We start from the raw sequence: 83,654 nt of genomic DNA on the forward strand, positions 1-83,654 counted from the left end.
CGCGTGCCCCACAGCGCGTCGCAGGCGAGGAGGGCGGCCGCGCCGTCCGCGCTGCCGCCCGCCATCCCGCCGGCGACGGGGATGTCCTTGGCGATGTGCAGGTGCACGTCGGGGGTGCGGCCGTACCGCTCGGCGAGCGCGATCGCCGCGCGCGCGGCGAGGTTGGTGCGGTCCAGGGGGACCTGGCCGGCGTCCGGCCCCTCGCAGGTGACGCGCAGCGCGTCGGCCGGGGTGGCGGTGACCTCGTCGTACAGGCCGACCGCGAGGAACACGTTGGCCAGGTCGTGGAAGCCGTCGGGGCGGGCGGCGCCCACGCCGAGCTGGACGTTGACCTTGGCGGGCACGCGCACGGTGACGCTCACGCGGACTCCTCCACCCGGTGCTCGGCGATGCGCGCGAACTCCTCGACGGTCAGCGACTCGCCGCGCGCCTGGGGGGAGACCCCGGCGGCGACCAGGGCCGCCTCGGCGGCGGCGGCGGAACCGGCCCAGCCGGCGAGCGCGGCGCGCAGCGTCTTGCGGCGCTGGGCGAAGGCGGCGTCGACGACGGCGAAGACCTCGGCCCTCGACGCCGTGGTCTTGACCGGTTCGGTCCGGCGGACCAGGGAGACGAGCCCGCTGTCGACGTTCGGCGCGGGCCAGAAGACGTTGCGTCCGATGGCGCCGGCGCGCTTGACGTCGGCGTACCAGTTGGCCTTGACGGACGGCACGCCGTACACCTTGTTGCCGGGTACGGCGGCGAGCCGGTCGGCGACCTCCGACTGGACCATGACCAGGGTGCGCTCGATGCTCGGGAAGGTGGCGAGCATGTGCAGCAGCACGGGCACGGCGACGTTGTACGGCAGGTTGGCCACCAGCGCGGTCGGGGCCGGGCCCGGCAGCCCGGTCACGTGCATCGCGTCGGAGTGCACCAGCGCGAACCGCTCCGCGCGCTCCGGCATGCGCGCCGCGATGGTCGCGGGCAGCGCGCCGGCCAGCACGTCGTCGATCTCGACGGCCGTGACCCGGTCGGCGACCTCCAGCAGCGCGAGCGTCAGGGAGCCGAGCCCCGGCCCGACCTCCACGACCACGTCGTCGGGCCGTACCTCCGCGGTGCGGACGATACGGCGGACCGTGTTCGCGTCGATCACGAAGTTCTGGCCGCGCTGCTTGGTGGGCCGCACGCCGAGGACGGCCGCCAGTTCGCGGATGTCGGCGGGGCCCAGGAGGGCGTCGGGGGTGGGGCTGCTCACGGGACAAGGGTACGGGGGTGCACCGGGCGCGGTTGCCCGGTACCGGGGGGCGTGGGCGGGGCGCGGGGGCTGGCGCTCGCGGGGGGCGTGGGCGGGGCGCGGTGCTCGCGGGGGGGGGCGGTGCTCGCGGGGGGGGCGGTGCTCGCGGGGGGGGGCGGTGCTCGCGGGGGGGTGGTGCTCGCGGGGGGGTGCTCGCGGGGGGGCGGGGCGCGGTGCTCGTGGGGTGCCGCCACGCTCCGCCGTGCCGCCCCGGCCGTACGGCCGCCCGCGGCCGCGCCGCTCAGCCCTTCAGCCGTGCCCCGCAGTGCGGCCAGGGACTCGACCCCCGCCGCGTGTACAGCTTCTTCGCCCGCGACGTCTGCTCCTCCGCCGGGGCGTCCTCCGGCCGGCCGCTGCCGCCGAGGAGCCGCCAGGTGTGCGCGTCGAACTGGTACAGCCCGCCGTACGTACCGGACGGGTCCACCGCGTCGGGGCGGCCGCCGGACTCGCAGTCCGCGAGGGACCGCCAGTCCAGGTCGTCGGTCCCCCGCACGGAGCGCGGCAGTGGCTTGGTGCCCACCTTCACCACCTGCGCGCGCGGCTCGCGCACGATCTCGGTCCGGATCCGCCGCGACTTCTGCCGGACGCCGTTGACGGTGCGCACGGAGTACGTGATCCGGCGCAGGCCCGGCTGTCCGGCGCGTTCCACGACCTCCGTGCCCCGGAACAGCGAGGGGTCCTCGGCCCGCCGCACCTGGAAGGGGATCGCCTCCTCCCGCACCTCCTCGGAGCCGGTGACGCGCAGCACGGTCACGGTCTGTCCGTCGCGCGGGAAGCTGGCGGGCGGGACCGACGTGGTGTCCTGGCCGCGCAGGGTGATCCCGGCCTCCCGGACCGCCTCGCGCACGGTCGCCGCGTTGGTGCGGACGGTGCGGGCACGTCCGTCGGCCATGATCGTCAGGGCGCGCTCGGTCCGGACGTCCAGTGCGAGGCCGCCCCGCCCGATGCGCTGGTGGCGCGAGGCGGAGAGGTACGCGCCCTCGGAGCGCACGCCGAGCTGTCCGAGCGCCTCCTGCACCGTGCGCGCCGTCGTCCACACCTCGCGCCGGTGTCCGTCGAGGGTGAGCCGGACGGGGCGGCCGTAGTGCACCGCGATCTCGTCGCCGCTGGTGAGCTCCGTGCCGGGGCCGGGCGCCACCACGTCGTGCGTCCCGAACGCCACGCCCTCCTGGGCGAGCAGTTCGGTCACGTCGTCGGCGAACGTGTGCAGGGTGCGCGACCGGCCGTCGACGGTCAGCTCGATCGCCTTGTCCTTGGCGACGAAGGCGGCGGTGCCGCCGGCGAGGAAGGCGACGACCAGCGCCTGCGGCAGCAGGCGGCGCATGGTGGAGTCCGGGCGCTCGGCGTAGCGCGCCCTGCGCCGGCGCGCGGCCCGCCGCCCGGTCCCGGCGCGCACGGGCACGCCCGCGCCCTCGCCGGCCGGGCCGTCCGACCCGGGTGGGCCGTCCGACCCGGGCGGGGGCACCGGCTCGGGGATCGTCTCGTAGGCGGGGCGGTAGGTGTCCCCGTACGGCCCCGACCCCGGCGCCGTGTACACGCCGTAGGCCACCGTCTCCGCGCTGTGCGGGCCGGGAAGCTGCACGGTGGGCGGAGACCCGTACCCGGCGGGGCCGTATCCGGGGGGCCCGTATCCGCTGGGCCCGTAACCCTCGGCGGGCCCGTACCCCACGGAGCCGTACCCTTCGGCAGGCCCGTACCCCTCAGTGGGCCCGTACCCCACGGAGCCGTACCCCTCAACGGGCCCGTACCCCTCGCCGGAGCCGTACGGTCCAAACGTCTCCACCGGAACGTACGGCTCCGGCGGAACGTACGGCTCCACCGGGGTGTACGCCCCGCTCGGGCCGTACGGGTCCTGCGGTGCGCAGGGCTCCGCGGGCGGCCCCGGGTCGTACGGCTCGAACGTCTGGTACTGCGAGTTGCTCACGCCGACGCGCTCCAGGGGCCGGAGGGGGTCCAGAGGGGTCCGGATCGGGCCCCCAGAACCTAGCGGAGCATTCGTCACTCTCCAAAGCGGCGCGGCTACGCAGCGTTCAGTAGGCGAAGGCGCGGGCGGTGTTGGCGGCGAGGGCGGTCGCCATGGCGTCCTCGTCGATGCCCCGGACGGCGGCCATGGCGCGGACCGTGACGGGGACGAGGTACGGGGCGTTGGGCCGGCCGCGGTAGGGCGCCGGGGTGAGGAAGGGCGCGTCGGTCTCGACCAGGACGAGGTCCAGCGGGGCGACGGAGAGGGCGTCGCGCAGGTTCTGGGCGTTCTTGAAGGTGACGTTGCCGGCGAAGGACATGAAGTACCCGGCGCGGGCGCAGATCTCCGCCATCTCGGCGTCGCCGGAGTAGCAGTGGAAGACGGTGCGCTCGGGGGCGCCCTCCTCCTTCAGGATGCGCAGGACGTCGGCGTGGGCGTCGCGGTCGTGGATGACGAGGGCCTTGCCGTGCCGCTTGGCGATCTCGATGTGGGCGCGGAACGACGACTCCTGCGCCTCCTTGCCCTCGGGGCCGGTGCGGAAGTAGTCCAGTCCCGTCTCGCCGACGCCCTTGACGTGCGGGAGCGCGGCCAGGCGGTCGATCTCGGCGAGCGCCTCGTCGAGCGCCGCCGCGCCCCCCGCCGCACGCGCGCCCTGCCGCGACCAGCCTCCCCCAGCCCCAGGGGGCTGGGAGGTGCCCCCAGGATCGCCGTGCACGATGCGCGGCGCCTCGTTGGGGTGCAGGGCTACGGCCGCGTGGACGGCGTCGTACGCGGCCGCCGTCTCGGCCGCCCACCGGGAGCCGCGGACGTCGCAGCCGACCTGGACGACCGTCGTCACGCCGACCGACGCGGCTTTCGCGAGCCCCTCCTCCACCGTGCCGGACTGCATGTCGAGGTGGGTGTGGGAGTCGGCGACCGGCACCCCGAGGGGGGCCGGGAGCGGCGGCGCCGCGTTCTTGTCGGCGTTCGAAGGCATGTCCCGATCCTACGGAAGGGGGCGGGTCCGCGGCCGTCCGCCTCCGGCCGCCGGCCGGCTCAGCCGGCCCGGTGCTGGAAGGGGTGCAGCAGGTCGGACAGGTGCCAGTGGTGCTCGCGGCGCGGCCGCCGCTCGTGCCGGTCCCCCCGGCCGTCGTCCCGGCCGTCGTTCCGGCCGTCGTTCCGGCCGTCGTTCCGGCCGTCGTTCCGGACGTCGTTCCGGACGTCGTTCCGGACGTCCGCGCGGCCGTGTTCCCGGCCGTGCTCCCGGCCGTCCGCGCGGCCGCCGCTCCCGGCGGCGGGTTCCGGCGCCTCCACCGGCCCGGCCGGGGGCGTGCGGTGGGGGCGGCGGGCGGCGCTGAGCACCGAGGCGACCTGCCCCGCCCGCATGATGCGCACGAGGTGCCCGTCGCAGTTGAGGCAGGTGGGCCGGCTCAGCGGGGACGGCACGATCCGGCCGTTCGCGACGTAGAGGACGAACTCGTGTCCGTCGGCGTCCGTGTGGTGCTCTATCTCGTACGACTGCTCCCAGCCGTGCCCGCAGCGCATGCAGGCGAAGGAGTACGACTCGTGCACGACGGGGACCGCCGCGGCGCGCAGGTGGCCGGTCGTCTGCCCTGTGATCTCACTCATGCCAGCTCCCGTTGTCCGCTGGACAGACGCCCCCTGGCGCGGGGATTCCCCCCGGAATCCCGTTCGGGGGCGTGGGACGGGTGCGTCCCTGGCGTCCAGTGGACTCCTCCGCCGGTGCGGGCGCAGCAGGCCTGTCGAGTGTTGGGAGTGATTTGGGCGGCGCTTGCCGAAATGGTGCGGCGGACGGCCTGTGGGCTTTGCCTTGCACGCCGGCCCTTTGCCCCTGCATGGGGCGTGCGCTCAGAGGACGCGCGCCCCGCTCAGACGACGCGTCCTCCCTGCTCAGCGGCGCGCGGGCACCGGCGCACCGCCGCACCGCTCAGCGGCGCGGCGGGCCAGGGTGCACCGCTCAGGGCGTCCGCTCGGAGTGCTTCGCGGCCACCACCGCGTCGAACACCTCCCGCTTGGGCAGCCCCGCCTCCGCCGCCACCGCGGCGATGGCCTCCTTGCGGCGCTCGCCGGCCTCCTCGCGGAGCCGGACCCGCCGCACCAGTTCCGCCGCGTCGAGCTCCTCGGGCCCGCGCTCGGGCGCACCGGAGACGACGACGGTGATCTCGCCGCGCACGCCCTCGGCCGCCCACGCGGCCAGCTCGGCCAGCGGGCCGCGCCGGACCTCCTCGTACGTCTTGGTCAGCTCGCGGCAGACGGCGGCGCGCCGCTCCCCGCCGAACACCTCGGCCATCGCGGCGAGGGTGTCGTCCAGCCGGTGCGGGGCCTCGAAGTAGACGAGGGTGCGGCGCTCCTCGGCCACGTCCCGCAGCCGCGACAGCCGCTCCCCCGCCTTCCGGGGCAGGAACCCCTCGAAGCAGAAGCGGTCGACGGGCAGCCCGGACAGGGCGAGGGCGGTGAGCACGGCGGACGGGCCCGGTACGGCGGTGACCCGGACGTCCCGCTCGACGGCGGCGGCGACCAGCCGGTACCCGGGGTCGGAGACGGACGGCATGCCCGCGTCGGTGACGAGCAGCACGCGCGCGCCGCCGAGCAGCTCCTCCACCAGTTCGGGCGTGCGGGCGGACTCGTTGCCCTCGAAGTACGACACCACGCGTCCCTTGGGCGTCACGCCGAGCGCCTGCGTCAGCCGGCGCAGCCGGCGGGTGTCCTCGGCGGCGACGACGTCGGCGGCGGCCAGTTCCTCGGCGAGCCGGGGCGGGGCGTCCGCGATGTCCCCGATGGGGGTTCCTGCAAGGACCAGGGTTCCGGGTGCGACTGTCACGTTTCCAGTCTCGCAGGGGGTGAGACACGGAAATCCCACAGAAGGGTTCCCTACGATGGCGCGGTGACCAGTACCGCGTCCTCCACGGACTCCACGGACTCCACGGGCCACCGGCAGCAGGCCCCGGCACCGCAGGACCAGGCGCCGCAGGCCCAGGCCCCGCAGGACCAGGCACCGCAGGACCAGCGGCCGTCGTGGCGGCAGCGGCTGCGCCGCTTCGGATACGCGGCGGAGCCGGGCGGCGACGTCCGGGAGCGGCTGGTGCCGCCGTTCGCCGAGCCGAGCCCGCGCCTGTGGGAGGCGCTGGGGGTGCCCCCCACGGCGGTGGAGCGCGTGCTGCGCTGGTCGGGCTGGGGCGGTCCGCTGCTGGTCACGCTGGTGGCGGGCGTGCTGCGGTTCTGGAACCTGGGCAGCCCGAAGGCGGTGATATTCGACGAGACGTACTACGCCAAGGACGCCTGGGCGCTCGTCCACCGCGGCTTCGAGGTCAACTGGGACAAGAACGCCAACGACCTCATCCTCTCCTCGGGCGGCCACGTCACCGTCCCGGCGGACGCGGCGTACGTGGTGCATCCGCCGGTCGGGAAGTTCGTCATCGGGCTGGGTGAGCTGCTCTTCGGGTTCGATCCGTTCGGCTGGCGGTTCATGACGGCGCTGCTGGGCACGCTGTCCGTGCTCATGCTGTGCCGCATCGGGCGCCGGCTGTTCCGTTCGACGTTCCTGGGCTGTCTGGCGGGCGCGCTGATGGCCGTCGACGGGCTGCACTTCGTGATGAGCCGCACCTCGCTGCTGGACGGGGTGCTGATGTTCTTCGTGCTGGCGACGTTCGGCTGTCTGCTGATCGACCGCGACAAGGCGCGTGAGCGGCTCGCGGCCGCGCTGCCGCCGGACGCCGACGGGCACCACCGCCCGGACGCGCACCTCGCCGAGACGACCCGTCTGGGGCTGCGCCCGTGGCGCTGGGCGGCCGGTGTGATGCTGGGCCTGGCCATCGGCACCAAGTGGAACGGCCTGTACATCATGGTCGCGTTCTGCCTGATGGCGGTCCTGTGGGACGTCTCCTCGCGCCGGGTGGCCGGAGCCCGCCGCCCCTACCGGGCGGTGCTGCGGCGCGACACGGGACTGGCGTTCCTGGCCACGGTGCCGGTCGCGCTGGTGACGTACCTGGTGTCGTGGACGGGCTGGATCCTCTCCCCCGACGACGGCTCGGGCGGCTACTACCGCAACTGGGCGGCGACCGACGGCAAGGGCGGCAGCTGGACGTGGCTGTTCCCCGACTGGCTGCGCAGCCTGTGGCACTACGAGCACGAGGTGTACGAGTTCCACACCCACCTGACGTCCCCGCACACCTACCAGTCGAACCCGTGGAGCTGGATCGTCCTGGGCCGCCCGGTCTCCTACTTCTACGAGTCCCCGGCGCCCGGCGTGGACGGCTGCCCGTCGGACGCGGGCGAGAAGTGCGCGCGCGAGGTGCTGGCGATCGGTACGCCCGTGCTGTGGTGGGCGGCCTGCTTCGCGATCGCGTTCGTGCTGTGGCGCTGGCTGTTCCGCCGTGACTGGCGGGCCGGGGCGATCGCCTGCGGGATCGCGGCCGGCTGGCTGCCGTGGTTCCTGTACCAGGAGCGCACGATCTTCCTCTTCTACGCCGTGGTCTTCCTGCCGTTCCTGTGCCTGGCGGTGGCGATGATGACCGGGGCGATCGTCGGGCGTCCGGGGTCGAGCGACACCCGGCGGGTGGTGGGCGCGACGGCGGCGGGCGTGCTGGTGCTGCTGATCGCGTGGAACTTCATCTACTTCTGGCCGCTGTACACCGGCCAGGCGATCCCGATCGACTCCTGGCGTTCACGGATGTGGCTGGACACCTGGGTCTGATTCCGTCACCTGATGGCCCGGTTGTCCCCCTGAACCGATCTCCGTTCGGACAAGTTCCGGAAACACCCGTCACAGAGACCCCCGGCCCCGCTTACAGTGCGAACACAGGAAGCTTTTTCGAACGCGTTCAGATTCGCTGCCGGAGGGGCTCGCGGGGACAACGGGGATGCCGGGGAGGGTGCGGGGCATGCGCAAGGGGGCCAAGGCGGCGATCGTCGGCTCGGTGCTGGCCGTGATGGTGGGTGGGGCCGGGTACGGCACGTACAACTTCGTGAGCGCGCTGGACGGGGGCAGCGGGACGGGCGGCGGGGGGACGGCGTCCGTGCGGAGCGGGCCGCCGAGCGCGTCCGAGGTGAAGGACACCACCGCCGCGTTCTTCGCGGCCTGGGAGCAGGGCGACGCGGCGACCGCGGCGTCGTACACCAACAACGCCGAGATGGCGGAGCCGCTGCTGACCTCGTACGCGGAGGCCGCGCACATCACCGGCGTGACGATCACCCCGGGTACGGCGAGCGGGGACACCGTGCCGTTCGGGGTGAAGGCGACGGTGTCGTACGAGGGGAAGTCCGAGCCGCTGGCCTACCAGAGCCGGCTGACGGTGGTGCGAGGGCTCACCACCGGGCGGGCGCTGGTGGACTGGCAGCCGTCGGTGGTGCACCCGAAGCTGACGGCGATGGACGACACGCTGGTCACGGGCGAGTCGCAGGCGCCGGCGATCGAGGCCGTGGACCGCGACGGCAAGGTGCTGACCAAGGAGGACTACCCCTCGCTCGGGGCGATCCTGGACGAGCTGCGCTCCAAGTACGGCGACCGGGCGGGCGGGACGGCCGGTATCGAGCTGGCGATCCGGCACGCCGGCACGGGGGTCGCCGACACCCCGCTGCTGACCCTCGCCGAGGGCAAGGCGGGCAAGGTGCCCACCACGCTCAGCGCGCGGGTGCAGGCCGCCGCCGAGAAGGCGGTGCAGAAGTACCCCGAGTCGTCGGTGGTGGCCGTCCAGCCCAGCACCGGTGACGTCCTGGCGGTCGCCAACCACCGGGCGGACGGCTTCAACGCCGCCTTCCAGGGCACCGTGGCCCCCGGCTCCACCATGAAGATCGTCAGCGCCGCCACGCTCATCGACAACGGCCTGACCACGGCGGACGGACCGGCGCCCTGCCCCGCCGAGGCGATGTCGGAGGGCCAGACCTTCCACAACATCGACGGCATGGACCCGGACGAGGGCGCGACCCTCTCGGAGAGCTTCGCGCGCTCCTGCAACACGGCGTTCGTCAAGTTCGCCGACGAGGTCGAGGTCGACTCGCTGACCCAGGAGGCGCAGGATCGTTTCGGGCTCGGGCGCAACGACTGGAAGACCGGGATCGCCTCCTTCGACGGCCGGGTCCCGGCGTCCGGCGGCCCGGACACCGCGGCCAACCTGATCGGCCAGGGCCAGGTCCAGATGAACCCGCTGAACATGGCGTCGGTGACGGCGACCGCGATGACGGGGGTCTTCCGCCAGCCGGTGCTCGTGCCGCAGAGCCTCGACGACCGCGAGATCGCCCGTGCGAACGGGCTGCGGGCCGGTACGGTGCAGCAGCTCACCTCGATGATGAACCGCACCGCGACCAGCGGCACCGCGGCCGAGGTGATGGCCGGCCTGGGCGGCCGGATCGGCGCGAAGACGGGCTCCGCCGAGGTCGACGGCCAGGCCCGGTCCGACAGCTGGTTCACCGGCTACCGCGACGACGTCGCCGCCGCGGCCATGACCCAGGACGGCGGCCACGGCGTCGACGCCTCCGGCCCGATCGTCGCGGCCGTCCTGAAGGCCGGCGGCTGAACGGACGGCGCGGGGTCGGCGGCCGCACCGAGTGGCCGGGGTCGGCCGTACCGAGTGCCCGGGGTCGGCCGTACCGAGTGCCCGGGGTCGGCCGTACGGACGACCCGGGGCGGCCGCACCCAGCACCCGGGATCGGCCGTACGAAGGACCCGGCACGGCCGCACCCAGCACCCGGGATCGGCCGTACGAAGGACCCGGCACGGCTGCCCGTAGGCCGGGTGGCTGACGTCACACGTGACGTCGCTCCACAGAAGGGGACTCTAGGCTGGTGGCCGTCGTTGGGTGGGTGAGGGTCGGTTCGGGCAACCGGCGGGGACAGTGGGGCGAGGCGGCCCCGGGGATCGCGGAGGAACGCAGGCAGTGGGCAAGAGAAGGCGCGTCGCCGAGCGACGGAACAAGCGGCCCGCGATGGTCGCCGGCATGATCGCCGTCGTCGTCGGCGGCGCCGGTCTCGGGGCCTACGCGCTGTACGGCGGCGGGGCGGCGGCCGAGGACGGAGCGACGACGACCGCCGCGAAGAAGCCGCAGGTCAAAACAGGTCCACTGTCGGCCAAGGAGGTCACCGCCGCGGCCCGGACGTTCCTCACGGCCTGGCAGCAGGGCAAGGTCGCGCAGGCGGCCGCCGCGACCGACGACCCGACGGCCGCCACCGCCCTGCTCACCGGCTACACGAAGGACGCCCACATCACCGGCGTCACCCTCACGGCGGGCGCCCGCTCGGGCGACAAGATCCCCTTCTCCGTGAAGGGCACGGTCAGCTACAAGAAGACCGCGAAGCCGCTGGCGTACAGCAGCACGCTGACCGTCGTGCGGGGGACGTCGGACGGCGAGCCGCTGGTCGACTGGCACGCGTCGGTGGTCCACCCCGATCTCGCCGACGGGGACACCCTGGTGACCGGCGAGGCGGGCGACCCGCCGGTCACGGCGCTGGACCGGGACGGCGGCGAGCTGACCGCCGCGAAGTACCCGTCGCTGGGCACGGTCCTGGACGGGCTGCGCGAGAAGTACGGCAAGAAGGCCGGCGGCACGGCGGGCGTCGAACTGCGCGTGGTGCGCGGCAAGGCCTCGAAGGCGAAGAAGTCCTCCGACAAGACGCTCCTGGAGCTCAGCGAGGGCACGCCGGGCACGATCGAGACGACGTTGAGCCCGGCTCTCCAGGCCGCGGCGGAGAAGCAGGTGGCGAGCCGTTCGCGTGCCTCGGTGGTCCTCATGCGGGCCTCGACGGGTGAGATCCTCGCCGTCGCCAACAGCAACCCGAACTTCAACACGGCCTTCCAGGGCTCCCTGGCCCCCGGCTCCACGATGAAGGTCATCACGGCGTCGCTGCTGATCGAGAAGGGGCTGGCGTCGGCGGACGAGGCGCACCCCTGCCCGAAGTACTTCACGTACGGCGGCTGGAAGTTCCAGAACGACGACGAGTTCAAGATCGACGGCGGCACCTTCAAGGCGAGCTTCGCCCGCTCCTGCAACACCGCCTTCATCAGCCAGGCCGGCGAGCTGGACGACGACAGCCTGACCAAGCAGGCGCAGCAGGTCTTCGGCCTGTCGATGAACAACTGGGCGATCGGCGTGCCCACCTTCGACGGCTCGGTGCCCGTGCAGTCGAAGGCGCAGAAGGCCGCCTCGCTGATCGGGCAGGGCGGCGTGCGGATGAACCCGCTGAACATGGCGTCGGTCTCCGCGACGGTCAAGTCGGGCACCTTCCACCAGCCGTACCTGGTGGCCCCCTCGGTCGACGACCGCACCCTGGCCACCGCCTCGCGCACGATGTCGTCGTCGACGCTGTCGCAGCTGCGGGAGCTGATGAACTACACCGCCGCCTACGGCACGGCCGCCGAGGCGATGTCCGGGCTCGGCCCGGACTACGGCGCGAAGACCGGCTCGGCGGAGGTCGACAACCAGGAGAAGCCCAACGGCTGGTTCACCGCCTACCGCGGCGACCTCGCGGCGGCGGGCGTCGTGCAGGCCGGCGGCCACGGCGGCGACACCGCCGGACCGATCGTGGCGGCGCTGCTGAAGGCGGGCGGCTGACGACGGACGGCAAGGTGACGACAGGGCCTGGCTAGCGGCCGCCGACCGGCTGGGCCGTCGCCGTGTACGTGCGGCGCAGGAAGCGGAGCAGGGCCTTGGACTCGAACTGGACCACCGAGACGCCCCGCGTGGAGTGGAACTCGACCACGGCCTGGACCCGGCCGCACGGCCACACACGGACCTCACCGCTGCCGGCGGGGGCGCGCAGGCCCTGTTCGAGGAGAGCGCGGGCGACGGTCCACTCGTGCCGGCCCGGCAGGCCGACCCGGACGGAGCGGGGGTCCTCGTCGGGGTCGTAGCGCAGGACCACGGGGACGGCGGCCAGCTCCTCCTCGATGAGGTCGGCGTCGGTGACGACATGGGCTCGCGCGTACTGTTCGACCGCAGACATCGACCGGCCCCTTCACCCTGAGTGACCTGTGCGGAGGCTGTGCGTCCGCCTCCCCTCCAATGTCGCACATTCCACGGGGCGCGCCCGTCGGCGCCGCGATATCTCACATGTGCGATACACGTACCGGCGTGCCGGTCCGATAAACGAGTCACTCGCTCTTGCAACCCGTTCGCATCAAGCCACTATCATCGAACGGTGCACGTACCTGACGGATTCATCAACGCCCCCACCTCGGCCGTGACCGGGGTCGTCGCCGCGGGCGCCATCGCCGTGAGCCTGCGCGGCGCGCGCCGTGAGCTCGACGAGCGGACCGCGCCGCTGGCCGGCCTGGTGGCCGCGTTCATCTTCGCCGTGCAGATGCTGAACTTCCCCGTCGCGGCGGGCACCAGCGGTCATCTGCTCGGCGGGGCGCTCGCCGCGATACTCGTGGGCCCCTGCACAGGGGTCCTGTGCGTGTCCGTGGTCCTGCTGATGCAGGGCGTCCTCTTCGCCGACGGCGGGCTGACCGCGCTCGGCGTGAACATCACCGACATGGCGATCGTGACGACGGTGGTGGCGTACGCCGTCTTCCGGGGCCTGGTGAAGGTGCTGCCGCGCGGCCGGGGCGCGATCACCGCCGCGTCCTTCGTCGCCGCGCTGCTCTCCGTGCCGGCCGCCGCCCTCGCCTTCACCCTCCTCTACTGGATCGGCGGCACCACCGACATCGCGATCGGCAAGGTGGCCACCGCCATGGTCGGCGTGCACGTGCTGATCGGCATCGGCGAGGCCGTGATCACCGCGCTGACGGTCGGCGCCGTCGTCGCCGTACGCCCGGACCTGGTGCACGGGGCGCGCGGGCTGGGGCGGAAGCTCCAGCTGCGCGTGAACGGCGAACTCGTGGACGTACCCCCCGCCGAGGAGGCGCCCGCGGCGCCCGCCCCGGCGCGCGCCTCCCGGCGCACGCTGTGGGTGTCCGGCCTGGTCACCTCCCTCGTGCTGGCCGGTTTCGTCAGCTTCTACGCGTCCGCGAACCCCGACGGCCTGGAGAAGGTCGCCGCCGACCAGGGCATCGACCGGAAGGCCGAGGAGCACAGCGCCGCCGGCTCCCCGCTCGCCGACTACGGCGTCAAGGACGTCGACGACGCCCGCCTGTCCGGCGGTCTCGCGGGGGTGATCGGCGTGGGCGTGACCGTCGTCGCGGGCAGCGCGGTGTTCTGGGCGGTGCGCAGGCGCCGCGGCGCGGACGCCTCCGCCGTGAGCACGGACGCCTCCGCCGTGAGCACGGAGAGCGTCTGAGATGGGCGCCGGACACGCGCACCGGCTCTACCGGCACGGGCACTCCCCCGTGCACGCCCTGCCGCCGCACACCAAGCTCGCCGCCGCCCTCGCCTTCGTGGTGGTCGTGGTGTCGACGCCGCGGGAGGCGGTGTGGGCGTTCGGCCTGTACGCGCTCCTGCTCGCCGTGGTCGCGGTCCGCGCGCGCGTGCCGGCCGGTTTCCTGCTGAGGCGGCTGCTGGTGGAGGTGCCGTTCGTCGCGTTCGCGGTGCTCATGCCGTTCGTGGCGGAGGGCGAGCGGGTGGACGTCCTGGGCCTGTCGCTCAGCGTCGACGGCCTGTGGGGCGCCTGGAACGTGCTCGCCAAGGGCACCCTGGGCGTCGCCGCGTCGGTGCTGCTGGCCGCCACCACCGAACTGCGCGAACTCCTCCTCGGCCTGCAACGGCTGAAGCTGCCGCCCCTGCTGGTGCAGATCGCGTCCTTCATGATCCGCTACGGCGACGTCATCACCGACGAGATGCGGCGCATGCGGATCGCACGGGAGTCGCGCGGGTTCGAGGCGCGGGGCGTACGGCACTGGGGGGTGCTCGCGAAGTCGGCGGGCGCCCTGTTCATCCGCTCCTACGAGCGCGGGGAGCGTGTGCACCTGGCGATGGTCAGCCGCGGGTACGCCGGGAGCATGCCGGTGATCGACGAGGTGACCGCCTCGCGCGCGCAGTGGTCGTACGCGCTGACCCTGCCGTTCGCCGCCCTCGTCGTGTGCGTGGTGGGATGGGCCCTGTGACTGCTGCTGCGACACCCCCGCCCTCGCTGGAAGTGGCCGGTCTGGCCTTCGCCTATCCCGACGGCCACCAGGCGCTGTTCGGCGTGGACTTCTCCGTCGCGCGCGGCGAGCGGGTGGCACTGCTCGGCCCGAACGGCGCCGGCAAGACGACCCTCGTGCTCCACCTCAACGGCATCCTCACCGGCGGCACCGGCACGGTGACCGTCGCCGGACTGGCGGTCGGCAAGCGGCACATGGCCGAGATCCGGCGCAAGGTCGGCATCGTCTTCCAGGACCCGGACGACCAGCTGTTCATGCCGACCGTCCGGGAGGACGTGGCGTTCGGCCCGGCGGCGGCCGGGCTCAAGGGCGCCGAGCTGGAGGAGCGCGTGGACCGGGCGCTCGCGCGGGTCGGCATGTCCGGCTTCAAGGACCGCCCGCCGCACCACCTGTCCTTCGGCCAGCGCCGCCGGGTCGCCGTGGCGACGGTCCTGGCGATGGAGCCGGAGATCCTCGTCCTGGACGAGCCGTCCTCCAACCTGGACCCCGCCTCCCGCCGGGAGCTCGCCGACATCCTGCGCTCCCTGGACGTCACCGTCCTCATGGTCACGCACGACCTGCCGTACGCCCTCGAACTGTGCCCGCGCTCGCTGATCCTCAGCGAGGGCGTGATCGCGGCGGACGGCCCGACCGGCGGGCTGCTCTCCGACGAGGAACTGATGCGCGCCCACCGTCTGGAGCTGCCGTTCGGGTTCGACCCGCGGTCCGTGACAATGGGCGCGTGACGGACCAGGAGACCGAGGGTTCAGGCTCGCTGCTTCTCGACGACCAGCTGTGCTTCGCGTTGTACGCGGCGCAGCGCGCGGTGACGTCCGCCTACCGCCCGCTCCTGGAGGAGCTCGGCCTCACGTATCCGCAGTACCTGGTGCTGCTGGTGCTGTGGGAGCGCGGTGAGACCACCGTCAAGGAGCTGGCCGCGGCCCTGCGGCTGGACTACGGCACGGTGTCGCCGCTGCTGAAACGGCTGGAGGGCGCGGGGCTGGTGCGCCGGGAGCGCGCGGCGCGCGACGAGCGGTCGGTGCTGGTCGCGTGCACCGGGCGCGGGGAGGAGCTCCGGGAGCGCGCGGCCCGTGTGCCGGGCGCGCTGAGCGCGGCGACGGGGCTCGGTGCGGCGGAGGCCGCGCGGTTGCGCGCGGAGGTGTGGGCGCTCGCGGAGCGCGCGGAGGCCGCCGCGCACCGGCTGCGCTGATCCGGGCGGCTCTCGCAGGAATCCCAGGCCGCGGGCAGATGTTCCCCCCAGAGTCGAAGGCAAGTCGAGAGGACGTGTGGGCGTGGTCGTGAACGGTGCGGTGGCCGAGGGCTTCGAGCCGGTCAGGGAGGCGTTCGTACGGAACTTCGAGGTGCTCGGCGACCGGGGCGCGGCGGTCGCCGTGTACCGGGACGGGCGGCGGGTCGTCGACCTGTGGGGCGGCAGCCGGGACGTGACCGGCGGGGCGCCCTGGGAGCGGGGCACCGCGCAGGTCGTGCGCTCCGCGACGAAGGGCGTCGCCGCCGCCGTACTGCTGCTGTTGTGGCAGCGGGGCGAGCTGGACCTCGACGCTCCCGTGGGGGCGTACTGGCCCGAGTACAAGGCGGCGGGCAAGGAGCGGACCCTCGTGCGGGACCTGCTCGCGCACCGGGCGGGCGTGCCCGTCCTGGACCGGCCTCTGACGCCCGCCGAGGCCGCCGACCCGGAGCGCGGCGCGGCCGCGGTCGCGGCGCAGGCGCCGGTGTGGGAGCCGGGCACGGACCACGGGTACCACGCGCAGACGTACGGCTGGCTGACGGGCGAGCTGGTGCGGCGGGTGACCGGGCGGGCGATCGGCGTGTGGATCGCCGACGAGATCGCCGGCCCGGCCGGCGCCGACCTGTGGCTCGGGCTGCCGGCGGAGCGGGCCGCGCGCGTGGGACGCGTCGGGCAGGTCGAGGCCCCCGCGCAGCCGGGGACGCTGCGGACCCGGCCCAAGCGGGCCGTCGCCGACGCCTACGCCGACCCCGCCTCCCTCACCCGCCGCGCCTTCGCCGCGATCACCCCGGCGCCCGACGAGAACGACCCCGCCTACCGGGCCGCCGCGCTGCCCGCCTCCAACGGCATCGCCACCGCGGACGGTCTGGCCCGCTTCTACGCCTCGCTGATCGGCGAGCCGGAGGGCGGCACCCGGCTCTTCACACCGGAGACGGCGGAGGCGGCGCGCACAGAGCGTTCGGCGGGCCCCGACCGCGTCCTGGTCGTCGGCACCCGCTTCGGCCTCGGCTACATGCTGCACGGCGCCGCGTCCCCGCTGCTGTCCCCCGCCTCCTTCGGCCACCCCGGCCGCGGCGGCGCGCTCGGCTTCGCCGACCCCGACTCGGGCATCGCCTTCGGGTACGTCACCAACGGGTTCCGGTCGAGCGTGACGGCGGACGCGCGGGCGCAGGCGCTGGTGCGGGCGGTACGGGACGTGCTGCTCCAGCACGGCTGACGACGGCCGGCACGGCTGACGACGGCCGCGGCCGCGCCCCGGAGGTGGGCGTGGTGTGGGCGTGGTGTGGGCGTGGTGTGGGCGTGGTGTGGGCGGCCCGCCCCTCCGTCCGGCGGGTCGCGGGCCGCCCGGTACGGCTCACACGTGGATCGGGTGGGACGTACGGCCCGACGCGTCGTCGATCTCCGTGTGGGCCTTGGTCAAGAGCTGCATGGCCAGCTCGTTCAGGGCGCGGGCGCCCGCGATCTCCTCGCCGACCCGGGGCTGGTTGGCGTCGACGTTGTGACGGGTGGCGTGCCCCTGCGACCGGACCTCGCTCCCGTCCGGCAGCCGCACCATCGCGACCGCGCGCGTGTGCTGGTCGTCCTCCTGGAACTCCATGTCGACGTGCCAGCCCACCGTGGTATTCATCATCAGGATCACCTCCGGAACATCTGCTTCCAGGGTGCGCCTCCCGGCGGTCCGCCGCACCCACGCGGCTCAGCCCAGCAGCGTGGTGCCCTCCGGTACGGCGATCCGGAACTCCTCCTCCAGCACGCGCCGCACCTCCGCCTCCTCGGTGAGCACCCGTTCGGTGACGGTGCCGTCGGCGCGGGTCTCGGTGAGACGGGTGCCGTCGAGGAGGAGGTGGCGGCCGGCGGTGACGCGCTGGGCGTAGGGGCGTCGGCTGAACGGGGAGCGCGGGCTGGTGGCGACGTACCAGTTGGCCACCTCGAAGTCGGGGCGCTCGAAGGGGTCGAGGGTGAAGACGTACTGGGGCCGCGCCGTTGCTCCGTCCTCCCCGTACGTCTCCAGCACCCACCGCTCCAGCGGCCCGCGGCGCGGGGCGTGGACCAGCCGGTGCCGGCGGCCGGCGGCGTCGAAGGCGGTGTCCGGCACCAGCGGGACCGGTTCGAGGAGGGCGCCCGGGGCGCCGAAGCCGACGTCGGCGAGGTAGCGCCGCGGGTCGCCGGGGGCCTCCACGAGGAGCGCCATGTGCGTGCGCGGCCGGTCCTCGAACCGTTCCGCGCCGACGACCACCCGCGCCCCCAGCCGGGTCACGGCGAACCCGAGCGCCTCCAGGACGCCCGCGAACAGGGTGTTGTGCTCGTAGCAGTAGCCGCCGCGCCCGCCGCGCACCAGCTTGGCGACCAGATCGGCGGTCGCGAGGGAGGGGGCGGTCCCGCGGAGGGGGTCGAGGTTCTCGAACGGTATGGAGTGGGCGTGCGCCAGATGGACACCCCGCAGCGTGCCCGCGTCGGCCCGCCGCTCCCCCTCCCAACCGATCCGGCGGAAGTAGGCGTCGAGGTCGTCGGGGGTGAGCTGCGTCGTCTCGGGCATGACGTCACGGTAGTCAGGGGTGTCGGCCGGGGCGTCGGGCAGATCGCCGTTACGGGGCGTTCCTCCGGTCGGCAGCCGTTAACCTGCCCATCTGACACTTCATCACCGAGTCGGGGGAATCACTCATGCCGCAGGAGCCGTGGGCGGGCCTGTCCGAGGCCATCAGCGCCATCCGGGGCGAGCTGGAGCAGGCCATGCGCGACGGTGACGGGCACACGATCCAGTTCCGCACCGGGCCGGTGGAGATGGAGTTCGCCGTGGACGTCAGGAAGGACGGCCAGGCCGGTGCGAAGGTGTCCATCCTGCCGTGGAGCGCGAGCGCCGAGGCGAAGGCGGGGTACGCGGCGGGCACCACGTCCCGTCTGAAGATCACCTTGCAGCCGGTCGACGAGCACGGCCGGGACCAGAACATCGGCGCCCGGAGCCCGCAGCGGCCCCAGTGAGGCGTCGGGCGGTGGCCGCCGGGTGAGGTGAGGTGCGGTGGAACGGGGGTTCACACGTGTACGTGGAGAGGGTGATGGAGGTCTGGGACCCGGGGGGCGGGATCGCCGGGTCCGGCTATCTCGTCACGGACGGCCTGGTCCTGACCGCCTACCACAACGTCCGGCACGCCGGGTCGGTCTCCGGGCGCGCGGTGGAGGTACGGCAGCTCGCCCCGCACGGGCAGCGGCCGACGGCGTGGACGGCGGCGGAGGTGCTGTGGCCGGAGGAGCCGCCCGACCTCGACCGGGATCCGCACACCGACGCCGCCCTGCTGCTGATCACCGACCCGGCATGGCGGCCTCCCGCCGCCGCGGCACCGGTGCGCTGGGGACGCCTGCCCGCCCCCGGTGGCGTGCGGACGCGGGTGGCGTGCGTCGCGGTGGGGTTCCCGGAGGCCGAGCACCGGGACGGCCATCGCGACACCAAGCAGATCAGCGGGCACATCGAGACCCTGAGCGGCCTGAAGTCCGGCCTGATCACCGCCCACGTCGACGAGGTCGCCACGCCCCGCGCGACGGGTGGGCCGTCGTCCTGGTCCGGGGCGTCCGGTGCCGCCCTGTTCTGCGGGGACCTGCTGACCGGGGTCCTGACAACCGACCGCGCGCGGAACTACCCCGGCGACCAGCTCATCGCCGTACCCCTGACCACGCTGGCCGCGCGCCCCGGCTTCGCCACCACCGTCAAGGCCGCGGGCAACTCCCTGGCCCTGGAGGACGTCACCGGCGCCACCGCCGCTGATCGCCCCTCAGCCGGCCCGTACGACGTGGACGCGCCCCTGGGCCTGCACAACCTGCCCGATCTGCCGTCCCCGGTCTTCGTCGGCCGGAAGGAAGCGCTCACCGCGCTGGCCTCCGCCATGGAGCAGGACTCCAAGGCGATCACGCAGACCGTGCAGGGCCTGGGCGGCGTGGGCAAGACGACCTTGGCCCTCCACTACGCCCACACCCACCGGGACGCCTATCAACCGGTGTGGTGGGTCCGCGCCGACACCCCCGAACAGATCGCCACCGACCTCGCCGGTCTGACGACCCGCATCCACGGCGGAGCCACCGGCCGCACCACCGCCGAGGACGCGGAGTGGGCCGTCGGGTGGCTCCAGACCCACCCCGGCTGGCTCCTCGTCCTGGACAACGCCGATCACCCCGACGCCACCCGTCACCTGCTCGGCCAGCTCCGCCACGTGGGCCGCCACCTGATCACCAGCCGCTTCGCCAACGGCTGGCCCACCACCCCCCTCGCCCTCCCCCTCCTCACCCCCGCCGCCTCCCTCGACCTGCTCACCCGCCTCACCGGCCTGACCGACCCCGGCAACCAGCACCACGCCCGCCTGCTGGCGGAGGAACTCGGCCACCTCCCCCTGGCCCTCGAACAGGCCGGCGCGTTCATCGCCGAGAGCCGCATCCCCGTCAGCGGCTACCGGGACCTGCTCCGCCGGTACCCGGCCGAGACCACCAGCGCCGCCGCGACGGACGGCGACCCGCAACGCACGATGGCCCGCATCTGGCGCATCACCCTCGACGCCCTCCACCGCACGACCCCCCTGGCCGTCGACATCCTGCGCACGGCCGCCTGGTACGCCCCCGAGGCCATCCCGCGCGGCGTGCTCGCCCCACTGGCCGGCAACCCCGTCGACTACGCCCAGTCCCTCGGCCGGCTCGCCGCCTACGGCGTGATCGCCCTGGACGGCGACATGCTCAGCGTCCACCGCCTCGTCCAGACGGTCGCCCGGACGCCCGACCCCGCCACGGCGGAGGAGGCGGACCCCCACCGCACTCACGACGCCATCGCCGCCGCCTGCCACCAGGCCACCGTGCTCCTGCTCACCGCGCTGCCCGAACAGCCGCAGATGAACGCGGCCGGATGGCCCGCCTGGCGAACCCTGTTCCCCCACGCCGAAGCGCTCCTCGCCGCAACCGCCCCTCTCCGGGACACGGGTGAGATCGACGTTCTCCTCACCCAAACCGCCATCTACCTGGAGAGCCAGGGCCAGATCCCTCAGGCGATCACCTACGGGGAGCGCTCCGCGGCCACCGCCATCCGCCTCTACGGACCCGATCACCCTTCCACGCTCACCTCCCGCAACAATCTCGCGAGTTTCTACGAGTCTGCGGGGGACCACCGCCGGGCCATCCCCCTGTACGTCGAGATCCTCAGCGACCGGACGCGGGTCCTGGGCGCACACCACCCCCAAACACTGACGAGCCGCAACAACCTCGCCTACGCCTACAGGGTGGCGGGCGACCTCGGCCGCGCCGTCCCCCTCTACGAACAGACCCTCACCGACGCCGAGCGGATCCTGGGCGAACACCACCCCCACACACTCGTCGGCCGCAACAACCTCGCGGACGCCTACCAGTCGGCGGGCAAGCTCAGCCAAGCCATCCTTCTCTACGAACGGACCCTCACGGACAGCCGCCTGATCCTGGGAAAACACCACACCTCCACCATCACCGTCCGCAACAACCTCGCGCACGCCTACGCAAAGGCGGGGGATCTCGAACGCGCCCTCCTCCTGGGTGCCCAGGCCTTCGACGACCGGCGACGCGTCCTGGGCGAGGACCACCCCGACACGCTCTCCTCCCAGCACAACCTCGCGAGCCTCTACCATGCGGTCGGCGATCTCGAACGCGCTCTTCCCATGTTGGAACGGGCCCTCTCCGACCACATCCGCATCATGGGCGAGGAGCACCCCCACACCCTCACGTGCCGCGGCAACCTCGCCAGCACCTGTGAGGCGGCGGGCGACCTCGAACGCGCCGTCCTCCTGTACGAGGAGACCTACGCCGGCCGGGTGCGCGTCCTGGGCGAAGACCACCCGTCCACGCTCGCCTCCCGCGATCGCCTGGCTCGTGCCAGATCGGCCGGCACCTGATCCAGCCCCCCGCCCCGGTGGTCACTTGGTGTCGATCAACTGCCAGATACCCACCGCAGCGCCCAGCTGTGTGGCCAGGAAGGCCAGCTGCCCGGACAGTCCGTGTATCTGGTAGATCGATTTCAGCAGGCTGAAGCGTCCGCCCCAATAGGGCCTTTCCCGGCGGAACGTGTCGGTGTCGACCCAGATGCTCGTCAGGGTCAGCACCATGAGCATCAGGATGACGCTCACGATCGCCATGCCCACTTCCTTGGGGCCGACGGTGCGGCTGAACACGGCAATGACCATGATGGGCAGGAGCCAGCCGGTGAACAGGGCGAAAGCCCGCGTGGGACCGCGTTCTCCGGGCAGCACGCGCCACAGTGCGCCCAGGACGAGTCCCGCACCGGCGAAGGAGATCTCCCGCGTCAGGAATGTCCCGATCACATCAGGCATGCCCGTGGGCTGGTCCAAGGTGTAGTCCCAGTGCTTGGGGCCATAGGCGTGCTCGTACCAGGCGGTGACCGCACTGGGGAGGATGCCGAAGACGAAGGCCCAGCGTGCGGCGTTGAGGGCGTTAGCCCACCAACGCGGCTGCGGTCCCCAGCTGAGGGCGACATCGACCACGGACACGCAGTCCGGCAGGCAGTCGCGACGACAGCCGAGGGGCCTCCAGCAGTGCAGTGAGTGGAGTTGTTCCTCCAAGCCGCTTCTCGTGCTGTCCTCCGCGCTCGCCTGATCGCGAAGGCGGAGTCGGTGGAGCAGATCGCGGCAGCGGCGGGAGTCCTCCATCAGCCGATCGTGATGCGCCGGATCACTCAGTTCCGCCGCGACGCACGGTTCCCCGGCTTTCCGGTCCACCTGGCTCAGTACCGACCATCGGCGTCCCACCCTCACCACGGCGTAGAGCACGACCATGTTCAGGGGGAGCCAGAAGCCGTACACCGCCGCCGCGTTTCCCGCGAAGGTGATCCCTCTCATCGACACGACGATGGCGAAGACGGCGGTCACCAGCAGCAGGTCCGCCCCCTCCGGTCCGAGGGAGGTATCCGGTCCGGTTCGGTATTTGCCGTGGAGGAGCGCCACGAGTGCGATTCCGGCCAGTACCCATGTGTAGGTGTACACCCACCCAGGTCCTCGGGACGCGAATTCGGCGAGTTGCTGACTCAGAGCACCTCGGTGATCGATACCGAAGAGAGCGCCGGCGTCGCCCCTCCAGTCGGCGCGTTTCCACCTGTCGTTGAAGGAGTGCACACGCCATGCCACCACCGCGGTCGCGATGACGGCCAGGACGACCCCGACCGTGACGATGCGGCGGACGGGATACACGGCCCGGCTTCCGCCCGAGGTCTTGGAATGCCCGGATTCACCTTCGCTGTGCCCGGATTCCCCTTCACTCGGGTGCTGGCCGAACTTGCCTTCCCGCGCGAAACGCCACGCCCAGGCGACGATCGCGGTCAGCCACAGCCACAGCATGGAGATGTCCAGGAGGGCCAGCCCGACGATTCCTATGGCCGGCGGCGAGCCTTTCGGCGCCAGACCGTCGGGGAGGCCGAAGAGGTGGGGGGCCAGGATCACCAGCAGGCCGATCACCGCTGCCGCCCCCGCGGAGACGGTGACAAGCATCTTGCGGTTCCTCAGGTCTCCCTCACGGCCGTCGGAGCCCTGCCTCAACGGACACCACGGCCTCGCGACGAGCACGAGCGTGAAACCCGCCGCGATGCCGACGAACGCGCGCCAAGGGTTCACGCCGGGAGACGGGCGAAGCAGCAGCAACAGCGTCAGACCGAGGGCCGCGCTCACCCCCGCCCACTGGAGAACGGTGTTGGCGAGGTCGGTCCGCCTACGGAAAGGCCATGCCGACACCGCGATCACGGCCGAGGCGCAGAACCACCAGGAGGCCACACCCAGAGATGCGATCCAGGAGGGACGTTTGGCGAGATCCTCGGGTGGCGCCAGGGTGACGTGAATGGCCTCCTCGGATTGCGGCTTGTACCCGATCCACACCCTGCTGCCCTTACCCGTACTCGACACCTCGGGCTCATCAGGTGCATCAATGATCCGCAGGTCCCCTGGACGGATCTCGATCCGTTGCCACGTGCATGCGGTCAGAGCGCCCGGGGGATGAAGAGTCACCTCCCAGCCCGCGGGTCGGACCTGGACCGTCCACGGTCCCACTTCGAACATGCCGGCCGAGTGGGGGAGGTTCCATGACTCGTACTTCACCACCACTGCGTCTTTTCGCGTGGACGGTTGGTAGCTGGTCGACCGCCACTCCGGGTGCCACGTGTTGAAGTCGATCGTGCGCGACGCGTTAGCCCCGAGCAGGCACTGCAGGGCGCGATCGTAATGCGGCGTGTCCGGACTGAGTGTCAGGTCGTCCGCGTCGTCATCGCCTTCCCGCTGCGGCACCTCGATGGTGGTGACCTGCACCACCTCGACGAATTCGGCGCGCCTTTGGCTGAAGGAGAGCTCGGTGACCACGTTGATCTTCTGCGGTTCCCTGATCGCCGGACACTTGCGCGCATCGGCGGCGTGCGCCTGAACCGGTGAGATCGTCCAGCACCCGAGCGTGGCGACGACGAGCAGGAGCCACCGCCACGCGAGGGACGTCATTCCTGCGGAGGACATCCGCTGTAGGGGTCGCATTGCAGGATGACCTCGTAGGGATCGCCGGTGAACTCGACGCGACGCGAGTGGGTGACCTCCGGGAGGAACCGCCACTGGGTGGGTTTGCTGTGCCTGGTCCGGTTCGCTTTCTCCACGCGCGTGTGGAGAGTGCGCTTCTCCATGTCGGTCGTCTCGGTCAGGATCTCGCCCTCGCCGAGAGGGAAGTGGTCGTGCAGCAGGCACAGGCCGAAACGGTCGAGGTTGCCGTGCCTTTCCAGGACGGCGACCAGCTCCTGGACGAATGCCGCGTCCTGCGGTCCGAGAGGTTGGGCCTCCTCGAACCGCGGAAGGCTCGGCCTCGGGGTCTCCTCGTGGGTGCTCATCACTACCTCCACCAATCACCGAGTGGATTCACAACGTCACCCTAAGTGCCCACCGCAAGCCCTGCCACTCGTCCGTTCGAGGCCGGGACAGCGCGATCCCGGCGGCCGTCCAGCCGTCCGGCACCTCGTGCGCGAATACGGCGGCGAGGACCGTCACGACGAGCGGCGCGGACCCGCGCGCGATCGGGTACGCCTGCCCGAAGTCCCCCAGCCGGAACGACCGCATCAGCAGCGCGTAGTACGCGATGTGGATCGCGGCCGAGCAGAGGAGGTACGGCCATGCCGCCACCGCCGGTACACGTGTGAACGGCAGCAGCGCGAGGCCGATGAGGAGGCCGCCGCCCGAGATGAGGGTGAAGCCGGTGAGCTTGTCGGTGATGCGGTGGGCGATCGCGTTCCACGCGGCGTACGTGACGGCGGCGAGCAGGACCGCCGCCGTCACCAGTGGGGTCACACGGTGCGCTCGCGCACGTCCACGAGCATCGCGCCGGCGCGTTCGACCAGCTCCGCGGGGGCCATGGGGAACACCGTGTGCGGGGTACCCGCGGCGGCCCACACGACATCGTGCGCGAGCAGCCCGCGGTCCGCGAGGACACGCGTGCGCGTACGGTGCCCGAACGGCGGCACGCCCCCGATCGCGTACCCGGTCGTCTCCCGTACGACGCCGGCGTCGGCCCGCGTCACCTTCTCGGCGCCGAGTTCCTTCCGCACGAGGCCGACGTCGACCCGCGAGGCCCCGTCCATCAGCACCAGCACCGGCACCCCGTCCGCCGCGAAGATCAGCGACTTGCAGATCTGACTGAGGTCGCACCCGATCGCGGCGGCGGCCTCAGCGGCCGTACGCGTCGCATCCGGGAAACGCCGGATCCGGGGGTACAGGTCACCGAGCCCCAGGGCATCCAGGGCTTCGGCGAAACGGGGGTGGGCTCCGGTCGTCGTCATGCGCGGCACGGTAGCGGTGCGTGTACCGGCAACGCGACCCGGTCATCCGTGGGCGGTGGCGTGCCGAAGGAAGTGCGTCCAGGTGGTGGGCGTGACGGCGAGTATGCCGTGGGCGGGCTTCTTGGAGTCGCGGATGTGGATGGTGGCGGGGGTGGCGGCCACTTCGACGCAGTCGCCGGGCTCACCGCTGTCGCTGTAGCTGCTTTTGAACCAGTCCAGGGCGACCTCGACGCAGTCGCCGGGCTCATTGGTGTCGCTGTAGCTGCTCTTGAACCAGTGGAGTTCCGTGGTGCTCATAGCTCTCCCAGCGTGCGCTCGATGAAGGCCAGCGACTCCCTCGGAGGGAGAGCTTGCGCTCGAATCATGCCGTACCGCAGTTCAAGGATACGAAGTTCCCTGAGGTCAGAGACCGGGCGGCCGTTGAAAGCGCCCGGGCAACGTCCGATCGCCGTGCCATCGGCGAACTTCAGTACCTGGATCAGGCCGTGCACTCCGGCGTGCTCTTCGACTTTGGTCGGCATGACCTGAAGTGTGACGTTCCGCAAGCGCCCCACCTCCAGCAGGTGTTCAAGCTGGCGACGCAGGACCATTGTCCCACCAAGAGGGCGCTCAAGAGTCACCTGCTCCTGAACAAAGCTGAGCACGGGGGCGGGCTCACGCTCGAAGATCGCTTTGCGTGCCATGCGGGCAGCGATCTCCCGTTCCATCGCATCCAGTGAGAGTGGGGGCTGCCTCATCTCGTACAGAGCCCGTGCGTACTCCGGTGTCTGCAATAGACCTTGGATGTTGTGGTTGCTGTACTGCATCAACTCGACCGCGCGGTCTTCCAGCTCCTTGAGTTCGCGCACCTTTTTCGGATACCGAGCGTTCTCCATATCCTTCTTGAACGCCCCTAGATGACCACGCGCGTTCAGTACTTCGTCCGCCTTGTCCAGGAACTCAGGTCGAGGAATCCGCGTACCCCGCTCGACCTTGCGGATCATGTCCTCGCCGTACCCGATGACTTCGGCGAACTCGACCACACGCATCCCCGCCGCCTCACGGCAGAACTTGACGAGGCGTCCCACGCCCTCCACCAGCGGCGCGCTCTCGTCCCCCGGTTCGAGGTCCCACCCGGCGTCGTCCACACCTTCGTTCATAGCCACCCACCTTCAACGCGCTCCTGTACCCGCATGGCACGCCGGACACCTGAGACAAGCCGAGACAAACCTTGGACAGTCCCGCTACGCACAGGCATCGCCACTCACTCAAGTAAGCCCGATCCACCACGCTGAGTCACATGAATCACGAGACGCGTGTCCCTGAAATCAATCTCACCTCCCCCTCCCGCCACTTCACCGTCCTCCTGTCCCCCACCCCCCGCGCCGCCCGCCTGGCCCGCCTGCTGACGACGGAACAGCTCCGGGAGTGGGGGCTGCCGTTGGACACCGCGCCGCAGATCGTGGCCGAGCTGGCGACGAACGCGGCGACGCACGGACGGGTCCCGGGGCGGGACTTCCGGCTGACCCTGAACGCCGTCGCGGACACCCTCCGCATCGAGGTCACGGACGCCCGGGGTGACCGGCTCCCCCGGCCGGGCCACCCGGACGGGGACGCGGAGGGTGGCCGGGGGCTGCTCCTCGTGGACGCCCTCGCGGACCGCTGGGGCGTCGTACCGGGACCGCTGCCGCGCAAGACGGTGTGGGCGGAGGTGAGAGTGGGGGGCACCGGGGCGGGACATGCGTGAGCGGCGCGCCCGGCCCGAGAGGTGGGCCGAACGCGCCGCCGGTCACGCAATGCCGTCAGAAACGGTCCCCGCCGTGGTGACGGCCACCGTCATGCCGGTCCCCGTGCTCACGGCCACCTCCATGGTGACGGCCGTCGTGCCGGTCCCCGTGGCGCCGGTCACCGTCGTAGCGGTCCCCGTCGCGGCGGTCGCCGTCCTGACGGTCCCGGTCCCACGACACCTCGTCCACGACACGGTCACGCTCGTTGCGCAGGGTCACGGTGTCGGAGTCGTTGTCCCAGACGTGGCGGACGCGGTCCTGGTACAGGTCGGTGCGGGTGTCGCGGCCCTCGCCGGTGTGGACGCGGACGGTGGCGCGGGCGGCGAGGCGGTAACGGTCGAAGGTGTAGGTGTCGCCGTCCTCGTCGGACAGGGTCCAACCGTCGAGGTTCACCTCGCGGCGGGTGGTGTTGGTCAGCTCCACCCACTCCTTGTTGAGGGAGCGGTTGGCGCGGGTGTCGTGGCCCGGCGCGTCGTACTGCACGTCGCTGATCTCCACCTTCGGCCGGTCGGCGCGCGGCTGGCCGGCGGCGGACGCCGGGACCGCCACGGCGCCGATCACCGCGGCGGCCGCGAGCGAGGCGACCGCCAGACGACGGGTCGAAACCGGGGACACGGGGGACACGGGGGAAACGAGCACAGGGTCTCCTCGGGGGTGCGATGGCGGCCGGGTTCGGCCGCGGCACCGGCATCGGACCACCTGACACACCCGGAACGCCCGATCCACACCTCCCGTTACAGATCGTTCACATATCAGTGACAGTCACCTGTAATGTCCATCTATGCAGTGAATGCCCAGAAGCATCTGTTCAGCCGCCCCGTCCGGTCCCGCCGCGACCAGCCCCTCACCCGAACGTGGGTGACAGCCACACCGGAAGAAGAAGCCGGACACGAAGAAGCCGGTGAGGGCGCCCCGTCCCCACGGAACCCTCACCGGCGGTCTTCACGTCGCCCGCTGCGCTACGCCCGGGCGAGCTCCCGGTCGGCGTCGTCGTCGTGGGCGCGCAGGCCCTCGCCCTCGACGTCGACGTTGGGCAGGGCGCGGTCCAGCCACTTCGGCAGCCACCAGGCCTTCTTGCCGAGGAGGGCGAGGACGGCGGGCACGATGGCCATGCGGACGACGAAGGCGTCGAAGAAGACGGCGATCGCGAGGCCGAAGCCGATCATCTTGACCATCGACTCGGAGGAGCCGATGAAGCCGGCGAACACCGCCATCATGATCACCGCGGCGGCGGTGACGACCCGCGCGCCGTGCCGGAAGCCGGTCACCACGGCCTGGCCGGGGGTCTCGCCGTGGACGTACGCCTCGCGCATGCGGGTCACGAGGAAGACCTCGTAGTCCATCGCGAGTCCGAAGACCACGCCGACCATGAAGATCGGCATCATCGACATGACCGGGCCGGTCTCCTCGACGCCCAGCAGGTCCGCGAACCAGCCCCACTGGAAGACCGCGACGACGGCGCCGAGGGCCGCCATGACGGAGAGCAGGAAGCCGAGGGCCGCCTTCAGCGGGACGAGGATCGAGCGGAACACCACGATGAGGAGGAGGAAGGCCAGGCCGACCACCAGCACGAGGTACGGGACGAGGGCGTCGTTGAGCTTCTGGGAGACGTCGATGTTCATCGCCGTCGAGCCGGTGACGAGGATGTCCGCGTCCGTGTCGGCCTTGATGTCCGTGCCCTTGTCGCGGATGGCGTGGACCAGGTCCTCGGTGGCGACGGAGGACGGCTTGGCGTCGGGGATGACCGTGATGGTCGCGGTGTCGCCGGCCTCGTTGGGGGTGGCCGGGGTGACGGTGACGACGTTCTTCAGGCTCTTGATCTCGTCGCCGACGTCGGAGAACACGGCCTGCGGGTCCTCGCTGCCCTTGGCGTCGACGACGACCATCAGCGGGCCGTTGAAGCCGGCGCCGAAGCCCTCGGAGAGGAGGTCGTAGGCGCGGCGCTGGGTGGTGGAGGTGGGCTGGGAGCCGTCGTCGCCCAGGCCCAGTTCCAGCGACGACACCGGGACGGCCGCCGCGCCCAGGCCGATCACGCCGAGGAGGAGGACGGCGACCGGGCGGCGGACGACGAAGCTCGCCCAGCGGGTGCCCATGTTGGGCTTGGCCGCCTTCTCGGCGGACTTGGCGCGGCCGCCGCCGAGGAGCTTGCCCTTCTCGCCGGCCGGGCGCACCTTGCGGCCCGCGTAGCCGAGGAGGGCGGGGATCAGGGTGAGGGCGATCAGGACGGCGATGGCCACCGTGCCCGCCGCCGCGACGCCCATCTTCGTCAGCATCGGGATGTTGACGACGGAGAGGCCGACGAGGGCGATGACGACGGTCAGGCCGGCGAAGACGACCGCGGAGCCGGCGGTGCCGACGGCGCGGCCGGCCGCCTCCTCGCGGGCGCGGCCCTCGGCCAGTTCGGCGCGGTAGCGGGAGACGATGAACAGGGCGTAGTCGATGCCGACGGCGAGGCCGATCATCATCGCCAGGGTGGAGGTGGTGGAGCCGAGGTCGAGGGTGCTGGCGAGCGCGGTGATCGCGGAGACGCCGATGCCGACGCCGATGAGCGCGGTCAGCAGGGGCATGCCCGCCGAGATCAGCGAGCCGAAGGTGATGACGAGGACGACGGCGGCGACGGCGATGCCGATGACCTCGGTGGCGCCGGTCTCGGGCGTCGTCTGGAGCGCGTCACCGCCGATCTCGACGGTCAGGCCCGCGTCCCGGGCGCCCTCGGCGGCGTCCTCCAGCGCCTCGCGGGAGGAGTCCTCCAGCTCCATGCCGGAGACCTTGTAGCTCACGGAGGCGTAGGCGATCGTGCCGTCCTCGCTGACGGCCTTGGCCTGGAAGGGGTCGGCGACGGAGGCGACCTCGGAGCCGTCGGACAGCTCCTTGACGGTCTTCTCGACGGTGGCCTTGTGGGCGGCGTCCGTCATCTTCTCGCCGTCGGGCGCCTTGAAGACGACCCGGGCGGTGGCGCCGTCGGCGCTCATCCCGGGGAAGCGCTGTTCCAGCAGGTCGAAAGCTTTCTGCGCTTCGGTGCCGGGGATGGAGAAGGAGGTGGTGCCGGCGGCGGGCGCGGAGGCGGCGCCGACGCCGGCGAGCGTCAGCAGCGCCACCCAGATCAGGGCGACGAAGTGCCGTCGCCGGAAGGCGAGTCGGCCCAGCTTGTAGAGGAACGTGGCCACGGAGGCGTACTCCCGGTCAGGTCGTGGGGTGTAGGGGCCCGGGTTTCGGCACGGGTCCCGAGGGCAGGGGTGACCAACCCGGCGTGGAGGCAGGGGTGATCGGCCCGACGACGTGAGCGGTGGCGTCAGGAAGGGCGGACCGCGGGGACGGTCAGGGGAGGGTTCAGGAGGAGACGGGCACGCCGAGGGCGGGGAGGACCACGGCATCGACGTACGCGGTGAGGAAGGCCTGGGTCGGCGGCTGGTCGTCGAGCAGGGCCCGGGTGGCGAAGCCGCCGACCATCATGTGCAGCAGGAAGTCCAGCGCGGGACAGTCGGGGCGGACCTCGCCCCGGTCGACGGCCCGCCGGATCACCCGGTGGAATCCGGACAGCTCCGGGTCGATGAGCTGGGCCCGGAACGCCTGGCGCAGGTCGGGGCTGTTGTGCATCGCCATGGCGATACCCCGCATCAGCGCCGAGTTCCGCTCGATGGTGCAGTCGTCCTCCAGCCGCAGCAGGGCGTGCAGGTCGCCCCGGAGCGAGCCGGTGTCGATCTCGTCACCGTGATCGGGCTTGCTGTGTCTGATGGCCCTCGCGACCAGCTCGGCCTTGCCGCCCCACTGGCGGTAGAGCGTGGCCTTGCTGGACCGCGTGCGGGCGGCGACGGCGTCCATGGTGAGGGCGTCGTAGCCGACCTCGCGGAGCAGGTCGAGCACGGCCGCGTACAACTCGGCCTCGCGCTCGGGGGTGATCCGACTGCGACGCGGGGTGGCGACCTCAGTCATGGCAATCCCTCCGGCTCCAGCACTGTTCGGTGGTGCGTACTCCATGAAGATACCCTGAGACCCAACGAAACGAAACGGTTTCGTACGTGGGCTGGCTCACGTCCGTGAAGGGCACATAAGTTGCCCGGCCCCTTTGACAGGAAAAGCATGGGTAGGTGACCTATCTGCGCCTGCCGCACCTCAGCGGTGACCTGCTGTGCTTCGTGTCCGAGGACGACCTCTGGCTCGCCCCGCTCGACGGACCCGGCCGCGCCTGGCGGCTCACCGTCGACCGTGCCAAGGCCGGCCACCCCCGCTTCTCCCCCGACGGCCGCCATATCGCCTACACGAGCTGGCGCGGGCTGGTCCCCGAGATCCACCTGGTGCCGGTGGACGGCGGACCGGGCCGGCGGCTGACGTACTGGGGCAGCCCGGACACCCAGGTGTGCGGCTGGACACCCCCCGACGAGGACGGGAACGCCGACATCCTCGCCGTCGCCTCCCACGGCGAGCCCTTCTCCCACTTCACCTGGGCCCACAAGATCTCCCCCGACGGCGACCCCGGCCGCCGCCTCCCCTGGGGCCCCGCCTCCGACATCCAGGTCGCCGACCTCGACGGCGAACGGCGGACCCTGCTCCTCACCGGCACCCCGCCGCACGAACCGGCCGCCTGGAAGCGCTACCGCGGCGGCGCCACGGGCCGGCTCTGGCTGCACGGGCAGCGGCTGCTCCCCGACCTCGGCGGCCACCTCCACTCCCCCCTGTTCGTCGGCGGCCGGATCGCGTTCCTCTCCGACCACGAGGGCACCGGCAACCTCTACTCCTGCGCCCACGACGGCTCCGACCTGCGCCGGCACACCGACCACGACGCCTTCTACGCCCGGCACGCCTCCAGCGACGGCACGCGGGTGGTGTACCAGTGCGCCGGTGACCTGTGGATCGTCGAGGACCTGTCGGAGGGCGCCGAGCCGCGCCGGCTCGACGTACGGCTGAGCGGGCCGCGCGCCGGACGGCGGCCGTACCAGATCCCGGCAGCCCTCCACGTGGACGGCATCTCGGTGGACGAGACCGGGCGGGCCAGCGCCGTCGTCGTCCGCGGCAGCCTGTACTGGCTGACGCACCGGGACGGCCCCGCCCGGACCATCACCGACGCCCCCGGAGTACGGGTGCGGCTGCCGGAGATGCTCGGCCAGGCCGGCCAGGTCGCCTACGTCACGGACGCCGAGGGCGAGGACGCCGTCGAGATCGCCTACCTGCCGCGCGCCACCGGCGACCGCGAGCCGCGGCGGCTGGCCTCCGGGGAACTCGGGCGGGTGCTGGAGCTGGTGTCCGACCCGGAGGGCGAACGGCTCGCGATCGCCTCGCACGACGGACGGCTGCTGCTGCTCGACGCGAGCGAGGCGTCCAACGGCGAGGTGACGGAACTGATCCGCTCGATCAACGGGCCCGTGCGGGACCTGGCGTTCTCCCCCGACGGCACCTGGCTGACCTGGTCCCATCCCGGCATCGGGCGGACCCTGCGGCAGATCAAGATGGCCCGGATCTCCGGACTCGGCACGGGCGACCGGCTGATCGTCGACGTCACCAACGGCCGGTTCGAGGACGAGAACCCCGTCTTCACCCGGGACGGCCGCTACCTCGCCTTCCTCTCCTGGCGCGGCTTCGACCCCGTCTACGACGTGCACACCGGGGACCTGTCGTTCCCGCTGGGCTGCCGGCCCTACCTGGTGCCCCTGTCCTCCGCGACGCCCTCCCCCTTCGCGCTGAACCCCGAGGGGCGGCCCGCCGCCGGGGGACTGGACCCGCTGGAGGACGACGAGGGCGCCGACGGGGCGGTGACCGTCGAGGTCGAGGGGCTGGCGAGCCGGGTGACGCCGTTCCCGGTCGCCGCCTCCAAGTACTCGGCGCTGTGCCCGGTCGCGGGCGGCGGCCTGGTCTGGCTGCGCTGGCCGATCTCCGGCGCGCTCGGCGAGACCTTCGTCAACCCGGACGACACCAGCGGGCGCCCGACCCTGGAGCACTTCAACATCAGCAAGGCGAAGAAGTCCGAACTCGTCGGCCACCTCGACGTCTTCGCGGTCAGCGGGGACGGCAGCCGGCTCGTCGTCGTCGACGAGGGCGACCTGCGGGCCGTGCCCTCCACCGAGTCCGGCGACCTCGACTCCACCGTCTGGATCGACCTGCGCCGCATCATGCACGAGGCCGACCCGGGCGCCGAGTGGCGGCAGGCGTACGCGGAGGCCGGCCGGCTGATCCGCGCCTACTTCTGGGACCCCGGGATGTGCGGGATCGACTGGGACGCGGTGCTGGAGCAGTACCGGCCGCTGGTCGACCGGGTCGCCTCCCCCGACGAGTTCGCGGACCTGCTGCGGGAGGTGCTCGGCGAACTGGGCACCTCGCACGCCTACGTCACCCCCGCCCGCCGCAACGAGGGCCCGCTCCACTACCAGCGCCGGCAGGGCCTGCTCGGCGCCAACCTCGTCTGCCGGGACGGCGGCTGGACGGTCAAACGGATCCTGCCCGGCGACTCCTCCGACTCCAAGGCGCGTTCGCCGCTGGCCGGCACCGGCATCCGGGAGGGGGCGGTGCTCACCCACGTGGACGGGCGGCCGGTGGACCCGGTGGCCGGGCCCTACCCGCTCCTCGCCCAGGCCGGCGGGACCACGGTCGAGCTCACCTTCACCCCGGCGGAGGGCGAGGCGGGCCGGGCGCGGCGCGTCGCCGTCGTCCCCCTCGTCGACGAACGGCCGCTGCGCTACCAGGACTGGGTCGCCAAACGCCGCGCGGTGGTCCGCGAGCTGAGCGGCGGACAGTGCGGCTACCTGCACATCCCCGACATGGGCGGCTCCGGCTGGGCCCAGTTCAACCGCGACCTGCGCATGGAGGTCTCCCGGCCCGCGCTGATCGTGGACGTGCGCGGCAACGCCGGCGGGCACATCAGCGAACTCGTCGTGGAGAAACTGACGCGCCGGATCCTCGGCTGGGACCTCACCCGGAACGCCCAGCCGGTGTCGTACGCCTCCAACGCGCCCCGGGGACCGGTCGTCGCGCTCGCCGACGAGGCCACCTCGTCCGACGGCGACATGATCACCGCCGCCTTCAAGCTGCTGAAGCTCGGCCCGGTCGTCGGCCAGCGCACCTGGGGCGGCGTCGTCGGCATGACCGGACGGCACCGGCTCGGCGACGGCACCGTCATCACCGTCCCCATGAACGCCGCCTGGTTCGACGCCTACGGCTGGTCCGTGGAGAACCACGGCGTCGCCCCCGACGTGGAGGCGCTGCGCACCCCCCTGGACTGGGCGGAGGGCCGCTACGCCCAACTCGACGACGCGGTACGCCTCGCCCTCGACCTCCTGCGGAACAAGCCCCCCGCCTCCCCACCGGACCACTCCGACATCCCGAACCGCTCCCGCCCCAAACTCCCACCGCGCAGCTGACCCACCAAGACCAACGGCGGACGGCGGACGGCGGACGGCGGACGGCGGACGGCGGACGGCGGACGGCGGACGGCGGACGGCGGACGGCGGACCAACGCCCTGGGCGGCTCGGCATGCGGCAGGACAACTTCCTCAGGGGCGCGGGGCCGTGTCGATATGCGGCTCCGCCGCGTGGGCGCGACCAGCCCCCACCGGGCCCGCACCCGACGGTGAACCGCAAGCCCTTCGCAGAAGAGCGGGTGCCCTCCCGGCGAACCGGAAGGGCACCCACCTTCACCGGCTGAGCCGAGCCCGACTACACGTCGTACTCGGCGTCCATCCGGTCCTCGTCCTCACGCTCACGCCGCATCCGCTCCTGCTCCTGCTCAGGCCGCATCCGCTCGTGCTCGGGCCGACCACCGCGCCCGGGCTCGGGCCGGCCACCGCGCCCCGGCTCGGGCCGCTCACCGCGCTCCGGACGCCGGCCGCGCTGCTGGGTCTGGGCCTGGGCCTGCTGGGCCTGCCCCTTGGCCTGCCCCGCCTTCTGCTTGGCCTGGTCCTGGAACTGCTCGGCCTGGTCCTGGAACTTGTCCTTGATACCCATGTGGGTTCACTCCCCTTGAGGGTGAGGGAATCGGCCCTTGATCGGGCCTCGACCAGATTCACACGCAGGGAGGAACGGCGCATTTCGATCAACTACGCTGCGTAGCCCGGGCTTCCTCGTCCGCCGCCCCACCTGCGCCGACGAGCCCGGTGCGCATCCCTTGCAGCCTCGGCGCGAACCGCCTCATCTCCCGCTGCCCCACCGTCCCGATGAGCGCCGGGAGATACCCGCGCACCCCCTGCATCCCGCGCAGCCACCACTGCCCGTACACATGGGCGGCGCGCCGCTCGATGCCGGCGACGAGCCGGTCCACGGCCGGGCCCAGCGGGTACGTCTTGTTGGACGGCCACGGCAGCCGCTGCCTCAACTCCCGCATCACGTCGTCCTGATCGGCGCCGCGCACCATGTCGGTGTCGGTCCACGACAGGTACCCGATGCCGACGCGTACGCCCTGGTGGCCGACCTCGGCGCGCAGGCTGTGCGCGTACGCCTCCACGCCCGACTTGGACGCGCAGTACGCGGTCATCATCGGCGCCGGTGTGATCGCCGCGAGCGAGGCGATCTGGAACAGGTAGCCGCGGCTCCGCGTCAGCAGCGGCAGGAAGGCGCGGGCGGTGACGGCCGAGCCCACGAGGTTGACCTCGATGACCCGGCGCCAGGACTCAGGGTCGGAGTCGGCGAACGGACCGCCGGTGGCGACGCCCGCGTTGGCGACCACGATGTCCACCCTGCCGAAGCGGTCCTTCACCTCCTGGGCGACCCGGCTCATCGCCTCGTGGTCGGTGACGTCGGCGTACCAGTGGGCGCCGTCGCCGTGCAGCCGCTCCGCGACCTGCTTGAGGGCGTCCGGCTCCAGGCCGACCAGCGCGATCCGCGCGCCGCGTGCGGAGAGCTTGCGGGCGAGGAGTTCACCGACGCCGCGGGCGGCGCCGGTGACGACGACGACCTTTCCTTCGAGGCTGACCCTGCTCATGCGCCCTCCTTGAGCTGCGGTACGTGGGTGGTGACGAGGTCCCGGATCGTCGCGGTCACCAGGTCGGGTGCCTCGACCGGGGTCATGTGACCGATGCCGGGCAGTTCTCTCAGGCCGGCGCAGTCCGGGAGCGCGTCGGCGATCCGGCGGGCGTGCACCGGCGGGGTCAGACGGTCGGCCGTGCCCGCGATCACCGCCGTCGGCACCCTCAACTCCCGTACGGCGTGGTCGAGATCGAGCAGGCTGAGGACGTGCGACCAGGAGTGGCGCACGGCGCGCGGACAGGCGTGCACGATCCGGGCGCACGCGTCGACCATGTGCGGGGCCGAACCGGCGCCCATCGTGGCGTACTTGAGGACCCGGCGGGCGACGGGGGTGACCGGGCCGAGCGGTGCCCGCGACCCGAGGACGCGGCCGGTCAGCCAGGTCCGCAGCCGGCCGGGGCGCAGCGGCAGCACCGTCGACTCGGCCACCAGCCGCGAACTGCCCGTGCTGCACAGCACGGCGGCCGCCGCGTGCTCCCGGAAGGCGGGCCGGCCGGAGGCCGCCATGATCGTCATGCCGCCCATCGAGTGTCCGGCGACGACCGCCTTCTCGCCGGGGGCGAGCGTGGCGGTGAGGACGGCCTCGAGGTCGTCGGCGAGGGCGTCGGTGCTGCACGCCGGGCTCGCCGGGGTACGGCCGTGGCCGCGCTGGTCGTAGACGACGACCTTGTGGTCGGCGGCCAGCGCCTCGACCTGGGCCGCCCAGAAGGCGGTCGAGCAGGTCCAGCCGTGGGCGAGGACGACGGCGGGCGCGGTGTCGGGGCCGTACACCTGCACGTGCAGCGAGGCGCCGTCGGCGGAGACGGCGGTCAGCTCCCTCGGGGCACCGACGACGCCCGTGCGGTGAGCCCGGTCCGCGTCACGGCGGACGCCCGCGCCCGCGTCACGGCGGGTGCCCGTACCTGTCTCACGGCGGGTGCCCGTGCCTGTCTCGCGGCGGGTGCTCATGCCGTGACCTCCGCCTTCTTCACGGCGGGCGCGCGCAGGACCTCGTACTCGGCGAGGTCGACCCGCCGCGTCTCCCGGCGGAACTCGGCCGTCGTGCCCGGCCAGATGGTGGTGTTGCGGCCGTTCGCGTCGAGGTACCAGCTGGTGCAGCCGCCCGTGTTCCAGACGGTGCGCTTCATCCGCTCCTGGACACGGTGGTTCCAGGCCCGCACGGCGCCGGGGCGGGCGTCGAGGGCGGCGCGGCCTCCGAGGACGTTCAGCTGGCGGAGGTAGTCGGCCAGGTAGTTCAGCTGGGACTCGATCATGAGGATCATCGAGGAGTTCCCGAGGCCGGTGTTGGGGCCGATGATCGACATCCAGTTGGGGAAGCCGGCCGCGGAGGTGCCGCGCAGGGCCTCCATGCCGTCCTTCCAGGACTCCGCGAGGGTCCGCCCGTCGGCGCCGACGACCCGCTCGGCGATCGGCATGTCGGTGACGTGGAAGCCGGTGCCGAAGACGATCACGTCGGCCTCGGCCTCGCTGCCGTCGGCGGCGACGAGGGTGGAGCCGCGGACCTCGCGCAGCCCGCTCGCGACGACGTCCACGTTCGGGCGGGTGAGCGCCGGATAGTACGTGCTCGACAGCAGGATCCGCTTGCAGCCGATGCGGTAGTCCGGGGTGAGCTTGGCGCGCAGGGCCGGGTCCTTGACGGCACGGGCCATGTTCCGCTTGGCGAGCTGCTCGACGAAGCCGAGTTCGTTCGGGTGCTTGGTGAAGGCCTGCACCTGGAGTTCGCGGATGCCCCACAGCAGGCCGCGGCGGACCTGCGTGGTGACCGGCAGCCGCTGGTGCAGCCAGCGCTCGGCCCGGCTGATGGGCCGGTCCATGCGGGGCATCACCCAGGGCGGGGTGCGCTGGAAGAGGGTGAGCCGGCCGACCTCCGGCTGGATGGCGGGCACGATCTGGATGGCCGAGGCGCCCGTGCCGACCACGGCGACGCGCCGGCCGGCGAGGTCGTGGTCGTGGTCCCAGCGGGCCGAGTGGAAGACCTTGCCGGGGAAGGAGTCCAGGCCCGGGACGTCCGGGATCTTCGGGTCGGACAGCGGCCCGGTCGCGGAGACGACGACGTCGGCGGAGAGCGCACCGCTCGCCGTCTCGATGTCCCAGCACAGCCGCTCCGTGTTCCAGGTCATGCGCATGACCTCGGAGTCGAAGCGGAGGTGGGGCCGCAGGCCGAAGGTGTCGGCGACGTGCTCCAGGTAGGCGCGGATGTGCTCCTGGCCGGAGAAGGTGCGCGGCCAGTCGGGGTGGGGCGCGAAGGAGAAGGAGTACAGGTGCGAGGGCACGTCGCAGGCGCACCCCGGGTAGCTGTTGTCCCGCCAGGTGCCGCCGACGCTGCCGGCGCGTTCGAGGACGACGAAGTCGGTGATCCCCTCACGCCGCAGCCGTACCGCGGCCCCCAGTCCGCCGAACCCCGATCCGATCACCGCCACCCGCACGTGCTCGTGCTCGTGCTCGGTCATCCCGACGCCTCCCTGCTCCGCGACCCTGCGGATCTGCCGATCTGTCCACGCCGCCGCCGCCACTGACGCGACTCTGCCAGTGAACACTGGCGCAATGGGAGCGTAGAGCAGCTCCGTACTGATGGGTAGGGGGCATGCGGAGGAAAGTTACCGTCGGTACGTCATAGGCTTCCGGCGTGGCGGACAAGCGGGAATACCGGACGGAGGAGCTGGCCGAGGCGGCCGGCATCACGGTGCGCACCCTGCGCTTCTACCGCGAACGCGGCCTGCTCGCGCCACCCCGCCGCGAGGGCCGCATCGCCTGGTACGACGACCACCACCTGGCCCGCCTGCGCACGGTCGCCGCCCTGCTGGAGCGCGGCCACACCCTCACCGGCATAGCGGAACTCGCCGAGGCCTTCGACCACGGCCGCGACGTCGCCGACCTGCTCGGCGTCGGCACCCCCACCGAGGAGGAGCCGGTCCGCCTCACCCCCGAGGAACTCGCCGCCCGCTTCGAGGGCCAGGTCACCCCCGAGAACCTCGCCGCCGCCCTCGACCTCGGCTACCTGGGCACCGACGGCGACGAGATCGTCCACATCAGCCGCCGCCTGCTGGACGTCTCCACCGCCCTGGTCCGCGAGGGCATCCCCCTCGCCGACGTCCTGGCCGCCGGCGCCCGCGTCCGCGCACACGCCGACGCCCTCGCCGACCTCTTCGCCGACCTGGTCCTCCGCCACGCCGCCGAGGACGACCTGCCCCGCCTGCGCCCGCTGGCCCGCAGCGTGGTGGAGGCGGAACTGTCCCTGGCCCTGGACCGCAGGCTCGGGCACGGCCGCGCGGACCGGAAGCCCGTGCCGCAGGATCAGAGGTCGTAGACGACGGTCACCGGCGCGTGGTCCGACCAGCGCTCGGCGTGCGTGGCCGCGCGCTCGACGAAGCCCTTGACGGCCTGGGCCGCGAGACCGGGCGTGGAGACGTGGTGGTCGATGCGCCATCCGGCGTCGTTGTCGAAGGCCCGCCCCCGGTAGGACCACCAGGTGTACGGCCCGTCGGTGTCCGGGTGCAGGGCGCGGACCACGTCCACGTAGCCGCCCTCCTCCGGTGCGAGCACCCGCGTCAGCCACGCGCGCTCCTCCGGCAGGAAGCCGGAGCTCTTCTGGTTGGCGCGCCAGTTCTTCAGGTCGGCCTGCTGGTGGGCGATGTTCCAGTCGCCGCAGACCAGGACCTCGCGGCCGTCGGCGGCGGCGCGTTCGCGCAGCTCCTTGAGGTGGGCGAGGAACTCCGACATGAAGCGGACCTTCTCGTCCTGGCGGTCGGTGCCGACCTCGCCGGAGGGGAGGTAGAGGGAGGCGACGGTGACACCGGGGAGGTCGGCCTCGACGTAGCGGCCGGAGGTGTCGAACTCCGACGAGCCGAAGCCGACCCGGACCGCGTCCGGCTCACGGCGGCTGTAGAGGGAGACACCGGCGCGGCCCTTGGCGGCGGCGGGGGCGTGCGTGACGTGCCAGCCCTCGGGGGCGCGGACCGCCTCGGGCAGCTGCTGCGGCTCGGCACGCACCTCCTGGAGGCACAGCACATCGGCGGAGGTCCCGGCGAGCCACTCCACGAAGCCCTTCTTCGCGGCGGCACGCAACCCATTCACGTTCACGGAGGTCACGGTCAGCACCCGGGCACGATACCTGCACACTGGACGAGGTCCAGTTTTTGTCCACCACCCATCAACCTGCATGGATGTACCGTGAGCCGCATGTCTATACGCCGTGTTTCCTTCGACCACCCCGACGCCGTCAAGCTGAACGACGAGGTCCAGGCCGAGTACCACGAGCGGTACGGCGACGGCGGCGACGCCACGGTCCTGGAGCCGGCCGATTTCCATCCGCCCCGGGGCGTGTACTTCATCGCGTACGACGAGCAGGAGCGGCCCGTCGCCACCGGCGGCTGGCGCAGCCAGGACGAGAACGGCGAGGGCAACCAGGACGGGGACGCCGAACTCAAGCGGATGTTCGTGATCAGGGAGATGCGCGGCCGGGGGCTGGCCCGGCGGATCCTCACCGCGCTGGAGGAGGACGCGGCGGCCGCGGGGCGCCGGCGGATGGTGCTGGAGACCGGCACCGAGCAGCCGGAGGCCATCGCGCTGTACACGACCAGCGGCTACGAGCCGTGCACCAAGTTCGGCTACTACCGGTTCCACGAGTCGAGCCGCTGCTACGCCAAGCCCCTCGCCCCGCTCGGGACGCCTAACTCCTGAGATACGCCAGGACCGCGAGGACCCTGCGGTGGGTGTCCTCCGCCGGGGGCAGGTCGAGCTTGGTGAGGATGCCGCCGATGTGCTTGCCCACGGCCGCCTCCGAGACGACCAGCGCCCTCGCTATCGCGCCGTTGGACTTCCCCTCCGCGACCAGCGCCAGGACCTCCCGTTCGCGCGGGGTGAGCCGGGACAGCGGGTCGCGGCGGCGGCTGAGGAGCCGGCGGACCACCTCCGGGTCGACCACCGTGCCGCCGGACGCCACCTCGGCGAGCGCGTCCACGAACTGTTCGACCTGGCCGACGCGGTCCTTGAGCAGGTAGCCGACGCCGGTGCCGTCCCCGGAGTCGAGGAGTTCGGCGGCGTAGGCGCGCTGCACGTACTGGCTGAGGACGAGGACGGGCAGGCCGGGGCGGTCGGCGCGCAGGCGGACCGCCGCGTGCAGGCCCTCGTCCTGGAAGGCGGGCGGCATACGGACGTCGGTGACGACGACGTCGACGCCGGGGGCGTGCCGGTCGACCGCCGCCAGCAGGGCGTCCGCGTCCCCGACCGCCGCGACGACCCGGTGGCCGAAGCGCGCGAGCAGGGCCGTCAGGCCGTCGCGCAGCAGGACGCTGTCCTCGGCGAGGACTACGCGCAGGCCGTTCCCCCCGCCGGCCCGGGGCGCTTCGGGTCCCTGCCCTCCGGGGCCGTGCCCTTCGTGGCCTGCGGGTCCTTCGTGTCCTTCGGGTCCGTGGGGCCCGTGTCCTTCGGGGCGGGATCCGTCGTCGGCTCGGGGTCCGTCAGGCCGGGGTCCGTAGGCTCGCAAGGGATCTCCACACGCAGCAGGGTCGGTCCGCCCGGCGGGCTGGTCAGCGACAGTCTTCCATCGAGCACCGACACCCGGTCGGCGAGTCCGGTGAGGCCGGTGCCACGCGTGGAGTCGGCGCCGCCCCGGCCGTCGTCGGCCAGCTCCAGGACGAGCCGGCCGTCCCGGTGTCCCCCGCGCAGCCGGACGCGGTTCGCCCCGCTGTGCCGGGCCACGTTGGCGAGCGCCTCGCGGACCACGAAGTAGGCGGCGGTCTCGACGGGGTCGGGGAGGCGGTGCGCGAGGTCGAACGCGACGTCCACGGGGACCGGCGAGCGGTCGGCGGCGTCGGCCACGGCGGCTTCGAGGCCGTAGTCGGCGAGGACCTTCGGATGGATGCCGTGGATCAGCTCCCGCAGTTCGGCCAGGGCCGCGCCGGCCTCCTCGTGGGCCCTGGCGAGCTGGGCGGCGAGGGGACCGCCGGGCGGGGCGTCGAGGCGGGCCAGGCCGAGGGTCATGGTCAGGGCGACGAGGCGTTGCTGGGCGCCGTCGTGCAGGTCGCGTTCGATGCGGCGGCGTTCGGTCTCGAAGGCGTCGACGAGCCGGGCGCGGGAGCGGGTGAGTTCGACGACCCGGGCGGCCGGGTCGCCGCCGCGCGGGGCGAGGAGCAGCCGGGTGAGGGCGGCCCGTGCGGCGGCCGCGGCGCCGAGGACGTAGGCGCCGGCGGCCAGCAGCAGCACGCCGAGGGCGGCCGCGAGGAAGGCGGTCGGCCCGTCGGTGACCGTCCACGCCTTGAGCACCTTCGTCTCACGGCCCTCGCCGATCGTCGCCAGCAGGACCGGCGTCGCGGTCAGCGACAGGGGCAGGGCCGCGGCCACCGTGAGCAGAAGGGCCTCGGCCGGCCAGAGCAGGCACGCGGTGAGCAGGGTGTGGCCGAGGGCACGCCAGGTGGCGCTTTCACGCAGGCGGGTGGTGAGCCAGCTGCGCAGCCCGGGGACGGGGGGCTCGGCGTGCGGGCCGGGGGCCTCGTCCCCGTCCACCAGCCGCAGACGGCGGCGCTCCAGGGCGGCCACGGGCAGTCCGGCGAGGGCGAGGGCGGCGAGGAGCGGCAGTCCGACCAGGGCGAACGCCAGGACCCCGCCCACGGCCACCCAGATCACCAGGCCCACCAGCACCACCGCCCCGGCCACCGCGCCGGTCAGCAGATAGGCGGCGGCACGCCAGGGCCACGGCGACAACAGGTAGCGCGGGTGGACGAGGGCCTGCCGGACGGAGACCGGTGCGGTTCGGGGGGCCATGCGGATCACCGTAGAAGCCGGGGACGGGGGGCCATGCGGATCACCGTAGAAGCCGGGGCCGGGGCGGGCCATCCGTTCAGGGCGAGGTCCGGGGGTATGCCTGGCCCTACCCCGACTCTCGCCCCTGCCCCAGCGACCGGGACCGTCGGCCCGCGGTTGGCTGGCCCCACCGACACCGAACCGGGGGGTACCGACCGAGATGACCGAGCCAGCACTCCGACTGACCGCCGTCCGCCGCCACTACGGAACGAAGGACGCCCGGGTGACCGCGCTCGACGACGTCACCCTCGCACTGCCCCGCGGCTCCTTCACCGCCGTCATGGGGCCGTCGGGGTCGGGCAAGTCGACGCTGTTGCAGTGTGCCGCGGGACTGGACCGGCCCGACTCGGGGTCGGTGCGGATCGGCGGGACCGAGCTGGCCGGGCTGAGCGAGCGGCGGCTGACGCTGCTGCGGCGGCAGCGGATCGGGTTCGTGTTCCAGGCGTTCAACCTGCTGCCGGCGCTGACCGCCGAGCAGAACGTGGCCCTGCCCCTGCGGCTGGCCGGCCGGCGCCCGGCGAAGGCGCGGGTGCGGGAGGCGCTGCGGCAGGTCGGGCTCGCCGACCGGGCCCGCCACCGGCCGGCCGAGCTGTCCGGCGGGCAGCAGCAGCGGGTCGCGCTGGCCCGCGCGCTGATCACCCGGCCCGAGGTGCTGTTCGGTGACGAGCCGACCGGCGCGCTCGACTCGGCGACCGGCCGCGAGGTGCTGGCCCTGCTGCGCGGCATGGTCGACACGGAGGGCCGGACGGTGGTGATGGTCACCCACGACCCGGTCGCCGCGTCGTACGCGGACCGGGTGGTGTTCCTGGTCGCCGGCCGTGTGCACGGCGACCTCACCGGGGCGGACTCGGAGACGGTCGCGGCGCGGATGGCGGGACTGGAAGACGGCCGCCCGGCCGCGCGCCATGTGACCGCGCATCACCTGAGCCGTGGTCACCTGAGCGCCGATCAGCCGGGGACCGCGCGGACGGCGTCGGCCCGGACGGCGTCGGCCCGGACGGCGTCGGCCCGGACGGAGGGTGCCCCGTGCTGAGTGTCGCGGTGCGGACGCTGCGCGCCCGGTGGGCCGCGTTCGTCGGGAGTGCCGTCGCCCTCGCGGTGGGGGTGGGGCTGCTCGTCGTGATGGGGCAGGCGCTGGCGGCGGCCGCTCAGGCTCCGGTGCGGGCGCCGGAGCGGTTCGCGGCGGCGCCGGTGGTGGTGAAGGGGCAGGACGTGGTGCGCGTGGCGACGCCGACCGGGGTGCGGACGGGCCGGCTGGCGCACCCGCGGGCGGTGCCCGCCCCGGTCGTCGCCGCGTTGCGGGCGCTCGGGCCGGTCACCGAGGACCGGTCCTTCCCGGTGCGGGTGACGGGCGGCCCCGGCACGCTGGTCGGCCATCCCTGGTCGACGGCGCGTTTCGCCCCGTACGAGCTGAGCGCGGGGCGGGCGCCCCGGACGGGCGGCGAGGTCGTGATCACCGGTGACTGGGCCGGTGTGGGCGACCGGCTGAGCGACGGGTCCCTGGTCGTGGGGACGGTGCGGGCGCTCGGGTTCGAGAACGCCGTGTTCTACCCGGACGCCCGAGCCGCCCAGCTGGCGCCGGAGTCACGGCAGTTGGTGGTGCGGGCGGACCCCGCCGCCGTACGGGCCGTCGTCGCCGGTTCCGGGGCGCGGGTGCTCACCGGGGACGACCGGCGGCTGGCCGACGCCGGTCCGGAGCGGGAGGGGGAGGCCCTCACCGCGCTGAACGCGCTGTTCGGGACGGCGGGCGGGGTGACCGCGTTCGTGTCGGTGTTCGTCGTGGCGTCCGCCTTCGCCTTCGCGGTCGAGCGGCGGCGCCGGGAGTTCGGGCTGCTGCGCACGGCGGGTGCCACCCCGGGCCAGGTGCGCCGGACGGTGCTCACGGAGGCGTCGCTGGTCGGCGTGGCCGCCTCGGCGGCGGGCTGCGCGCTCGGCGGGTACGCGGCGCCGCTGCTGGGCGATATCGTCGTCGACGGCGGGCTCGCGCCGGACTGGTACACGATCGGCGGCCGTGTCTGGCCGTACCCCGTCGCCTTCCTCACCGGTGTGGTGGTGGCCCTGTCCGGCGCGGCCGTGGCGTCGTGGCGGGCCGGGCGGACCGCGCCGGCGCAGGCGTTGCGGGAGGCGTCCGTGGACGGGCGGACGCTGCCGTGGGGGCGGCGGGTGTGCGGGGCGGCGCTGCTGGTCACGGCCCTCGCGACCCTGGCGTACGCGCTGGCCACGGACCCGGGGGACCTGCTGCACCGCAAGACGTACGTCAGCCGTCCCATGCTGCTCATCACGGCGGCCGCGCTGCTCGCGCCGGTGCTGGTACGGCCGTTGGTGCCGCGGCTGCCGGGCACGACCGGGCTGCTGGTGCGGGCGAACGCCGTCGCCGGGGCCCGGCGCACCGCCGCCGTCGCGGCGCCCGTCCTGGTGACGGTGGCCCTCGCGGGCTCGCTGCTGGGCACCACGGCCACGCTGGACGAGGCACGGGCGGCGGAGGTGGGGGAGCGGACGCGGGCGGACTTCGTGGTCACCCCGGCCGACGGAATCTCCTTGGACGGCACGGCACTTGACGGGCTGCGGCAGGTGCCGGACACGGTCGTGTCGGCGTCCTCCGCGACCGCCGTCCACACCCTGGAGGACGGGGTCGCGCTGGTGCGGTCCGAGGCGCGGGCGGTGGATCCGGCGCTGCTCGGCGCGACCGTACGGCTGCCGGTGACGGCCGGGCGGGTCGCGGACCTCGACGACGGGTCGATCGTGGTGAACGAGGAGTGGGCGGAGCACCGGGTGGGGCGGCGGGTGCGGGTGTGGCTGGGCGACGGAACGGCGAGGACACTGCGGATCGTCGCCGTCCTGGCCACCGGGACCGGGGACAACGGGGTGTACGTCAGCGCGGCGAACGCGGGCGGGGCCGGGGTGGACCGGGTCGACGTGCGGGTGCGTGCGGGCGGCGACGCGGCGCGGGTCGCGGCCGGGCTGCGGGCGGTGGACGGGGTGCGGGTGGCGAGCCGGGCGGAGTGGGTGGCGGCCGCCCGCCCGGAGAGCGACCGGACGGCCCGGCTCGGGGTGCTGCTCGTGCTGGGCATCGCGCTCCTGTACGCCGGCCTCTCCGTCGCCAACACCCTGGTCATGGCCTGCGCCGAGCGCGCCCGCGAGGTGGCGGCGCTGCGGCTGGCCGGGGCGACCGGCGGGCAGGTGCTGTGGTTCGCGGCGGCCGAGGCGCTGGCCGTCGTCGCGGTGGGCGCGCTGCTGGGGCTGCTGGTGACGCTCGTCGGCCTGGCCGGGACGGGCGGTGCGCTGGGGCTGCTGTCGGCGCCGGTGACGGTGGTGGTGCCGTGGGCGGCGCTGGGGTGGACGGCGGGGGCGTGTGCGGTCCTGGCGGTCGTCTCCGTGGTGGTGCCGACGGCGTTCGCCCTGCGGCGCCCGGCCCGAACGCCCACCTGACGCTCACCGCACCGGCATCGGCCGGGACCCCGCCCCCCGCCTCGCGGAACGGCCGTACACCCACCGCGACTTCCGCCCCGGCACGCCCGCACCGGGGCGCCTGCCGCCGGAGGCACCTACCGACGGAGAGAAGAAACCGGCATGGCAAAGGGCCCGTTCCTGTTTCCAGGAACGGGCCCCTATGCTGCGTGGACCTGAGGGGATTTGAACCCCTGGCCCCCTCGATGCGAACGAGGTGCGCTACCGGACTGCGCCACAGGCCCTTGCAACGAGTGAAACTCTAGCACCCCGATCGGGCTGCTCGGAAATCCGTTGCCGGGCCCGACCAGCGGTCCCGCCGCGGCGGAGGTCACTCGTTGGCGGCCCGGGGGCGGTCGCCGTCCTCGTACTGGTCGAACAGCGGCGTACGGCCCCGCTCGCGGGAGCGGCGGGCGGAGGCGGCGCGGCGCGCGTCGCTGCGTTCGTCGCCGTCGGCCCTGGCCGGGTCCCCGGGCTCCCCGGCCGGGTCGGCGCCCGCGTCGGCGTCCCGTGTCCCGTCGGCCGCCTCGTGCTCCGGCGCCACGGCGCTGGAGCGGGCGGAGCTCCACGCGTCGGGCGCCCCGAGGTCGACCCCGGCCGTGGCCCGTGGCGCGACCGGCGCGGTCACGTACGTCGGCAGCGGGACGGGTACCGGGTCCCAGCTCTCGCCGTGGCCCGGCCGCCGCTGCCGTTCGCGCTGCTGGTCGACCCACTCCGCGTGATCGGTCTGCTCGACGAGCGCCCTGCGGTCGGCGGCGAGCGCCAGCAGTCCCGGGTCGGTCTCCGGTTCGGGGCCCTCGTGCGGCTCCTCTGCGGCGGCGTCGAGGACGCCGTCGGCCGACGCGGAGGCGCCGGCGGGGGTCCGGCGGCGCGGCTGGCGCTCCCGCAGCCGCTGCGCGGCGGCCTCGGCCTGCTTGCGGTCCATCTGGAAGGCGAAACGGCGGCGCTCCTGGGAGCGCAGGTACGCGATGTACGCGCTGAGCAGGACGGCGGGCACGCCGGGTGCCCACAGGAACGCGAGCCCGCCGACGGCGGCGACGATCGCGCCGAGCGTGAACGCGAGGAAGAGCACCACCGTGGTGCGTCTGCGGCGCGCGAGCACCTTCGTGCGCTGGGCGCGCGCGGCGGCCGCCTTCGCGGCTGCCGGTGTGGGGGCGGAGAGCGGGGCGGGGGTGGCCGCGGGCGCCGGCGCGGAGGGCGTGCGCCGGGCGTCGGGCACGCGGGGGTGCGCGGGCGCGCCGGCCGGCTCGTGGGCGGCCTGGGGCGCCGGTTCGCGCATCGATTCCCGACCCGGTTCCCTTTCCCTGCCCGGCTCGCGGACCGATGCGCGTCCCGGGTCGTGCACCGATGCCCGCACCGGTTCGCGCGTCGGCTCCGGGCGCTCCCGGTCACGCTCCCACTCCCGGTCACGCTCCCGTTCCTGGACCGTCGCCGTGGCCTGGGGGCGGGTCGGAGGCATGGCGAAGGCCCGGACGTCCACCGAGTCGGTGAGGACGTCCGGCGCGTCGGCGTCGGGCTCCCCCTCCTCGGCGGAGCGCGCCCGCAGGTCCTTGGCGTACCGGCGCTCCATCCCCGCCCGTCCGGACAGCAGCCGGATGGCGGTGCTGAAGCGTTCCGTCGGACGGGCCTCGTTCAGCTCGTCCTGCCTACGGAGCCACATCGGCACCAAGTAGGCGGCCCAGGCCCCGACAATGACTGCGTAGATGAGGCCGCTGCTGCTCACGTCTCACACCGTAGAGGGGTTTGCGTGAGGCCATCCGCCAATTGGGCCGGTGTGTCGCACGATCTGGCTGATATTTCGAGCTTTTTTTGCGACTGGTCCGATCAGCGGCAGCCCGAACCGGGAATTCCGCAACCTCGGAACGCACTCAGCCGGTCAACTCTCCGTCATTATCGAACGTTTATTCAATTAATCGGTCCGCTGTGATGACCGGGGGTGTTCTGCGGGTCGCGCGGAGCGCTCCGGGAGCGCGTGTGCCGCCAGCGGCTCAGCAGGCCCTCGGGCACTTCCTCCGCCGTGAGCGCGAAGACGAGGTGGTCGCGCCAGGCCCCGTCGATGTGGAGATAACGCGGCCGCAGCCCCTCCTCACGGAATCCGAGTTTCTCCACGACCCGTCGGCTCGGCCCGTTCTCGGGCCGAATGCAGACCTCGATGCGGTGCAGGCCGACGCTCCGGAAACAGTGGTCCACGGCGAGCGCCACGGCCGTCGGCATCACCCCGCGGCCGGCCACCGCCTCGTCCACCCAGTAGCCGACGTGTCCGGAGCACATGGAGCCCCAGGTGATCCCGGCGACCGTCAACTGCCCGACCAGCCGCCCCTGGTACTCGATGACGAACGGCAGCATGCGGCCCGCGTTCGCCTCGGCGCGCAGGTGCCGGACCATCTGGCGGTAGGTGGGCCGGTGCGCGATCGGCCCACTCGGCGCGGGCGGCGGGATGGTGGCCTCCCAGGGGCGCAGCCAGTCCCGGTTGCGCCGGTTGACCTCGCGCCACACCCGCTGGTCGCGCAGCTTTATCGGCCGCAGGACGACATCGCCCTCCGCGAGTTCGACGGGCCAGGACGGGCTGTTCAGCTCGCACCCCCAGTGCCGGCGCCGGGTCTGCGGTGGTCGCCGCCGCGGAGCTGGTCGACGGCGTGCCCCAGCAGGGGCTCCAGGACCGCCAGCCCGTCCTTCACCCCGCCGGTCGAACCCGGCAGGTTGACGATCAGCGTGCGGCCCGCCACTCCGGCCAGGCCCCGGGAGAGCGCCGCGGTCGGCACCTTCTCCCGGCCGAACGCCCGGATGGCCTCGGCGATGCCCGGCACCTCGTGGTCGATCACCCGGCGGGTGGCCTCCGGGGTGCGGTCGGTCGGCGAGATGCCGGTGCCGCCGGTGGTGACGACGACGTCGTACCCGTCGGCCACGGCGGCCCGCAGGGCGGCCTCGACGGGGTCCCCGTCCGGCACGACGCGGGGGCCGTCGACCGCGAACCCGGAGCGCGCCAGCCCGTCGGCGATCAGCGGGCCGCCCCTGTCCTCGTAGACACCGGCGGCGGCCCGGTTGGAGGCCGTCACGACCAGCGCGCGGTACGGCGCTCCGCCTCCCGAGGCGTCCTTCGTCATGACCGGCTCCAGTCGCCCGACTTGCCGCCCGTCTTCTCCTCGACGCGCACGTCCGTGATGACCGCCTTCTTGTCGACCGCCTTCACCATGTCGATCACGGTGAGCGCGGCGACGGAGACCGCGGTGAGCGCCTCCATCTCGACGCCCGTGCGGTCCGTCGTCTTCACGGTGGCGCTGATCTCCACGGCGTCGTCCGCGACCGACAGGTCCAGTTTCACACCGGACACCGCCAGGGGGTGGCACAGCGGAATCAGGTCGGGGGTGCGTTTGGCGCCCATGATGCCCGCGATCCGCGCGGTCGCCAGGGCGTCGCCCTTGGGGAGCCCCTCGCCGCGCAGCAGCTCGACCACGCGGGGCGAGACGAGGACGCGTCCGCTGGCACGCGCGGTGCGCGCGGTCACGTCCTTGCCGGATACGTCGACCATGCGGGCCGCGCCCGCCTCGTCGATGTGCGTCAGTCGGTCCTGCCTGCTCATGCCTGCTCGCGCTCCCGGTCCGGGCCCGGCGCGGTGCGCCGCTCGGGCCTGTTGTGCGCGACACGGTACCCCCAAGCGGAGGCGCCGAGCGGACCCGGCCCGTCCCGCGGACGGGCGGGCACGGGCACGGGCACCGCGAGGGCGGACGCACACGGGGGGCGGACGCACACGAGGGGGGCGGACGCACACGAGGGGGGCGGACGCACACGAGGGGGGCGGGGGCTGGGCCGGGCACGCGCGCAGGGACGGGGACGGGCACGCGCGAGGCCGGGCACGCGCGCGGGGACGGACGCACGTGCCGAGGCGGGCACGCGCGCGGCGGCTCAGCCGAGCAGGACGACCTCGACCTCGGTGCCCGGCTCGACGGACTCCACGTCCTCGGGGACGACGACCAGCGCGTCGGCGTGCGCGAGGGCGGCGACCAGGTGCGATCCGGAGCCGCCGACCGGGCGGACGGTGCCGTCGGCGTACCGGGCGCGCAGGAACTGTCTGCGCCCCTTCGGCGAGGTCAGCGCCCTGTCCGCGGTGAGCGTCGCGCGCGTGGTGGGCCGGTGGACGTCGTCCAGCCCCATCATGGTGCGGATCGCGGGCCGTACGAACAGCTCGAAGGAGACGTAGGACGACACGGGGTTGCCGGGCAGCGCCAGCAGCGGGGTGTGGTCGGGGCCGATGGAGCCGAAGCCCTGGGGCTTGCCGGGCTGCATGGCCAGCTTGCGGAAGTCGATGCCGCTGCCCGCCTCGTCCTCGTCGCCGACGTGCGACAGCGCTTCCTTGACGACGTCGTAGGCGCCGACGCTGACGCCGCCCGTGGTGACGACCAGGTCGGCGCGGACCAGCTGGTCCTCGATGGTGGAGCGCAGGGTGTCGGCGTCGTCGGCGACCGCGCCGACCCGGTAGGCGAGGGCGCCGGCGTCCCGCGCGGCCGCGGTGAGGGCGAAGCTGTTGGAGTCGTAGATCTGGCCGCTGCCCAGTTCCTCGCCGGGCTGGACGAGCTCGCTGCCGGTGGACAGCACGACCACGCGCGGGCGGGGACGGACCCGGACCGTGCCGCGGCCGATGGCGGCGAGCAGGGCGATCTGCGGGGGCCCGAGGACCGTGCCCGCCTCCAGGGCGCGGTCCCCGGCCTTCACGTCGCTGCCCCGCGCGCGTACGTGCGCGCGGGCCTCGGCGGGGCGGTACACGCGGACGTGGCCCGCTGCCTGGTCGGGGGCGAGGCTGCGGGCGCGCATCCCGTCGACGGGGCCCTCGCCGAGACCGCCGTCAGTCCACTCCACGGGGACGACGGTCTCGGCGCCCTTGGGCAGGGGGGCGCCGGTCATGATCCGGGCGGCCTGTCCGGGCCCCACGTGGAGCAGATCGGCCGCGTGGCCCGCCGCGACGTCCCCGACGACCTCCAGGGCCGCCGGGAACTCCTCGCTCGCGCCCGCGACGTCCGCGACCCGCACCGCGTAGCCGTCCATGGAGCTGTTGTCGAACGGCGGCAGCGAGACCTCCACCGTGACGTCCTCGACCAGGACGCAGCCCTGGGCGTCGGGCAGTTGCAGCTCGATGGGGTCCAGGGGGCGGACGGTGGCGAGGATGTCCTCCAGGTGCTCGTCCACCGACCACAGGTGGTCCTGGCCGACAGGGCGGGGCGCGGCGGTGCTCAACGTTGCTGCATCTCCTCGGTGACGTAACGGCGAAGCCAGGACCGGAAGTCCGGACCCAGGTCTTCACGTTCGCACGCGAGTCTGACAATGGCACGCAGATAGTCGCCCCGGTCGCCGGTGTCGTAGCGGCGGCCCTTGAAGCAGACGCCGTGCACCGGGCCGCCGACCTTCTCGTCCTGCGCGAGCTGCTGGAGGGCGTCGGTGAGCTGGATCTCGCCGCCCCGGCCGGGCTCGGTCTGGCGCAGGACCCCGAAGACGCTCGGGTCGAGGACGTAGCGTCCGATGATGGCGTAGTTCGACGGGGCGTCCGCCGGGTCCGGCTTCTCCACCAGCCCGGTCACCTTGACCACGTCGCCGTCGGGGGTGCTCTCGACGGCGGCGCAGCCGTAGAGGTGGATCTGCTCGGGGGCGACCTCCATGAGCGCGACGACGCTGCCGCCGTGCTGCTCCTGGACCTCGATCATCCGCCGCAGCAGGGGGTCGCGCGGGTCGATCAGGTCGTCGCCGAGCAGGACGGCGAACGGCTCCTGCCCGACGTGCGGGGCCGCGCACAGGACCGCGTGGCCGAGGCCCCTGGGGTCGCCCTGGCGCACGTAGTGCATGGTCGCGAGGTCGCTGGACTGCTGGACCTTGGCGAGGCGCTGGGCGTCGCCCTTCTTCTCCAGCGCCGACTCGAGTTCGTAGTTGCGGTCGAAGTGGTCCTCGAGGGGGCGCTTGTTGCGACCCGTGACCATGAGGACGTCGTCGAGTCCGGCGGAGACGGCCTCCTCGACCACGTACTGGATCGCGGGCTTGTCCACGACCGGCAGCATCTCCTTGGGAGTGGCCTTGGTCGCCGGCAGGAAGCGGGTGCCGAGTCCGGCCGCTGGGATGACAGCCTTGCTGATCCTGGGGTGCGACTGAGTCATGTCGGAACCTTATCCGGTGGGTTTGAGAGGAATCTGTAGCTCCTGTTAACTCATGATCATATGAGCGGATTGGAATGGTGCGGGAGCGACACATGAGCCATCTCAAAGACGGACCAGAGTCTGACAAACATATGTTGCGGCGAGAGCTCCTCGCAGTGAGAAACAGATTGACGACCGATGACGTGCGCGAGGCGGCCGCCGCCCTGGCCGAGCACGCCATGGAGCTGCCGGAGCTGGCCCGCGCGCGGACGGTGGCGGCCTACGTCTCCGTGGGGAGCGAGCCCGGAACGCTCGCGCTGCTGGACGCGCTGCACGCCCGGGGCGTGCGCGTCCTGCTCCCCGCGCTGCTGGCCGACAACGATCTCGACTGGGGTGCCTACGCCGGTGAGGGCTCCCTCGCGCGGGTGCAGCACGGCGGGCGGATGGCCCTCTTCGAACCCGTCGGCGAGCGCCTCGGACCCGACGCGGTGACGGACGCCGACGTGGTGCTGCTGCCGGGTCTCGCGGTCGACGGGCGGGGCATGCGGCTGGGGCGCGGCGGCGGCTCGTACGACCGGGTGCTGGCCCGGCTGGAAAACGCCGGTGCCCGTCCCGCCCGGGTGGTGCTCCTGTACGACGCCGAGGTCGTCGGGCACGTCCCCGAGGAGGCGCACGACCGTCCGGTGCACGCCGTGGTGACGCCTTCGGGGGTGCGCCGCCTCCCCTGAACGCCGCCTCGTCCGGACACCGCCCGTCCCGGCCACTGGCACAAGGCCTGCTGGAACGCGCGGGACCGGCAGGACCACCGCACGGACCGCCCGGGAACGCGGAAGGGCCCCTCCGCGCGCGCGTGGAGGGGCCCTTCCCGATCGATCAGCGACCGATGAACCGGTCGGCGGCCGATGAGCGACCGGTCGGCGGCCGGTCAGCCGTGGCTCACGGCTTGAGGACCAGGGTGTCGCTGGTGCTCTGGTCGACCGCCTTCGCCGAGAAGGACCAGTCGAGCAGTTCGCCGTTGGCCCACTTGGACGTCTGGTCGGTGTAGTGGGCGCTGAACGCGTGCCCGGAGGCACCGGTCAGGTTGATCCACTTCGACTTGTCCAGGTCGTCGAGGTTGACCACCATCCGCATCGACGGCACCCACACGACGTCGTAGCCGCCGGCGGCGTTCCAGCCGGTGGCGTCGACCGCCGCCTCGCCGCCGCCGAGCTTCCACGGACCACGGTTGAGGATGTACTGGAGGAAGCCGGGGCCGCTGGTGCCCAGGGTCTGGTTCTTCAGGAACAGGCGGTGCAGCCGGCCCCAGCTCCAGGTGTCGATGTCCTTGCCGAGCTTGGCGGTCAGCTCCCAGCGGGCGTCGATCATGGCCCGCGCGAACAGGTCGTCGCGGTTGTGGTCGGCGCCGGGGCGGGTGCCCGACTCGGGCGTCGTCCACCAGTCGCTGTCCTGCTTCTCCAGGAGGTTGCGCACGACCTCGAACCAGCGGTCGCCGCCGTCGGGCTGCGCCTGGTCGCCCTCGCGCTGACCGCACTCGCGGACCTTGCCGGTCTCGTCGACGGGCCCGGTGGTGTTGACCGGCTCGACCCACAGGCACTGGCCCTCGACCCGCAGCTCCTTGGGCAGCTTGTTGCCGAAGGCCAGCTTGAGGATGTTGCGCCACACCGCGTTGAAGTAGGCGGCCGCGGCCGAGTCGGCGTCCTGGGTGTAGTCCCAGCCGCGCAGCAGGTCCTGCGCCTCGCGGACGTCCGGGTCGTCCAGGTTGAGCTTCAGCAGCACGGGGACCAGCAGCCGCGCGATCTGGTTGTCGCTGTCCAGCTGCATCTGGCGCATGTCGTCCGTGGAGATCTTGCCGCCGCCCTTGATCTTCAGCTTGATCAGGTCGGTGATGCGCTGGCTGCGGGTGCCGTAGCCCCAGTCCGTGGTGAGCGTGTACGGGTAGTCGTCCGGGTCGACCACGGCCTGGTTGGCGGTGACGATGTAGCCGCGCGCGGGGTCGTACTCGTAGGGCAGCTCGTCGAAGGCGATGTAGCCGGTCCACTTGTACGAGGAGTCCCAGCCCGGGGACGGGATCGAGCCGTCCTGGCCCTTGGCCCGCGTGGGGATCCTGCCGGGCAGCTGGTAGCCGATGTGGTCGTCGGTGTCCGCGTAGATCAGGTTCTGCGACGGCACGTCGAAGTCCTCGGCGGCGGCACGGAAGTCGTCCCAGTCGGCCGCCTTGTTCATCTCGAAGACGGCGTCCATGGTGTTGCCCGCCTCCAGGGCGGTCCACTTCAGCGCCACCGCGTAGCCGTCACCGCGGTCGGGGGCGGCCTCGTCCTCGTCGACGGTCGCCTTCTTGCCGACCTTGACGAGCTCGTCGTCGCGGTCGGAGAGCAGCGGCATCCCGTCGGCGGTCTGCCGGACGACGATCTTCTTGGAGGTGCCGCCGGCGACCTTGATGGTCTCCTCGCGGGTGGTGAAGGGCCGCACCTTGTCGTCGTAGACGTAGCCGTCGCCGGAGAGCTTCTCCAGGTAGAGGTCGGTGACGTCGACGCCGGAGTTGGTCATGCCCCAGGAGATGTCCTGGTTGTGGCCGATTATCACGCCGGGCATGCCCGCGAAGGTGTAGCCGGTGACGTCGTACTGGCAGGTGCTGGAGACGGTGCGGCAGTGCAGGCCCATCTGGTACCAGACGGACGGCAGGGACGCCGACAGGTGCGGGTCGTTGGCCAGCAGCGGCTTGCCGGTGATCGTGTGCGCCCCGCCGACGACCCAGGAGTTCGAGCCGATGCCGTTGCCGTTCACGCCGACGGCCTCGGGCAGGTCGTCCAGGACGTCGTAGAGGCCCGAGAGCTGGCTCTGGAGGGCCGAGCCCTCGGTGTCCGTGGAGGTGCCCGAGGACGTGTCCGAAGCGGTCGTGGTGCCGGAGGTGTCACCCGTGGTGCCCTCGGTGGCGTCCTGCGTCCCGTCCGTGGAGGAGTCGTCGGAGCCGCTGCTCCCGTCCTGCTCGAACGCGCCGGTCAGTTCGTCGTACTGGCCCTCCTGGACGATCGCCTGGTTGCGGTCGTACGGGTACTCCGGGTACAGCTCGGCGATCTGCTGCGGGCCCAGCCGGCTGGTCAGCAGGGCGCGGTCGATCTCGTCCTGCATGTTGCCGCGCAGGTCCCAGGCCATCGCCTTCAGCCAGGAGACGGAGTCGACCGGCGTCCACTGCGCGGGCTGGTAGTCGTTGGTGAACCCGAGGGCCACGTACTCCAGGGAGATGTCCTCGGCGCCCTTGCCCGCGAGGTAGGCGTTGACCCCCTTGGCGTACGCCTGGAGGTACTTCTTGGTGGAGGGCGACAGCTTCTTCTCGTACTCCTCCTCGGCGACCCGGTCCCAGCCGAGGGTGCGCAGGAAGGCGTCGTTGTCGACCTGGCTCTTGCCGAACATCTCCGACAGGCGCCCGGACGTCATGTGCCGGCGCACGTCCATCTCGTAGAACCGGTCCTGCGCCTGGACGTAGCCCTGCGCCATGAACAGGTCCTCGTCGGAGGACGCGTAGATCTGCGGGATGCCGTAGCCGTCCCGCTTCACGTCGACCGGGCCGGAGAGGCCGTCGAGCGTGATCGAACCGGTGGTCTGGGGGAAGGAGGCGCGCACGGTACTGACGGACCAGTAGCCGCCGTAGGCGATGCCGCCGATGAGGGCCAGCACCAGCACGAGCACGATCAGACGGGCTTTGCGCCCCTTCTTCCTGCCGGACTTGCCGGGCTTGTCACCCGTTGTGGCGGTGGTGTTGGGGGGCATCGCTGTCCTTGCTGTCCTAACGCGAGCGGCAGGTCGGGCTGTGACTATGAATGAGCGCTGGAGCAACCATAGGCGCAGGGGTCCGCGCCACTTGACGCGGAGTCGGCAACGGGGACGGAAGAGCGTTCGATCACACCCCGGTCAGCGTCAAGAAATCGTCAAGAGTTAGGTAAGGTAACGAAGTAGTTGGGCCCGGAGCGCGCCGCTTCGTGTCCGATGTACCTGTGCACCCACGCGCGTGCCGCGCGCGCCAGGAAAGGGAACCGCCGCTGACTGTCCACCACCTCAACCAGCTCCTGCTCGTCTGCTCAGTCGTCCTGCTCGTCGCCGTCGCAGCGGTCCGGATCTCCTCGCGCAGCGGGCTCCCCAGCCTGCTCGTGTACCTGGGCATCGGCGTCTTCATGGGCCAGGACGGCCTCGGCAACATCCACTTCGACAACGCCGAACTCACTCAGATCATCGGCTACGCGGCCCTGGTCGTGATCCTCGCCGAGGGCGGTCTGGGCACGGCGTGGAAGGAGGTGAGACCGGCTCTCACGGCCGCTTCCGCGCTGGCGCTCGTCGGCGTCGCGGTGAGCGTCGGGGTCACGGCGGCGGGCGCGCACTACCTGACCGGGCTGGAGTGGCGGCAGGCGCTCATCATCGGGGCGGTGGTGTCCTCGACGGACGCGGCGGCGGTCTTCTCCGTCCTGCGCCGGATCCCGCTGCCCACGCGCGTGACGGGCATGCTGGAGGCCGAGTCGGGCTTCAACGACGCCCCGGTGGTCATCCTGGTCGTGGCCTTCTCCGCCGCGGGCCCCGTGGAGCACTGGTACGTGCTGGTCGGCGAGATAGCGCTGGAACTGCTCATCGGCGCCGCCATCGGCCTCGCCGTGGGCTGGGCGGGCTCCTGGGGCCTGCGCCACGTCGCCCTGCCCGCCTCCGGCCTCTACCCGATCGCCGTCATGGCGATCGCGGTCACGGCGTACGCGGCGGGCGCGCTGGCGCACGGCAGCGGCTTCCTGGGCGTGTACCTCGCGTCGATGGTCATGGGCAACGCCAAGCTGCCGCACTGGCCCGCCACCCGCGGCTTCGCCGAGGGGCTCGGCTGGATCGCCCAGATCGGCATGTTCGTCATCCTCGGCCTGCTGGTCACCCCGCACGAGCTGGGCGACGACGTGTGGCCGGCGCTCGTCATCGGCCTGGTGCTGACCATGGTGGCGCGCCCGCTGAGCGTGGTGCTGTGCCTCACGCCGTTCCGGGTGCCGTGGCAGGAGCAGACGCTGATGTCCTGGGCCGGGCTGCGCGGCGCCGTGCCGATCATCCTGGCCACCATCCCCATGGTGGAGGGCGTCGACGCCAGCCGCCGCATCTTCAACATCGTCTTCGTCCTGGTCGTCGTCTACACCCTGGTCCAGGGACCGACGCTGCCCTGGCTGGCCCGCAAGCTGCACCTCGGCGAGGAGGCCGAGGCGGCCGACCTCGGCATCGAGTCGGCGCCCCTGGAACGGCTGCGCGGACACCTGCTGTCCGTGGTGATCCCCAAGGGCTCCCGGATGCACGGCGTCGAGGTCAACGAGCTGCGGCTGCCCGCCGGGGCCGCCGTCACCCTCGTCGTGCGCGACGGCACCTCGTTCGTGCCGCTGCCGACGACGGTGCTGCGGCGCGGCGACGAACTCCTCGTCGTCGCCACCGACCCCGTCCGGGACGCGGCCGAACGCCGCCTGCGCGCGGTCGGACACGGCGGCAAGCTGGCCGGCTGGCTGGGGACGGGCGGCGGCAAGCGGTGAGCGGCCGGCGATGAGCGGTGAGCGGCCGGCGATGAGCGGCCGCTGGTGACGGTCGCCGGTGAGCGGCCGGCGGTGACGGTCGCCGGTGAGCGGCGAGGGGCTCGCGAGTCGGCAGCGGGCGCGTGCAGGGATGCATGGAGCATGGAGACATGGAGACATGGAGCATTACGTACAGGTTTCCTACCGTTCACACTCCGCTGATTCGTAAGGCGAAGGGCGTCATGGTGCCCGTCTTCACAGGTAGGGCAACCGGTGATCCCTGTACGATGAAGGCTCACCTTGATCGAACCAACTCTGCCTGACGCAGAGCTGGCGCGACCGTATGGCGGCCGGGACGCACCCCGCAGTGGGCGCCGGTATCTACCGCGTACGCGCAAGAGGACAGCTCTCGGCGCCCCCCGCACGGGCGCGCTACCAGGCGGCAGAAAGGCACGGGCCGTGGCGTCCACGGTCACCTCCGAGCCGTCGAAGCACTCGCCGGCCTCCGCCCGCCCGGAACAGCACCCGGAAAAGCGCCCGGAAGCCCGCCCCGGATACGGACAGCTGCTGCGCACCCGCGGCGCCTGGACGTTCCTGCTCCCCGGCTTCGCGGCACGCCAGCCGTTCGCGATGCTCACCCTCTCCATCGTGCTGCTCGTGCAGCACACCACCGGCTCGTACGGCGCCGCGGGCGCCGCCGCTGCCGTCACCGGCGTCTCCATGGCGCTGTGCGCGCCGTACGGCGGCCGTCTCGCCGACCGCTACGGGCAGCGCGCGGTCCTGATCCCCGGCGTCCTCGTGCACGCCCTGTCGGGGCTGACCCTCACGGCCCTCGCGCTGGCCCACGCGCCGCTGTGGGCGCTGTTCGCCGCGGCCGTGCCCACGGGCGCCTCGGTCCCGCAGATCGGCCCCATGGTGCGCGCCCGCTGGGGCGCGAAGCTGAAGGGCTCGCCCCTGATGACCACCGCGGCGGCCTTCGAGTCCGTCACGGACGAGTTCACCTTCGTCGTCGGCCCGCTGCTGGCGACCGCCCTGTGCACCGCCGTGAACCCGGCCGCCGGCCTGGTGACCGAGGCCTCGCTGACCCTGCTCGGCGGTCTGCTGTTCGCGGCCGGCAAGGGCACCCAGCCCCCGGCCGCCGCCGACGGGCACGCGCGCGTGGAGCACCCCTCCGCCCTGCGGGTCCCCGGCGTGCGCGTGCTGGCCGTGACCTTCCTCGGCATCGGTTCCGTCTTCGGCGGCATGCAGGTGTCGCTGGCCGCGTTCACCGAGTCGATCGGCGAGCCCGGCCTGAACGGCGTCCTGTACGGCACGTTCGCCGCCGGCAACATGCTCTCCGGCCTGGTCTGCGGCGCCGTCGCCTGGAAGGCCGCCCCGCACCACCGCCTCGTCGTCGGCTACGCCGCGCTGGCCCTGACCGCCTCCGGACTGTGGGCCGCGCACTCGGTGCTCGTCCTGGCCGGCCTCGGCTTCCTGGTCGGCATGTGCATCGCGCCCGCGCTGATCACCGGCTACACGCTGGTCGAGGGCCTGGTCCCGGCCGGGGCGCGCACCGAGGCGTTCACCTGGCTGACCGGCGCGGTGGCGCTCGGCCAGGCGGCGGCCGTCACGGTCGCCGGACAGCTGGAGGACCGCTTCTGGGCCGGTGCCGGGTTCCTGGTGCCGATGGGCGGCACCGTACTGGCCCTGGCCACCCTCGCGGCCCTGCGCTCCCGGCTCGTGGCACACCCCGGGGGACGTACCGTCGCACGTGGCGTCGGTCACCGCGTGCCGGTGGCAGTGGACTGACGCTCGGGAATACGTCAGTATGGATCGTCGTTAGCACTCATCGAGTGAGAGTGCCAGGAGGAAGACAGTGCCGACGTACCAGTACCAGTGCACCGAGTGCGGCGAGGGCCTCGAGGCGGTGCAGAAGTTCACCGACGACGCCCTGACCGAGTGCCCCAACTGCGGTGGCCGCCTCAAGAAGGTGTTCTCCGCCGTCGGCATCGTCTTCAAGGGCTCCGGCTTCTACCGCAACGACAGCCGCGGCTCCTCGTCGAGCAGCTCGCCGGCGTCGTCCAAGTCGTCGACGCCCTCGGCCTCGTCCGACGCGAAGTCGTCGTCCTCGTCCTCCTCGGACGCGAAGTCGTCGTCCTCCTCGGACTCCAAGTCGACGAGCGCCGGCTCGTCCGCCGGGACCTCCGCCGCCTAAGGGCCACATCTCGTCACCGGGACCCGGCCGTCGTACGACGACGGCCGGGTCTTCGGCGTTCCCTGAGACGGGTCCTCGGCGTTCCCGAAAGCCGGGTCCTCGGCGTTCCCGAAGCCGGGGACAGCGCGTGTTCGAATCCGGCTACTGTGCTGGTCATGGTGAACGCAGAGATCGGCGTAATCGGCGGTTCGGGCTTCTACTCGTTCCTCGACGACGTGACCGAGATCCAGGTCGAGACCCCCTACGGACCGCCCAGCGACTCCCTCTTCCTCGGCGAGATCGCCGGCCGGCGGGTCGCCTTCCTACCCCGGCACGGACGCGGCCACCATCTGCCGCCCCACCGGATCAACTACCGGGCCAACCTGTGGGCCCTGCGCTCGGTCGGCGTGCGCCAGGTCCTCGGCCCCTGCGCCGTGGGCGGTCTGCGCCCCGAGTACGGTCCCGGCACCCTGCTCGTCCCCGACCAGCTGGCCGACCGCACGAAGTCGCGGGCGGGGACGTACTTCGACGGGCTGCCGCTGCCCGACGGCTCGCTGCCCAACGTGGTCCACGTGTCGCTGGCCGACCCGTACTGCCCCGCCGGGCGCTCGGCGGCGCTGAAGGCGGCGCGCGGGCGGGACTGGGAGCCCGTGGACGGCGGGACGCTCGTCGTGATCGAGGGACCGCGGTTCTCGACCCGCGCCGAATCGCTGTGGCACCAGGCCCAGGGCTGGTCCGTGGTGGGCATGACGGGCCATCCGGAGGCCGCGCTCGCCCGTGAACTGGAGCTCTGCTACACGTCGTTGAACCTGGTCACCGACCTGGACGCGGGCGCCGAGACCGGCGAGGGCGTCTCCCACGAGGAAGTCCTTCAGGTGTTCGCGGCGAACGTGGACCGGCTGCGGGGCGTCCTGTTCGACGCGGTGGCCGCCCTGCCCGCCATGGACGAACGGGACTGCCTGTGCGCGAACGCCCTGGGCGGGATGGATCCGGGGTTCCCGCTGCCGTAGCGGGGGGGGGCTGCCAGCGGGAGCTGGCCGACGGGGGCCGGCTGGTGCGGGTAAGTCGGTGCAGGGCGGTCGGTGGGGGCGGCTGACGCGGGGCGGCGGCACGGAACTTCTCGTTCGGGTGAGGGAGTTTTCCACAGTCCGCCGGTGGTCCACCGTCTCCGGCGGGCGGCGCGGCGAGGGTCCATCGTGGTGCGCGAGCCGATACCGATCCCTCGGCCGATCCCTCGGCCGATTCCTCGTCGCAGGTGGTGACCCGACCATGTCCCTCTCCTCCTCTCCCACTGCTTCCTCCTCTCCCCCCTCCCCCTCTGCTTCCTCTTCTTCCTCCGTTTCCTCCGTTTCCTCCTCCGCTCCGTGCCCGCCGGGCGCGGAGGCTCCCGCCACGTGCGAGGTGCCACGGTTCGCCCCCGTGCGGGTGCGCGGCGGGCGGTACCGGCTGCGGAGCATCACCGGCAGCCGCCGGCGCGCCCTGGCGCTCGGCCTCGCCGTCACCGCCGCGGCGCTCGTGGCGGCGGTCCCGGGAGACGCCCACGACCGGGCGCGCGGGCACCCGGACCACCGGGACGCACCCGCCCGCGCACGACCGTCGGCGGACGGTCCCGTACGGCGTCGGCCCGCCGACGAGGTCGTCGAGGTGCCGGTGCGGATCGCCGACGCGGCCACCGTACGGCTGCTGCGCCCCGGTGACCGGGTCGACGTCATCGCCGCCGAGCGGGCGGCGACGGGCGGCGGGGTCCGGGAGGAGGCTCGGGTGGAGGCCCGGGTCGTCGCGCGCAGGGCGCTCGTGACGAGGGTGCCGGAGCCGGATGTCGCCGACGGCTCAGTGGCCGGAGCCGGTGCAGTCGACGAAGGCGGAGGCGGTGGCGGAGGCGGTGGCAGTGGCGGTGGCGGTGCGTTGGTCGTGCTGTCGGTTCCCCCGCCGACCGCGGCACGCCTGGTGGGGGCGGGGACGACGGCCGTCCTGGCGGTGACGCTGTGGTGAAACCGGTCGTGCGTATTCTGTGCGGATCTCCGTCAAGTCCCTCGTTCGAGCGACCTCATGGGACAGGCCCGCGATCGTCTGACGTAGGTTGCGGAGCTGTTTGTTTCACAACCCGTTCATGCGAGGAGTGTCCCCGAGGTGACCGAGAACAAGAAGGATCCCAGCGTCTGGCAGGGCTTCAAGGCCTTCCTGATGCGCGGGAACGTCGTCGATCTGGCAGTCGCGGTCGTGATCGGCGCGGCCTTCACGAACATCGTCAACTCGGTGGTGAAGGGGATCATCAACCCGCTCGTCGGCGCGTTCGGAACCAAGAACCTGGACAGCTACAGCTCCTGCCTCAAGGGTCCCTGCACCGGCACGGGCGACGCGGCGACGGGCGTGCGGATCCTGTGGGGCTCCGTCCTGGGCGCCACGCTCACCTTCCTGATCACCGCCGCGGTGGTCTACTTCCTGATGGTGCTGCCCATGGCGAAGTACCTGGCGCGGCAGGAAGCGCGCAGGAAGGCCCGGGAGGGCACGCACGAGGTCATCGAGGTGACCGAACTGGAGGTGCTCAAGGAGATCCGCGACGCGCTGGTCGCACAGCGGGGCTCGGGGCACAACCAGCCGTAGGGCTCGGGGCGCAACCGACCGCAACCGCCCGGCCGGGAGTTCGGCCGCAGGTCGGGGCGGCTGTTCGGTCGGGGGCTCGGTCCGAGGCCCGGTGGTGGGGACGGCGGTGGGCGCGGCTTCAGAGGTGGTGGGGCGGCTTCTCGTCGAGGAAGCGCTTGAGGTCGGCCGCGCTGTCCCCGCCGCCCGCCGGACGCTCGCCCCACCCGCGGTCCGTGTCGTCCGACGACTGCTGGTCCAGCGGGTCGTCGAAGACCAGCGCGGCCTTCGGCCCGTGCGGCGCGCGCGGCACCCTGGGCTCCTGCGGCTCATGCGACTCCTGCGGCTCCTGCGGCTCCTGCGGCTCCTGCGATCCAGCGGCGGGGGGCGTACTCATCCCTCAAGAGTACGGCCCCGAAGGCGCCCCGCACGGGGCCGGCCCGGCCGGGGCCCGGTCCCCGCACCCGGCGGCCACTGTCCACTGCCGCGCACTGTCTGACCTGGCAACTCCGTGCGCCCTCCGACAAGAATTACCCCCGGTTGTCTGCTGTGCTGGGACCCATGACGACCAGCTCTCCCCCACCGGCATCTCCCTCCGGCCCGCCCCACCACACCAGGCCCGTGCGCAGGCTGACCGCACGCGGGCGCGCCGAAGCCCACCGGGTCGCCTCGCCGCTCGAGCTGTTCTTCGACCTCTGCTTCGTCGTGGCGGTGGCCCAGGCGGGCGTCGAACTGGTCCACGCGATCGCGGAGTCCCACACGGGCGAGGGCATCGCCAACTACGCGATGATGTTCTTCGCCATCTGGTGGGCCTGGATGAACTTCACCTGGTTCGCCTCGGCCTACGACAACGACGACGTCCTGTACCGGATCGTCACCCTGATCCAGATCGCCGGCGTGCTCGTCCTCGCGGCGGGCGTGTCCCAGGCGTTCCAGGACCACGACTTCCTGGCCGTCTGGCTGGGCTACGTCATCATGCGGCTCGCCATGACCGCGCAGTGGCTGCGCGTCGCGGTGTCCGGCGAGGGCCCGGAGCGGACCATGGCGCTGCGGTACGCCGGTGGCGTGGTCCTCTGCCAGATCGGCTGGCTGGGGCTGTTGCTGCTGCCGGAGGCCGGCCGGCCCTGGCTGTTCCTGGGGATGGCCGTGCTGGAGATGTGCGTGCCGCTGTACGCCGAGAAGGACCATCCGACGGCCTGGCACCCGCACCACATCGCGGAGCGCTACGGGCTCTTCACGATCATCGTGCTCGGCGAGACGATCGCCGCGGCCACGGTCGCCGTGAAGTCGGGCATCGACGAGAGCCGGGCGCTCATCGAACTGCTGCCCATCGCCGCGGGCGGCCTGCTGATCATCTTCGCCGCCTGGTGGATCTACTTCCTGGTGCCGATCCACGGTCATCTGCGCTCCAGCAGGGAGGCGTTCGTGTGGGGCTACGGCCACTACGTCGTCTTCGCCTCGGCGGCCGCGATCGGCGCGGGCCTGGAGGTGGCGGTCGAGCAGGCGATCGGCAAGGCGCACATCCCGACGCTGGCCGCTTCGTCCGCGGTGACCCTGCCGACGGCGCTCTACCTGCTCACCGTGTGGGCGCTGCACGCGCGCCACTTCAAGGTGGGCCTCGCCCAGCAGCTCGTCCTGCCGATCACCGCGCTCCTCGTCATCTGCTGCACCTTCCTCGGCGAGTGGGCGGTCCTCGCGGCCGGCCTGGTGTCGGCGCTGGCCGTGGCGGTCGGCACCGTGCTGACGGCGCGCCGGGCGGCGCGCGGCAGCGCGCGGCGGGGCGCGTCCCCGGCATCGGGCGCGGCGGTGTGACACCACCCGCCGAACGCGGCCCGCCGGTCGGGCGACGCATCCGCCCGCGGGACGGACCGCTCCGGCGGCTCGACGAGACTGCTGCCATGACAGTTGACGCTCTGACGGACGTCCCCGGCCTGCGGGTGGGCCACGCGACACGCACCGGCGACGGGTGGCTCACCGGCACCACGGTCGTCCTCGCACCCGAGGGCGGGGCCGTCGCCGCCGTGGACGTGCGGGGCGGCGGCCCCGGGACGAAGGAGACCGACGCCCTCGACCCGCGCAACGTGGTGCAGCGGGTCGACGCGATCGTGCTGACCGGCGGCAGCGCCTACGGGCTCGACGCGGCGTCCGGGGTGATGGCCTGGCTGGAGGAGCGGGGCCGCGGAGTGCCCGTCGGGCCGGACCCCGCGCACGTCGTGCCCGTGGTGCCCGCCGCCTGCGTCTTCGACCTGGGGCGCGGCGGCGACTTCCGGGCCCGCCCGGACGCGGCCACCGGGCGGGCCGCGGTCGAGGCCGCCGCGGCGAGCGAGCCCGGCGCGATCGTGCCGGAGGGCTGCGTGGGCGCCGGCACGGGCGCCGCGGTCGGGGACCTGAAGGGCGGGGTCGGCACCGCCGGTGTCGTTCTCGACTCGGGGATCACCGTGGCCGCGCTGGTGGTGGCCAACGCGCTGGGGTCGGCCATGGACCCCGAAACGGGGGTGCTGTACGGGGAGCTGTTCCAGGGGCGGGGGCGGGTGGAGCACCCGGAGCCGCGCGTGCACGCCGCCGCGCGACGGCGCCTCGCGGAGAGCGCGGCGAAGAACGCCCCCACCCCCCTCAACACGACGCTGGCGGTGGTCGCCACCGACGCCGCCCTGACGAAGGCCCAGGCGCAGAAGCTGGCGGGCACGGCACACGACGGCATCGCGCGCGCGGTGCGGCCGGTGCACCTGCTGAACGACGGGGACACGGTCTTCGCACTGGCCACGGGCGCACGCCCGCTCGTCCCCGACCATCCGCTCGCGCTGAACGACGTCCTCGCGGCCGGCGCGGACGTGGTGACCCGGGCGATCGTGCGGGCGGTGAGGTCGGCGCAGTCGGTGCAGGCGGCAGGGGGGATGTGGCTGGGCTACGAGGAGTTGTACGGAGAACGGGAGCGTCGGCGGGAACGGGAGCGGTAGCGGTGGCGGATCACTGGGGCGAGTGGAGCGCGAGGGGGGCGCATCCTGCCGGAATGCGCCCCCGTTTTCGGCGGAACTCGGCTCTGACCGGCGCTTTCTGACAGATCATCGGGCTGTGCGGGAACTTATCGCGCGGCTCCGGCGTTTTCCCGGCGTACGTTTTCTCGGTTCCCGGACATGATGTCCGGCCGAGGGGCTACGGTATGCACCCACAAGGTGACATGCAGCAACGCCGGGAGAAACCTTGAGCGTTCCGTACGAGACGGCAGCGCACGAACCAGCCGAGTCGCCCGAGACTCCGGAGGAGCACCTCGCGCGGCTCCTCGGTCGCGCCCTGAACTCGTTCGAGCTGCCCGACGACACGATAAGGCGGCTCGACTGCGCGCTCGCGCACGACAGCTCGCTGCACTCCGCGCACCACAGCGCGGGGCTGCACCGCGAGACGTACCGGCACACCTGGCTGCTGGCCGACGGCTCCGCGCTCACGCTGTGGGAACTCGTCCACAACCCCGAGCCGGGCAGCGAGCCGCAGCACGAGGTGTACGTCGACGAGGAGGAGGTACTGACCGCCACGGCGCGGCTTCCGCTGCAGCCGGACACGCCCGAGTTCGAGCTGCCGGTGCTGGTGCAGCTGCCGCCGATCCCCGCGCCCCGGCATGTGTACGTGCCGGACGATTCCGCGGACCACGCGCGCCGTCTGCTGCGCCGGGCGGAGAACACCGACCGGCCCGGCGCGGACATCGCAGCGCTGCTGAGGACGGCGTTCGCCCACCAGATCACGCAGGCCTTCGGGCGCCCCTGCCGGGCCGGGCGGATCGGTCTGGGCTTCGCGCTCTACGAGCACGCGTTCCTGCTCCACGACGGCCGGGAGCTGTCCCTGTGGGAGGTCGAGCACACGGCGACGCCCGACGGGCGGCACATGTGCGAGGTGTACCCGTCGGAGGCGGCTGCGCGGGAGGCGATGGAGCGGCGGGCGGCACAGGTCTCCTGACCCGCGCGACCTCACGTCCCTGCCCGGGCGCCCGGGTCACCGCCCGTGCGCCCGGGGTGCCACTCGCGCGCTCGCCGGCGCGCCGAGACGAGCGCGGCCGGTCCTGACGCCGACGCTCAGTCTCCGTCGTCGAGTCGCCGTACGAGGTCCGTGAAGGCGGCCTGCTCCGCCGGGGTCAGCGGCACGGCCTCCGAGGGCGGTCCGATCCGGTGCTGGCCCGGGAGGGCGGGGAGGGAACGAGGGGTCCCGGGGGCGTCCTGCCGTGCGGGACGCTCACCGAAGGCGGGGCGCAGATCGGTCACCCGAGCCTCCCTGCCTTCCCCAGTCTCCCCCGCCTCTCCTGCCTCTCCTGCCTCTTCTGCTTCATGAGGGGGCGAGGCGGGCGCTTCCGCGCTCCGTGAGCGCCCCCCTGAACGGCGTACGGCCTTGCCCGGGCCCGGCACGCCCGCGCCACGGCTGCCGCGGCGCAGGACGCGGGCCAGGCCGGCCAACCCTGCGGCGCAGGCCAGAACGAGAACGGCCGCGCGCGCCGGCCGGGGCATCGAGGGGTGCTCAGGCATGCCGAACAGTAGACCTCAAGATCCGGATATTCGGCTCCGACCGTGATGTATCTCGCAGGTGGCGCAGGTCGCACCAATACCGCAGAGAGCGACGAGCGGCCGGTCGCGGCCCCGTCCTTCGGGGGCTGCGACCGGCCGCTCCGGCGGCGGGCGTCCGCTACGCCGCCACCGGCTGCTTCTTCCCCGCCGCCGGGCCGGCCGGGCGGCTCTCCGCGCCGGGGGCCGCGGCGTCGGCGACCGGCTTGCGCAGGCCCTTGAGGACGACGACCAGGGCCGCCGTCACACACACGCCCGCCGCGATCGCCACCAGGTAGAGCAGCGGGTTGCCGATCAGCGGGACCACGAAGATGCCGCCGTGCGGGGCGCGCAGGGTCGCGCCGAAGGCCATCGACAGGGCGCCGGTGACCGCGCCGCCCACCATCGAGGCGGGGATCACGCGGATCGGGTCGGCCGCGGCGAACGGGATGGCGCCCTCGGAGATGAAGGAGGCGCCCAGGACCCAGGCGGCCTTGCCGTTCTCGCGCTCGGTGCGGGTGAAGAGCCTGCCGCGCACGGTGGTGGCGAGGGCCATCGCCAGCGGCGGGACCATGCCGGCCGCCATGACCGCGGCCATGACCTTCATCGCGGAGTCGCTCGGGTCGGCGACGGCGATGCCGGCGGTGGCGAAGGCGTAGGCCACCTTGTTGACGGGGCCGCCGAGGTCGAAGCACATCATCAGGCCGAGCAGGGCGCCGAGGAGGACGGCGTTGGCGCCGGTGAGGCCGGCCAGCCAGTCGGTCATGGCCTTCTGCGCCGCGGCGATGGGCTTGCCGATGACGACGAACATCAGGAATCCGACGATCGCCGAGGAGATCAGCGGGATCACCACCACCGGCATGATGCCGCGCAGCACCGGCGGGATGCTGATCCTCTGGATCGCCATCACCACCGCTCCGGCGATCAGACCGGCCGCCAGACCGCCGAGGAAGCCGGCGTTGACGGTGAGCGAGATCGCGCCGCCGACGAAGCCGGGCACCAGGCCGGGCCGGTCGGCCATGCCGTAGGCGATGTACCCGGCCAGGACCGGGACGAGGAAGCCGAAGGCGACGCCGCCGATCTGGAAGAGCAGGGCGCCCCAGCTGTCGGCCTGCGTCCACACGAAGTGGTCCATGACGGACGGCGCCTCGTTGATGTCGTAGCCGCCGATCGCGAAGCCGAGGGCGATGAGGAGACCGCCGGCGGCGACGAACGGGACCATGTAGCTGACGCCGGACATCAGCCACTTGCGGAGCTTGGTGCCGTAGCCCTCGGTGGAGTCGCCGGCCCGTTCGACCGGGGTGCCCGCGCCCGCGGGAGCGCCCGACGTCACCTCGCCGCGCTCGGCCTTGCCGCGCACCTCGGCGAGGAGTTCGGCGGGACGGTTGATGCCGGCCTTCACCCCGACGTCGACGGTGGGCTTCCCGGCGAAGCGGTCCTTGTCGCGTACGGGGACGTCATGGGCGAAGATCACGCCGTCCGCCGCCTCGATGACGGCCGGGTCGAGCCGGGCGAAACCCGCCGAACCCTGGGTCTCCACGGCCACCTCGACGCCCGCCTCGCGCCCGGCGTTCTCCAGGGACTCGGCCGCCATGTAGGTGTGCGCGATGCCGGTCGGGCAGGAGGTGACGGCGACGACACGGAAGGGACGCCGCTCGCCCTCGCCTCCCTCGGCCCCTTCGGATCCCTCGGCAGGCGTCGCGGGGGTCGCAGGGGCCGCAGGGGCCGCAGGGGTGGTGTCCGTGGCTCGGGGGGTGCCCGTGGCGCCGTCGGCGGAGGCCGCCACCGGCGGCGCCACGGAGTCGGTGGGGGCCGCGGAGCCCGCCGGCCGCGGGGAGTCCGCGCCGTCCGAGGGCGCGGTGTCCGAGGGCGCGGTGTCCGAGGCGGTCGGGCCGGCTTCGGCAGGGGTCCCGGCGGCAGCGGGGACCTCGTCCCCGCGGATCAGCGCCGCCGCGGCCGCCGTGTCGTCCACCGCCCGCAGTGCGTCGGTGAACTCGGCGTTCATCAGCTGCCGGGCGAGTGACGACAGGATCGTCAGGTGGGCGTCGTCGGCGCCGGCGGGAGCGGCGATCAGGAAGATCAGGTCGGCGGGGCCGTCCGGGGCGCCGAAGTCGACGCCCGCGGCGCTGCGCCCGAAGGCGAGCGTCGGCTCGGTGACGTGGACGCTGCGGCAGTGCGGGATGCCGATGCCGCCGTCGAGGCCGGTCGGCATCTGCGCCTCACGGGCGGCGACGTCGGCGAGGAAGCCCTCCAGGTCGGTCACCCGGCCCCGGGCCAGCATGCGCTCCGCGAGGGACCGCGCCGCCGCTTCCTTGGTGTCGGCGGACAGGTCGAGGTCGACCAGATCCGCGGTGATCATGTCACTCATCGCGGGCTCCTTCGCACGCGTATCGCCCGGAATGTGGGGTGGGCGGGGGAGGGAGAGGGGACGGGGGTGCAGCGGGGGGCTGCCGGAGCGGTGGGATCGGTGGAGGTGGTCGGCGCGCCGGGGAGCACGGGGGTGACAGGAAATGCCGGGGTCACGGGGAGTGCGGGGTGTTCGAGGAACACAGGGGCTACGGGGTGTTCGGGGCGCACGAGGGGTGTCATGACGCCGGCTCCTTCAGTTCGCGGTCCACGGGGACGCGGTCGGTGACGGTCACCGCGGCCGGGTCCAGGTCGGCCGGGGTCGGCATCACGCTGCCGGGCAACTGGACGGCGGCCGCGCCGTGCGCGACGGCGGAGGCGAGGGCCTCGGGGCCGCCGCCGCCGGCGACGAGGAACCCGGCGAGGGAGGCGTCGCCCGCCCCCACGTTGCTGCGGACGGTGTCGACGCGTGCGGAGGCGAACCACGTACCGGCGTCCGACACGAGGAGCTGGCCGTCGGCGCCCAGGCTCGCGAGCACGGCACGCGCCCCCATACCGCGCAGTTCCTCGGCCGCCTTCACCGCGTCGCCCACGGTCGTCAGGGGGCGCCCGACGGCCTCGGCGAGTTCCTCGGCGTTCGGCTTCACGACGTCGGGCCGCTCGGGCAGTGCCTCCAGCAGCGCGCGCCCCGAGGTGTCCAGTGCGATGCGCGCGCCGCCGGCGTGCGCCCGCGCGACCACATCGGCGTACCAGGACGGCGCGAGCCCGCGCGGGAGGCTGCCGCAGCACGCGATCCAGTCCGCGTCGCGCGACTGCTCGCGCACCGTCTCCAGCAGCAGTTCCTGCTCGGCGGCGGTCAGTTCCGGACCCGGCGCGTTGATCTTCGTGAGGACGCCGTCGGGTTCGGCGAGGGCGATGTTCGAGCGGGTGGCTCCGGCGACCGGCACCGGCGCGACCTCGATGCCCTGGGCGTCGAGCAGGTCGGCGACGAGCGCGCCCGGCGCACCGCCCAGGGGCAGGACGGCGACCGTGCGCCGCCCCGCCGCGGCGACGGCACGCGAGACGTTGACGCCCTTGCCGCCGGGGTCCATGCGTTCGCCGCCGGCGCGGATGACCTCGCCGCGTTCCAGCGACGGGACCTCGTAGGTGCGGTCGAGGGAGGGGTTGGGGGTGACGGTGAGGATCATGCGCGTACTACTTCCGTGCCGCCGCGCTCGATGGCGGCCGCGTCGTCGGGGCTCAGCCCGCTGTCGGTGATCAGCAGGTCCACGTCGCTCAGGTCGCCGAAGCGGGCGAAGTGTTCCTGGCCGTGCTTGGAGGAGTCGGCGAGCAGCACCACACGGCGGGCGGCGGCCATCGCCGCGCGCTTGACCGCGGCCTCGGCGAGGTCGGGTGTGGTCAGTCCGTGTCCGGTGGAGAACCCGTTGGCCGCGACGAAGAGGACGTCGGCGCGGATCTCGCCGTAGGCACGCAGCGCCCAGGCGTCCACGGCGGCGCGGGTGCGGTGGCGTACCCGTCCCCCGACGAGGTGGAGCTGCATGCCGGGGTGGTCGGCCAGGCGGGCGGCGATGGGCAGGGAGTGCGTGACGGCGGTGAGCGAGGCCTCCAGGGGGATCGCGGCGGCGAGCCGGGCGACCGTCGTTCCGGCGTCGAGGATCAGCGTGCCCTCGGTCGGCAGCTCGGTGAGGGCCGCCTTGGCGATGCGGTCCTTCTCGTCGGCGGAGGTGCTCTCGCGTTCGGTGAGGTCCGGCTCGAAGTCGAGGCGTCCGACCGGTATGGCACCGCCGTGCACCCGTCGGACGAGTCCGGCGCGGTCGAGGGCCTTCAGGTCGCGGCGGATGGTCTCCGCGGTGACCTGGAACTCCTCGGCCAGCGACAGGACGTCCACCCGGCCGCCGTCACGGGCGAGCCGCAGGATCTCCTGCTGCCGCTCCGGTGCGTACATGTCCGTTCGCCTCCGACTTCCGCCCGGCCGATGTCCGTCCGGGCATCCGGCCCACCCTCGACCGACCCTCGCCCGACATCCAACCTGTCCGACCTGTCCGGCTTTACGCCTGAACCTGTGGTTTCTCCTCAGAGACTACGCACCGATGTCCGAGAAGTAAACAGGTTCGGGCCCCATTCGGGCATGAACGGACTTCCAGCCCGAGCCCGGGTCCCCCTCGCGCCAGGAACGCGATAGGTCAGAACACGTCCTAGTGGTGCGGAATCCTCGACCACATGACGACGGACACTCCGGCACGGCTGTTGCAGCTCCTCTCCCTGCTCCAGACACCGCGCGAATGGCCCGGCGGCGAACTCGCCGACCGGCTCGGGGTGTCGCGCCGCACGGTCCGCCGGGACATCGACCGCCTGCGCGAGCTGGGCTATCCCGTGCAGGCGAGCAAGGGCTCGGACGGTGGGTACCGGCTGGTCGCGGGCAAGGCCCTGCCACCGCTCGCCCTCGACGACGAGGAGGCGGTGGCGATCGCGGTCGGCCTGCGGGCGGGCGCCGGACACGCCCTGGAGGGCGTCGACGAGGCGTCGGTGCGCGCGCTGGCGAAACTGGAACAGGTGCTGCCGTCCCGGCTACGGCACCGGGTCTCCACCCTTCAGGCCGCGACCACCCCCCTGACCGGCGGGGACGGGGCGAGCATCGCACCCGAGACGCTGACCGTGATGGCGTCGACGGTGGCCGGGCGGGAGCGGCTGCGGTTCGCCTACCGCGCGAAGGACGGCACCCGGTCCCGCCGGCTGACCGAGCCGTACCGCCTGGTGTCCACGGGACGGCGGTGGTACCTGGTCGCCTACGACCTCGAACGGCAGGACTGGCGGACGTTCCGCGTCGACCGGGTGAGCGAGCCCTTCGCCACCGGAGCCCGTTTCGCACCGCGGGAGGTCCCGGAGGGGGACGCGGCGGAATACCTGCGGCACTCCATCCGGCGGCAGCAGGAGACGTACGCGTTCGAGGTCTCGTTCGCGGCACCCGCGGAGGTCGTGGCGGGCCGGCTGCCCACGTGGTACGGGCAGCCGGTGGCGGAGGAGGGCGGCGCGGGCGGCTGTTCGCTGCGCGGGGTCACCGGTGACCCGGTGGAGTGGCTGGCGGTGCGGCTGGCGATGGTGGGCTGCGAGTTCTCGGTCCGCGCGCCGGATGAGCTGGTGGACTGCGTACGGGCGTGGGGCGAGCGCCTGACGAGGGCGGCGGGGGGCCCGCCGGCCAGCTCACCGGTCTCCTCACCGGCCACACCCCTGACCACACCGGTCACAGCGAACCCTGGCTCCCCTGGCTCCCCTTGAGTCACCGCTCACGCCTCACGCCTCACGCCTCACGCCTCACAGCTCGCTCCTCTCCCCCTCCCCTTCCTCCCACCGGACCCCCCGCAGCACAGCCAGGTTGCGCAACGCCAGTTCCGTCGGCCCTTCCGGGCCGTCCGCCGGGCCGTCCGCCATGGCCCAGCTCTCCACGGCGACCCTGACGGCCGCGCTCGCGACCGCGGCGGTGAAGCGCCGGTGGGGGGTGGTGGGGGCGTCGGCGACGTTGTCGTCCGGGTGGGGACGGGAGGCACGCTCGGCCAGGATCTCCGCGAGCGCCCCTTCCGACGTGTGGCACACCTCGGCCCAGACCTTGCCCAGGGCCGGGCTGCTCGTCGCCAGGCGGATCAGGGTGCGGACCCACTCCCAGGAGGCCGACGAGACACCGGCGCCGGGCGTCAACGTGTGCCGTACGGCGTGTTCCAGGGCCGCCGGCAGCGGCAGGTCCGCCGGCGCCTCGCGCACCGCCTCCGTCCAGCGCTGGGCGCCCGCCGCGTAGAGGGGCGCGACGGACTCCTCCTTGGTCGCGAAGTACCGGTAGAAGGTGCGCGGGGCGACACCCGCGGCCTGGGCGATGTCCTCCGCACGGGTGGCTTTCAGTCCTCGGCTCACGAACAGGCCGGCGGCCGCCCGGGCGATCTCCAGCCGGGTCGCCGCCTTGCGCCGCTCGGTCAGCGAGGTGGGCGCCGGGGGAGTTCCGCGGACCGATCCGGCGGACGTTCCGGGGATGATCCCGAGCACATCGTTGGGGATGATCCCGAGCACATCGTTGGGGATGGTCCCGGAGACAGCGCCGGGGATGGCTCCGGTGATTCTTGCGGGGCGGGGCGGCGGTGCGGGGGTGGAGCTGATCACCTCGGCAGGCTATGCCCATGTGACACAATCTGCCATCCGGGCGGGCCACCCCGGGGTTCAGGTACGGGGTGCCCCGCCCCCTCGACATGCCCGCAGCCCACGGAAGGAGCCGGGCCCCGGCGCCAGGGGGGATGGGCGCCGAAGCCCGGCTCGGGGAGAGTCCCGGCGCCGGGGGGAGTGCGTCGGGACTTGGCTCAGGGTCGACTCAGGGTCGACCGGAGTGGCTCGCGGTGTGACGGAGCGATTCCCGGCGAGGGCGGACCAACGAGGGAACCGGCTTTCTCTCACGAGGGCTTCGAGGTCCGGTCCGACGTCCGACTCCACCGAATCCGAACTCTCGTGCCATGGAGTTCTGTTCCCGCGTCCGGCCGGTTGAAGCGGCGTTGTACCGCCATCTTTGCGCGGACTCTCGCCACCCGGCGTACGCCGGTGGCATGGGCGCAGCCCCCTCCGGCCCATGTCCTGCCGCCCCCGGCCCCTGCCCGCGCATCCCCGGCAGGGGCCGCCACCTCGCCCCGCGTCCGCCGGTGCGCTGCCCGCCGGCCTCCTAGGCCGCCGCCTCGAACCCGGTGTCCCGGGCCAGCTTCTTCAGCTCCAGCAGGGCGTGCTTCTCGATCTGCCGGATGCGCTCACGGGTGAGGCCGTGCTCCTTGCCGACCTCGGTCAGCGTGCGCTCACGGCCGTCCTCGATGCCGTACCGCATCTTGATGATCGAGGCGGTGCGCGGGTCGAGCCGGTCGATCAGGCCGTCCAGTTCCTCGCTGCGCAGCAGCGTGAGGACGGACTGCTCGGGGGAGACCGCGGAGGTGTCCTCGAGCAGGTCGCCGAACTGGGTCTCGCCCTCGTCGTCGACCGACATGTTGAGGGAGACCGGGTCACGGGCCCAGTCGAGCACGTCGATGACACGCTCCGGCGTGGAGCCGAGCTCGGCGGCGATCTCGGCGGGCTCCGGCTCGCGGCCGTGTTCACGGTTGAACTCGCGCTGGACGCGGCGGATACGGCCGAGCTCCTCCACCAGGTGGACGGGCAGCCGGATCGTGCGCGACTGGTCGGCTATGGAGCGCGTGATCGCCTGACGGATCCACCACGTGGCGTACGTGGAGAACTTGAAGCCCTTGCGGTAGTCGAACTTCTCGACCGCGCGGACCAGGCCGGCGTTGCCCTCCTGGATCAGGTCGAGCAGGGGCAGTCCGCTGCGCGGGTAACGGCGGGCGACGGCCACGACCAGGCGGAGGTTGGAACGGATGAAGACGTCCTTGGCGCGCTCCCCCTCGGCGACGAGCGCCTCGAGCTCCTCGCGGGAGGCGTCCGCGGCGGACTCCTCGTATCCGTCGAGAACCTGCCGCGCGAACACACCCGCCTCGATGATCTGCGACAGCTCGACTTCCTTGGCGGCGTCGAGCAGTGGCGTGCGCGCGATCTCGTCGAGGTACATGCCGACCAGATCGCGGTCGGCGATCTCGCCGCCGTGGACGCGAGCGCTGCTTGCCGCGTCGGCCGTCTCGCCGGTGGCGGACTTACGACGGGCGACGGCACGGGTTGCCATGCGTGCTCCCTTGCGATGATGGGGTCAGCGGGTGGTCCGTGGACACCGGGCCGTTACTCGGGTCCTCCCGGGACTGTCAACCGGGACTCTCCTCGGGTGCCCTGCATCCGATGGAAACAACGACTGGAATCAGGACAGAATTCCCAACCCGCCCCTCATTTTTTCTGATCTTGCAGTACCCTGTCGGGCCGCCCGAGGGGAGTCACGATGCCGCCGGAACGTACAGAGGTGCAGGTCAGGCCAGGAGTCGAGGGGGACCTCGACGCCCTCACCGACCTCTACAACCACTACGTCCGTGAGACGCCCATCACATTCGACACCGTGTCGTCCACTCCGGCGGAGCGCCGCCCCTGGCTGCTCTCCCACCCTGAAGACGGCCCGCACCGGCTGATGGTTGCCACGCAGGGGACACCCGAAGGCGATGCACAGCGAATCCTGGGGTACGCCACATCCAGCCCCCACCGCCCGAAGGCCGCCTACGCGACATCGGTGGAGGTGACGGTGTACGTCGCCCCGGACGCCGGGGGCCGCGGCATCGGCACACTCCTGTACGAGGCGCTGTTCGCCGCCCTGGCCGGGCAGGACCTGCACCGCGCCTACGCGGGCATCGCCCAGCCGAACGAGGCGTCGACACGGCTGCACGAGCGTTTCGGCTTCCGGTACGTCGGCACGTACCGCGAGGTGGGCCGCAAGTTCGGCCGCTTCTGGGACGTGGCCTGGTACGAGAAGGAACTCTGAGGCGTACGGTACGGGCGTCGTGCCCACACCGGCCCCCGACCGGCACCCGACCGGCACCGGCACCGGCACCGGCACCGGCACCGGACCGACACCCGACCGGCACCGGCGCCCCGCCTCAGCCGAACTGCACCGACCGCTTCGCCATCCCCAGCCAGAACCCGTCGATCACCGACTTCTGCGCGTCCAGTTCGCCGGCGACCTCCGCCGCGCCCATGGTGACGAAGAGGGGGGCGAAGTGCTCGGTGCGCGGGTGGGCGTACCGGCCCGCGGGGGCCTTGTGCAGGAAGTCCAGCAGGGCGTCCCAGTCGCGGGCCTCCAGGGCGCGGTGGCCCCAGTCGTCGAACTCCGACGACCAGCTCGGCACTCCCGGTCCGGTGTGCCGCAGCGCGGCCAGGTTGTGGGTGAAGAAGCCGGAGCCGACGATCAGTACGCCCTCGTCGCGCAGGGGCGCCAGCCTGCGGCCGATGTCCATGAGCTTCACCGGGTCCAGGGTCGGCATGGAGATCTGCAGGACGGGGATGTCGGCGGCGGGGAACATCTCGACGAGCGGGACGTAGGCGCCGTGGTCGAGCCCGCGGTCGGGGATGTCCTGGACGGGGGTGCCGGGGGCGTGCAGCAGCTTGCGTACGGACTCGGCGAGCGCGGGCGCGCCGGGGGCCTCGTACCGGACCCGGTAGTAGTGCTCGGGGAAGCCCCAGAAGTCGTAGACCAGGGGGACGGTCTCGACGGCGCCGAGGGCGAGCGGGGCCTCCTCCCAGTGGGCGGAGACGATCAGGATCGCCGTGGGGCGGGGCAGGCCGGCGGACCAGGCGGCGAGCTGGCCGGGCCAGACCGGGTCGTCCGCGAGGGGCGGGGCGCCGTGGCTGAGGTACAGGGCGGGCATGCGGTCGCGGGGGAGGTCGTCCTGCGGGACGGCACGGTGGCCCGGTGCGGCGGCGGACATGGTGACGGCTCCCTCCGAGGGCGGGACGGCGGCCCTCGCACCCCTCGCTGCTTGAACTCTAAAGCTCCCTGACGGGTCCCACTGTAGGCGCCACTTGTTTAAATTTCAAGGACAAAGCCCGTAGAGTGGACCCATGACGAAGGCAGCCGCACCCGCCGACGAGCCCCAGTGGCTCACCGCAGAGGAGCAGCGCATCTGGCGCTCGTACCTGCACGCCACGTACCTCCTCGAAGACCAGCTGGACCGCCAGCTCCAGCGCGACGCGGGCATGCCCCACATCTACTACGGGCTCCTCGTCAAGCTCGCCGAGTCCCCCCGCCGCCGCCTGCGCATGACCGAACTGGCCAGGGACGCCAAGATCACCCGCTCCCGTCTCTCCCACGCCGTCGCCCGGCTGGAGAAGAACGGCTGGGTGCGGCGCGAGGACTGTCCCTCCGACAAGCGCGGCCAGTTCGCCGTCCTCACCGACCAGGGCATGGAGACACTGAGGAGCGCCGCCCCGGGCCATGTCGCCGCCGTACGCAACGCGCTGTTCGACCGGCTCACCCCCGAACAGCAGAAGTCCCTCGGCGAGATCATGGAGATCGTCGCCGAGGGACTCCAGCCCGACGAAGCGGGCGCGGACCTGCCCTGGCTCCGTTAGGCCCTGTCGTCAGACCCGTCGTTCGGATCGGGTCGCAGGGACCCGGCGGCGCTCCCCTGCGCCGCCGGGCCGCCACGCGGACTCAGTGGACCCAGTGGACCCAGTGGACCGAGTGGACACAGTGGACTCAGTGGGCGACCACCGGCACCGGTACGGCGTCCTCGGCGCCCTCGCCGTCCCGCGCGCCCGGGCCGCTCGCGGCGCCCAGGTCCGGCTTGCCGGCGTTGACCAGGGTCAGGGCGATCACCGCCGCGGCGACGAGGATGCCCACGGCGAACCAGATCGCGCTGGTGTAGCCGTGCACCATGCCCTCCAGCTGGACCAGCTGCTGCTGCGGCCGGGAGGTCGCGGAGGCGATGTGGCCGGTGATGTAGGACGTGGTCGCGGAGGCGGCGACCGTGTTCAGCAGGGCGGTACCGATCGCGCCGCCCACCTGCTGCGAGGTGTTGACCATCGCGGAGGCGACACCGGCGTCCCGGGGCTCGACGCCCTGGGTGGCCATCGACATGGCCGGCATGAACGCCGTACCCATGCCGAGGCCGAGCAGCAGCATGCCCGGCAGCAGCACGGCCGCGTAGGAGGAACCGACCTCCATCCGGGTCAGCAGCAGCATGCCGAGCGCGGCCACCAGGAAGCCGGGACCCATCAGCAGCCGGGGCGCGACCCGGGTCATCAGACGGGTGCCGATCTGGGTGGAGCCGGTGATCATGCCCGCGACCATCGGCAGGAAGGCGAAGCCGGTCCGGACCGGCGTGTAGCCCTTCACGACCTGGAGGTAGTAGGTGAGGAAGAGGAAGAGGCCGAACATCGCGATGATCGCGAGGCCGAGCGAGAGGTAGACGCCGCCGCGGTTGCGCTCGGTGACCACCCGCAGGGGCAGCAGCGGGGCCTTCACCTTCGCCTCGACCAGCACGAACGCGGCGAGCAGCACGGCCGACGCCACGAACATGCCGACGGTCAGGGCGTCGCCCCAGCCCTCGGACTCGGCGCGGGTGAAGCCGTAGACCAGGGCGACCAGGCCGAGGGTGGACAGGACGACGCCCGGGATGTCGAGCGGGGAGCGGTTGCGGCCGCCCTCGGGCTCACGGATGACGAAGTAGGCGCCGGCCGCGGCGACGACGGCGAAGGGGATGTTCACGAAGAACGTCCAGCGCCAGTCCAGGTACTCGGTGAGGAACCCGCCCAGGATCAGACCGACGGCGCCACCGCCGCCGGCGATCGCGCCGTAGATGCCGAACGCCTTGGCGCGCTCCTTGGCGTCGGTGAACATCACGGCGAGCAGGGAGAGCGCGGCGGGGGCGAGGAGGGCCCCGAAGACGCCCTGGAGGGCGCGGGCGCCGAACATCATCGCCTCGTTGGTGGCCGCGCCGCCCAGCGCGGAGGCCGCGGCGAAACCGGCCAGGCCGACGACGAAGGCGCGCTTGCGGCCCCACAGGTCGGCGATCCGCCCGCCGAAGAGCAGCAGCCCGCCGAAGGCGAGCGCGTAGGCGGTGACCACCCACTGGCGGTTGCCGTCGGATATGCCCAGGTCCGTCTGGGCGGAGGGCAGCGCGATGTTCACGATGGTCGCGTCGAGGACGACCATCAGCTGGGCGAGCGCGATGAACACGAGCGCTTTCCAGCGGCCCGGATCCGCCTCGCGGACACCGGGCGACGACGCCTTGGTGGTGACTGTTTCAGACATGGGTGTACCCACTTCGGGACTTCGTGACGGAAAAAGGTGTGCAGAACGTGCTGAGGAACGCGAGAGCAGAGAGAAGGGCGAGGGAAGAACGGAGAGGGAAGAAGGGAGAAGGAAGAAGGGAGAAGGAAGAAGGGACTCAGGGAGCGATCAGCCGGACCTGCCTTCCCCGGCGGCGATCACCGCGGGGGCTGAAGTGCCGGAAGCCGCCCAGTAATTGACCGGGAGTTGCTGGAACTGCCGTCGAGCTGTCGTCGAACTGCCTCTGAACTGCTGCCGATACGGCCGCCGAACTGCTGCTGACACAGCCGCCGAACCGCTGTTGATACTGCTGCTGAACTGCCGCTGAACTGCCGGGATTCGCTCAGGCCTTACGCAGGTCCTCCATGGTCACGGCCGCACCCGGCAGGGCGGAGCGGGCGGGAGCCCGCAGCCCGTCCAGGAACAGCTGCAGATGGCGGTGGACGAAGCGGTCGGCGCTGAGGCAGCCGGTGCCGGCCGGGGGCCGGCTGAGCTGGGCCACGGCGACCATCAGGTCACCGATGCCCACGTCGTCGCGGAGCTGACCGGCCTGCCGGGCACGCTCCATGACCTCGTCGACGAGGTGCTCGGCGCGCAGCCGGGCGGCGACGAGGTCCGGATGGTTGTCGTCGAACGTGCTGGCGACCATCGGGCACAGGGCGCCGACACGTTCGTCGGCGGCGACGTGCACGAAGCGCTCCAGCGCGCTGAAGGCGTCGCCCGTCTGCGCGAGCGCCTGCCGGGCCGCCTCGGCCGTCCGGTCCATGACGGAGCAGACGACCTCGCGGACCAGCGCGTCGCGGTCGGGGAAGTTGCGGTACACCGTGGCGTTGCCGACCCCGGCCCGGCGGGCGATGTCGTCGAGCGGCACGTCGGGGCCGAGCTCTACGAACATCTCGCGGGCGGCGTTGACGATCCGCTCCCGGTTGCGCAGCGCGTCGGCACGCGGCCGGGCCGTCCTGCGCTGCGCGGAAGCTGCGGTCTGCACGGCGTACTCCTTGCGTGTCGAGTCTGTCGGATCTGTCGGATCTGTCGAGTCGGAGGGGCGATCCACCGCGAAGCGGACCACGGAGACATCTGAGGCAAAGACGGAGGGACCGATCCGGGGAAGCTCTCCCCGTTTCAGCCGGACACCTGACTAAACGGGGAAACGATCCCCGGTTATTTCCCACCCCCGAACTCTTTTCATGTGACCTGAGTCACTCCCCTACGTGGAAGTAACCCACGATCGGCCGCCCCGGCGAGCGCCCCCGCCACGCCGGACGGAGGGTGATCGCAAGGGTGCAGTCGGTGACGGTGGCTGCCCGGAGTGAGAGGTTCCCGCATGCAGCCGCAGTCCGAGCGCACCCGGGAGGCCCGGCCGGGCCCGCCCCGGGAGCCGCTCCGCCGCCGCATACGCACGCGCCCGCGCCGCGCGGCCGCCCTCACGGCCGTCACCGCGCTGACGCTCGCGGTCAGCACCTCGGCCGGCACCGGACACTTCGGCCCGGGCCCGGCACGGGCCGGAGCGGGGCCCGTCCCCCTGGCCCGCTCGGCCGCCCTCTCCCCCTGCATGATCAACGGCAGCACCGCCGTGCAGATGTCCGAGGGCGTGCCGACCTCCGCCGGCTACGCGCGCTCCACCGGCACCGTCCGCGCCCTCAACCTCATGATCGACTTCTCGGACGCCCCCGGCCGGGGCGACGCGCGCGCCCGTCTCCGCGAGTTCTTCCCGAAGACCCAGCGGTGGTTCCGCACCGCCTCCTACGGCCGCCTCGACTACCGCCCCGAATCACCGGTCGGCCGCTGGCTGCGCATGCCCAAGCCGTTCAAGGAGTACGGGATAGAGCGCGGCGCCCCCTTCGACCCCGGCTACCGGGACCTCGTCCAGGACATCGTGGCCGCCGCCGACCGGACCGTCGACTTCCGGGCGTACGACCTGCTGAACGTGCTGGTCACCCCCAACGCCGGGCCGTCCGCGCTCGACACGGTCCTGTCGGTGACGTTCGCCGGCAACACCGAGGCGCCGGTGGCCGACGGCGTCCTCGTCGCGAACGCCTCCTTCGTCTACTCCCGCCAGGACGACGGTTCCGGCTCCTACGCCGAGACCGGCTACCGCGTCCTGCCGCACGAGAACGGCCACGTCTTCGGCCTGCCCGACCTCTACACCCAGGAGGGCGGCGGCTCGGTCGGCCACTGGGACATCATGAGCGAGGACTGGGGCGCCAACAACGACCTGCTCGGCTGGCACAAGTGGAAGCTGGGCTGGCTGGACGCCAAGCAGATCAACTGCGCGGCGACCCACGGCACCCGGGAGTACACCCTCACCCCCCTCTCCCGGCCCGGCGGCCCCAAACTGGTCTTCGTCCCGCTCGACCACCGCAGCGGCTACGCCGTCGAACTGCGCACCCGCGGCGGCAACGACGAGGCCGTGTGCCGCCCCGGCATCCTCATCTACCGGGTCGACGCGGACATCGACACCGGCATGGGCCCGGTGACGGTCTACGACTCCCGGCGCGACAGCGGCGGCTGCACCCGCAGCCCCAACGTCCACGCGGAACTCTCCGACGCCCCCTTCGCCCCCGGCCAGTCCTTCGAGGACCCGAAACGGGGGGTACGCATCGCGGTGACGGCGGCCAACCTCAAGGGCGACTACCGGGTACGGGTGACCCGACGGTAGACCGCGGCGCACCACCGGACCGCACCACCGCAGGCCTGCACCACCGGCACACCGACGCAGGGATGCCCACCGAGACGACCACGGCCTCCCCCACCCGCCGCGAACGGCCCCACACGGCCTCCTCACCACCCGCTCCGCTGTGCCCTGACCCCCACACCCCACCCAGGAGATCCGGTACGCTGACGCCTGTGGCCCACCCGGCCACCGCCTCGCCTTCGTAGCTCAGGGGATAGAGCACCGCTCTCCTAAAGCGGGTGTCGCAGGTTCGAATCCTGCCGGGGGCACAGAAAAACGCCTGGTCAGAGGCCCTTCCGTCCGACGGACGGGAGGGCCTTCGTACTCGCAGCACACATATGGCACATGCGGCTGCGGGCAGAGGTGGGGAGCTGTGCGAGATGCCCGCGAAGGATGAGCTGGCCCGGCGCCGGTACGAGAAGCTGGTCGACCGGCTTGAGTCGCTGATGCGGGCCGCCCTGAAGCCGGAGTACGAGGGCTACTACGGTCAGCTGATCCTCGGCGCAGACGATCTTGCGGAGATGGGCGAGCTCAAGGACGTCCGGCGTGCCGCCAGGGAGGCGGGACGGCGTCTCGGCTGGAAGACGACCACGCACCTCGTCGGCGGGAGGCTCTTCGTCCTCGACGAGCGCGAGGTGCCCGAGAGGATCGAGCGGTTGGCTGGGGATGCGGCCGCTGCTGCGATGGACCGGTTCTGGGAGGAAAGCCGTCGGCCGCGACTGACCTGATCCGAGGAAGACGCAAGGGGGCACCCCACCGCATCAGCGCGGTGGGGTGCCCCTTTCGGTTACGGCGCCCCGGCACGGGTTAGGCACACATCACGCGGCGTCTGCCTCCAGGGCGGCCACAGTCTCAGCGGCCTCACGGGCCTTCCGCTCCGCCTTCTCCAGCTTGGCCTTTGCCTTGGCCAGTTGCTTGGAGCGGCGCTTGTGCATCTTCTTCGAGACCTCGTCCAGGCGGTCGGGAAAGAGGTGCCCGTAGGTGTCCAGGGTCAGCGTCGCGGACTTGTGGCCCAGCATCGTCTGTACGACGTTGACGTCCGCGCCGCTGGCGATGGCGAGCGAGGCCGCCGTGTGGCGCAGCTTGTGCGGGGTGACCTTGAGATGCCCCAGCCCGGCCTTTACGACCGCCGGCGCGAAGAACCGCTGACGGAAGTTCCGGGCCCGCAGCGGCCCGCCCTGCGGGGCGGTGAAGAGCAAGTCGTCATCTCCTCTCCCCTTGACGTGGGGCTTCAGCTCGTCGGCCAGGAACCGCGGGATGGGTACGGACCGGCGCTCGTGGTTCTTGGGGGTGTCGAGGTAGAGCTTGCCGTTGTCCTCGGCGTACGCCTCCACGATGTGGGCCCGACAGGCGTCCAGGTCGACGCGGCCCACCTTGAGCGCGGATGCCTCGCCCCAGCGCAGTCCGGTGTAGGCCAGCAGCAGGATGAACACCCGGTAGGCGCCTGCCGCGTTAAGCGTTGTCCCGTAAATGATCTACGACATGCCGGTTGACCAGCATCGTTGCCTCTCATCTGGCGAGGGTGAGGTTGTGGAGGCGGGCGATGCCGAGCATGGCGTGGTGGACGCCGTCGCCCTTGAGGCGGCAGTCGCGGAGGATCTTCCAGGTCTTCATGCGGGCGAAGGCGTGCTCGACGCGGGCGCGGACCTTGCGGTGGGAGGAATTGTGTTCCTCTATTCCATTCGGGGAGGTCGGCCTGGCCGCGTTCGCGGCGGTGCGGGATGACCAGACCGGTGCCGCGGTAGCCGCCGTCGGCGATGACGGTGGTATG

At 72.7% G+C, this 83,654-nt stretch carries 72 protein-coding genes, 2 tRNA genes and 3 pseudogenes (1 of these 77 cut by a window edge); 32 read left to right on the plus strand and 45 right to left on the minus strand.

Going from position 1 to position 83,654, the window contains the following annotated elements; genetic code table 11:
- The 6 genes and pseudogenes from ACFYWQ_RS35090 to rsmI all read right to left on the minus strand — a co-directional run.
- Nucleotides 1-362, minus strand: the 5' end (the start) of a protein-coding gene (locus ACFYWQ_RS35090) for a 4-(cytidine 5'-diphospho)-2-C-methyl-D-erythritol kinase (protein ID WP_389522279.1). The gene continues 544 nt to the left of window position 1, outside the view; only the first 362 of its 906 coding nucleotides appear in the window; its start codon is at nucleotides 360-362; the stop codon falls past the left edge of the window.
- Nucleotides 359-1,231, minus strand: a complete 873-nt coding sequence (gene rsmA, locus ACFYWQ_RS35095) for a 16S rRNA (adenine(1518)-N(6)/adenine(1519)-N(6))-dimethyltransferase RsmA (protein WP_389522281.1) — start codon at nucleotides 1,229-1,231, stop codon at nucleotides 359-361. The genes ACFYWQ_RS35090 and rsmA overlap by 4 nt, the downstream gene beginning before the upstream one ends.
- A gap of 280 nt (nucleotides 1,232-1,511) precedes the next feature.
- Nucleotides 1,512-2,939 (minus strand): ubiquitin-like domain-containing protein, encoded by a 1,428-nt coding sequence (locus ACFYWQ_RS35100; RefSeq protein WP_389522397.1) that lies wholly within the window; start codon nucleotides 2,937-2,939, stop codon nucleotides 1,512-1,514.
- A 361-nt stretch (nucleotides 2,940-3,300) separates the two neighbouring features.
- Nucleotides 3,301-4,209, minus strand: coding sequence for a TatD family hydrolase (locus tag ACFYWQ_RS35105; protein WP_389522282.1), 909 nt, complete (start codon nucleotides 4,207-4,209; stop codon nucleotides 3,301-3,303).
- Nucleotides 4,210-4,466: 257 nt separating this feature from the next.
- Nucleotides 4,467-4,841 (minus strand): annotated as a pseudogene (locus ACFYWQ_RS35110) (hypothetical protein); the annotation flags it as partial.
- Between the two features lie 349 nt (nucleotides 4,842-5,190).
- Complete coding sequence (gene rsmI / locus ACFYWQ_RS35115; RefSeq protein ID WP_389522284.1) at nucleotides 5,191-6,054, minus strand: 16S rRNA (cytidine(1402)-2'-O)-methyltransferase; 864 nt, start codon at nucleotides 6,052-6,054, stop codon at nucleotides 5,191-5,193.
- A gap of 63 nt (nucleotides 6,055-6,117) precedes the next feature.
- On the opposite strand from rsmI, the gene ACFYWQ_RS35120 reads away from it, so the two are divergent.
- The 3 genes from ACFYWQ_RS35120 to ACFYWQ_RS35130 all read left to right on the plus strand — a co-directional run bounded on the left by ACFYWQ_RS35120 (nucleotide 6,118) and on the right by ACFYWQ_RS35130 (nucleotide 11,776).
- Entirely contained in the window at nucleotides 6,118-7,926 is a 1,809-nt protein-coding gene (locus tag ACFYWQ_RS35120) for a dolichyl-phosphate-mannose--protein mannosyltransferase (RefSeq protein ID WP_389522286.1), read from the plus strand.
- A 187-nt stretch (nucleotides 7,927-8,113) separates the two neighbouring features.
- Entirely contained in the window at nucleotides 8,114-9,745 is a 1,632-nt protein-coding gene (locus ACFYWQ_RS35125; protein ID WP_389522288.1) for a penicillin-binding transpeptidase domain-containing protein, read from the plus strand.
- Between the two features lie 360 nt (nucleotides 9,746-10,105).
- Nucleotides 10,106-11,776, plus strand: a complete 1,671-nt coding sequence (locus tag ACFYWQ_RS35130) for a penicillin-binding transpeptidase domain-containing protein (RefSeq protein WP_389522290.1) — start codon at nucleotides 10,106-10,108, stop codon at nucleotides 11,774-11,776.
- Nucleotides 11,777-11,807: 31 nt separating this feature from the next.
- On the opposite strand, the gene ACFYWQ_RS35135 is transcribed toward ACFYWQ_RS35130, so the two are convergent.
- Nucleotides 11,808-12,167 (minus strand): SsgA family sporulation/cell division regulator, encoded by a 360-nt coding sequence (locus ACFYWQ_RS35135; protein ID WP_389522292.1) that lies wholly within the window; start codon nucleotides 12,165-12,167, stop codon nucleotides 11,808-11,810.
- A gap of 195 nt (nucleotides 12,168-12,362) precedes the next feature.
- Here ACFYWQ_RS35135 and ACFYWQ_RS35140 point away from each other — a divergent pair, with 195 nt between their 5' ends.
- The 5 genes from ACFYWQ_RS35140 (at nucleotide 12,363) to ACFYWQ_RS35160 (ending at nucleotide 16,685) form a co-directional block, all read left to right on the plus strand.
- Nucleotides 12,363-13,442, plus strand: a complete 1,080-nt coding sequence (locus tag ACFYWQ_RS35140; RefSeq protein ID WP_389522294.1) for an energy-coupling factor ABC transporter permease — start codon at nucleotides 12,363-12,365, stop codon at nucleotides 13,440-13,442.
- 1 nt (nucleotide 13,443) lies between these two features.
- Nucleotides 13,444-14,205, plus strand: coding sequence for a cobalt ECF transporter T component CbiQ (cbiQ, locus tag ACFYWQ_RS35145; RefSeq protein ID WP_389522295.1), 762 nt, complete (start codon nucleotides 13,444-13,446; stop codon nucleotides 14,203-14,205).
- Nucleotides 14,193-14,969 (plus strand): energy-coupling factor ABC transporter ATP-binding protein, encoded by a 777-nt coding sequence (locus tag ACFYWQ_RS35150; protein ID WP_389522297.1) that lies wholly within the window; start codon nucleotides 14,193-14,195, stop codon nucleotides 14,967-14,969. The genes cbiQ and ACFYWQ_RS35150 overlap by 13 nt, the downstream gene beginning before the upstream one ends.
- Complete coding sequence (locus ACFYWQ_RS35155; protein WP_389522299.1) at nucleotides 14,966-15,433, plus strand: MarR family winged helix-turn-helix transcriptional regulator; 468 nt, start codon at nucleotides 14,966-14,968, stop codon at nucleotides 15,431-15,433. Before ACFYWQ_RS35150 ends, ACFYWQ_RS35155 begins: the two co-directional genes overlap by 4 nt.
- A gap of 82 nt (nucleotides 15,434-15,515) precedes the next feature.
- Complete coding sequence (locus tag ACFYWQ_RS35160) at nucleotides 15,516-16,685, plus strand: serine hydrolase domain-containing protein (protein ID WP_389522301.1); 1,170 nt, start codon at nucleotides 15,516-15,518, stop codon at nucleotides 16,683-16,685.
- 138 nt (nucleotides 16,686-16,823) lie between these two features.
- Here the strand turns inward: ACFYWQ_RS35160 and ACFYWQ_RS35165 are convergent, their stop codons facing one another.
- A complete protein-coding gene (locus ACFYWQ_RS35165; RefSeq protein WP_389522303.1) occupies nucleotides 16,824-17,099 on the minus strand; it encodes a DUF1876 domain-containing protein in 276 nt (91 codons plus the stop codon).
- Between the two features lie 66 nt (nucleotides 17,100-17,165).
- Nucleotides 17,166-18,005, minus strand: coding sequence for an arylamine N-acetyltransferase (locus tag ACFYWQ_RS35170; protein WP_389522304.1), 840 nt, complete (start codon nucleotides 18,003-18,005; stop codon nucleotides 17,166-17,168).
- Between the two features lie 125 nt (nucleotides 18,006-18,130).
- On the opposite strand from ACFYWQ_RS35170, the gene ACFYWQ_RS35175 reads away from it, so the two are divergent.
- A complete protein-coding gene (locus ACFYWQ_RS35175; RefSeq protein ID WP_389522306.1) occupies nucleotides 18,131-18,448 on the plus strand; it encodes a trypco2 family protein in 318 nt (105 codons plus the stop codon).
- Nucleotides 18,449-18,522: 74 nt separating this feature from the next.
- Complete coding sequence (gene fxsT, locus ACFYWQ_RS35180; RefSeq protein ID WP_389522308.1) at nucleotides 18,523-21,360, plus strand: FxSxx-COOH system tetratricopeptide repeat protein; 2,838 nt, start codon at nucleotides 18,523-18,525, stop codon at nucleotides 21,358-21,360.
- A gap of 21 nt (nucleotides 21,361-21,381) precedes the next feature.
- Here the strand turns inward: fxsT and ACFYWQ_RS35185 are convergent, their stop codons facing one another.
- From ACFYWQ_RS35185 to ACFYWQ_RS35210, 6 genes and pseudogenes are all read right to left on the minus strand, one after another.
- On the minus strand, nucleotides 21,382-23,955 hold the full coding sequence (locus tag ACFYWQ_RS35185; RefSeq protein ID WP_389522309.1) for a DUF6185 family protein: 2,574 nt from the start codon (nucleotides 23,953-23,955) through the stop codon (nucleotides 21,382-21,384).
- A complete protein-coding gene (locus ACFYWQ_RS35190; protein ID WP_389522310.1) occupies nucleotides 23,952-24,332 on the minus strand; it encodes a hypothetical protein in 381 nt (126 codons plus the stop codon). The genes ACFYWQ_RS35185 and ACFYWQ_RS35190 overlap by 4 nt, the downstream gene beginning before the upstream one ends.
- An 85-nt stretch (nucleotides 24,333-24,417) precedes the next feature.
- A pseudogene (locus tag ACFYWQ_RS35195) lies at nucleotides 24,418-24,786 on the minus strand (EamA family transporter); the annotation flags it as partial.
- Nucleotides 24,783-25,274 carry a YbaK/EbsC family protein gene (locus tag ACFYWQ_RS35200; protein ID WP_389522311.1) on the minus strand — a complete coding sequence of 164 codons (492 nt, stop codon included), beginning with the start codon at nucleotides 25,272-25,274 and terminating at the stop codon, nucleotides 24,783-24,785. The pseudogene ACFYWQ_RS35195 and the gene ACFYWQ_RS35200, both read right to left, overlap by 4 nt.
- Before the next feature lie 42 nt (nucleotides 25,275-25,316).
- Entirely contained in the window at nucleotides 25,317-25,571 is a 255-nt protein-coding gene (locus ACFYWQ_RS35205) for a DUF397 domain-containing protein (RefSeq protein WP_389522313.1), read from the minus strand.
- Nucleotides 25,568-26,413: a Scr1 family TA system antitoxin-like transcriptional regulator gene (locus tag ACFYWQ_RS35210; RefSeq protein WP_389522315.1), complete on the minus strand. Its 846-nt coding sequence runs from the start codon at nucleotides 26,411-26,413 to the stop codon at nucleotides 25,568-25,570. Before ACFYWQ_RS35210 ends, ACFYWQ_RS35205 begins: the two co-directional genes overlap by 4 nt.
- Before the next feature lie 140 nt (nucleotides 26,414-26,553).
- On the opposite strand from ACFYWQ_RS35210, the gene ACFYWQ_RS35215 reads away from it, so the two are divergent.
- Complete coding sequence (locus ACFYWQ_RS35215; protein ID WP_389522317.1) at nucleotides 26,554-27,000, plus strand: ATP-binding protein; 447 nt, start codon at nucleotides 26,554-26,556, stop codon at nucleotides 26,998-27,000.
- Between the two features lie 55 nt (nucleotides 27,001-27,055).
- Here ACFYWQ_RS35215 and ACFYWQ_RS35220 read toward each other — a convergent pair whose 3' ends face one another.
- From ACFYWQ_RS35220 to ACFYWQ_RS35230, 3 genes are all read right to left on the minus strand, one after another.
- Nucleotides 27,056-27,664, minus strand: coding sequence for a lamin tail domain-containing protein (locus ACFYWQ_RS35220; RefSeq protein WP_389522399.1), 609 nt, complete (start codon nucleotides 27,662-27,664; stop codon nucleotides 27,056-27,058).
- A gap of 335 nt (nucleotides 27,665-27,999) precedes the next feature.
- Entirely contained in the window at nucleotides 28,000-30,207 is a 2,208-nt protein-coding gene (locus ACFYWQ_RS35225) for an MMPL family transporter (protein WP_389522318.1), read from the minus strand.
- Nucleotides 30,208-30,370: 163 nt separating this feature from the next.
- Nucleotides 30,371-30,973, minus strand: coding sequence for a TetR/AcrR family transcriptional regulator (locus ACFYWQ_RS35230; protein WP_389522320.1), 603 nt, complete (start codon nucleotides 30,971-30,973; stop codon nucleotides 30,371-30,373).
- 155 nt (nucleotides 30,974-31,128) lie between these two features.
- Here ACFYWQ_RS35230 and ACFYWQ_RS35235 point away from each other — a divergent pair, with 155 nt between their 5' ends.
- Complete coding sequence (locus ACFYWQ_RS35235; protein ID WP_389522322.1) at nucleotides 31,129-34,389, plus strand: S41 family peptidase; 3,261 nt, start codon at nucleotides 31,129-31,131, stop codon at nucleotides 34,387-34,389.
- 295 nt (nucleotides 34,390-34,684) lie between these two features.
- Here the strand turns inward: ACFYWQ_RS35235 and ACFYWQ_RS35240 are convergent, their stop codons facing one another.
- From ACFYWQ_RS35240 to ACFYWQ_RS35255, 4 genes are all read right to left on the minus strand, one after another.
- Complete coding sequence (locus ACFYWQ_RS35240; protein WP_389522324.1) at nucleotides 34,685-34,972, minus strand: hypothetical protein; 288 nt, start codon at nucleotides 34,970-34,972, stop codon at nucleotides 34,685-34,687.
- Between the two features lie 88 nt (nucleotides 34,973-35,060).
- The gene (locus tag ACFYWQ_RS35245; RefSeq protein ID WP_389522326.1) at nucleotides 35,061-35,945 is read right to left on the minus strand and encodes an SDR family oxidoreductase; all 885 of its coding nucleotides are present in this window, start codon (nucleotides 35,943-35,945) and stop codon (nucleotides 35,061-35,063) included.
- Nucleotides 35,942-36,937, minus strand: coding sequence for an alpha/beta fold hydrolase (locus ACFYWQ_RS35250; RefSeq protein WP_389522328.1), 996 nt, complete (start codon nucleotides 36,935-36,937; stop codon nucleotides 35,942-35,944). The genes ACFYWQ_RS35245 and ACFYWQ_RS35250 overlap by 4 nt, the downstream gene beginning before the upstream one ends.
- The gene (locus tag ACFYWQ_RS35255; RefSeq protein WP_389522330.1) at nucleotides 36,934-38,439 is read right to left on the minus strand and encodes a flavin-containing monooxygenase; all 1,506 of its coding nucleotides are present in this window, start codon (nucleotides 38,437-38,439) and stop codon (nucleotides 36,934-36,936) included. Before ACFYWQ_RS35255 ends, ACFYWQ_RS35250 begins: the two co-directional genes overlap by 4 nt.
- Before the next feature lie 176 nt (nucleotides 38,440-38,615).
- Between ACFYWQ_RS35255 and ACFYWQ_RS35260 the strand changes: the two genes are divergently transcribed.
- Nucleotides 38,616-39,296 (plus strand): MerR family transcriptional regulator, encoded by a 681-nt coding sequence (locus ACFYWQ_RS35260; RefSeq protein WP_389522332.1) that lies wholly within the window; start codon nucleotides 38,616-38,618, stop codon nucleotides 39,294-39,296.
- Here the strand turns inward: ACFYWQ_RS35260 and ACFYWQ_RS35265 are convergent.
- Complete coding sequence (locus tag ACFYWQ_RS35265) at nucleotides 39,284-40,087, minus strand: exodeoxyribonuclease III (RefSeq protein WP_389522334.1); 804 nt, start codon at nucleotides 40,085-40,087, stop codon at nucleotides 39,284-39,286. The two genes, ACFYWQ_RS35260 and ACFYWQ_RS35265, sit on opposite strands and share 13 nt — an antisense overlap.
- Nucleotides 40,088-40,168: 81 nt before the next feature.
- Between ACFYWQ_RS35265 and ACFYWQ_RS35270 the strand changes: the two genes are divergently transcribed.
- Entirely contained in the window at nucleotides 40,169-40,669 is a 501-nt protein-coding gene (locus tag ACFYWQ_RS35270) for a GNAT family N-acetyltransferase (protein WP_389522336.1), read from the plus strand.
- Here ACFYWQ_RS35270 and ACFYWQ_RS35275 read toward each other — a convergent pair.
- Complete coding sequence (locus ACFYWQ_RS35275) at nucleotides 40,659-41,306, minus strand: response regulator (RefSeq protein WP_389522401.1); 648 nt, start codon at nucleotides 41,304-41,306, stop codon at nucleotides 40,659-40,661. The two genes, ACFYWQ_RS35270 and ACFYWQ_RS35275, sit on opposite strands and share 11 nt — an antisense overlap.
- Nucleotides 41,297-42,751: a sensor histidine kinase gene (locus tag ACFYWQ_RS35280; protein ID WP_389522337.1), complete on the minus strand. Its 1,455-nt coding sequence runs from the start codon at nucleotides 42,749-42,751 to the stop codon at nucleotides 41,297-41,299. The genes ACFYWQ_RS35275 and ACFYWQ_RS35280 overlap by 10 nt, the downstream gene beginning before the upstream one ends.
- A gap of 199 nt (nucleotides 42,752-42,950) precedes the next feature.
- Here ACFYWQ_RS35280 and ACFYWQ_RS35285 point away from each other — a divergent pair, with 199 nt between their 5' ends.
- Nucleotides 42,951-43,823, plus strand: coding sequence for an ABC transporter ATP-binding protein (locus tag ACFYWQ_RS35285; RefSeq protein ID WP_389522339.1), 873 nt, complete (start codon nucleotides 42,951-42,953; stop codon nucleotides 43,821-43,823).
- Nucleotides 43,817-46,219: an ABC transporter permease gene (locus ACFYWQ_RS35290; protein ID WP_389522341.1), complete on the plus strand. Its 2,403-nt coding sequence runs from the start codon at nucleotides 43,817-43,819 to the stop codon at nucleotides 46,217-46,219. The genes ACFYWQ_RS35285 and ACFYWQ_RS35290 overlap by 7 nt, the downstream gene beginning before the upstream one ends.
- A 189-nt stretch (nucleotides 46,220-46,408) precedes the next feature.
- Here ACFYWQ_RS35290 and ACFYWQ_RS35295 read toward each other — a convergent pair.
- The 7 genes from ACFYWQ_RS35295 to galU form a co-directional block, all read right to left on the minus strand.
- A tRNA-Ala gene (locus ACFYWQ_RS35295) sits at nucleotides 46,409-46,482 on the minus strand.
- Nucleotides 46,483-46,568: 86 nt separating this feature from the next.
- A complete protein-coding gene (glpR, locus tag ACFYWQ_RS35300) occupies nucleotides 46,569-47,960 on the minus strand; it encodes a gephyrin-like molybdotransferase receptor GlpR (RefSeq protein ID WP_389522343.1) in 1,392 nt (463 codons plus the stop codon).
- 182 nt (nucleotides 47,961-48,142) lie between these two features.
- Entirely contained in the window at nucleotides 48,143-48,811 is a 669-nt protein-coding gene (locus tag ACFYWQ_RS35305) for a GNAT family N-acetyltransferase (protein ID WP_389522402.1), read from the minus strand.
- Nucleotides 48,808-49,341: a molybdenum cofactor biosynthesis protein B gene (locus tag ACFYWQ_RS35310; RefSeq protein ID WP_389522345.1), complete on the minus strand. Its 534-nt coding sequence runs from the start codon at nucleotides 49,339-49,341 to the stop codon at nucleotides 48,808-48,810. Before ACFYWQ_RS35310 ends, ACFYWQ_RS35305 begins: the two co-directional genes overlap by 4 nt.
- Nucleotides 49,338-49,817, minus strand: coding sequence for a cyclic pyranopterin monophosphate synthase MoaC (gene moaC / locus ACFYWQ_RS35315; RefSeq protein ID WP_389522347.1), 480 nt, complete (start codon nucleotides 49,815-49,817; stop codon nucleotides 49,338-49,340). The genes ACFYWQ_RS35310 and moaC overlap by 4 nt, the downstream gene beginning before the upstream one ends.
- 323 nt (nucleotides 49,818-50,140) lie before the next feature.
- Nucleotides 50,141-51,466, minus strand: a complete 1,326-nt coding sequence (glp, locus tag ACFYWQ_RS35320; protein ID WP_389522348.1) for a gephyrin-like molybdotransferase Glp — start codon at nucleotides 51,464-51,466, stop codon at nucleotides 50,141-50,143.
- Nucleotides 51,463-52,374: a UTP--glucose-1-phosphate uridylyltransferase GalU gene (gene galU, locus ACFYWQ_RS35325; protein ID WP_389522349.1), complete on the minus strand. Its 912-nt coding sequence runs from the start codon at nucleotides 52,372-52,374 to the stop codon at nucleotides 51,463-51,465. Before galU ends, glp begins: the two co-directional genes overlap by 4 nt.
- A gap of 92 nt (nucleotides 52,375-52,466) precedes the next feature.
- On the opposite strand from galU, the gene ACFYWQ_RS35330 reads away from it, so the two are divergent.
- On the plus strand, nucleotides 52,467-53,081 hold the full coding sequence (locus tag ACFYWQ_RS35330; RefSeq protein WP_389522351.1) for a 5-formyltetrahydrofolate cyclo-ligase: 615 nt from the start codon (nucleotides 52,467-52,469) through the stop codon (nucleotides 53,079-53,081).
- 208 nt (nucleotides 53,082-53,289) lie between these two features.
- On the opposite strand, the gene ACFYWQ_RS35335 is transcribed toward ACFYWQ_RS35330, so the two are convergent.
- On the minus strand, nucleotides 53,290-56,121 hold the full coding sequence (locus ACFYWQ_RS35335) for a penicillin acylase family protein (RefSeq protein ID WP_389522353.1): 2,832 nt from the start codon (nucleotides 56,119-56,121) through the stop codon (nucleotides 53,290-53,292).
- A 224-nt stretch (nucleotides 56,122-56,345) separates the two neighbouring features.
- On the opposite strand from ACFYWQ_RS35335, the gene ACFYWQ_RS35340 reads away from it, so the two are divergent.
- From ACFYWQ_RS35340 to ACFYWQ_RS35365, 6 genes are all read left to right on the plus strand, one after another.
- Entirely contained in the window at nucleotides 56,346-57,890 is a 1,545-nt protein-coding gene (locus ACFYWQ_RS35340) for a potassium/proton antiporter (RefSeq protein ID WP_389522355.1), read from the plus strand.
- Nucleotides 57,891-58,328: 438 nt separating this feature from the next.
- Nucleotides 58,329-59,657: an MFS transporter gene (locus ACFYWQ_RS35345; RefSeq protein ID WP_389522356.1), complete on the plus strand. Its 1,329-nt coding sequence runs from the start codon at nucleotides 58,329-58,331 to the stop codon at nucleotides 59,655-59,657.
- Nucleotides 59,658-59,724: 67 nt separating this feature from the next.
- Nucleotides 59,725-60,063 (plus strand): FmdB family zinc ribbon protein, encoded by a 339-nt coding sequence (locus ACFYWQ_RS35350; protein WP_389522358.1) that lies wholly within the window; start codon nucleotides 59,725-59,727, stop codon nucleotides 60,061-60,063.
- A 155-nt stretch (nucleotides 60,064-60,218) separates the two neighbouring features.
- Nucleotides 60,219-61,052: an S-methyl-5'-thioadenosine phosphorylase gene (locus tag ACFYWQ_RS35355; RefSeq protein ID WP_389522360.1), complete on the plus strand. Its 834-nt coding sequence runs from the start codon at nucleotides 60,219-60,221 to the stop codon at nucleotides 61,050-61,052.
- Nucleotides 61,053-61,311: 259 nt separating this feature from the next.
- Complete coding sequence (locus ACFYWQ_RS35360; RefSeq protein WP_389522362.1) at nucleotides 61,312-62,034, plus strand: hypothetical protein; 723 nt, start codon at nucleotides 61,312-61,314, stop codon at nucleotides 62,032-62,034.
- A 192-nt stretch (nucleotides 62,035-62,226) separates the two neighbouring features.
- Nucleotides 62,227-62,646 (plus strand): MscL family protein, encoded by a 420-nt coding sequence (locus ACFYWQ_RS35365; RefSeq protein ID WP_389522404.1) that lies wholly within the window; start codon nucleotides 62,227-62,229, stop codon nucleotides 62,644-62,646.
- A 118-nt stretch (nucleotides 62,647-62,764) separates the two neighbouring features.
- Here the strand turns inward: ACFYWQ_RS35365 and ACFYWQ_RS35370 are convergent, their stop codons facing one another.
- Nucleotides 62,765-63,019 carry a hypothetical protein gene (locus ACFYWQ_RS35370; protein ID WP_389522363.1) on the minus strand — a complete coding sequence of 85 codons (255 nt, stop codon included), beginning with the start codon at nucleotides 63,017-63,019 and terminating at the stop codon, nucleotides 62,765-62,767.
- Between the two features lie 164 nt (nucleotides 63,020-63,183).
- Here ACFYWQ_RS35370 and ACFYWQ_RS35375 point away from each other — a divergent pair, with 164 nt between their 5' ends.
- The 3 genes from ACFYWQ_RS35375 (at nucleotide 63,184) to ACFYWQ_RS35385 (ending at nucleotide 66,570) form a co-directional block, all read left to right on the plus strand.
- A complete protein-coding gene (locus tag ACFYWQ_RS35375; RefSeq protein ID WP_389522364.1) occupies nucleotides 63,184-64,434 on the plus strand; it encodes a low temperature requirement protein A in 1,251 nt (416 codons plus the stop codon).
- A gap of 86 nt (nucleotides 64,435-64,520) precedes the next feature.
- The gene (locus ACFYWQ_RS35380) at nucleotides 64,521-65,579 is read left to right on the plus strand and encodes a P1 family peptidase (protein WP_389522365.1); all 1,059 of its coding nucleotides are present in this window, start codon (nucleotides 64,521-64,523) and stop codon (nucleotides 65,577-65,579) included.
- 244 nt (nucleotides 65,580-65,823) lie between these two features.
- Nucleotides 65,824-66,570, plus strand: a complete 747-nt coding sequence (locus ACFYWQ_RS35385; protein WP_389522367.1) for a DUF6227 family protein — start codon at nucleotides 65,824-65,826, stop codon at nucleotides 66,568-66,570.
- A gap of 116 nt (nucleotides 66,571-66,686) precedes the next feature.
- Here the strand turns inward: ACFYWQ_RS35385 and ACFYWQ_RS35390 are convergent, their stop codons facing one another.
- From ACFYWQ_RS35390 to ACFYWQ_RS35405, 4 genes are all read right to left on the minus strand, one after another.
- Nucleotides 66,687-66,872, minus strand: coding sequence for a hypothetical protein (locus ACFYWQ_RS35390; protein WP_389522369.1), 186 nt, complete (start codon nucleotides 66,870-66,872; stop codon nucleotides 66,687-66,689).
- Nucleotides 66,873-67,287: 415 nt separating this feature from the next.
- Nucleotides 67,288-69,513 carry a fructose-specific PTS transporter subunit EIIC gene (locus ACFYWQ_RS35395; protein ID WP_389522371.1) on the minus strand — a complete coding sequence of 742 codons (2,226 nt, stop codon included), beginning with the start codon at nucleotides 69,511-69,513 and terminating at the stop codon, nucleotides 67,288-67,290.
- A gap of 217 nt (nucleotides 69,514-69,730) precedes the next feature.
- Nucleotides 69,731-70,678: a 1-phosphofructokinase gene (gene pfkB / locus ACFYWQ_RS35400; RefSeq protein ID WP_389522373.1), complete on the minus strand. Its 948-nt coding sequence runs from the start codon at nucleotides 70,676-70,678 to the stop codon at nucleotides 69,731-69,733.
- Nucleotides 70,675-71,436 (minus strand): DeoR/GlpR family DNA-binding transcription regulator, encoded by a 762-nt coding sequence (locus ACFYWQ_RS35405; protein WP_389522374.1) that lies wholly within the window; start codon nucleotides 71,434-71,436, stop codon nucleotides 70,675-70,677. Before ACFYWQ_RS35405 ends, pfkB begins: the two co-directional genes overlap by 4 nt.
- A gap of 275 nt (nucleotides 71,437-71,711) precedes the next feature.
- Between ACFYWQ_RS35405 and ACFYWQ_RS35410 the strand changes: the two genes are divergently transcribed.
- Complete coding sequence (locus tag ACFYWQ_RS35410) at nucleotides 71,712-72,767, plus strand: helix-turn-helix transcriptional regulator (RefSeq protein WP_389522376.1); 1,056 nt, start codon at nucleotides 71,712-71,714, stop codon at nucleotides 72,765-72,767.
- 36 nt (nucleotides 72,768-72,803) lie between these two features.
- Here the strand turns inward: ACFYWQ_RS35410 and ACFYWQ_RS35415 are convergent, their stop codons facing one another.
- Both ACFYWQ_RS35415 and ACFYWQ_RS35420 read right to left on the minus strand, forming a co-directional pair.
- Entirely contained in the window at nucleotides 72,804-73,457 is a 654-nt protein-coding gene (locus ACFYWQ_RS35415; protein ID WP_389522406.1) for a TetR/AcrR family transcriptional regulator, read from the minus strand.
- Between the two features lie 727 nt (nucleotides 73,458-74,184).
- The gene (locus ACFYWQ_RS35420; RefSeq protein WP_389522377.1) at nucleotides 74,185-75,183 is read right to left on the minus strand and encodes an RNA polymerase sigma factor RpoD/SigA; all 999 of its coding nucleotides are present in this window, start codon (nucleotides 75,181-75,183) and stop codon (nucleotides 74,185-74,187) included.
- Nucleotides 75,184-75,390: 207 nt separating this feature from the next.
- Between ACFYWQ_RS35420 and ACFYWQ_RS35425 the strand changes: the two genes are divergently transcribed.
- Nucleotides 75,391-75,921, plus strand: a complete 531-nt coding sequence (locus tag ACFYWQ_RS35425) for a GNAT family N-acetyltransferase (RefSeq protein WP_389522379.1) — start codon at nucleotides 75,391-75,393, stop codon at nucleotides 75,919-75,921.
- Between the two features lie 115 nt (nucleotides 75,922-76,036).
- Here the strand turns inward: ACFYWQ_RS35425 and ACFYWQ_RS35430 are convergent, their stop codons facing one another.
- Nucleotides 76,037-76,864, minus strand: coding sequence for a dioxygenase (locus ACFYWQ_RS35430; RefSeq protein WP_389522382.1), 828 nt, complete (start codon nucleotides 76,862-76,864; stop codon nucleotides 76,037-76,039).
- 133 nt (nucleotides 76,865-76,997) lie between these two features.
- On the opposite strand from ACFYWQ_RS35430, the gene ACFYWQ_RS35435 reads away from it, so the two are divergent.
- On the plus strand, nucleotides 76,998-77,507 hold the full coding sequence (locus tag ACFYWQ_RS35435; RefSeq protein WP_389522384.1) for a MarR family winged helix-turn-helix transcriptional regulator: 510 nt from the start codon (nucleotides 76,998-77,000) through the stop codon (nucleotides 77,505-77,507).
- A 127-nt stretch (nucleotides 77,508-77,634) separates the two neighbouring features.
- On the opposite strand, the gene ACFYWQ_RS35440 is transcribed toward ACFYWQ_RS35435, so the two are convergent.
- Nucleotides 77,635-79,191: an MFS transporter gene (locus ACFYWQ_RS35440; RefSeq protein ID WP_389522386.1), complete on the minus strand. Its 1,557-nt coding sequence runs from the start codon at nucleotides 79,189-79,191 to the stop codon at nucleotides 77,635-77,637.
- A 361-nt stretch (nucleotides 79,192-79,552) separates the two neighbouring features.
- A complete protein-coding gene (locus ACFYWQ_RS35445) occupies nucleotides 79,553-80,197 on the minus strand; it encodes a TetR/AcrR family transcriptional regulator (RefSeq protein ID WP_389522387.1) in 645 nt (214 codons plus the stop codon).
- A 336-nt stretch (nucleotides 80,198-80,533) separates the two neighbouring features.
- Between ACFYWQ_RS35445 and ACFYWQ_RS35450 the strand changes: the two genes are divergently transcribed.
- The 3 genes from ACFYWQ_RS35450 to ACFYWQ_RS35460 all read left to right on the plus strand — a co-directional run bounded on the left by ACFYWQ_RS35450 (nucleotide 80,534) and on the right by ACFYWQ_RS35460 (nucleotide 82,611).
- Nucleotides 80,534-81,868, plus strand: a complete 1,335-nt coding sequence (locus ACFYWQ_RS35450; protein ID WP_389522389.1) for a M6 family metalloprotease domain-containing protein — start codon at nucleotides 80,534-80,536, stop codon at nucleotides 81,866-81,868.
- 211 nt (nucleotides 81,869-82,079) lie between these two features.
- Nucleotides 82,080-82,152, plus strand: a tRNA-Arg gene (locus ACFYWQ_RS35455).
- Between the two features lie 111 nt (nucleotides 82,153-82,263).
- Nucleotides 82,264-82,611 carry a hypothetical protein gene (locus ACFYWQ_RS35460; protein ID WP_389522390.1) on the plus strand — a complete coding sequence of 116 codons (348 nt, stop codon included), beginning with the start codon at nucleotides 82,264-82,266 and terminating at the stop codon, nucleotides 82,609-82,611.
- Nucleotides 82,612-82,701: 90 nt separating this feature from the next.
- Here the strand turns inward: ACFYWQ_RS35460 and ACFYWQ_RS35465 are convergent, their stop codons facing one another.
- The gene (locus ACFYWQ_RS35465; protein WP_389522392.1) at nucleotides 82,702-83,316 is read right to left on the minus strand and encodes a tyrosine-type recombinase/integrase; all 615 of its coding nucleotides are present in this window, start codon (nucleotides 83,314-83,316) and stop codon (nucleotides 82,702-82,704) included.
- 76 nt (nucleotides 83,317-83,392) lie between these two features.
- A pseudogene (locus ACFYWQ_RS35470) lies at nucleotides 83,393-83,654 on the minus strand (transposase); the annotation flags it as partial.

The organism is Streptomyces sp. NPDC003247, from assembly GCF_042888135.1.
In the GTDB taxonomy this organism is placed as follows: Bacteria; Actinomycetota; Actinomycetes; order Streptomycetales; family Streptomycetaceae; genus Streptomyces.

Excerpts from the sequence above, each read along its gene's own strand:
- ACFYWQ_RS35105 (WP_389522282.1), bottom strand. The coding sequence starts at position 4,209 with ATGCCTTCGAACGCCGACAAGAACGCGGCGCCGCCGCTCCCGGCCCCC.
- ACFYWQ_RS35125 (WP_389522288.1), top strand. The coding sequence starts at position 8,114 with ATGCGCAAGGGGGCCAAGGCGGCGATCGTCGGCTCGGTGCTGGCCGTG.
- ACFYWQ_RS35135 (WP_389522292.1), bottom strand. The coding sequence starts at position 12,167 with ATGTCTGCGGTCGAACAGTACGCGCGAGCCCATGTCGTCACCGACGCC.
- cbiQ (WP_389522295.1), top strand. The coding sequence starts at position 13,444 with ATGGGCGCCGGACACGCGCACCGGCTCTACCGGCACGGGCACTCCCCC.
- ACFYWQ_RS35150 (WP_389522297.1), top strand. The coding sequence starts at position 14,193 with ATGGGCCCTGTGACTGCTGCTGCGACACCCCCGCCCTCGCTGGAAGTG.
- ACFYWQ_RS35165 (WP_389522303.1), bottom strand. The coding sequence starts at position 17,099 with ATGATGAATACCACGGTGGGCTGGCACGTCGACATGGAGTTCCAGGAG.
- ACFYWQ_RS35170 (WP_389522304.1), bottom strand. The coding sequence starts at position 18,005 with ATGCCCGAGACGACGCAGCTCACCCCCGACGACCTCGACGCCTACTTC.
- ACFYWQ_RS35175 (WP_389522306.1), top strand. The coding sequence starts at position 18,131 with ATGCCGCAGGAGCCGTGGGCGGGCCTGTCCGAGGCCATCAGCGCCATC.
- fxsT (WP_389522308.1), top strand. The coding sequence starts at position 18,523 with ATGGAGGTCTGGGACCCGGGGGGCGGGATCGCCGGGTCCGGCTATCTC.
- ACFYWQ_RS35185 (WP_389522309.1), bottom strand. The coding sequence starts at position 23,955 with ATGACGTCCCTCGCGTGGCGGTGGCTCCTGCTCGTCGTCGCCACGCTC.
- ACFYWQ_RS35190 (WP_389522310.1), bottom strand. The coding sequence starts at position 24,332 with ATGAGCACCCACGAGGAGACCCCGAGGCCGAGCCTTCCGCGGTTCGAG.
- ACFYWQ_RS35200 (WP_389522311.1), bottom strand. The coding sequence starts at position 25,274 with ATGACGACGACCGGAGCCCACCCCCGTTTCGCCGAAGCCCTGGATGCC.
- ACFYWQ_RS35205 (WP_389522313.1), bottom strand. The coding sequence starts at position 25,571 with ATGAGCACCACGGAACTCCACTGGTTCAAGAGCAGCTACAGCGACACC.
- ACFYWQ_RS35210 (WP_389522315.1), bottom strand. The coding sequence starts at position 26,413 with ATGAACGAAGGTGTGGACGACGCCGGGTGGGACCTCGAACCGGGGGAC.
- ACFYWQ_RS35215 (WP_389522317.1), top strand. The coding sequence starts at position 26,554 with ATGAATCACGAGACGCGTGTCCCTGAAATCAATCTCACCTCCCCCTCC.
- ACFYWQ_RS35230 (WP_389522320.1), bottom strand. The coding sequence starts at position 30,973 with ATGACTGAGGTCGCCACCCCGCGTCGCAGTCGGATCACCCCCGAGCGC.
- ACFYWQ_RS35240 (WP_389522324.1), bottom strand. The coding sequence starts at position 34,972 with ATGGGTATCAAGGACAAGTTCCAGGACCAGGCCGAGCAGTTCCAGGAC.
- ACFYWQ_RS35245 (WP_389522326.1), bottom strand. The coding sequence starts at position 35,945 with ATGAGCAGGGTCAGCCTCGAAGGAAAGGTCGTCGTCGTCACCGGCGCC.
- ACFYWQ_RS35250 (WP_389522328.1), bottom strand. The coding sequence starts at position 36,937 with ATGAGCACCCGCCGCGAGACAGGCACGGGCACCCGCCGTGAGACAGGT.
- ACFYWQ_RS35255 (WP_389522330.1), bottom strand. The coding sequence starts at position 38,439 with ATGACCGAGCACGAGCACGAGCACGTGCGGGTGGCGGTGATCGGATCG.
- ACFYWQ_RS35270 (WP_389522336.1), top strand. The coding sequence starts at position 40,169 with ATGTCTATACGCCGTGTTTCCTTCGACCACCCCGACGCCGTCAAGCTG.
- ACFYWQ_RS35280 (WP_389522337.1), bottom strand. The coding sequence starts at position 42,751 with ATGGCCCCCCGAACCGCACCGGTCTCCGTCCGGCAGGCCCTCGTCCAC.
- ACFYWQ_RS35285 (WP_389522339.1), top strand. The coding sequence starts at position 42,951 with ATGACCGAGCCAGCACTCCGACTGACCGCCGTCCGCCGCCACTACGGA.
- ACFYWQ_RS35310 (WP_389522345.1), bottom strand. The coding sequence starts at position 49,341 with ATGACGAAGGACGCCTCGGGAGGCGGAGCGCCGTACCGCGCGCTGGTC.
- moaC (WP_389522347.1), bottom strand. The coding sequence starts at position 49,817 with ATGAGCAGGCAGGACCGACTGACGCACATCGACGAGGCGGGCGCGGCC.
- galU (WP_389522349.1), bottom strand. The coding sequence starts at position 52,374 with ATGACTCAGTCGCACCCCAGGATCAGCAAGGCTGTCATCCCAGCGGCC.
- ACFYWQ_RS35330 (WP_389522351.1), top strand. The coding sequence starts at position 52,467 with ATGAGCCATCTCAAAGACGGACCAGAGTCTGACAAACATATGTTGCGG.
- ACFYWQ_RS35335 (WP_389522353.1), bottom strand. The coding sequence starts at position 56,121 with ATGCCCCCCAACACCACCGCCACAACGGGTGACAAGCCCGGCAAGTCC.
- ACFYWQ_RS35355 (WP_389522360.1), top strand. The coding sequence starts at position 60,219 with ATGGTGAACGCAGAGATCGGCGTAATCGGCGGTTCGGGCTTCTACTCG.
- ACFYWQ_RS35360 (WP_389522362.1), top strand. The coding sequence starts at position 61,312 with ATGTCCCTCTCCTCCTCTCCCACTGCTTCCTCCTCTCCCCCCTCCCCC.
- ACFYWQ_RS35365 (WP_389522404.1), top strand. The coding sequence starts at position 62,227 with ATGCGCGGGAACGTCGTCGATCTGGCAGTCGCGGTCGTGATCGGCGCG.
- ACFYWQ_RS35370 (WP_389522363.1), bottom strand. The coding sequence starts at position 63,019 with ATGAGTACGCCCCCCGCCGCTGGATCGCAGGAGCCGCAGGAGCCGCAG.
- ACFYWQ_RS35375 (WP_389522364.1), top strand. The coding sequence starts at position 63,184 with ATGACGACCAGCTCTCCCCCACCGGCATCTCCCTCCGGCCCGCCCCAC.
- ACFYWQ_RS35380 (WP_389522365.1), top strand. The coding sequence starts at position 64,521 with ATGACAGTTGACGCTCTGACGGACGTCCCCGGCCTGCGGGTGGGCCAC.
- ACFYWQ_RS35395 (WP_389522371.1), bottom strand. The coding sequence starts at position 69,513 with ATGAGTGACATGATCACCGCGGATCTGGTCGACCTCGACCTGTCCGCC.
- pfkB (WP_389522373.1), bottom strand. The coding sequence starts at position 70,678 with ATGATCCTCACCGTCACCCCCAACCCCTCCCTCGACCGCACCTACGAG.
- ACFYWQ_RS35405 (WP_389522374.1), bottom strand. The coding sequence starts at position 71,436 with ATGTACGCACCGGAGCGGCAGCAGGAGATCCTGCGGCTCGCCCGTGAC.
- ACFYWQ_RS35410 (WP_389522376.1), top strand. The coding sequence starts at position 71,712 with ATGACGACGGACACTCCGGCACGGCTGTTGCAGCTCCTCTCCCTGCTC.
- ACFYWQ_RS35420 (WP_389522377.1), bottom strand. The coding sequence starts at position 75,183 with ATGGCAACCCGTGCCGTCGCCCGTCGTAAGTCCGCCACCGGCGAGACG.
- ACFYWQ_RS35425 (WP_389522379.1), top strand. The coding sequence starts at position 75,391 with ATGCCGCCGGAACGTACAGAGGTGCAGGTCAGGCCAGGAGTCGAGGGG.
- ACFYWQ_RS35430 (WP_389522382.1), bottom strand. The coding sequence starts at position 76,864 with ATGTCCGCCGCCGCACCGGGCCACCGTGCCGTCCCGCAGGACGACCTC.
- ACFYWQ_RS35435 (WP_389522384.1), top strand. The coding sequence starts at position 76,998 with ATGACGAAGGCAGCCGCACCCGCCGACGAGCCCCAGTGGCTCACCGCA.
- ACFYWQ_RS35440 (WP_389522386.1), bottom strand. The coding sequence starts at position 79,191 with ATGTCTGAAACAGTCACCACCAAGGCGTCGTCGCCCGGTGTCCGCGAG.
- ACFYWQ_RS35450 (WP_389522389.1), top strand. The coding sequence starts at position 80,534 with ATGCAGCCGCAGTCCGAGCGCACCCGGGAGGCCCGGCCGGGCCCGCCC.
- ACFYWQ_RS35460 (WP_389522390.1), top strand. The coding sequence starts at position 82,264 with ATGCCCGCGAAGGATGAGCTGGCCCGGCGCCGGTACGAGAAGCTGGTC.